The sequence below is a fragment of the Bradyrhizobium sp. genome, assembly GCF_049519115.1.
Classification (GTDB): Bacteria; Pseudomonadota; Alphaproteobacteria; order Rhizobiales; family Xanthobacteraceae; genus Bradyrhizobium.
Window position 1 is genome coordinate 1 of record NZ_JBEKRB010000003.1, and the last position, 112,756, is coordinate 112,756.

Here is a 112,756-nt window from a genome sequence, read left to right on the forward strand (position 1 = left end):
GCGACCCGCACCGAGGCGGCGAGGATTGGCGGCGTGACGCTGCAGATCATCCGGGACTGGGTGATGCGGTTTAATGCGCGGGGGGCTGCCGGCCTGCTTGACGGCAAATCGCCAGGTCAACCCTCGAGGCTCAATGATGTGCAACGCCAGGCGATTGTGCGGATGATCGAGAGCGGCCCGATCCCGGCGATGCACGGTGTCGTTCGCTGGCGGCTGATCGATCTGTCGCAATGGGTATACGAGGAGTTCCGCATCACGGTCACCAAACAGACGCTGAGCCGGGAGCTTCGCGCGATGGGCTACCGCAAGCTCTCGGCCCGACCCCGCCATCATGCGCAAGCCGAGGGAGCCATCGAGGATTTTAAAAAAAGTTCCCAGCGCGCCTGGATGAAGTCGCGCGCGAAAAAGCGATCGACATCGGCAAGATAGAAATTTGGTTCCAGGACGAGGCTCGTATCGGCCAGAAGAACAAGATCACCCGCAGGTGGGCGAAGCGCGGCACTCGCCCGAGCGCGCCGCGGGATCAGCGAACCGCATCGACCTATATCTTCGGTGCCATCTGCCCGAAACAGGGCAAGGGCGCGGCTCTGATCCTGCCCTTCTGCAATACCGAAGCGATGAACCTACACCTCGCGGAAATCGCCAAGGCGGTCGCACCAGGAGCCCACGCCGTCCTCCTCGTCGATCAGGCCGGATGGCATCTGTCAGCACGATTGCTCATTCCCGCCAACATCACCATTCTCGCCCTGCCGCCGAAATGCCCTGAGCTCAATCCGGTTGAAAATATCTGGCAGTATATGCGCGAAAACTGGCTCTCGAACCGCGTCTTCAAATCCTACGACGATATCGTCGATCACTGCTGCTACGCCTGGAATACCCTTGTCGACCGACCCTGGAAGATCATGTCCATCGGACTGCGCCAATGGGCGCACGAGTTCTAATCAGTGAGACCGGTATAACCTGGAGGCCTTGTCGATTAGCTACGGAGTCCTCGCCCGGCTTCGATACTTGGCGGCTAGAGATGAAATCGAAGGTATCGGCGACTTGCGGATGTGGGGCTGGAGCGAAGTGCGGCTGAAGGACTAACTATCCGCCGTTCCAGAGGCTGATCGCAAAGCGCGTGCCGACGATCAAGAGGTACGCGCCGTAGCTGCGCTCCAGCGTTTTCTTCGACATTGCGTGCGCCACCCTCACCCCGAGCGGCGCCGTCAAAAGGCTCATCGGCATCACCAGCACGGCGCCAATCAGCGAGACGTAACCGAGCGCCAGCGGGAATTGCAGTGCCGCTACGCCCGGATAATGCGCCGCCGCCGGCCAACCGGCGTAGACATAGCCAATCGCGCCCGGAATGGAGACGAGCACGGCGATGGCGGAAGAGGTCGCAACGCCCTGATGGATCGGCCGGCCGTAAAAGGTCATCAGAAGGTTAGCAAATAGTCCGCCGCCGACCCCCATCAGGGTGGCCAGAAGGCCCACGCCTAGCCCGAAAATGCGCATCAACGGTCCCTTCGGCAGATCGTCGCCGAATTTCCAGCTTTCGCGGGCCGCCAACAGCCGCACGGCGGCGAAATAGGCCACCATTACGAATACGATCTTGAACAACCGCTCGGGCGCGTAACGCGCAATGACGCTGCCGGCGAGCACGCCGATCAGAATGGGCAGCCACCATGCCCGCAAGATGTCCTTGTCGATGGCGCCGCGGGCGTGATGGGCGCGATAGGAGCTGATCGAGGTCGGAATGATGATGGCAAGCGAGGTGCCGACGCAAAGCGGCATCCGAATCTCGAGCGGCACGCCGGCCAGCCGAAAACACTCGTAAAACACCGGCACCAGAATGGCGCCGCCACCGATTCCGAACACCCCGGCGAGAAATCCGGACAGCGCGCCGACCGCGACCAGCAAAACCGCCAGTTCGAGAACTTCCGAGACGTTAAGTCCCGCAATCGCCATCCCTCGTCCCCGCCCCGTCGCCGTGTTCATGAATCGTGCTTCAGGTATACCAGCCAACACACGCGCTCAGCCTTATCAATCCCCTGATGTGGTGGATCTGGCATTCGCTCCAGTCTCGCCTCGCCACCTCCGAGCGAATGACAGATCAAAAACCACATCAAAAGCTGATATTTGGCTGGTGCCCTACGGTTCTGACATTCGTAAAGAACCCTCCTCCGCACCAGCGAATGTCAGAACCGGGACAACAGCTAATGCAGGCCTCGTCTGAAGCGATGAACTGGCATTCGCAAACAGGGGGATTTCGTCATTGCACTGGCTGTTTCGACTTCGTAAATAGGAATCGTCTACCGCGATCCCCTCAAAGGGCCCCTCCCGGCGGCCCGCCAACCGTCAAAGCCACCGATGACCGCCAGGATCGAAAGACCACTTTCACCATTCCTAACCTATCGCTGGACCCTGACGATGGCGCTTTCCATCGTTCATCGCGCCACCGGTATTGCGCTGTATTTCGGCACGCTGTTGTTGGCCTGGTGGCTGATCGCCGCCGCCTCGGGCCCGGCGCCTTACGCCTACGTCCATGCCTTTATCGCCAGCATCTTCGGCCGCCTGATCGTGTTCGGTTACACCTGGGCGCTGATGCATCACGTGTTTAGCGGCATCCGGCATCTGGTCTGGGATCTCGGTTATGGCTTCAAGGCGAGTGAACGCGAAGCCATGACCTGGGGCGCGCTGATCGCCGGCATTTCGGCAACCGTTCTGCTCTGGATCGTGGCCTATGCCATCGGAGGCGGCCGATGAGCGCACCCGAGACGGTGAAATCGATGCGCACGCCGCTAGGCCGCGTTCGCAATCTCGGCGCCTCGCACTCCGGCACCACCGATTTCTGGCGCCAGCGCGTCACCGCGGTCGCCATGGTGCTGTTGACGGTGCCCGTCATCGTGGTGGTGATGATGTTGCTCGGCCGCAACCAGGCTGGCGCCGCGCAAATTCTCGGCTCGCCGCTGGTCGCGATCATCCTCCTGTTGTTCATCATCGCGAGCACATGGCACATGAAGATCGGAATGCAGGTGGTCATCGAGGACTATTTGCACCACGAACAGCTGAAGCTGGCCGCGATCATGGCCAATAACTTCTTCTCGTTCGCGGTCGCGCTGGCCTCGATCTACGCCATCCTCAAACTGTCATCCGGAGTGTAACGATGGCCGCTGGCGGAAACGGCTCGGCGAATGGCAAGGGTGGTCCGGCCACCAACGGCAAAGCCTATCCGATCGAAGACCATACCTATGACGTCGTGGTCGTGGGCGCCGGCGGCGCAGGCCTGCGCGCGGTGGTCGGTTGCAGCGAGGCGGGACTTCGCACCGCCTGCATCACCAAGGTATTTCCGACCCGCTCGCACACGGTAGCCGCCCAAGGCGGCATCTCCGCTGCGCTCGGCAACATGCACCCGGACGACTGGCGCTGGCATATGTACGACACCGTCAAGGGTTCGGACTGGCTCGGCGACCAGGACTCAATCGAATATATGGTGCGCAACGCGCCCGAGGCGGTTTACGAACTCGAACATTGGGGCGTGCCGTTCTCGCGCACCGAAGACGGCAAGATCTATCAGCGGCCGTTCGGCGGCATGACGCTGGACTATGGCAGGGGCCAGGCGCAGCGCACCTGCGCTGCCGCCGACCGTACCGGCCACGCCATGCTGCACACCATGTACGGCCAGGCGTTGCGCCACTCGGCCGAATTCTACATCGAGTTCTTCGCCATCGATCTGATCATGGACGACCAGGGCGTCTGCCGTGGCGTGATCGCGCTGAAGCTCGACGATGGCACGCTGCATCGTTTCCGCGCTCAGACCACGATTCTGGCGACCGGCGGCTATGGCCGCGCTTACGCCTCTTGCACCTCCGCCCACACCTGCACCGGCGATGGCGGCGCGATGGCGCTGCGGGCCGGGCTGCCGCTGCAGGACATGGAGTTCGTGCAATTTCATCCGACCGGGATTTACGGTTCGGGATGTCTCGTCACCGAAGGCGCGCGCGGCGAAGGCGGCTATCTCGTCAATTCGGAAGGCGAGCGCTTCATGGAGCGCTATGCGCCCTCCGCCAAGGACCTCGCCTCCCGCGACGTCGTTTCGCGCGCGATGACCATCGAGATCCGCGAAGGCCGCGGCGTCGGCAAGAAGAAAGACCACATCTTCCTGCACCTCGACCATCTCGATCCGAAGGTGCTGCACGAACGCCTGCCCGGCATCTCCGAATCGGCGAAGATCTTCGCCAATGTCGATGTCACGCGCGAGCCGATCCCGATCCTGCCGACCGTGCACTACAATATGGGCGGCATCCCGACCAATTTTCACGCCGAGGTGCTGACCAAGAAGGACGGCGACGACAACGCCGTGGTGCCCGGCCTGATGGCAATCGGCGAGGCGGCCTGCGTTTCGGTGCATGGCGCCAACCGCCTTGGCTCGAACTCGCTGATCGACCTCGTCGTGTTCGGCCGCGCGGCCGCGTTGCGCTGCGCGGAAAAACTCACCGTCAACGGCAAGCAGCCGGATCTACCTGCCGACTCCGCCGACAAGGCGCTGGGCCGGCTCGATCATTATCGTCAGGCCGCCGGCGCTACGCCCACTGCAAAGCTGCGCGAAAGCATGCAGTATGTGATGCAGAACAACTGTGCCGTGTTCCGCACCGGCGAGGTGCTGCATGAAGGTCAGAATCTGATTCACAAGGTGCATGGCGGGATCGGCGACATTTCGGTCAGCGACCGCTCGCTGATCTGGAACTCTGACCTGATCGAGACGCTCGAATTCGACAATCTGATCGTGCAGGCCGTGGTAACGATGGACTCGGCGGCAAATCGCACCGAGAGCCGCGGCGCGCATGCGCGGGAGGATTTTTCCGCCCGCGACGACAAGAACTGGATGAAGCACACGCTGGCATGGATCGACGAGCAGGGTAAGACCGCGATCGACTACCGTCCGGTGCACGACTACACCATGACCAACGACGTTCAATACATCCCGCCAAAGGCGCGGGTGTACTAATCAGGCGGTACAGATGGTTGAATTCGCCCTCCCAAAGAATTCGAGAATATCAGGCGGCAAGGTCTGGCCGGCGCCGGCCGGCGCCACCGAGACGCGCGAATTCAAGATCTATCGTTGGAACCCGGACGACGGCAAGAATCCCAGCGTCGACACCTATTATATCGATACGCACGATTGCGGTCCGATGGTGCTCGACGGCCTGATCTGGATCAAGAATCACATCGATCCGACGCTGACCTTCCGCCGCTCCTGCCGCGAAGGCGTCTGCGGCTCCTGCGCGATGAACATCGACGGCCAGAACACGCTGGCCTGCACCAAGTCGATGCATGACGTGAAGGACGGCGCGGTGAAGATCAATCCGCTGCCGCATCAGCCTGTGGTCAAGGACCTAGTGCCCGACCTCACCAATTTCTACGCGCAGTACGCCTCGATCGAGCCGTGGCTGAAGACCACCACGCCGACCCCGCAACGCGAATGGCGGCAAAGCCATGAGGACCGCGAAAAGCTCGACGGGCTCTACGAGTGCATTCTCTGCGCCTGCTGTTCGACCTCCTGCCCGAGCTATTGGTGGAACAGCGAACGCTTCCTGGGTCCGGCGGCACTGCTGCAAGCGACCCGCTGGATCACGGATTCGCGCGATGAAGCGACCGGCGAACGGCTCGACAATCTCGAAGATCCGTTCCGGCTCTATCGCTGTCACACCATCATGAACTGCGCCAAGGCCTGCCCGAAGGGTCTCAACCCCTCCGAGGCGATCGCCGAGCTCAAACTGAAGATGGTCGAACGGCAGGTTTAGCGCGCGCTTGGCCGGACCACGGCGGCGCTGAACGCAGGCTCCAAAAGCCGGCTGCGCGCTTCGTCACGAGGGTGGTGCCGGTTGATCCCCGACAATGATCCCAAACCGCCGCCTTTTGGCGCCTTTGCGCCGACGCCTGCGCAAGCGGCGATCATCGCGCTCGCGCATCGCTCTCGTCTCAAACGCGGAGCTTTTCGGCCGTGGTTGTCGCGTCTGATCAACCGGATCCGCCCCGGGCCGGTCGATGTCAACTATCATGGCGCGGCCTTTCGTTTGCATCATCAAGCCAGCGCCACGGAGTGCGGCGCGCTGTTCTATCCCGAATACAATCTCGAAGAGCTGGATTTTCTGCGGGCGCACACACCGGCGGGCGGTGTGTTCGTCGATGTCGGCGCCAATGTCGGCACCTACGCCATGGTTCTTGCCCGGCATGTCGGAACAAGCGGCAAGGTGATTGCCATCGAACCGCATCCGGTGACGTTTGGCCGACTCACCTTCAACCACGCCGCATCTACACTAACGCAGGTTCGGCTTGTCGCCGCAGCCGCGGCAGCCTCCGACGGCGAACTGATGATGCTGACCGACAGCCAAAATCTCGCCGCGAGCCATGTTGTCACCGGCGACGCCGACGGCCACACCATCAGGGTTGCCGCGTTGACGCTACAACGTATTCTTGACGAAGCCGCAGTTCACCACGTCGACACGCTGAAGATCGACGTGGAAGGCTATGAAGACCGCGTCCTCATCGGCTTTTTTGCGCGAGCTCCGGAAAGCCTGTGGCCGCGCGCGGTGGTGATAGAACATCTGTCGCGCAAAGAATGGCAGAACGACTGCATCGCCGACATGCAATCGCGTGGTTATGCCGAAGCCGGCAGGAACCGCAGCAACACCATGCTGGTGCGCGGCTCGTGAAATCGACTGGCAAATTCTCCGGGGAACATCGCATTGCCGGCGCCGTTAGCTCGTGAGAGCTTGCTGACGAAGAATGGCGATGTGATGCCGATCGACCCGACAGAAGATCCGCCGATTCAGCCGGGACGACCGGCTGAGCCGCCGCCGGAAAGCCCGCCTGGAAATCCTCAGCCTGAGATTCCTCCACCGGTGCACGAGCCCGGCGAGCCGCAACGGCCGGAGGAATTACCCGGCCAGACGCCGGAAGAATTGCCGGTGCGCGGACCGCAAACGCCAACCACGCCGCCGGCGCCGATGGATATCTGACCTATCGCGATGCTACATGTATCACCGCCATGCACGCGATCGATTCAACTTCCGGATCGAAATGGCGTTCTGAATACGTGATGAATGGCAGCCCGCGCGCATTGTGTCGCGGCTCGAATAAATCCGCGTTCCCGTTTGAAACCCGCCACAATCCGGCCTAACGCTTGTTCGTTGATCGTCGGCCGTTGCTGACCCGCTTCACCAATTTTCACGACCTCGCTTCAGAATTTTCCGCAGGACCCAAAGCACATGACACACCTGAGAATAGCGTTGCTTGCCACGACCGCATTGACGGCCATGCAACTGATCATGACCACCCCATCGCAGGCGCAGTCGGCGCCGATCGTGGTGGCACAGAAGGAAGAGCTGGGTCCTGACGGAAAGCCCAAGCAACCGCCTAAGCAACCTCCGAAAGCTGCTCCCCCTCCGGCACGTCCTGCGCCCCCGGCGCCCCCGCCGCGGCAGGCTCCGCCTCCCCCGCCACCGCACCCGGCCGCGCCCCCACCTCCTCCACCACCGCACCCGGCTGCACCACCGCCTCCTCCGCCGCAACATCCGGCTGCGCCTCCCCCGCCGCCACCTCCGCACCCGGCTGCACCGACCCCACCGCATTCGGCTACGCCACCTGCGCCGCCGTCTCCACCGCCGGCCGCCGCGCCGCAAGAACGCGGACGGGAGCTGGAGCGCGAGAAGATGACGCCGCCCCCGGCGCGCCCCGGCCAGCCGTCGGCATCGCCAACGACGCCAGCCACTCCGCCTACGGGCGCCCCTGCCGCACCACGTGCTGCACCGGGTTCGGTGGCGCCCAATGCCGCACCCGCCACAGCCCCTGGCGGAGGCCAGACCGCGTTGCCACCGAACGCCGCACCGCCGGTGCGCCGGCAGCCGCCGGCCGTCACGGCGCCGATCCCGGTGGTGCCGCGCGCGGCGCAAGCGCTTACGCCGATTGCGCCCGGTGCCGCAGCGCCCGGCCCGCGCCGGCTTGAGGATTTCCGGGCTCAGCGCCAGGAGAGCGACCAGGGCGGCCGCAAGGTCTTCACCGAACCGGGCCGCGTGATCGTGGTCGACCCGAGCGGTCAGTCCTTCATTCGCCACGACGAAGAGCAACGTTTCCGCTTCGGCGCCCGCGACATTCAGACCCAACAGGTCGGCGGCGAAACCCGCACGGTCGTGTTCCGTCCCGACGGCTCGCAGATCATCACGGTCGTCGGCCCCGATGGGGGATTGCTGCGCCGGATTCGCCGCGACCGCGACGGTCGCGAGATCATCATCATCGACAACGGCTTCCGCGATCCGGGCGCCATCGGCAGTTTCTATGTCGATCTGCCACCACCGGTGATCCGGATTCCCTACGACCGCTACATCGTGGAGGCCGACGTTGCGGGACCGGACGTGATCTACGAAACCCTGGAAGCCCCGCCGGTGGACCGGATCGAGCGGCGCTTTACGCTCGACGAAATCCGCTACAGCCCGTCAGTGCGCATGCTGATGCCGAGCATCGATCTCAACACCATCAACTTCGAGACCGGGTCGTGGGAAATTCCCCCCGACCAGGCGGCGAGGTTGCAGGCGATTGCAGACGGCCTCAACCGGGCGATCGCGCGCAACCCGCGCGAGGTGTTCCTGATCGAGGGTCACACCGACGCGGTCGGCAACCCCGTCGACAACCTGTCGCTGTCGGATCGCCGCGCCGAGTCCGCTGCCGAATTGCTGACCCAGCAATTCGGAGTGCCGGCGGAAAACCTGACTTCACAGGGTTACGGCGCGCAATATCTGAAGGAGCAGACCGACGGACCGAGCCATATCAACCGGCGCGTCACCGTCCGCCGCATCACGCCGCTGCTCAATGGCGGGGTGGCGTCGTTGCCGCCGCCGCCGCCCGGCATCGCGCCGCCGCGCTGAGCGAGACGCATCAATGCAAAATGGCCGGGATCACTCCCGGCCATTTTCGTTGATGGCATGCTGGCGCGCTCTTAATCCTTGTCGCTTTCGATCCTGGGAATCGGCGAGCCCTCCCCGATCGAGATCAAACCGGCGTCTGCGTAGATACCGAGCTTGGCGCGCGTGTCGGCGATATCGAGGTTGCGCATGGTCAACTGGCCGATCCGATCGGCCGGCGTGAACGCTGCGTCTTCCACCTTCTCCATGCTCAGCCGCTCCGGCTGATAGGTGAGGTTCGGGCTCTCGGTGTTCAGGATCGAGTAGTCGTTGCCACGGCGCAGCTCGAGCGTCACTTCTCCAGTAATGGCGCGAGCGACCCAGCGCTGGGCGGTTTCGCGCAGCATCAGCGCCTGGGAATCGAACCATCGCCCCTGATAGAGCAACCGACCGAGACGCAAACCGCCGATCCGATACTCCTCGATGGTGTCCTGGTTGTGGATGCCGCTGATCAGGCGCTCATAGACGATGTGCAGCAGCGCCATGGCAGGCGCTTCGTAGATACCCCGGCTCTTGGCCTCGATGATCCGGTTTTCGATCTGGTCGCTCATGCCGAGGCCGTGGCGGCCACCGATGGCATTGGCCTCGAGGAACAGCGCGACCGGATCGGTGAAGGTCTGGCCGTTCAGCGCAACGGGCTGGCCTTCGACCAAGCGCACGACGACCTTCTCGGCCTTGACGGCACAGTCGTCGCGCCAGAACGGGACGCCCATGATCGGATTGACGATCTTGATGCCGCTGTCGAGACTTTCGAGATCCTTGGCCTCGTGAGTCGCACCGAGAAGATTGCTGTCGGTCGAATAGGCCTTTTCGGCGCTCATCTTGTAAGCGAATCCGCTAGCCGTCATGAACGCCGACATTTCCGCGCGGCCGCCCAGTTCGTCGATGAACTGCTGGTCGAGCCAGGGCTTGTAAATTTTCAGGCTCGGATTTGTCAGCAGGCCGTAACGATAGAACCGCTCGATATCGTTGCCTTTGAAGGTCGAGCCGTCGCCCCAGATGTTGACGCCGTCCTCCTTCATCGCCGACACCAGCATCGTGCCGGTGACGGCGCGGCCGAGCGGCGTGGTGTTGAAATAGGTGGCGCCGCCGGTTGTGATGTGGAACGCGCCGGCCTGGATGGCGGCGATCCCTTCGTGGACCAGCTGCGTGCGGCAATCGACCAGCCGGGCCTTCTCGGCGCCGAACTCCAGCGCTTTTCGCGGAATCTCATCGTAGTCGGCCTCGTCAGGCTGGCCGAGATTGGCGGTGTAGGCAAAGACGCGCGCGCCCTTTTGCTTCATCCACAACAGCGCCGCGCTGGTGTCGAGACCTCCCGAGAAAGCGATGCCGACTTTCTCGCCTGTGGGCAGGCTTTTCAGGATCGTACTCATTAAACTTCCAATCGGTCGAATTCAGATGCTGGTGCGCGAATATCAAATTTCGCAAAGACCCGCACGTGTTATCAGCGGTTAACGCTTACGCGGAAGGAGCCGGGCCTACTTCGCGCCCCAACCAGCGTCGACGGAGGCGATAGCCCGGCCAGGCGAACCTTGTCAGCGCGCCGTCGATCCGCTCATCCGACAGGCGCGTGCGGGACCAGCGATAAATATAGCCGTAGGCGAGCCAGATCACCAGAAAGGTCACCAGGCCTGCGATCGCGACATCGGTGAAGAAGTGCCCACCGAACGCCATTCGCAGCCCGCTCGTCGTCACGCCGAACAACGTCGCGGCGGTATAAGCGAGCGGCCGCCAGGCCGCCGGCGCCAGGCTTGCGGGCGCGTAAGCCCAGAACGCGGTCGCGCCTTCGCCGGAGAAGAACGAGCAATTGCGTGCGCAGCCGCCGCGCGGGTCCCACCACGCGACAAACTCTTTGTCGCCGTTGAACTGGGTCACCACCACCGGACGCGGCCGGCCCCAATAGCTCTTGAAGGTGAGGTTGGTGAGCACACCAGCGGAAAGCGTGAGCGTAAGCAGAAGAAAGACTACCGCCCGCCCCGACATCAACAGCGGCCGATCCGGCCGTACCAGTTTCACGATCAGGGCAACGATAGCCGGCAGTGCCAGACCCCAGGCGATGACCATCGCGCCGTCGCGGGCGATCGCGGCAAGCGCATTGAGCTTCAATGGAAACGATCGCGAGCTCTCGTCGTAAAACCACGCGGCGAGTTTCAGATCGAGTTCGGGATAGATCCCGAACAGCAATCCGACAGCAAGCGCGAGCGAAAGCGCGATAATCAGGCCGGTTCGGTTCATGGCGCGGGGTTTAGCCGAGACGGCGGATGATGAAAAGACACCCTCACGCTCACGGCGAAGGCGACTGCGACGGCATCGGCGGCGGAAGCCGGGGCGGGGGCGGCGGTACGCGCCAGGCACCGGCATTGCGGCCGGCGATCATCCAGTAGACCACGCCGGCGAGGATGCCGGCGCCGGTCATGATTTCCAGATGCCGGCGCACGATGCCTTCGAACCGGAGCTGTTCGGCGTCGAAGGGAACCAGGCCCAAATAGCAGGCAAGGCCGACGATACCGCCGCCGACCGCATAGGTCAGCGCGCTGCGGATATGGAAGGCTTCCGTGATCAGCACCACGATCATCGCCGGCAGCAGCGCAAAGCCGCTGACAAAGATGAAGCCGAAGCCGAGCATGATGTTCAGCGCGCCGGGATCGACCGGACCTGCGCCCAGATCGGAGAATTCAGGAAACAGGATCGCAACAACCACGACCATGCCGGCCACAAAGCACGCGGCGAGGAACGCAAACAGAATGACGAACAACCGGCCGATCAGCGCCACGACGGAGCACCGCCGTAACCGTCATTGCGAGGAGCAAAGCGACGAAGCCATCCAGAATCCTGCCTCAGCTCTGGATTGCTTCGGCGGAGCCTGTCATCGGGCGCGCATTCGCGCGACCCGTTGGCTCGCCATGACGACCCGATTTGCCGCTGCATCAATTTACTCAATCCGTCATCGCCATCGCGCGCAACGCCTGCCGCTCGCGCGCCGACAGTTTTTCGGTCTCCGACTTCAGCTGACCACAGGCGGCCAGGATGTCGCGGCCGCGCGGCGTGCGCACCGGCGACGAGTAGCCGGCATTGAAGATGTATTCGGAGAATTTCTCGATCTGCTGCCAGTCGGAGCATTCATAGGCCGTGCCAGGCCACGGGTTGAACGGGATCAGGTTGATCTTGGCCGGAATCCCCTTCAGCAGTTTCACCAAAAGCTTGGCGTCATCGAGGGAATCGTTGACGCCCTTGAGCATCACATATTCGAAGGTGATGCGCCGCGCATTGGAAGCGCCCGGATAATCGCGGCAGGCCTGCAGCAATTCGGCGATCGGATATTTGCGATTGAGCGGCACCAGTTCGTTGCGCAATTCGTCGCGCACTGCATGCAGCGAGATCGCGAGCATGACGCCGATTTCCTCGCCGGTCCGCACGATGTTGGGCACCACGCCCGAGGTCGACAGCGTGATACGGCGGCGGGAAATGCCGATGCCTTCGTTGTCGGCGACAATGAGGAGCGCGTCGCGTACCGCCTCGAAATTGTACAAGGGCTCGCCCATGCCCATCATCACGACATTGGTGACGAGGCGGTTGCCATTGGGCGTCTCGCGGTCGATCCAGTCATTCAGCCGATCACGCGCCACCATGATCTGGCCGACGATTTCGTCGGCCGTGAGGTTGCGCACCAGGCGCTGCGTGCCGGTATGACAGAACGAGCAGTTCAGCGTGCAGCCGACCTGCGATGAGACGCAGAGCGTGCCGCGATCGGTTTCCGGAATATAGACGCACTCGACCTCGTGCGCTTTTTCCAGACTGTCGCCGCTCGGCAGGCGCAACAGCCATTTGCGGGTGCCGTCATTGGAGATCTGCTCCGCCACCACTTCGGGCCGCGCGACCGTGAAATGCTGCTCGAGTTCCTTGCGCATGTCCTTGGAGATAGAGGTCATCGCCTCGAAGCTCTGCGCGCCGCGGACATACATCCAGTGCCAAAGCTGCTGCACGCGCATCTTGCGCTGCGCCGGCGCGACGCCGATCTCGCCGAGCTTTGCCGCAATCTCCTCGCGCGACAGTCCGATCAGCGAAGGCAGTGCCGGTGGCACGTAGGCCTCCAGCGGCACCTTTTCCAAGGGGACATTGGCAGAGGGGCTGATTTGGCTGGGACTATCCGTCGTCATCTCGATCATGGCCCATCAAATAGGCCTTCCCGGAGCGGCTGGAAAGACATCAATGCAGTATTAGCGGGATCGAAAACTAGCGCCGGCAGTCCTGCGCGACCCGGTCGAGTGCCTGGGAAAGCCCCTTCAGCGAGAACACGTCGATGGTCTCGGTCCCCTTGGCGGAGACGCCCTTGACCGTGACATCGGCGGCCTTGCGCATGGCATCGACCATCCGCTCCTCTTCGGCCGCATTCTTGATCCAGAGGCCGTCGCCTTGCGTATACATCGCGTAGGAAGCGCCCCCGACCTCGATCGTCGATTCCGACCCCGGCTTCAGGACGTAGCCGATCATGATCGAAACCTCATTGACGACCTTTTCCGCCGGGCGTGTGGAGATGAAGGCGTAGGCCGGATCGCGCGGCCGGTTCGGCGGATTGGTCTTCGAGGAAGAGGGTTTTGCCAGCGCAAAACACACTTTCTTGCCGTTCGGTGTCGCCATATAGGCGCCCCAGATGCCGTATTGGCCGATCAGGGCCGGCTCGGTACCGCCTGCGGCGGCTACTTCCGGCTTGGCCGGCGCGGACTTCGCAGCGGCTTTCGGGTTCGCCTGCGCCAGCGCATGGTTGACGGATGCGCACAAGAGCGCCGCCAAAATTGAAGCTGTCAGCATACCCCGCACGAACATCGCCGAATCTGGTCCCTCATCATTGTGACTGGAAGATGGCCCGGCAACGCATGATCACAGCAGTGATGGATAGCGGGTAAGAGCCTGATTCGGAAGGCAGTTGGACCATGGCGCGCAGCACGATTTACCCGCTAGTACCCCGCTTCGACATTCGCTACGAATGCCTTTCCGAACTTCAGGTGCGACCATGAAAGCCATTCTCTGCTCGCAATATTGCGGCCCCGACGATCTCGTCCTGACGGACGTGGCTGATCCCGTGGCCGGCCCCGGCGAAGCCGTGATCGCGATCAAATCCGCGGCGTTGAATTTCTTCGACCTCCTGATGATCCAGGGCAAATACCAGATCAAGCCGCCATTCCCGTTTTCACCGGCCGCCGAAGTGGCCGGCGTGATCGAGAGCGTCGGCAGCGGCGTCAGCGACCTCAAGCCCGGCGATCGCGTCATCGCCTCCTGCGGCCACAATGGGGCGCGCGAAAAGATCGCTCTGCCGGCGAATGCCATGGTCAAGATTCCCGCGGACCTCGATTTCGATCGCGCCGCCGGCGTCATTATAACCTATGGCACCGCGCTGCATGCGCTGGAGGATCGCGCCAGCCCGAAACGCGGCGAGACGCTTGCGGTGCTGGGCGCGGCCGGCGGCACGGGACTCGCGGCTTGCGAACTCGGCAAGCTGCTCGGTCTGAAAGTCATTGCCTGCGCATCGTCAGATGAAAAGCTCGAATTCGCCAAGGCGCACGGCGCTGAGCTCGGTTTGAATTACGCCCAGGAAGACCTCAAGCAGGGTCTGCGCCGGCTCACCGGCGGCAAGGGCGTCGACATTATTTTCGATCCGGTCGGCAGCCACTATGCCGAAGCGGCGCTGCGATCGATCGCCTGGGAAGGCCGCTTTCTGGTGATCGGCTTTGCCGCCGGCGACATTCCGAAAATGCCGTTGAACCTCGCGCTGTTGAAGGGCTGCGATATCAGGGGCGTGTTCTGGGGCGCATGGGCACGACTCAATCCGGACAAGAATCGCGCCAATCTTCAACGGCTGGTGCAATGGGCAGCGGAAGGCAAAATCTCTTCCCATGTCGATCGCACCTTTCCGCTCGCGCAGACCGCGGACGCGCTCAAGGTGCTGGCAGGCCGCAAAGCCATGGGGAAAGTAATCCTGCATCCTTGACGTTAACCTCCGTGACGTTTAGGTGACGCCATTCGTGATGGTTAAGCGACGCGAGCGCGTTTAAACCGCCATGGGCGAGCGAATTTGTGCAATCTTGAGGCAAGTTTCGGTGTTCGCCACCGGTTTTTCTTATTTTGGCCGCTAACTGGCCACGGGTCTTGCCGTAGCGCTGCACCAAAATGCCTAAATAAAATCAAGATATCTCCCAAGTTGAGATCGTGAATGTCGCTTTTTGGGCGGATTCAAAATGCGTTTTATCAATCCTTAGTAGTGGCGGGCAGGGGCCGATAAACTGATGCCGGCATGCCCGATGTTGCGTAGTAGCGGGAGGCATCACAATGGCTCAGGAGACGCGGAACGGTCGTCCGTATGATACTCCGTATGAATCGAACTACGCTTCATACGAAGACCAATATGCCGAACCAGTCGATCTCGACGCGTTCGGTTCGCAGTTAAGATCACATCATCCCGCGCGGTCGGTCGCGACACGCGATGAATTTCTCCCAGAAGATTCCGTTCCGCTGTTTTTGTCCGGCGCGGACGACGAACTTCGGTCATCGAAGTTCGGCCGCCCACGGAAAAGCGGATCCCGCCTATTGAAGACTGCGGCGTTTGCGGCTGCGGCGTTGGTCGCCACCTTCGTGGCCGTCAAAAATCCCTTCACCGTCTTTGCCAACGCGACAGCGTCACTGATCGGATCCTCCTCGGATAGCCGATCGGCACCGCCCCCTGTGACACCGCCTCAGCAGGTCGCAGCCGTCGCTGCGGCCACCGCGCCGGCGGCAATCGCGGCCACCCCGGCTCAGGCATCGCTCCCGGCCCAACTGCCATCGCGCGATGAAATCGCCCTGGCGCTCAAGACGGCGCATCAGAACCAGGCGCCGGAGGTCCAGCAGCCTGCCGTGGCAGCTGCAGCGCCGGCATCCGTTGCACCCGTTGCACCGCCGGTGCGGCGGATGGACAGTGGCGAACTCGCCGCACTGATGACCCGGGCAAAGACCTTCCTCGCGTCAGGCGACATCCCGCCTGCCCGCCTGCTCCTGGAGCGTGCGGCGGAAGCGCAGGAGGCGAGCGCGGCGTTGATGCTGGCGCAGACCTACGACCCCACGGTGCTGGGAACGCAGGATATCCGCAACATCACACCGGATCCGGCCCTGGCACGCAGCTGGTATCAGCGCGCCGCTCAACTCGGTTCGGTGGACGCGCAGCGGCGTCTCAGTCAATTGCAATAATCGACTTCATTCAGGGGTAGGACAAATGCGACGTTTGATTGGTATGGCACTCGTTGCCACGATGATGGCGCTTGGGTTGGCGGCTCGCGCCGAGGAGAGCATCGTTGATCCGGCGAAGGTTTCGGACAGCCTCAAGGCCATCTTCCAGTTCGGCTCGGCGCAGACCAAGCAGGCGTTAAATCAGAACACGGTGACGCTGATCACCGGCACAATTGGCGGCACCTATGTGCAGTTTGGCGCCGACCTTGCCTCCGTGCTCGACGACGGAAACAAGTTGCGCGTACTTCCGATCGTCGGGCGCGGCTCCGTTCAAAGCGTCGCCGACATCCTGTTCCTGCAAGGCGTCGATATCGGCATCGTTCGCGCCGACACGCTCGACTATCTGGAGCGCAAGGGTTTTGCGAAAGACATCAAGAAGCAGTTCACCTATGTGACCAAGCTCTACAACGAGGAAATGCAGATCATTGCGCCCAAGTCCGTCAACAGCCTGAGGGACCTTGAAGGCAAGACGGTCAGCGTCGACCTGCCGAATGGCTCTACCTTTGTCACCGTGTTGACGGTGGCCGACCGGCTCGGGATGAAGGCGAACTGGGTCTACATCGAACAGCGTATCGCGATGGAGAAACTGAAGGCCGGCGAAGTCGACGCCGTGATCGTGGTCGGCGGCAAGCCGTACAAGTCGGTTTCGAACTTCGGCAATGACGGCCGCTTCCATCTGGTGAAGGTGGACTATGAAAAGCCGCTGCAGGGCGACTATCTGCCGGCCACACTGACCTCGAAAGACTATCCGAACCTGATCGCGGAAGGCGAGAAGGTCGACACGATCGCAGTGCCGGCGTTGCTCGCGGCCTATAATTGGGCGCCGAACACCGACCGCTACCGCAAGCTGGCGGTGTTCGTGGATTACTTCTTCACGAAATTCCCGCAGTTCCAGAACCCGCCGTTCCACCCGAAGTGGAAAGAGGTTTCGCTCGCCGCGCCGCTCGCCGGCTGGACCCGACTGCCGGCTGCCCAGCAGTGGCTCGATACGCACGGGATTGAGCCTGTTTCCCGCGGCCGGTTTGACGACTTCCTGAAGCAGAGCTCGGCGGCCGGAAAGCTGCCGGCCGACACCGACAAGGAAACGCTGTTCAAGCAGTTCAAGGCCTGGGAGGCCGAGCAAAATGCCCGCGCCCAGGCGCAGGTACCGGCAAAGCCGAGAGCGCAATAGACAAACATACGATAAGACAGGGAAGAGCGGATGAGGGCCTGAACGTGATCTTCACGTCAGGCCCTTGCCGTTTGATCGATCCTGCCCGATCAGAATTTCATCAGGCTTCGACGATCCGCTGCAACCGGGCGCGCGCCGCCTCACGATGTTCCGGCGTGATATGGGCCGCCACGAGACGAATCGCGGTCGCCAGCACCGCAGCATCGTCGGTGAAACCGAGCACCGGCAACATGTCCGGAATGAAGTCGAACGGCAGGATGAAATAAGCGATCGCGCCGAGCAGCGCCGCCTGGACATGGCGTGGCGTCTTCGAATCGAAGGTGCAGTAATAGGCGCTGAGCAAATCCTCAGCGAACGGCAGGCTGGCTGCGACGCGCTTGAACTTGGCCCAGAAGCGCTTGCGAACGCTCTCCGGATCCTTGGCCAGCCGATCCGCCGGATCGAATCCGACCGTATGTTGCGAAATCATGACCCGCGCTCCTTCGAGCTGAGCTGGGGATGTCGCGCCCTTCTTGCAAGCTCTTGCAAAAATGCGTCAGGCAATCCCAAGCTGGGCAGCGATCGCGTTCATGGCCTTGGCCAAGGCGACGTCGCGTGCCGTCACCCCGCCGGCATCGTGGGTGGCGAGGACCACCTCGACCGTCTTGTAGACGTTGCGCCATTCCGGGTGATGGTCGCTTTTTTCGGCCACCAACGCCGCACGGCTCATGAAGCCGAAGGCTTCGTTGAAATCCTTGAACACGAAGGTGCGCTCGATCGCTTCGCGCCCCTCCACCTCTTTCCAGCCCGGCAAGCTCTTCAGCGCCGATTTACGTAGCTCAGCCGACAATCGCTCCGTCACAATGGCCTCCATGGCAGCAACCCTCAGCTATCTAACACCGAATAGCCCCCAGATGATCCGCAAAAACGGCACTCGTAACTCTTAAAAAGACGGCGCAAAATCAAAGGCATGAGCCGAAAAACGTTCCCGTCGATGGCCCATCGTCGTCGGCCTCAAGGGTAACGCCGGTAACCATGACGGCGAAGTAACTCAGGGAAAGCCACCAAATTTGCTACATTTCTGGCCTAACCGGATCGGCAGCTCCCTTGAACCTGAATTTCTCCAGATCGATGGCAAGCGGTCTCGACACGGCGCCGGCCAATCCAACGGAACCGCCGCAGGAAGGATCTCCCCGCTCCTCGGCGCGGCGGAGCATCACCCTCGTCGTGCTGGCGGCAATCCTCGCCATCATCGGTACGCTGGCCGCCGGTTACTACTTCGCCGTACGCCCGGTCACCCTGCGGATCGCGGTTGGCCCGGCCAATAGCGACGATCTCAAGGTCGTCCAGGCCTTGAGCCAGGCCTTTGTGACATCCCACAGCCAGATCCGCTTGCGGCCGATCCAGACCGACGGCGCCACCACCAGCGCCCAGATGATTGCGGACGGCAAGGCCGACCTTGCCATCGTTCGCGGCGACCTGAGCGTGCCGAAAAATGCGCAAGCGGTCGCGACCTTGCGCAAGAACGTCGCAGTGCTGTGGGTGCCGGCCACCGCGAAAGGCAAGAACAAGAAAGGCGCTGCGAAGATCACCAAGATTTCGCAGCTTGCCGGACGCCGCATCGGCGTCGTCGGCCGCACACCGGCCAATGTCGATCTGCTCAAGGTGATCTTGCAACAATATGGCGTGGACCCGAGCAAGGTCGAGGTCGTGCAGTTTCCAACCAGCGATTCGGTTGATGCGATCCGCAGCCAGAAGGCGGATGCCTATCTTGCCGCGGGGCCGGTCAACAGCAAGATTACCTCCGAGGCGATTGCAGCTTCGACCCGCGACGGCAATGCGCCTACATTCCTCGCGATCGACTCGGCGGAAGCGATTGCGCAGAATCATCCGATGTACGAGGCGTCCGAAATTCCAGCCGGCGCCTTTGGCGGCTCGCCCGATCGTCCCGAAGAAGAAGTCAAGACGATCAGCTTCTCGCACCACATCGTTGCGCGCAAGGACCTTTCGGAAACCACGGTTGCCGCCTTCACACGCCAACTCTTCGCCATCCGCCAAACGGTGATGAGCGAGTTTCCGTTGGCAGCCAAGATCGAAACGCCGGACACCGACAAGGATGCATTTGTCCCCGTGCATCCGGGAGCAGCCGCCTTTGTCGATGGCGAGGAAAAGACCTTCCTGGATCGCTACAGCGATATCATCTGGTGGAGCCTGATGGGGCTGTCGGCGATGGGCTCGATCGGTGCCTGGTTTGCCGGCTATCTGAAGAAGGACGAGCGCAGCAACAACTCGGGCTTGCGCGAACGGCTGTTGGACATGATCGCTACCGCGCGCCGCAGTGATTCGCTCGAAGAGCTCGATCTCATGCAGACGGAAGCCGACGACATCTTTCGCGACACGCTGCATCGTTTCGAGCACGGCGCCATCGCGGACGGAGCCCTGACCTCCTTCAATATCGCGCTCGGACAATTCCATCACGCGGTTGCCGACCGAAAGGCGATCCTGATGAATGCCGCGCAGAATCTGCAACGCGCGGGCGCGGCGCTGCGGGTGACCGGAACCTGAGCCACCATCCATCACGCTAAGGTGTGCAAGCGAGCGGAACGGAGTTTCCCGCGCCAAGTTTCCTCGTCATCACGGCTGAGATGAGGAGACCATCATGCGATTGAAGCTTGTAATCCCGGCGCTGGCTGTTTTGGCCACGACGCTTGCCGCCCCTGCCTATGCCCAGTCTGACCGCGTATATGGCCCGGGCTATCACGGACCTGCGATTTACGGCCCGGCCTACCGCTTCCACCGCGCCTATAACCGGGCGCCGATGGATGAACCCTTCTACAACGGCGGCTGGGTGCCGGAGAGCATTTACGATCATTCAAGAACGGGCGGCATTGACCCGAACGTCAATCCGCCGAGCTAATAAATCACGGATATCTACCCAAATAACTTCGGCAGGTCGCGTGCGGCCTGCCGATTTCATTGATCTGGTGCGCCTCCACGCGACTATCTCGCCGTCACATTGTCTTCGTAAGTATCATACGATAACGCGTATGATCGATGCGAGGCGCGCATGAAGACAGGCCTTTCCCGTGGGATCTCCCGCCGACGATTGATCCAATACGGCGCCGCCGCAGCAACCGTCGTCGCGGCGCCGCATCTCTCCCGCGCCGCTGACCGGCCGGCGGTTACCCATGGCGTTCAATCCGGCGACATCAGCGCCGATGGCGGCGTGGTCTGGGCGCGCGCCGACCGCCCCTCGCAAATGCTGGTGGAAGTCTCGACCACTGAGTCGTTTAGGGATGTTCGCGCGCTGCCGCCGATCGCAGCGCTGCCGGAAAGCGATTTCACCGCGAAGATGCTGCTCGAAAATCTTCCGGCCGGGCAGGACATTTTCTACCGCATCAAATTCCGCGACCTGTCGCATCCGGATATTTCTGGCGAAGCCGTCACCGGCCGCTTCCGCACCGCGCCGGCCGACCGCCGCAACGTCAGTTTCGTCTGGGGCGGCGACGTCGCAGGCCAGGGATGGGGCATCAATCCGGAAGACGGTGGCATGGTGAGCTTTTCAACCATGCGAAAGCACCGTCCGGATTTCCTGATCCATTCCGGCGACACCATTTACGCCGACGGCGTCTTCCCGGCCGAGGTGAAGCTATCCGACGGCAAGGTCTGGAAGAACCTCTTGATCCCGGAAAAAACCAAGGTCGCTGAGACGACCGAGGAATTCCGCGCCGCGCACAAGTATAATTTTCTCGACGACAACGTTCGCGCCTTCAACGCCGAGGTACCGATCTTCGTGCAGTGGGACGATCACGAGGTGACCAACAACTGGTCGGCATCGAAACAATTGCCGGCGGCCTACAAAGTGCGCGACATCAATCTGCTTGCAGCTCGCGCCTCCCGCGCCTTCCACGAGATGTATCCCTTACGCGAAAGCATCACAGAGCCCGGACGGGTCTACCGCACGATCAATTACGGCCCGCACCTCGATGTCTTCATGCTCGATGAACGCAGTTACCGCGGGCCCAATGGCGCTAATCTGCAAGAGACCTACGGCCCCGACGCCTACTTCCTCGGACCCGATCAATTGGCCTGGCTCAAGCGAAGCCTCGCGAACTCCAGAGCGACCTGGAAGGTGATCGCTTCCGACATGCCGCTCAGCCTCATCGTCTACGACGATTACGCCAGCAAAAAAGGCTCGGAAGCGTTTGCGCAAGGAGACGGCCCGCCACGCGGCCGCGAACTCGAAATCGCCGACCTCCTGACCTTCATCAAGGCCTCACACATCAACAACACCGTGTGGCTGACGGCCGACGTGCATTATGCGGCCGCGCATTTCTACAATCCCGACAAGGCCCAGTTTCAGGACTTCACGCCGTTCTGGGAATTCGTCGCCGGCCCCTTGCATGCCGGAACAGGCTCGCAGAACGAACTCGACAATACGTTCGGGCCTGAGGTGAAGTTTGCCAAGGCAGCCCCTGCCGGCGTGATCCTGTCACCGTCCGACAACATGCAGTTTTTCGGTCACGTCCAGATTGAGGGCGCAACCGGGCAAATGACGATCACCTTGCGCGACCGTACCGACGCTGCGTTGTGGTCGACGAAGCTCGATCCCGAATCGATATAACACTCAGGCGGGCGTAGCCTGTCACGGCGCGCCGCGTCCGGCCGCGGCGTCTTTTAATACAGCCTCCAGCGCATCGCTCGTGCACGGTTTCGGCAGTCTCGGCTTGTTGGCGAGCGCCGCGGGAAGCGCGACGTCAGTCGAGTAGCCGGTGACAAAGGCAAAGGGAATGCCGAGCGGCTCCAACCGTTCGGCGACCGCAAAACTCTTCTCGCGCACCAATCCGATATCCAGCAGCACGAAATCCGGCGCGCGCTCGTCGATGAATTGAAGCGCGCGGCTCACGCTGCCCGCGGTGCGGACGGTCTTCACGCCGAAGCGAAGAAGCGTGTCCTCGAAATCGAGCGCGATAATCGGATCATCCTCGACAATGAGGACATCGTCAGGAACGCCACCACTCGACACATCGACCATCGCGATAACAATAGTTCCCGCTGGAGCCATGAGTTCCGACAGAACTGTTCTGCCGGACACGCAATGGAGGGGCTGCCCCTTGTTCCCCGCATGAAACCACCACATCGCGCAATCGTTGTCTGTGCACTTGTGCACGGAACTGCGGAGCCCTCGTCGGTATTGTGGGAGCCCGAGAGGGACATGGAACATGGCAAGAGTGGTTTACCGATGATCTCACAGGGACGGCCCAGCCGCACCAGCGATCGGCCTAACAACAATCTGCTGCGACGGCTCAGCGAGCCGGATTTCGCGCTGATCGCGCCGCATCTCGCGGCGGAGACGGCGGATTCCGACGACCTGCTCTATAATCCCGGCGATGACGTCAACACCGTCCACTTCCCCTGCGACGCGAGCCTTGCCTCCTATCTCGTCTCCAATGAAGACGGCCGCGACGTCGAGACGATTCTGGTCGGACGCGAGGGCGCGGTCGGCGGGATCGTGAGTCTTGGCTACCTGCCCGCTTACACGCGAATTACGGTCAAGTTCGGCGGACCGTTCGTGCGTCTGCCGATCGGCAAACTCGACGCGGCCAAGACGACGTCGGCTTCGCTCCGCAATGTGTTTGCGCGCTATGCCGACTGCCTGCTCGCGCAGATGTTTCAGTCGACCGCCTGCAATGCGATTCATTCGATCGAGCAGCGAACCGCGAAGTGGATCATCTCGGCGATGGAGCGCACCGATGGCTCCAACATCGTACCCCTGACCCATGAGCAGCTGGCGACGCTGCTGGGTGTCGGCCGCAGCTATACCAGCCGGGTAATCCAGACCTTCAAGGCGGAGGGAATTGTGGAGACCCGCCGTGGCTCGATCTTGATCCGCGACCCGGAAAGGCTGCATTTGCGCGCCTGCCAATGTAACGAATCTGTCAAAAATCACTTCGAACAGGTACTGCGGGGGGTCTATCCGGCCGAGGCTGTCCAATAGCGGCTGTAAACGCATCATTTTGGGCCGAATCGGCTAACCAAATTGCAAATAACGCATTGTTTTTCGGCGATTCCTGACTATATTGCGCCGCAGTAAAGGTACTGCCCGGTCCTCTTGGCCGGGCTTCCTTTTTGGGCGCTTAAGCGCCCAATCAAACTCCAGGGTTTCAAGCGTGATCCGGAAAAGTCGGTCCCGGTTTTCCGGCGAGATCGCGCTCTCTTATTGTCTGACGCAGAAGAAGCAAAAATGAACCTTCGCAACGTCGCCATCATCGCCCACGTCGACCACGGCAAGACCACGCTGGTCGATCGCCTGCTGCAGCAGTCCGGCACCTATCGTGAAAACCAGCGCGTGGTCGAGCGCGCGATGGATTCCAACGATCTGGAACGCGAGCGCGGCATCACGATCCTGGCCAAGGCCGCCTCCGTTCAGTGGAAAGGTACCCGCATCAACATCGTGGACACGCCGGGCCATGCCGATTTCGGCGGCGAGGTCGAACGCATCCTCAACATGGTGGACGGCGCGCTGGTGCTGGTGGACGCGGCCGAGGGCCCGTTGCCGCAGACCAAATTCGTGGTCTCCAAAGCGCTCAAGGTCGGCCTGAAGCCGATCGTCGTCATCAACAAGGTGGACCGCCCGGACGCGCGGCCGACCGAAGTTATCAACGAGGTGTTCGACCTGTTCGCAGCACTGGATGCGAGCGAAGAGCAGCTCGATTTTCCGATTCTCTACGGCTCGGCCAAACAAGGCTGGATGGCGGAAAGCCCTGAGGGTCCGAAGGACAAGGGCATGCAGCCTTTGTTCGACCTGATCGAGCGCCATGTCGCGCCGCCGATCGTCGAAGAAGGGCCGTTCCGGATGATCGGCACCATCCTGGAAGCCAATCCCTATCTCGGCCGCATTATCACCGGCCGCATCACCTCGGGCTCGATCAAGCCGAACCAGGCCGTCAAAGTGCTGGGCGGCGACGGCAAGCTGATTGAGACCGGACGCATCACAAAAATCATTGCCTTCCGCGGCATCGAGCGCACGCCGCTCGATGAAGCCGAAGCTGGCGACATCGTCGCTATTGCCGGCCTGACCAAGGGCACGGTGGCTGACACCTTCTGCGATCCCAGCGTGGATACGCCCCTGAAGGCGCAGCCGATCGATCCGCCCACGGTATCGATGTCGTTCATCGTCAACAATTCGCCGCTTGCGGGCACCGAGGGCGACAAGGTGACGAGCCGCATGATCCGCGACCGCCTGCTGCGCGAGGCCGAGGGCAATGTGGCGCTGCGCGTCACCGAGGCCGACGACAAGGATTCCATGGAAGTCTCTGGCCGCGGCGAATTGCAGCTCGCGATCCTGATCGAGACCATGCGCCGCGAGGGCTTCGAGCTCTCGGTGTCGCGTCCGCGCGTCGTGCTGAAAAAGGACGAAGCGACCGGCGACTGGCAGGAGCCGATCGAGGAAGTCGTGATCGACGTCGACGAGGAGCATTCCGGCGTCGTGGTACAGAAGATGAGCGAGCGCAAGGCCGAGATGATCGAGATGCGCCCCTCCGGCGGCAATCGGCTGCGGCTGGTGTTTTACGCGCCGACCCGCGGCTTGATCGGCTATCAGGGCGAACTGCTCACCGACACCCGCGGCACCGCGATCATGAACCGCCTGTTCCACGGCTATGCGGCCTACAAGGGCGAAATCCAGGGCCGCCGCAATGGTGTCCTGATCTCGAACGATCAGGGCGAGGCGGTGGCTTATGCGATGTTCAAGCTGGAAGATCGCGGCCCGATGATGATCGAGCCCGGCTGGAAGGTCTACAAGGGCATGATCGTTGGCGAGCATACCCGCGACAACGATCTCGAAATCAACGTCCTCAAAGGCAAGCAGCTCACCAACATCCGCACCACGTCCAAGGACGAAGCAGTGCGCCTCACCCCGCCGATCAGGATGACGCTGGAAAAGGCGCTGGCCTATATCGAGGACGACGAGCTGGTCGAGGTGACGCCGAAGTCGATCCGCCTGCGCAAGAAGTTCCTCGATCCGAACGAGCGCAAGCGCGCGGAAAAGTCCAAGCAGGCGGTAGCGTAGGCCAATTTATCTGTCATGCCCCGCTTCGAGCGGGGCATCCAGTACGCCGCGGCTGTCGGCTCAATAATGAAGGTCTCTAGATACTGGATCACCCGCTTTCGCGGGTGATGACATCTGCGATTTGGCTGGTTCAAGCTCGTTGTCGGACATGCTAGAGCCCTGTCCATGATGTCCCTCCCTTCTTCCATCGATGTCGCGATCATCGGCGCCGGCGCTGCGGGCCTCGGTACCGCGCATGCCCTGAAGAATTCCGGCCGCTCCGTGATCGTGCTGGAAGCGCGCGACCGCGTCGGCGGTCGCGGCCACACCATCCAGGCCGCGCCGAACGTGACCTTCGATCTCGGCTGCGGCTGGCTGCATTCTGCCGATCGGAACGCATTCGTTAAAATCGCTGACGAGCTCAATTTCGAGATTGACCGAACGCTGCCGCCGTGGCGCGAGCGCGGCTATGGCAAATCGTTTCCCCCGGAAGAACGCGCCGAATTCTTCCGCGCGCTCGATGAATTCTTTGAGCGCATCGAGAAAGCGGCTCAAAGCGGCCGCGATAGTCCAGCGAACCTTTATCTCGAAAAAGGCAATCGCTGGAATCCAATGATTGATGCGATCTCCTCCTACATCAATGGCTGCGAGACCGATCGGCTTTCGATCCTCGATTTCGACGCTTACGAAGACACTGGCATCAACTGGCGGGTGCGGCGCGGCTATGGCGCGTTGATGGCGGCCTATGGCGCCTCACTGCCGCTCGCGCTCGATTGCCAGGTCACGCTGATCGACCATTCCGCAAAGCGCCTGCGCATCGAGACGTCAAAAGGTACGCTGACGGCCGACAAGGTGATCGTCACCGTGCCGACCAATCTGATCGCGGACGAAGCGATCCGTTTCTCGCCAGCATTGCCGGAGAAGGTCGACGCCGCGCGCGGCCTGCCGCTGGGCCTCGCCGACAAGGTGATGCTGGCACTCGACGAGCCTGAACTCTTGCCGGCCGATGGCAATCTGCGCGGCGCGACCATGCGCACCGAAATGGGGACGTACCATCTGCGTCCGTTCGCCCAGCCCTGCATCGAAGGTTTTTTCGGTGGAAAGTTTGCGCAAGAACTGGAAGACGCCGGCGACGGCGCGATTGCGGCGCGGGCAATCGACGAGATCGTCTCCTTCCTCGGCAATGATTTTCGCCGCCGGTTGAGGCCGCTGAAGGAATCGCGCTGGGCGCATGATCCCTTCGCCCGCGGTTCCTATTCGCATGCGCTGCCGGGACACGCCGGCAAACGCGCCGTGCTCGCCGCGCCGGTCGATGGCCGGCTGTTCTTTGCGGGTGAAGCGACCTCGCCGCACTTTTTCTCCACCGCCCACGGTGCGCATGATTCCGGAGAGAGGGCAGCGCGGGAAGTGATGGCGGCGCTGTCATTTCGGGACCGCGCGTAGCAACAGATTTGTGACATCGAGATCCCGGGTCCGCCTCTGATAAGGCGCCCCGGTATGACGCCTTCGGCGTCACTCCATCACCCTCCCCTTCACATCTTCATCCGGCACAAAGCACGCATCGTATCTTCCGAAAATCCGGTAGCGGTTTTTCGCGACGAGATTGTAGACCGCGTTACGCAGCCGCTTCGGCACGGTAAACAGCCCGTGTGTCCAGCGCCAGCCCGGCAGATTCGAAAGCACGGTCAAGGCCGCGTCGGATTTGAAATGCGCTACGCCGCCATGGATGACGGCGTTGGTGTCGGGATCATCGGGATCGATGCCGAAGGTTTGCGCGAGGCGCGAGCCATAAGCCGACTGGATCGCGGTAAAGCGAAAGCGTTTCGCTTTGTCGCGCGTCGCGATGAAACGAATCCAGCGCGAGCAGAACACACAAACCCCATCATAGAGAATCACGTCGTCATCGGGCCAACTGCTCATGGCTTTTTCGCCCGTGCCGGCGATTGCGGCTGCCCCTTCAGCACGCGATCGAGTTCGCCCGCCGCCAGTTTGACGCCGTTCTCGGTCTCGGCCATCCAGTGGCCTTCGCCGTCATAGGCAGGCAGCACGCGGAAGTCGACCTTGCCGCCACCGGCGCGAAACGCATCCGCCAGTTTTCGCGAGACGTCCGGCGAGAAATAGCTGTCATTGGCCGCGACCAGCCAACTGACGGGAATGCGCGCGCCATGGCCGAATTCGCCCGCAGCCGCGAGCAAGGTATGCGGCGCGCAAATCTGATTAGGAAAGTCGTTGGCGTGGCCGCCCCGGCCGGGCGCAAAGACGATGATCGAGGAGACTTCAGCCGGATCGGCATTGGCCAGCGCCAGTGCGCCCCATCCTCCGGCGGAGTGGCCGACAACCACCGTGCCGTCGCGACGGATAAAGGGTTGCGCGCGCAGATAGGTCAGGGCCGCGGATATTTCTTGGGCCGTCGCGCGTCCTGAACGGGCATAGTCGGCTTCATCGCAGCCGTGCTGGTCCTCCAGGTATTTACCACCGGTTGCGCCATGGCCCGGACGTTCCGGCACCAGCACGGCGAACCCCCGCGCCACCAGAAACGACGCCAGGGTGCGGTATTCCGGCTGCGGCATTTGCGCGCGAAGCAGTACGTTCTGGGTGGACGCATGCGCGATGACCGCCAGCCGAAACGGGCCTTCGCCGGAGGGGCGAAACAACAAAGCGTGAGATGCGACGTCAGGATCGGGCGAGGGCACCAGCCAGGCTTGCGCCCGATTGGGTTCGGCTTCCGCACCTTTCGGCCCAAACGGGCTTTGTGCGGCGGCGGCTACCATCCACAGCACAACCATCACAACGCTTGCGAAAAACGCCCGAAACGAAGGCATCGAACCCCCATCAAGTCGTTGCAAAACGAACTTCCCCGGTATCGTTCACGGCGAATCAAATCACCGGGCACAGTCCCGTGACCGCTAACGTTAAGAACCTTCGCGGGAGGCGTCCATTCCAGCGAATCTGCCGGCCAAACGGCTTTGGCATGTCCGCTTTCGGCACAGGTCGGCGCCGACTGATGCAGAAAATCCACAGGTTAACCGATAATTAACGATAGACCTTGATGCCGGCCCGCTGACTTGCTTTGATCGGAGTCATGAGCACAACCCTTATCGAGGTCCGACCGGCCAAGGCTGCTGACGCGGTCGCGGTGGCTTCCACCCACGACGAAGCATGGCGGGCGGCCTACCAGGGCATCATCCCCGGCGCGGAGCTGGAGAAGCTGATCAACCGCCGCGGCCCGCATTGGTGGGACTCGGCGATTCGGAAAGGCAGCCGTGTCAGCGTGCTCGTGTTCGGCGACAAGGTCGCCGGCTACGCCAATTATGGGCGGAACCGGGCCCGCAGCCTGCATTTCGAAGGCGAAATCTACGAGCTTTATCTGCGGCCGGAATTCCAGGGTCTCGGTTTCGGTCGCCGGCTGTTTTCGGCCGCGCGGCGTGATCTCGTGCAGAGCGGCCTGAAGAGCATGGTGATCTGGGCGCTTTCCGACAACGAGGCCGCGACCGAATTCTATCGCGCGTTGGGCGGCCGCATGGTGGCGCGCTCGTCGGAAAAGTTCGGGCCGAAGTCACTCGACAAGGTCGCCTTCGCCTGGACCAATTGATCGAGGCGACTATCGTACCGTCTGGTTAAGACCGGCGTTTACGCATTAAAGATTTTGCCCAAACAATCAGCTGAGCGTAGCCGCTCTCTGGCATAGATTGGCGCCGTCATGCTGAAGTCACCTGGAGCCGTTCATGCGTATTGAAGCGATCTCAATCGGCGTCGATCCGCCGCGCGAGGTCAACGTCGTCATCGAAGTGCCGGTCGGCGGCGAGCCGATCAAATATGAACTCGACAAGGAAGCCGGTACGCTGGTCGTCGATCGCTTTCTGTATACGGCGATGCGCTATCCCGGCAATTACGGCTTCATTCCGCACACGCTCTCCAACGACGGCGACCCTTGCGACGTTCTCGTCGCCAACACCCGCGCCATCGTTCCTGGCGCGGTGATGAGCGTGCGCCCGGTCGGTGTGCTCCTGATGGAAGACGAAGCCGGCGGCGACGAAAAGATCATCGCGGTGCCGTCATCGAAACTGACGCAGCGCTACGACAAGGTGAAGACCTATAGCGACCTGCCGGATATCACCTTGCAGCAGATCCAGCACTTCTTCGAACACTACAAGGACCTCGAACCGAAGAAATGGGTAAAGGTGCTGCGCTGGGGTAACGCCGAGGATGCCCATCAGTTGATTGCGGAAGGCATCGCGCGGGCGAAGGGGAAATAGGTTTCCTCTGTCGTTCCGGGGCGCGAGCTTGGCGAGCGAACTACGGCGCGCACTTGCGCACCTGAGAACCTCGAGATTCCCCGATGTGCAATTGCACATCGGAGTTCGATGCCAACGCATCGCCCGAAATGACAGTTCAAACACTCGGCTTCGGCAAACCCGCGATTGCGCAGGCCGCGCGCAAGGTGTTGACCAGCAGACACGCCACCGTCATCTGGCCGACGCCGCCCGGCACCGGCGTGATGGCGCCTGCGACTTGCGACACCTCGGCAAAGGCGACGTCACCTACAAGGCGCGTCTTGTTGTCGGCGGCCGGCAGCCGGTTGATGCCGACATCGATCACGGTTGCACCCGGCTTGATCCAGTCGCCGCGCACCATCTCGGGCCGGCCAACGGCGGCGTAAACCAGATCGGCGCGGGCGCACAGCGATTTGAGGTCGCGCGAGCGTGAATGCGCAATCGTCACCGTGGCGTTTTCGTTGAGCAGCAGTTGCACCAGTGGCCGGCCGACGAGGTTGGAGCGGCCGATCACGATCGCATTCATGCCTTCGAGCGAGGCGTGCACACTCTTGCTTAGGATAATGCAGCCGAGCGGCGTGCAGGGCGAGAGCGCCGCAAACCCGCCGGCGAGCCGGCCGGCATTGTTCGGATGCAGCCCATCGACATCCTTGGCGGGATCGATCGCATTGACGACGGCTTCGGTGCTCAGGGTCTTCGGCAGCGGCAATTGCACGAGGATGCCGTGCACCAGCGGATCGCGGTTAAGCCGCGCGATCAGCGCCAGCAAATCGGCCTCTGCGACATCCTCCGGCAGCACATGTTCGAACGAGGCCATGCCGGCTTCCTGCGACTGCTTGTGCTTGGAGCGGACATAGACCTGGCTCGCGGGAGCCTGGCCGACCAGCACCACGGCGAGCCCCGGCGTCAAGTCGTTGTCACGCTTGACCCGCGCCACCTCACCGGCGACTCGCGCGCGCAACTCCGCCGCGATCCGCTTTCCATCGATGATCTGCGCTACCATCCCGCTCTCACCCTTTCGTCATGCGTCCGTAGCCGCGGTCAGTTTTCGTAAAATTTCGCCAAGCCGCGCTGGATCGCCCTCAATGCTCACCTGCTTGAGACGCGACGTCACCCCGGCCGTAATTCGCACAGCCGCCTTGGGCACGCGAAGCGCTTTTGCCAGCAATTCCGTCACCGCGCGATTGGCTTCCCCGCCTTCGGCAATGGCGCGGACCCGCACTTTGACCACAGTGCGGCCATTCGCGAGCGTCTCGACGCCGTCGATGTCGTCTCGGCCGCCGCGCGGGGTCACGCGCAAGGGGATGCTGACGCCTTGGGTCGAGTAACGCCAAGGGTCAGCCATCCAGGCTCGCGATCAGAAAACGACCGGATAGATGTAGTACTGGATCACCCGCTGAATGAACATGATGAGCAGGATCAGGATGATCGGCGAGATGTCGAGGCCGCCCAGATTGGGCATGAAGGAGCGGATCGGCGCCAGCAGCGGCTCGGTGATCCGGTACAGAAACTCCGCGACAGCCGACACGAACGGGTTGCGCGTGTTGACGACATTGAAGGCGATCAGCCAGGACAGAATGGCGGAAGCGATCAGCAACCAGACATAAAGATCCAGAACGATAAGAACGATGTCGAGGACGGCACGCATGGCGGGGCTGCTCGCAAAGGTCGGTCGGCGGGATTGGCCAGCTTGCTAAATATCGGTTCCGTCAGGGGCAAACAAGGGAAGTTCCCGGGAAAAGGCCTGAAAAACAACGATTTCGCCGTTCTTGACTTGGCCTTGGCGCGGATTGTAAATGGCGCCGAATGTCGGCCGTTTCCTGCTTATCAACGCGGCGACATTTCACCAGACGATCTGGGGCCATAGCTCAGCTGGGAGAGCGCGTCGTTCGCAATGACGAGGTCGGCGGTTCGATCCCGCCTGGCTCCACCAGCCTTCGCAGGCTACGTCTGCTTCGGTTAGGCGAGCCGGATTGCGGCGAAGGCTGCCACGCCATAGCCCGAAGGGCGAAGGCGGGCTTCCAACAATTTCGGTAGAAGAGACGTAAGGCGCCCTACTCCGCCGCTTCCGCCATCGTCACTTCCGGCGCGCGGCTCAGCCAGCCATCAAGAAAATGCTTCAGCCAGGCGCGTTCGACGACGTCGTAGCAGGCGCGCCCGGCAAAGTGCTGGTGGCGCGGATGGGCGCCGGGCATGTCCAGACGTTCGGCGCTGCACGTCGTCCAGCGGCACATCATCGCGTAGGTCACGTCGGGATGAAATTGAAAGCCGAAAGCATTTCCGGAGCGAAATGCCTGCACGGGGAAGTCACCGCCTTCCGCCAATAGCTCGCTGCCTTTAGGAAGCTCGAATCCTTCGCGGTGCCAATGATAGACCTGATCGGGCCAGTGCGCGCAGACCTTCAGTCCGGCCGGTGTGGAGCGGATCGGATAATAGCCCATCTCGACTCGGCCATGGGCATGCGGCGCCACGCGGGCGCCGAGGTGCATGGCGAGCATCTGTGCGCCAAGGCAAATTCCGAGATACGGCCGCTGTTCGATTAGCGGCACCCCAATCCAGTCGATCTCGCGACGCACATAGTCGTCCGGATCGTTGGCGCTCATGGGCCCGCCGAAAATGACGGCGCCGGCATGCTCGACAAGCGTTTCCGGCAGGGCGTCGCCGAACCGGGGCCGCCTGATGTCGAGTGGATGACCGAGCGAGCGCAGCGCGTTACCGATCCGGCCGGGTATCGAGGCTTGCTGGTGCAGGACGATCAGGACCGGCGGAAGCGAGGGGCGCGCTGACCAGGGCTCGGCCACGACGGGTGCGGCATCATGCGCAAGATTGGTTGTGGCGGAAGGCGGCATCGACGCTTCTTCGGACCCTTCAAGCCTGCGACAATACCCAACCGATCGTTAATTTCGGGTGAGTTGGCCTTGTTAGCGTTGGCGCGTCTGAAAGCGTGCGACGGCCGACAGGATGAATCCGCGCGGAAACAGCCGCAGCACGAACGGCAGGATCTTGATGCCGAGGCCAGGCAGCACCGCGCGCTTGTTGGCCATCAGGCCGCGATAGGCTTCCTTTGCGACATCGGCGGCGGACACGTTGAGCACGGCCGAATCGAAACCGGGTTCATAGCCCGCGCGGGTCTGAAATTCCGACGGCACCGGACCCGGACACAGCGCGGTAACGCGGACACCGCTCGGCCCCAACTCCCCGCGCAACGCCTCGGTGAACGACAACACATAGGCTTTGGAGGCGTAATAAACCGCCATGCCCGGCCCCGGCAGGAAGCTCGCGATCGAGGCGACGTTGAGGAGCCCGCCGCGGTTTCGGACCAGATGATCGGCAAATCGCAGCGACAGATCGGTCAGAGCGCGGATGTTGACCGCGATCATCGCCAGTTGCTCGTTGCGGTCGAGCTGGATGGCGCGGCCGAACAGACCGAAGCCCGCATTGTTGACGAGGAATTCGACTTCAACGCCCTCAGCAACCAGAGCGGCGGCGATCTTGTCGCCGGCGTCCGCTTGTTCCAGATCGCAAGAAATAACAATGGGAGCGCGTGAACCTTTGGCGGCGATTTCCGCGGCCAGCACCTGCAACCGGTCAGCCCGTCGCGCCACCATCGCGACGCGATGACCGTTGGAAGCAAAGACCCGTACCAGCTCAGTGCCGATCCCCGCCGAAGCTCCCGTAATCAGCGTCACCCGCTCAGTCACGATCTTTCTTGCCCGCCGATAATACCAACCCGAGCCTACGGCTTAGGCGGGATACAGGGCGCCTGCAAGCGTTTCGGAACCTTCGCGAGACGCAATCCGGCGGAAAACAACGCAGGCGCGCAAGAGACGGGCGACCGTGGTCATGGGGCACCGCCTACATTAAAATTCCTTCATCTGACCGAAAGGTAAGCCTGTCTGCCGGAAGGCCAAACCGGCCCCCCGGACACGAGGCCTAGCGGCCTCTAGCTTTCCGAAACCGGGGCTGACTGCCTGGCGGCAACGCGGTGCTTGAGATCGATCCGGTCGCGGGAAGATACCCCCATTAAATCGGCGGCGCGCCAGACGACATTGTCCTCGAACTCGCTGACCTGACCGTCGGCGTAGACCAGCTCCCACATCATCTCGACGATGCGCAGCCGCCCGGCATCGTCGATCGAGCGCATGATGACACTGGTGAAATGATAGAGATCGACGGCCTCGCCCTCGACCAGCGTCGCGGACGCGATCAACTTGTCGGCCGTCCCCCGATCGAGCCCGAAGCTGCTTTCGATCAGGCTGTGAAGTTTGCGCTTTTCGGCGTCCGACGGTTCGCCATCCAGCGAAATAACGTGGACCAGCAGCGCGGTCGCGGCGAGACGATAGCCGGTATCGTCGAGGCCACTGGGATCATGGGCTGGGGAAATAACGTCGGCGATGAATTGGCGCAGTCCGTCGAGCATTCAATGATCTCTAAATCGCTTCGCTGAAACCTATATGGCGTGGAACGTGAACCCGCGCAATCGGCGCGCGTTCCGGATACTTATTACCTTTCGGCAATATTACCCCGTCATCCTGCGGCAAACGCGAGGCGTTTGCGCAATGGAGCGGAGCTGCGACACTGCTCCTAGGGTATTTCGTATACCATCACCTTGTCGGAGATTCCGCGCAGCGCCGCTTCCTTCTGGATCGGCTTGATCGCACGCTCCCGCAGAAGCGCCGATACCGCGGGCAATTCGACCACGCGACCGGTAACGTGGATCGACTGCGACGTCGCCAGCCCCTGAACGCGCGCCGCGATGTTGACGGTCTGGCCGAAATAATCCTGCCGCTCGTTGAGCATCACCGCCAGGCATGGGCCCTCATGAATGCCGATCTTGACCACCAGGTCATCGGTGCCGCGCTCGGCATTGAGTGCGTCCATGGCCGCGCGCATCCGCAAGCCGGCGATAATCGCGTGCTCCGGCTTGACGAAGGTCGCCATCACGGCATCGCCGATGGTTTTCACCACGGCGCCCTTCTCCGAGGCAATGATGCCGAGCAGCGCCCTAAAGTGCGCGCGCACCAGATCGAACGCGGCCAGGTCGCCGACGCGCTCATAGAGCGCCGTCGAACCCTTCAGGTCGGTGAACAGGAAGGTCAGTGAGGTAATCTTCAGGCGTTGATCGATGTCGAGGTTGTCGGCCTTGAACACGTCGCGGAAGGTCTGGTTGGACAGCATCCGCTTGGCGGTGAGAAACGGCCGGCGCCGGCCGAGCATGGCATGAAGTCCCTCGCCCGCGATAAACACGGTCGGCAGCGTTCGCACGCCGGCCTGATTGTCGAGCGCAAGCCGCAAGGGCCCCGGACGCATGGTGATGGACCCGGTCGGCGGGTGCGATTTATTGAAGACCAGCGAAAGCTGCTGGCGCTCTTTGGTCGGCTCGCCCTGCACGTCGATGAAATGCGCCGAATGCGTCACCGGCTCGAACGCGATGATGAATTGCGGCGGCAACTGCAACGACAGCAAGGCCCGCTCGCCTGCCGGAAGCTCCAGCGAATCCAGCGCCACCTCCTCGGTGAGCGCATCAAACGTCGTCTTGTCGAGATCGATCCCCGAACTCCAGAACACCTGCTTGTAATACTCCCACAGCGGCAGCGTGTTCGGATCGTGGGCGGCAATGCGCCGGACCTTGGGACTGACGGTAAAGGCCACCTCGACCTGTTCGTCGACGGAAGGCTCATAGCCGCAGGCGCAAAGGCCGCAATGGTAATCGTCGCTGCGCAGGGATTTCAGCGTATCATGCGCATCGAGCACCCCGCTGCAGCCGGGGCAGAGCACGTTCCAGGTGAGATCGAACAGCCCGAGCCGCGAGGCGTGCAAGAACCCCGAGATCACCTGCTCCTCGTCGAAACCGTTTTGCCTGGAGAAATCCAGTACGTTGATGCGGTTGAGTTCGTGGTCTTCGCCGTGCTCGATGAGACGAGCAATGGCGTTCGCGACCGCCGGATCGGCGGTCTTTCTCAGCACGGAAAACTGGGCCTCCAATTCGCTCATGATTTTGGCCCCAAGCGCGGCAAGCCTGTCAGCGCGGCGTGATCTGGAACATCGGCGAGCGATTCGGTTGCGTGGTCACCACGCCGACCGGCATTACCGGGTCCTTGTCAAGAAGTGTGACGCGGAAGGCGGCGATGATCCTGGCCAGCACCAACGTCGCCTCCACGAGCGCGAAATGCGCGCCGATGCAAACCCGGGCCCCGACGCCGAACGGCAAATAGGCGAAGCGATCGGGCGGCGGCGCCGGCGGCAGGAAACGCTCCGGCACAAAGGTATTCGGATCGCGCCAGAGTTTTTCGTGGCGATGCAACAGCCATGGCGCGATCAGGATCACGTCGTGCTTCTTGATCGGAATACCCGCGACCTCGTCGTTGCCGGCAGCCGCGCGCGCGATCAGAAACGCCGGCGGATAAAGCCGCATGGTTTCGTCGACGACGGCACGGGTGAATTTCAACCGATCGAGATCGGCCTCGCCATCGGCCAATACCTGCCGCGCCTCGGCTGCCAGTTGCTCCTGCGCGACCGGATCGAGCGCCAGCAGATACAGCGCCCAGAACAAAGCGGTGGCGGTGGTTTCATGGCCGGCGAGAATCATGGTCGCGACCTGATCGCCGAGTTGCGCTTCGCTGAAGGCCTCATTGGTTTCGGGATCGCGCGCCGCGTTCATCAGATCGAACAGATCGCGTGCCGGCGCCCCCTCCTGCTTTCCGGCCGCGCGCCGCTCCGCCATCAGCATGCCGATGAACTGCGTCCATCGTTTTCGGAAACGCGCCCGCGGAAAATCCCGCGGCGTCGGCCAATTTAGCGGCAATATCAGATCGAGAAAACTCGGCTTTGCCAGCTGGTTCGCATATTCCATGACGAAGTCGCGCAATGTCGCGCCGTGACGCTCCATTCCGAACGAAAACATCGTACGGCCGGCGATCTCGAGTGTCATGTGCTGCATGATCTCGCGCAGATCGACAGCGCGGCCATCGCCACGCCGCAGGTTCGCGATCGTCTCATCGGTCACCGCAACCATGTGCGGAATCAGGGTTGTCACCGCGCGCGGCGTGAAAGCCGGCGCCAGCGTGCGCCGCTGATGTTTCCAGGCCCGGCCCTCGGCGATCAGAAGCCCCTCGCCGAGCATCGGGCGCAGCACGCGCAGACCGGCGGGTGTGCGGGAATAGTTCTCGTAATTGTCGACCAGTACGTGGCGGATCGCATCCGGCCCGTTGAGGATGAAGCTCGAACGCAGGAAAAAGAAGCTGCCGCGGACGACGTCATCCTCGTAGGCACGCTGGCCCCAGGTCCCGATCGCGCTTTCGCGCATCGCGGCGAGCCGCTGCAGCGCCGTCATGTTTTCGGGCGCGCGGGGTGGACTTGGAGGTATCAGCCGCCGGCGCGTGGCCGGGATATCCCAGGCTTCGGCTATGCTCACGGACGTCGTCCTTGCAGCCCTCCCAGACGGGCAAATCCCGTCCGGACCACGATCATATCAGCTCCGGAATCCGGGCGCCATGAAGGCGCGTGTTCCGGGCTCAGCGGCCGACAGCGCATTGTGACAGCCGGATAAAGTTGGGTATTTTGCTGCGGCAAATCAAGGGTATCTGGACAGACATGGACCTCAGCGGGCATCACTGATTCCATAACGAATCAAGCCGGCCACAACGGAAACGCCATGACCAAACAGCCTCAGCGCTCGATATTTGCCGGCGACGGCGTCGCCGCCCCGCTGCGTCACGTCACCTTCCGGCGGATCTGGCTTGCGAGCCTGCTGTCCAATCTCGGACTATTGATCCAGGCGGTCGGCGCGGCCTGGGCAATGACCCAGATGACACCCTCGGCCGACAAGGTGGCGCTGGTGCAGACCGCGCTGATGCTGCCGGTGATGCTGATCTCGATGCCGGCCGGCGCCATCGCCGACATGTATGACCGCCGGATCGTTTCCATCGTCTCGCTTTCGATCGCGCTGTCGGGCGCCACCGCGCTGACGGTGCTGGCGTGGTTTGGCCTGGTCACGCCCACGACCCTGCTCGCTTTTTGCTTCGTCGTCGGCAGCGGCATGGCTCTGTTCGGCCCCGCGTGGCAATCCTCGGTCAGCGAACAGGTGCCGACGGAAACGCTTCCCTCGGCGGTGGCGCTGAACGGCATCAGCTACAATATCGCGCGCAGTTTTGGACCTGCGATCGGCGGCATCGTCGTTGCCACCGCCGGCGCGGTCGCAGCGTTCGCTGCCAATGCGGCGCTCTATCTTCCGCTGCTGGTGGTGCTGTTTCTGTGGCGCCGCGAGAGCGCGCCGTCACGGCTGCCGCGAGAGCGTCTCAACCGGGCGATCGTCTCCGGCGTGCGCTACATCGCCAATTCCCCGCCGATCAAGATCGTGCTGGCCCGCACCATGATCACCGGCCTGATCGGCGGTTCGGTATCGGCCTTGATGCCGCTCGTCACCCGCGATCTCCTGCATGGCGGCGCGCAGACTTACGGCATCATGCTCGGCGCCTTCGGCATGGGCGCGGTGATCGGTGCGCTCAACATCGGCGAGGTGCGCAAGCGCATGAGCGGCGAAGCCGCGATCCGCGCCTGTGCGATATCGATGGGCGCCTCCATCGCCGCGGTCGCGCTCAGCGATCAGCGGGTCCTGACAGCGGCGGCGCTGGTGGTCGCGGGTGCGGCCTGGATGCTGGCGGTTGCCTTGTTCAATATCGGCGTGCAGCTTTCCGCGCCGCGCTGGGTGGCGGGCCGGTCGCTCGCGGCCTTCCAGGCCTCGATATCCGGCGGGATTGCGATCGGAAGCTGGGGCTGGGGACGGCTGACGGACGCCGCCGGCGTCGAAGCCGCGCTGTTGGTCTCGGCGACCCTGATGCTGCTTTCGCCGCTGCTCGGTCATTGGCTGCACATGCCGCGGGTCGGCGCGCGCAACGAGGATGCGGAAGTCCTGGCCGATCCCGAGGTGCAGTTATTACTGACCGCGCGCAGCGGACCGCTGGTGGTCGAGATCGAATATCGCGTCGCGCAGGACAACGCCCGCGGCTTTCACAATGTCATGCAGGAGGTCCAGCTCTCAAGGCAACGCAACGGCGCCTATGGCTGGTCGATCGCGCGCGACATCGCCGATCCCGAGCTATGGACCGAACGCTATCACTGTCCGACCTGGCTCGATTACCTGCGACAGCGCAACCGCTCGACGCAATCGGAGCGCGCGCTGCACCAGAGCGCGATCGATTTTCATCTCGGCCCCGATCCGGTCCGCGTCCGCCGCATGCTGGAGCGTCCATTCGGTTCGGTGCGCTGGAAGGAAGAAACCCCCGACCGCGCGGCGCGCGAGGTGCTGCCGGTGGCATCCGCCGCGGCGGGCAGCAGCACTTAAACGTTTTACTGCCCGTTGTCGGTCAAAACCTTGTCGCATGCCCGGCTGAGCCGGGCGCGATGCTGCTTCAGGCAACCCAGCACCACCGAATCGCCGTCGTTCATCTGGGCACGGCAGAAGCGCGACACGTCCCGCGCGCAGGCGTCGTGACCTTGCTGGGCCGAAACGGAGGACATCGCGAAAACCTGCGCCGCCATCAGCGCGAACAAAAAAACATATGAAATTCTGAACATCTGAACCGCCTTCATCCCTGCGAAGCCGGGATGAAAGTCCGCTCGGCGGGCGATGTCAATGCGGGCCAGTTTGGCGGTGGCGCATCACGCCTCGCCACGGCATGCGAGATCCCCCATCGGGGCTCAGTCCAGCCCGCACTTCATCGGCGTGAACTCGTGACCGATCGGATGCCTCACCCCTCGCCGCCAAGACCGGTGCGACATCGGGAACCGGCCCGGCGTTTGGGGAGCGTTAACAACTCTTTCCCATAAAGAAGGCGGAGCGAGTTTTAGTTTTGGTATTAACGAAAGAGTAACCATGCGTAACGCGTTCGGCCTGATGCTGATGAGTGTGGCGGCTGCCACGTTGATCGCCGCTGGCGGTTGGTTCTGGAACTCGCACCGAAGCCCGGTCGCTCCGCAAGCTTTTGCCGCCGCGCAAGCAACGACCGCCCCTGTCCATGCAAAGCCTTTGACCAGCCGCGATCCGATCGAGATCACCGGCAGCATTCCGGAAAAAGCGCCGGCAACTCCCGCGCCGCAGCCGAAACAGGCTTGCGCCAATCCCGATGCGCTCGGGGTTTCCCGCGTGGTTGAAATCGACACCACGGGCGGACCCGGCTTCGGTTTCGAACATTTCAAGCAGATCGATTTTCTGGCCGACAAGGAAGTCGTGCTGTCCTTCGATGACAGTCCGTGGCCGGTCAATACGCCGGCAGTGCTCAAGGCGCTGGCCGACCAATGCACCAAGGCGATGTTCTTCTCGATCGGCAAGCATGCCACCTTTCATCCCGAGATTCTCAGGCAGGTGGCGGCAGCCGGTCACACCGTCGGTACCCACACCTGGTCGCATGCCAACCTGAACTCGAAGAAACTGAACGAGCAGACCGTCAAGGACGAGATCGAAAAGGGCAACAGCGCAGTCAAGCTCGCGCTTGGCACCGCGCCCGCGCCGTTCTTCCGCTTCCCGGAGTTGCAGCATAACCCGGCGGCGATGGCCTATCTCGGCACGCGCAACATCGCGATGTTTTCCTGCGACCTCGATTCGTTCGACTTCCGGGCAAAGAGTCCGGAACAGGTCATCAATACTGTCATGACCAAGCTTGAGAAGCAGGGCAAGGGCATCATCCTGATGCACGACTTCCAGAAGCACACCGCCGAAGCGATGCCGGAATTGCTGCGCCGCCTGAAAGCCGGCGGCTACAAGGTGGTGTTCATGAAGCCCAAGGCCCCCATGCAGACCCTGCCCGAATATGACGACGCGCTGATCAAGGACATGAAGATGCCGGTGGCCACGGCGCGTCCCGTGAGCAGCGTGGTGCAGACAGTCTCGCAGTAAGCGACTGAGATCTTAAAATCCGGATCGATTGAATCAGGCGCTGCGGTCGCAGGACAAATGAGCCTTGACGGCCTGAAGCGGTTGGCTCTCGCCTGTCATGAATTCAGACACGGCGGCCTCCGACGACCAGTTCAGATAGAAGACCAGCGCGCCGGACAGCGCGAGCAGCAGCAGAATTTCCAGAATGATAATTCGGACGATCGACGGCCAGGCGCGTTCGTAGAAATCCTGTCGAGAAACCCGGTCTGTCAGACGCTTGTTGACTGATGGGAACATGGACGCCTCCCACAAAGAGATTTGCGCCCTGTTCTAGGAGCCGCGGACGAATTCCACTGTGAACGGCCTCACATATCCCCGGAATATTTCGGGTTCCGCCAGATCAAGGCTTGCAGATCAACGCTTGGGGGCCAGCAGGCACTCTGCCACGATCAGCTCCTTCACCTTCTTGTCCGAAAGCTGCCGCCGCGACACATCGACCGTCTCATAGCCGTCTTTGTTGCACGAAATCGTCACCTGGTCGGCCGTGACACCATTGCCGAAATTCGGAATCAGCCGGTAGACGCCCTCGGTATTGGTGCGAATCAAAATCCTCCGGCCGGCGGCCTCGGCCCTGATTTGAACCCCGGGAATAGGCGCCAGCGTCCCGGTCTCCCTGGCCGAGCCGACGAACGCCAGATCAACATCTTCGTCTCGCTCGGAGTCGAGCTCTCCCGAATGAGACGCCCCACACGAGAACACGACCGTTGCAAAAGCGGCGAAGCCGGCAAGTCGCATGACAAAGGATAGCCCGATCGAGCGGTGTCGCGGTTTTGTGCGCATTCTTTACCTTGCGATCGCGCCTTTGAACTTCGATCTCAGCGCAGAAACCAATCGCGGAAAAAATAGAAGACGCTGAGGATAACCAGAAGCGGAACAATCCACCCGAGCCAATAAGGCGTCGGCCGATTTTTCAGCAGCGGCAACGCTATCACGCTCGCCGCAGTCGCACCAAGCGTCGAGGTCACAAGCCAGCCATACCAATACATCGGCGGACCGTCTCTGGAGGGCTCGACCAGCCAACCGAACTGGCCGATTTTTGGATGGTAGGTGAACAGCGCCCAGTTCATTTCGACTGAAACAATGTAGATCAGGGCGAACGCCGCCGAGAAAACCGGAATGACCTTTTCGATTTGATTGTTATTCATAGCCCGAAAAAGCCCCGGATGTTGTTGAGGATGTGACCGACGATAAAGCTGAACCAGATGATGAAGCAGAAGATCAGTGTCACGGCCGTACGCGCGGAATCGCTCGCCGGATCCGGACGACGCCACACCAGCCAATAGAGCGGCAGCATGCCGAGCCCGATCGCGATGAATTGCTCCTTGATCTCGAACGAGCCTACGGCCGGAAACAGCCGCGCGTTTTCCATATAGGTTCGCACCCAGACCCGATAGATCGGATAGATATAGCCGCCGAGAAACGCGACGACGAGAAACAGCACGATATTGGCGTTGACATAGGCACGGCTTGAAACCGAACGGTACGCGTTGACGAATCCTGCCTTGCTTCGCGCAGGCCAGATAACTGCGACCGCCTGATGCGTGATGCTGCCGAGCAGCGCCACGGCCAACAGGCCGTGCAGAATGAGCAGAAATGTCGACATCTTCCCCCCTATATAGCGCCCGCGACTTTAAGCACGATCATTTCGAAGGAACACCGCCGCGCTTTAGTTTTGTTCTAATTCTATTTTCGGGCGCGCGATGTCAACGCATCAGTGACGTGCTGCATCGCGATCAGAGAACGGGCCGGCTGCGTAGACGATTTGACCGCCGACCATCGTCAGCAGCGATTTGATTTTCGCGATGTGGGAAACCGGAACTGTAAAATAATCATCGCTGAGCACAGCAAGGTCCGCGAGCATGCCCGGCATCAACCGGCCCCTGCGATTTTCATCATGTGCAAACCAGGCGCTTCCCTCTGTGTAGATACGAAGCGCCTGTTCGCGGCTCGGTACCTCCTTCGGTCCGCGGGTCTCGACCCCGTCGACGGTGAGGCCGTCGAGCATCCAGCGCAGCGACACGAAGGGATTTTCGATCATCACGCGATTGGCATCGGTACCGCCCCCGATGGGGAGGCCGAGCCTGAGCGCCGAACCGATCGGCGGCGAGCGCTGCATTTGCGCCTCTCCCCGTTCTGCGATGTAGGAGGTTGCCGCGAAGTAGAGTCCGTCCTGCATCAGCCAGCCGACGCCAAGCGCCTTCATGCGTTGCAACGAGGCATCGGATGCGTCGTGAAGGTGCGCGATCGACCAGCGCAACGGCGCAATCGGCACCTCGCGATTGACGCGCTCAAACACGTCCAGCAGATGATGAACGGAGCGATCGTTGTTCCAATGGACGGTCAACGTCAGGCCCTGGTCCGCAGCCCAGCGCGCCACGCGATAGAAGGCTTCCTTGTCGACCTCACTGGGTGCATCGTTGTTGTACATGCCCCAGGTGACACACTCGCCGATGCCGTTGAAGCGCAACCAATCGTCGCCAAAGCCCATCGGCAGGAATTGCGTGGTGGCCTGAAAATCCTCCAGCTCCTTTCCCGGACGCGGCGCAAAGATGCTGTAGACCACGCGAAGCGGCAGTTCGTGCGCGCGCCACAGATGGAACAACGCGGCGTAATCCTCCGGCGCCAGATTATGTCCGCCGGGATCGACCACGCCGGTTACGCCAAGACTGCTCAATTCGCGCAGGAATTGGCGGGTGCCGTCGATCGCCTGTTCGATTTTCGGTTTGGGCAAATGCGAAAAAAGCGAAACAATCGCGGAGCCTTTGCCGACGATCCAGCCGGTGTCATGATCCTCGCGGTCGCGCTCGAACTTCGCGCCGGCAGGCAGATCCGCCTCGGTCTTGATGCCGAGCCTGTCGCGGCCCTCGGCATTGATCAGCACATAGCCGTAGAAAAGCTGGATGTAGACGGGATGGCCGGAGACGACGGCCGCAATCTCCGCGTCGGTCGGCCGCCGGTTCTCGGCAAACTGCCGCGGCGTCCATCCGCCGGCGACGATCAACCAGGCGTCGGGCTTCGCGTCTGTGGCCGCCGACTTGAGACGCTCGAACGCTTCACCAAAGCTGGTCGCGCCCTCCCAATTCACTTCGGTCGCATAACGAAAGCCGGCGCGAATGGCGTGAATGTGGGAATCGATCAGACCCGGAATCACCGTGCGCCCGCCGAGATCGATCACCTGGGTGGACGGCCCTGCCAGTTTGCGAAGTTCTGTTGCGCTGCCCGTCGCGGCGATATGTCCAGCTTCGATGGCGAGCGCCTCCGCCACCGACGAGGTGGCATCCTGGGTAATGATCTTGCCGTTGACGAGCAGGAGATCGGCGGGATCGGCCGCTGCCGCCGCGCCGAGAACACCCATCCACACCATCAGGACGAAGAAGTGACCGGGCGATCGATTTAAGGCCATTCGATTGATAGTCCTGGGTGAACCGCGAAACGCGGCCCGAAGCGGCGCAAATTAGCCCGAAATCGTGACGCCGCAAGAGTCGCGATGACGAGGCGGCCAATCACTATCTGAATTGGTTTCGAGCGGTGGCGCTGCCGTAAATGAAAAACTGGCCATCCGTAGAAACACCGGCTTGCTGAAATCCGATACCCATCTTCAGCTTTTGAAGACGCACAAACCTTAGTTTGAGAATTGAGCCGGCGATCAATTTGGCCCGTATCGACGGCCTGGCCGACCGCATGACCTGTCAGGCGAACCATGGGCGAACTGCTTTCATTTCCCGGCGGTGCGGGAATGCCCGGCTTGGGGGCCGCGACTACGGCGATCGAGGTCGCGGAAAAGAAGTTCGATTCGATGACGGACACGCTGGAAATTGCGCTCGATCTGCTGGATCAAATGGTTGCCAAGATCGCGCAGATGGACTGCCTGCTTTCAAACGAAACCCTTAAAGCTCACTTTGAAAAGCGGCGGCGGGAAATAGTGGATGAAGTAGATCATGTGCATTCACTTGTGGCGTCACTTTCAAATTTTTCAACAGGTCGCCTCAAGTCGCAAAAATAAGTGCCCTAAGCGTCTTGCGGCGCATCGCTTTCAATCCGACGTCAAAACGTTTCGTTTGAACAATCCTCCGGAACGTACGTAGCAATACCTGCTTGCCGAAATCCGATACCCGCCTTCAGCATTTAAAGACGCCGCCGGCGTATTTTTTTCAATCCAGACTGGCACCAAACCCGCTTTGAAAACCTCCTCAGTTCGGACTGACGGCGAGCAGGACGGCCGGCAGCCACGAACGATTTTGCCGAGCGCCTCTTCGAGGACAATCCAATGACAAAGCTCAATCTCCGCATCCGAGGCCGGCTCTATGGCGGCTTCGGGGCGCTCGTGGCGTTCGGGATGCTGGCTGCCGGATTTACGACCTGGCAGCTTTCGGAAATCACGACCGGTGTGAACCTGATGGCATTGCAGTCCGAGTACGCTATGCGCGCAGTGCAGCTATCGAGCGAGTTGCAGGCCGTTCGCCGTGCCCTCCTTCGCTACCAGTTCGATCACGACGAACCATCTTTCGCGGAGGCCGAAAAGCGGCTCGCCGATGTAGGCAGCATGGTCGAAGATGGCATTAAAAGGGCTTCCGCCGAAGACCGGCGCGCGATCTATCGCGAGCTTCAAGGAAGCGTCGCGGAACTGAAGGCCAAGCGCGCTGCGCTTGGCGATGCAGTCAAGTCGTTCGTTACCGGCAGGGACGCCTTGTTCAAGGTCGGCGTCGAGATGACGGACGACATCGATAAATTCTCGGAAGCGGCGAAAGACACCGCGTTCGCCCGATTCCGCCAGTGAATTGGAATCCACGGTTCTGCGGGTTCGCGTCGCAAATTGGCGGTTGTTGGCGACCCACGATCCGAAAGAGCGCGATGTATTCAAGACCAATGTCGACAAGGCGCAACGATCGATAAGCGAATTTGAAAAGGGCGGCCTGCCGCCAAATCTTGCGGCGATGTTGCCAGCGGTGAAAACCGGCATGTCCAGCTACGCCGGCGCGTTCGAACAGACGTCGGCGAACCTCCTGCGCGGCGATGACATCTACTATCAAGGGGTGACTCCGGTGACGGATGACGCGATCAACAAGATCGAAACGATCAAGACCGGCATCACGCAGGCGTTGCGCGACAGCTCCGTCGCCGCAAGGGCGCGAGTCGATCAGTCGCTTTTGCTGCAGAAAATCGAAGCCGTCATCGCCGCCCTGTTCGGAGCCCTGGTGGCGTTCTTCATCGCCCGCGGCATTACCCGCCCGCTTAGTGAACTCGTCAGCGACGCCACCCGGCTGTCCGGCGGCGACACGTCAGCCGAATTCAATGCCGCTACGCGCACAGACGAAATCGGTCAGGTGGCAGGCGCGGTCGCGAAATTCCGGGATAATGTGATCGCGCAGCAAGACGCCGCCAAGGCCTTTGCCGGCGAAGTCGCGGCACGGGAAGCATTCAACCATGGCATGGAAAGTGCGGTCGAGGAGTTCCGCACGACCGCCGACGAACTGTTGTCGATGGTCGGAGAAAATGCCGATGTCATGAAGCAGACCGCCGAGGCCCTGACCGCAATATCGGGCGAAGCGACACTGCAGGCCACAACAGCAGCGACGGCGTCCGAACAGACCGCACATAACGTCCACTCCGTCGCCGCAGCCGCCGAAGAGCTGGCGAGCTCGATCCAGGAAATCGGCCGTCAGATCGAAGTGTCGAATTCGACGGTTCGTTCGGCGGGACAGGTCACGGCGCGTTCGGAAACCGAGATCGAGGGCCTTGCCGAGGCCGCCAAAAGCATCTCGTCGGTGGTCGATCTGATTCAGGCGATCGCCGCGCAGACCAATCTTCTGGCGCTCAACGCCACGATCGAGGCCGCGCGTGCCGGGGACGCCGGCCGTGGCTTTGCTGTCGTCGCGCAGGAAGTAAAATCGCTGGCAGCGCAGACCGCGAGGGCGACGCAGGAGATCGCCAGTCATATCGAACCGATTCAGACTTCGACCGGCACGGCGTTCGCGTCCGTCAAGGAAGTCGGGGCGGCGATGCGCCAGATCGACGAGGTGACGACCGCCATCGCCAGCGCGGTCGAGCAGAGCGTCCAGATGGCGGCGTCGGGAACCCAGACGCTGGCTTCAAATATATCTACGGTGACTGCCGCGATCGGGGAGGCCAATCAATCGGCCGACCGTGTGCTTGATGCCTCCGGCAAGGTATCGGGCGCGGCTGAAAAACTTTCTATCGAGGTGCAGAAGTTCTTCGCCACGCTGCGCAGCGGCCCGATGGATCGTCGCGAGCAGGACGATCCGGACTACCGCGGCCCGGACCGACGCAGCGGCGGTGCGCCAAGCCGATCGGGTTCCGTTGGGGACCGAAAAACAGCCTGATGGATGCAGCCGGACCGGCTGTCGAGCGCGAAAAGCCGGTCATTCCCGCGCCACCAGAACCACATCGTCCATGAACAACGCGTTGATGCCGGACTTGCGGAACGTGACGATCGCATCGGTGGGCGTGCAAACGACCGGCTCGCTGTCGTTGAACGAGGTGTTGACGACCAGCGGGACGCCGGTTTTGGCAAAGAAGGCAGCTATCAGCTCGTGAAATCTCGGATTTGATTTGCGGCTCACGAGTTGCACGCGGGCGGTGCCATCCTTGTGCACGACGGCGGGGATGCGGTCGCGTTGCGCAGGCTTGACCTCGGGTGCAAACAGCATGAAGGCATGGCTCGCCGAATGCGCGCCGACCTCGAACCATTCGTCGGCATGTTCGGCCATGACGCTCGGCGCGAAAGGGCGAAAATCCTCGCGGTGCTTGACCTTCTGATTGAGGATATTGCGCATCTCCGGCCGGCGCGGATCGGCGAGCAGCGAACGGTTACCCAGCGCGCGCGGTCCGAACTCCATGCGACCCTGAAACCAGGCGACGATCTTGCCGTCGGCGATCATGTCCGCGGCATCGCGCGCCGGCGATTTGCTTCGCCGCGCTGTGAGACCCGCCGATTTGACCGCCGCGAGAATATCACTCCGCTTGAACGAAGGCCCGAGATACGGCGTTGAATAGCCGCGCTGGGGCGGCCGCTTTTGCTTGGCGCAATGCACGGCAAAGGCGGCGCCGATCGCGGTGCCGGCATCGTGCGGCGCCGACGGGATGAACACGTTGGAAAATTCGCCGGATCGTGTGATCACTTCATTGGTCACGCAGTTGAGCGCGACGCCGCCGGCAATGCACAAATTGTCGAACGGCACCTTGCGTTTGACGCGTCGAACCAGCGCCATGACCGCGGCATCCGTCGTCGCCTGCAAGGCGGCCGCGATGTCGGCATGCCGCGGCAGGATTTCGTCATCCATGCCGCGCGGCGGGCCGAACATCGTTTCCATTCTGGCGAACTTGTCCGGTTGCACACCCAGAAAATCCTGGGCCACCCCGTAGTTCTCCGCTTCCGTGCGCAGAATCGATTGAAAGGCCTGATGGAAGACTTGCGGATTGCCGTAAGCCGCCAGCCCCATGACTTTCGACGCGTCGTAGTTCGAAAAACCAAGATACCCGCTGAACTCCTCCCACAGGAAACCGATCGAATGCGGGTATTCGAAGGTTTCGACGGATTGGATGCGCGTGCCGACGCCCTTCGCCAGCGAGGAGCCCGCCGACTCGCCGATCCCGTCGAGGGTGAGGATGGCGGCGCGATCGAAGCCGGACGGAAAATATGCCGACGCGGCATGCGCCAGATGGTGGGGCACGAAATGGAATCGCTGGCCCAGCGAGCGCCCAAGAAACTCTTCGGCGGCACTTTGCACCTGACCGAGTCGCAGCTGGAAGGTTTCCTCGACCTTAAGCCCCCACCACTCGGCGCGATATCGCTTCCGGCGCAGCTTGGGGTCAAACGAGTAAGCGACATGATCGAGGTCGCGCGGGGTGAGACCTGCGTGTTTCAGGCAAAAGCGGATCGCGCGCTCGGGGAGTTGGTGCGGGTTATCCCAATCGGCTTCCTTGGCGTGCTTGATCCGATTGAAGCGCTCTTCCTCGACGGCGGCGACCAGTTTGCCATCGACGAGCAGCGCTGCCGCTGACTCGTGATACACCGAGTTGATTCCGAGGACGTTGACCACCCCGCTCCACTCCCTGTCGCTCTTTTTCTAAGCGCGTCGAACCTCGGCTCTTGGTGGAAATCATGGCGCCTAGAAAATGCAATGGCGCATGCCGTCAAAAATATAGCTAAATCAATCGCTTGAACTGACTTCGGCCCCGAGCTGTAGCACAATTTTGGGACCGTCAAAAGCGGTTCGCCGTTGAATACAACGCCAGCGCAGTACCTCGTGTCGGTCGAGACGGCGGTTTCGAAAGCTTACGGATTGGGACGGAGGGTGGTGCGCACCGCGGGTCCGAAACGGCCCTGCTTATAAAGAAATAGATAAAAACGGAGAGACGGAACCGTCTGGCCTCTTACCCGACGAAGGACTGATGGGCTCACCAGGCTCGCAAGATCGCCGATCAACGGCCAGCGATGATGATGCCCGCCTGGACGCCAGTATCGTGGAGCTGTTCGTTGATAAAGCCGAGGGGTGGGAATTTCTGGCCGCGCTGCCCGGCGACGTCCTCGCGCAGCTGCGAAGGCGTCAACGTCGGGGCGAGCTCGACAGAATAGTCCTTAGCGACTTCTGGATCCGTTACGGCAACTTGTTGCGCGGTCGCCAATAGGTTTGCTCCGTCCCGAAATCCCCTCGGCTCCGGGCCCGCCTCCGTACATTCCGACTTTGAGGTTGCCACCACTTCAGAGATCAAGAGGAATTAAGTTTTGCCGTGTTTTCGATTCATGCTGATGCCGCTTTGAACAACACCACGCGCGCGCCCTTCCGCAGAGTATCGAGATAGTTGGCCCACCATTGCATCATCTTCACGCGCTCATCCCAATAGTCGCCGCGCGCGTAGGCCCGGCGCACTGCATTCGGTTCGATGTGCGCCAACGCCGCCTCGATTGCATTCTCGCTCCATTTGCCGCTTTCATTGGCGAGTGTGGAGAACGTGGAGCGGAAGCCGTGCGCGGTAGCTTCCTCCTGCGAGAAGCCGATGCGCCGGAGCGCCGCGTTCATCGTGTTTTCGCTGATCGGCCGCTTCACGCTGCGCAAACCGGGAAACACTAGCCCGGCTACGCCGTGTCCCGTGACTGGGTGCAGCGACTTCAGAATAGCCACGGCTTGCGCCGGCAGCGGAATGCGGTAGGACCGGCGCATCTTCGTCCGTTCGGCAGGAACGTTCCACACGCGGCGGTCAAGATCGAACTCCATCCAGTTCGCGTGTCGTAACTCGCCAGGCCGGCATGCGAGGAGCGCCATAAGTTGCAGCGCCGCCTTCGTCGTTGGTTGCCCCATAAAACCATCAATGGCGCGCAGCAGACCACCGAACTCCGTCGGGTCAGTGATCGCGGCCCTATGTTTGGGCTTCGGGGAGGCGATGGCGCCGCGCAAAGCCTGTGTCGGATCGTTGTCGGCGCGCGCGGTGGCGATCGCGTAGCGGAACACTGAACCGATAACAGCACGCAGTCGCTTTGCAGTCTCAAGCTTGCCGGAGGCTTCGAGCGGCCGTAGAACGCGCAGGATCTCGCCAGCTGAAATCTCGGCAATCGGCAGCGCCCTCAGATTGGCCTTTGCGAGACCTAACAGCCATTCCAACTTGCCAGCGGTGGCAGCGGCTATCCCTTCGCGCTTCTTCTTGGCGAGCAATTCATCAGCGACCACCTCGAACGTATTGGCATTTGCCTCCGCTCGCGCGGCCTTCACCTGGCGCTTCCGTGTGGATGGATCTACACCTTCTCGCAAGAGGCCAACCGCCTCGTCCCTTCGCTTTCTTGCTGCTTCCAGTGGAATGCCGGCAGGCTCCTTGCCGTACGGCCCGATCGCTAACTTCCTGCGCTTGCCGCCAAACCGATAAGCGTAGTTCCAGAGCTTTCCGCCCGTTGGCATGAGCCAAAGTTGAAGACCGCCGCCATCAGACAAAATCGTCAGCCGCACGCCGGTCTTGGCGTTCTTGATGGCCGTGTCCGTGAGTTTCCCGCCCGCCATGTAGCTCTCCCGAAGTGTGGTCTTTTCGGAGTCACCCGTTGACCAAAGGACCACTAAAAGGACCACACTTTTTGCGACTGTCAACGAGCTGGAACGAACGCGCGCGACCACGAAATAAGAAAAAGTGCGCTATCTCAGCGCCTTAGATCAGCGAAATGGACGATGGAGAACGAGGGCGAATGTGAGGTGGTGCCGCAAACAGGACTCGAACCTGTGACCCCGTCATTACGAATGACGTGCTCTACCAACTGAGCTATTGCGGCGGACCACTTCGAAGCGTTTTCACGAGGCATCGGGACGTTTGCCCCGAAACCGGTCGGTTCGCCCGAAAACGCCCGCACCTGATATCGGGCAGCGCCCCGCTTGGCAAGAAAAACGCTGGTGCTCAATCGCCCCGTCGCGCCGGCTCGGGTCCATCTCCTTGTTTGGGCGCGATGTTTTCGAATCAGCCGCGGATGCGGGAGAGAAAGCCGCGCCATCCCCCGGTCTGGCCGGGCGCGGGTATTTCAGCGAATTCGTCCGGCTCGGTTCCGTCATCGACGCCGGGATCGTCGGGCGGGCGGATGATTGGAATCACCGGTGGAATCGGTGGTGCAGGCTTCTCATTCGCGGCGGGAATATCGGTGCGGGCGCGAAACAGCGGCGGTGCCGCGGCCGGAGTCGGAGCTGGAGCCGCGGCAACCGGTGGCGGCTCGGCTGCGGGCGAAACTATGGGCGCATTATCCTGCGCCACTAATGTGGGCGTGTCCGGGAGTTCGCTCGCTACCACCGTCCGTTCCGGGGTAGCCGCCAGCATCGCCTGCTCGAACGGCGAAGGCTCGAGCGCGCCGTTGCCGGATGGCAGCGCCGACAGCGGCATCTGCCACTGAAAGGCATCGAGCCGCCCGGATACCGGCGATACCGGCCGCCACCGGTCGGAGACATAACCGTCCGCAGTCCAGACCGCATCGTGAAGCGCGCGCACCGCGCGCAATGTCCAGGCCCGCGCCTTGCCGGTGTCGCCATGTTCGGTGCGTTCGATCTCGGCCATCAGCATCGCCACGCGCTGCGTCGGCGCATCGAGATATGGCGCCAGCGCCGCGCGCGCTTTGCCAAATTCGGTGGCATCGATCGCAGCCCGCGCCACCGCGAGCGCGCTTTCCAGATGGCTTGGCATCTTGGCGGCTAAGGTTTCGATCCGCACAAGACGCTGGCGCGCGGAATCCCCTAACTTCACATGGGCGTAGGCGTCGGCGAGATCAGGATGCGGCTGCGCCAGCCATGCCGCTTCGACAAGGCGCATGGCGCGGCGGATCTGATGCGCCTCGCTCTGAAATTTCGCGGCAAGCGCCGCGGCGGGCACCAGCGTCGGCGCCAGCTTGACCGCCTCTGTCACGACGTCGCGCGCCTGATCGCGGTCCACCGTCTCAAGCTCCAGCGCGCGCGCCGTCAGCAGCACGCCGCGCTGGCGCCGGTAGACCGGCCTGTCGATCAGGCCGGAGGCCAGATTGTTGTCGAGAATAGCGAGCGCGCCCATCCAGTCGCCCCTGGCGCAGCGAAAGCCGAGCACCGCCTGCGAGGCCCAGGTCGACGATGGCGAGGTCTTCAGCGCCTCTTCCGCGATCGCGACCGCGGCAACGACATCGTCGGCACGTTGCGCCTCGATGAATAATCCGCGCAGACCCAACAGCCTCGTATCCTCGCGCGTCGCCATGGTGTGGAACGCCTCGCGCGCGGCATCGCGGTTGCCATCGAGCTGCGCCGACTGGGCGTGCAATAGCAGCGTCAGCGGATCGCCCGCGGCATGACGGCGCGCCACATCCGCGTGCAGACGCGCGGCGGCCGAATCGCCGTGGCCGATCGCCAAAAGCCCCTGCGTGATCGCGTTCCGGCCGCGCGCATGCCGCCGCTCGCGTTGGGCTTTTCGGATTTTTTCCGGCAGCCGCCACAGTGCCCACACGACGCTCCAGGCGATGACAGCGGCGACGACGGCGCTGCCAAACCCAACCGCGAATTCCAGCAGCGTGACATGCGCCCGCCCGCCATCCCACGGGAATACAACCTCGCCCGGCTGATCGGCGACCCATGCTGCGCCCCAGGCCGCGAGCGCGATCAGCAACAGGAAGAGGATGATCCGATACATCGAACGGCTATGGCGTAGGTTTGGCGAGCGCCGCCATGGCCTCGGCCGCGAAATGATGCGCGGCTGCGAGCGCCGCATCGCGCTCGGCGGCCTTGTCGAGCCACCCTTGCGCAGACGCACGGTCGGCAGGATTAAGCGACATCAACTCACGCCGCGCCTCCGACACGTCGTTGCGCAGCGCAGCCGTGGTGATGCGCGCGACGATGGCGCCGCGGTCATTTCCGACTGCATCGGTGCGTTCGACGCGCACCAGCTTCGCCGCGCCCGCCTGCAAACGCTCGACAATGCCGGTGCCCGTCGTCGCACTTGCGGTCGCGGGCGGCTCCAGTTTCGGCACCAGCGTCAACAGCTCGCGGCAAAGGGCCGCCGGGTTCGGCACGCCTGAGCCAGCGAAATCCTCCAGCGGCTTGAGCATCTGCGGATCGGAGGCGAGCGCTTTCGCGGCCTTCAGCGCGTCGGTAAACGGCTCGCTTTGACGCACCGACAGATCGAGCATGGACGCCACGACCAGACGCCGCAGCGCGACGTCGTCGGCCGGTTGGCTCGTGGCCTGCGCGATGCGCTCGCCCTCGGCGCGAACCGCGCGCTCGACTTCGGCTAGACGCCCTTCGATCGCCGTCAAGTCGGGCGGGGCTGGCGACGCTACCGATGCAGGCGGCGCCGATTTGATCGCCTCGATATCGTTTGCGAGTTTTCCGGATTGGGCCCGGGCGCCCGCAACATCGGTTCGGAGCGATGCGAGCGATTTTTCCAGCGCGTCAAGCCGAGACGCCGGGTCCGGCACGGCAGGTTTTGATACCCGCCCTTCCAGTTCCGCAAGACGCGATGAAAGCGTCTCGATGGCGCCGGCGTCGGTCGCTACCACCGGCCGGGCGGTCTCCGCCGGCCATCCCACCGCCCAGGCGACCGCGATCACCAGCACGGCGGTCACCGCGCCAGTGACGGCCGCGACCCAAAAAGGATGAAGTGCCGTGGACGACAACCAGGAAGACCGCTTGTCGCCGCCTTTGTCGCCGCCGCTCGCGGTTGCGGACGTCACCTCGGAGGCCTCGAGGTCGATGGTCGGCGGCGCGCGCCGGGGCCGGCCCGCCTCAGGCGAGGCCGCGTCATCGAGCGTGTTGTCGTCCATGCGGGTTCCCTAAGGCTTCGATTCCGTCCGATGGTTAGCAAGTTGCGGATTCCAGTGCCACAAATAAGGCGCCCTCATCGGGCGAGGCCGCGACTAAAACCCGCGCCGCCCCGGCATCGCGGAGGACGGTGGCGATCCCGGCGGAAAAACAGCATTGCGGCAGTGAAAGCGCCGATATTTCAACGCCGGCGGCCCGGACCGCCTCGATGAACGCCCGCGCGCTGCGCCGTGAGTAATGCAGCACGGCTTCGACTTCATGGGCGGCAAAAGCCTCACGGGTTTCCGCCGGCAGGTTCGGCAGCGCCACCATGCGATAAGTGGTCTGGGTGACCACCGTAAAGCCGCGCTCACCGAGTTCGCCCGGCAGGTCGCGGGCCAGGTCAGCGCCGGCCAGATAAAGCAGCGGGCTCGTCTTCTTCAGCGTCTTCGCCTTGACGCTCGCCAGGATGCGCTCGCGCAAACCCGCGGCATCGCTATCGGCGGAGATCACTTTGGCAAACCCGGCCGCGCGCGCTGCCTCAGCGGTATGTTCACCGACCGCAAACAGCGGCAATTTGAGCAAGGGGCTTCCTTGAAGCTTGCTTTCGATCGCGCGCAGCGCGTTGGCGCTGGTGACAATGACCGCGCCATAGGGCGCATCTCGATCGTCGTGGAACGCGACCTGCTCGAACCGCAGCATCGGCGCCAGCAGGACCTCAAAGCCTTTCGCCCGTAGGGCGCTCGCGGTGGTCTCGCCGTCCGGAAGCGGGCGCGTGACAAGGATGGCCATGCAATCGAACTTCCCAGGTCGAACGCTCAATGCTACCGGATAGGGAAACGCCGGATTTCCCGAAAGCGCAAGGCCCCATATTGGCTGACGACATTGGCTAGCGACATCAGAACATTGGTACTGGGGATCGAGACCACCTGCGATGAAACCGCAGCCGCCGTGGTCGAACGATCGAGCGACGGTACGGCCACGATCCTGTCCAACATCGTGCGCTCGCAGATCGAAGAGCACGCGATCTATGGCGGCGTGGTGCCGGAAATCGCGGCGCGCGCCCATGTCGATCTGCTCGACGGCATCGTGGACGCCGCGATGAAGGACGCAGGCGTCGGTTTTGCACAGTTGTCGGCAGTGGCCGCAGCCGCCGGCCCCGGCCTGATCGGCGGGGTGATCGTCGGGCTGACGACGGCGAAAGCAATTGCGATGGTGCATGACACGCCGCTGATTGCGGTGAATCATCTCGAGGCTCATGCTCTGACGCCACGGTTGACCTGTGCGCTGGCGTTTCCCTATTGCCTGTTTCTGGCTTCGGGAGGTCATACCCAAATCGTCGCCGTCATCGGCGTCGGCAACTATGTGCGGCTCGGCACGACGGTCGATGACGCCATTGGCGAAGCCTTCGACAAAGTCGCCAAAATGCTCGGCCTGCCCTATCCCGGCGGACCGGAGGTCGAGCGCGCCGCGCGCGGCGGCGACGCCACACGCTTTGCATTGCCGCGGCCGATGCTGGGGCGCAACGACGCCAATTTCTCATTGTCGGGGCTGAAGACGGCGGTACGCAACGAAGCTGCCCGGCTGACGACGCCCGAGCCGCAGGACATCCGCGATCTCTGCGCGAGCTTTCAGGCCGCCGTGCTGGAATCGACCGCGGACCGCCTGAGTGTCGGGTTGCGGCTGTTCGAGGAGCGATTCGGTCCGCCGCGCGCCTTGGTCGCGGCCGGCGGGGTCGCCGCCAATCAGGCGATCCGTGGCGCCTTGCAGCAGGTCGCGGCGAAGGCCGAGACCACACTCATCATTCCGCCGCCCGCGCTCTGCACTGATAATGGCGCGATGATCGCCTGGGCCGGTGCCGAACGGCTGGCGCTTGGTCTAACCGACACGATGGACACCGCGCCGCGGGCGCGCTGGCTGCTCGACGACAAGGCGCCCTCGCCGACCGGTCACCGCAATTCGCGCGCGGGGTTTTGAGAGCATGATCCGGAAAGTGGGAACCGGTTTTCCTCAAAAGGACATTGTGGGTGAACACTTCCACACCGAACTCCTCTTGAACCTCCCCCTGAAAGGGGGAGGTCGGCGATCTCCGCAGGAGCGAGCCGGGTGGGGGTCAAGGTTGCAAAACAGTTTGCGCGCTCTGCTGACCCCCTCCCCAACCCTCGCCCTTTCAGGGGGTGGGAGTGACTGCGGAGTGATCTCATTCACTGAGGCCCTCCCATGACCTCTTTCAACTCCATCGCCGTCATCGGCGCGGGTGCGTGGGGAACGGCGCTGGCCGGGGTCGCCGCACGCGCCGGGCGCAACGTCATTCTCTGCGCGCGCAGCGCCGAGACGGCCAAAGCGATTGCAGCCGCACGCAGCAATCCGAAACTGCCCGGTATCACGCTGCATGCCGGCATTGAGATAACCGACGATATTGCGCGCGCCGCAGCCGCGGACGCACTTCTGATCGCGACGCCTGCGCAAAATCTGCGCGCGGCGACGACTGCGCTCGCCCCGTATCTAACGGACGGCACGCCGCTGGTCGCCTGCGCCAAGGGCATCGAGCGCGGCACGCATAAATTCATGACCGAGGTGATTGCGGAAGCAGCGCCCAAGGCGCGCGCCGCGATCCTGTCCGGTCCCGGCTTTGCCGATGACGTGGCGCGCGGGCTTCCGACTGCTGTGACGCTCGCGGCGCACGACGAAGAACTTGCGAAAGCGCTCGTTCAGGCATTGGGATCGTCGACGTTCCGGCCCTACCACACGTCAGATGTTCGCGGTGTCGAGATCGGCGGCGCGGCCAAGAACGTGCTCGCGATCGCGGCGGGAATTTCAGTCGGCAAAAAGCTCGGCGCTTCCGCACAGGCCGCGCTGACCACGCGCGGCTTTTCGGAGCTGGCCCGTTTCGGCCGCGCGTTCGGCGCGCGTGCAGAAACGCTGATGGGTCTGTCGGGTCTCGGCGACCTGATCCTGACCTGCTCGACGCCGCAATCGCGCAATTTCGCGCTCGGGCAGGCGCTCGGACGCGGTGAGGCGGCACCAAGCGGCAAACTCGCCGAAGGCGCCTCGACGGCGCCGGTGCTGGTGGAACTGGCGGCGGCACAAGATGTCGATATGCCGGTCTCGAACGCGGTCGCCGATATCCTGCGCGGCGCGACCACGATCGACGATGCGGTCGAAAGCCTGCTGACGCGCCCGTTCAAGGCGGAGGGGTAGTCTCACCCCAACACGAACTTCACCAGATCGGCCATGCCTGAGCCGACGCCATCCGGCACCACGCCGAGTTGTTCGACCGGCGCATTCGATCGGTTGACCCAGAACGTCGGATAGCCGAACCATTTGGCGCCGGCCGCGTCCCAGCCGGCAAAAGCGGCGAACACGATTTGCTCTTTCGGTAGTTTGAACGCATCCGGCCCCATCTGATAGGCGCGCGGATCGGGCTTGAAAGCTTCCACCCTGTCGGTCGACAGATGCGGCTCGAAAAAACCTTCGAGACCGGAATTCTTCACGACCGCATCGAGCATGGTCTCGGTGAGATTGGCGAGGAAGGCCATGCGGATGCCCGCGGTCTTCAACTGCTTCAGCGCCGGCGCCACATCGGGCCACGCCTTGAGCGTGAGCCAGGTCTGCATCAATTCGTCACGCTGATCAGCGGCCAGCTCAATTCCCGATGCCTTGGCCGCGAACACCAGCGATTCCTCGGTGACCTGCCAGAAATCGACATAGTGTCCCCCAAGCGTTCGCAGCCAGGTGTATTCGAACAGCCGCGTGCGCCAGGCTTCGCTCAATGCGGCCCCCTTACCGGGAAAGATTTCCTCGGCTTTGGCGAAAACCGGGCGCGGATCGGTGATCGGAAATCCATCGAAGGCAATCGCCTCGATGGGGCGCTCCGCCGCGAAACTTCGAACGGCTGGCGCCACAAGCGCCGCTGTGGCAAACGCGACAAACTTTCGGCGGTTGATCGGCATCTGGTTTTCCCTCACCTGAACGGGAAGCGACCCTTGACGGCGCTTATAGCTCTGTCGTGGTATTGAACCCGTCACAAGCTCGGGATGATACACCTTCGTCATGGCCGGGCTTGACCCGGCCATCCACGTCTTGCTTTCTTCTGCCGGAGAGACGTGGATGCCCGCGACATCTGGCGCGAAGACGCGCTTCGCGCTTTTGCGCGGGCATGACAGGATGAGAAAGTCACATGCATTACTGGCTGGTGAAATCCGAACCTTCGGTGTGGTCGTGGGATCAGCAGGTCGCCAAAGGCGCCAAGGGCGAGGCCTGGACCGGCGTTCGCAATTTCACCGCGCGGCAGAACCTCGTGAACATGAAGAAGGGCGACAGAGCGTTCTTCTATCATTCCAACGATGGCAAGGAGATCGTCGGCATCGCGGAAGTTATCAAGGAAGCCTACCCCGATCCCACCGACAAGACCGGCAAATTCGTGTGCGTCGATATCAAGGCCGACAAACCCCTGAAGACGCCGGTAACGATGGCCGCGATCAAGGCCGACAAGAAACTCGCCGACATGGCACTGGTGAAATACTCACGACTGTCGGTGCAGCCGGTGACATCTGAGGAATGGAAGTACGTCTGCAAGATGGGCGGGGTGTAGGCGTCAGGCTGTCATTGTGAGCACAGGCGAAGTGACCAAGCGCAGTCGTCATCACCGGGCTTGCCCCGGTGATCCACGTCTTGCTTAATCTTTTGCGGCACAAAGACGTGGATGGCCGGGTCAAGCTCGGCCATGACGACCATTTGATATTTGCATCCGCAACCACTCCGATTGCCCGTCGTGCCAATGTGTCGCAGCTGCTTTCGCTTGTGACGTCGGGCAAATCACCGGCACTTGTTCGCGCGTCTCGCCTCGATAAGAGGGACGTTTCGCGATCGTCACAAAACGTTGGGCGCGGGATGCGGTGGACGCTTGTCACGCACAAGACGAATGCGCGGACAAGCGGACGGCGAAGTCGTGTGGGCCTGATATCCCGACGCTGATGTCAAGTTTCGTGACGATGCTAACGCATCGCACTAGATGACGGAGACAAGAAAGCCCGGTCTCCGGGGCGAGCACGAAGGAAACCGTTAAAACCATTCGCGCGTGGAATGCCGGAACGTTTTCGGCGAACCTGCGGCGACTACCTGCGTGTTTTCTTTTCACGCAAGCTGTGGGTGCGAGCGATGCGCCCGGCATTCCCTGCGCCCTCTGATAAGGGGGACAACGCCTTTCAATGACTCGGAAGCCTATTCGCTTCGCGGGAAGGTCTTCGCGCGAAACGTCATGCCCCGCGAAGGCGGGGCATCCAGCATTCCAGAGGCCTCTCCGCAAACCACGACGTCTCTGGAATACTGGGTCGTCCGGTCAAGCCGGACGACGACGACCGGCAGAGCCGCGGCAAGACAACCCTCACCCGATCCAGCCGAGCAGCTCGAACCAGAGATAATAGAGCGGCGCGAGCAGGACGAACGACGCAAGGCCGATGACGAGGCAACTCACGAGCATCACGCGCGTCGGTACCCGGGCAAAGCCGGCGGCTACCACCAGCGGCGCGGCCTGATACGGCAACAGCGGCGTCGCATAGGCGAACACCTGCAACATCAAGACGGTCGGAAGCTTGAGACCGGCATGATCGGCGAGCGATTGCGCGAGCGGCGTGAACACCGCCGGCAAGCCATTCGCCGTTACCGCGAAATTGAGCAGGCTGCCGAGCCCGAGCATCGAGGCGAAAGCCGCTGCCGGATGCGCGGGATCAAGCGGCAACAACGGAATCAGCTTGTTACCAATCGCATCGCCGAGGCCGGACCAAGCGACGACAGCGGCGAGCCCGAGAATTCCCGCAAGATAGATGCAGGTGCGGAAATTGACGCTGGTTTCAAATTCATTGCTGGTGAGAAAGCCGATGCGCGGCATCAAGCAGAGGCATGCCGCGACAAGACCGACCCATGCCGGCCGGATGCCGTGCCAGGCATCCGTCATCCAGAGCAGAAGCGTGACCAGCAGAATCACGGCAAGGCGCAACTCCGCCGCACTCCAGGGCGGCGATGACGCGTCGGCTTCGATGCGTTGCGGCGAGGCCGGAAACATCCGCCACAGAAACACGGTAATGAGGATACCCTTCAACACGCCCACGACCGGCGCCTGCAGCAACAGATACGGCATGTAGTTGAACTGGATGCCATAGGCGTGCTCGGCCGCACCGGTCATGATCAGGTTCGGCACGTTCGAGGGCAGGATGGACGCCGACAATTCATAGGTGCCGAACCCGACCGCGAGCGCCAGCGCGTAACGGCCCGGCGACCCCTCGGCAAAGCCGGCGCGGTCGGCTAGCGCCATCACGATCGGCATCAGCAACGCGATGCGGCTCATGTTCGACGGCATGACAAAAGCGAGCGCGTAGGTCAGCACCACGATGCCGGCCACCATCGTCAACCACGATCCCGTCAGCGAACCTGCGAGCTTTCGCGCAACGCGATCGGCCAATCCGACTTTGCGAACGGCGGCGCCCAGCACGAAGCCGCCGAGCACCAGCCAAAAGGCTTCGGACTGAAATCCGGAGAACACTACGTCTGCCGGCGCCGCGCGAAACAGCGTGACGGCGGCAAAGAACAGCAGCGCCGTGAGATATTCCGGCAAGGCGCTGGTCGCCCACAGCAGGATGGCGATGGCGGCAAACCAGCCCGGATGAATGGACCAAGCGGTCGCGGAGTCGGTCATGAGATGCGATCAGTCCGGATGAAACGCGGCACGCCAGCTTCGGTATCACCTGATTTGCGGGGGAAGCAAATCGGTATTGGATATGCGCACAATGCAAATTTGTAATGGGATCGATGTTCACGTCGTCCCTGCGCACGCAGGCACCCATAACCACCGATGTATGTTGAACGCAAAAGCGTCGAACAGCTCGCCAAAGAACTGAAGTCTCGGCGTATGGGTCCCCGCTTTCGCGGGGACGACAAGAGGAAGACTTACGCCGCGGCCGCCAGCACCACTTGCGCCAGCAGCTGCTCACGCTTCTTCTGGGTGCGATAGCCCTTCATGGTCGCGGCAAAGCGCTCGAGGATGCCGTCTTCGAACGCCGTGACGATGGTGTCGTGCACGTAGCTCTTGCGGCAGATCGCCGGCGTATTGGAAAGCTGATCGGCGGCGGCGCGGATCGCGTCCAGAACCTGGCGCTTGCGGCCGCGCTCGCTCGTCGCCGGAGAAATCCGCGACAGCGATTCCAGCACCACGGCCGATGCCATCAGGGTGCGGAAATCCTTCAGCGAAATCTTGATGCCGGCGATCTCGCGCAAAAACGTGTTCACGGTCGCAGTGGAAACGGTGCGCGCGATGCCAGAAGCATCGCGGTACTGGAACAGCCGCTTGCCCGGCAACTGGCGCAGGATCGGAATCGCGCGCACGAGCTTGGCCGCGTCGCATTCCTTGCGCACGGCCTTGCCGCCCTTGGCCTTGAAAGCGAGCACCAGGTTATCGCCGTCCAGCGTCACGTTGGACTTGAGCAGCGTGGTGGCACCACGGGTGCCGTTCATGCGCGCATAGGATTCATTGCCCGGCCGGATCGCGGTGCGCGCGATCAGTTCGATCACGGCAGAGAGCGCGAATTCACGGGTGGGCTCGTCGCCTGCCAGATGCATCGAGACGTGGCGGCGGATTTTCGGCAAGGCGCCGACGAGCTTGGCCAAACGATGTGCCTTGCGGTGCTCGCGGACCTTTTCCCAATCGGCATGATAGCGGTATTGCAGCCGGCCGGCGGCATCGCGCCCCACCGCCTGCAAATGCGAATTCGGATCCGGCGAGTAGCGCACTTCGGCATAGGCCGGCGGCACCGCCATCTTGTGCAGACGGCGGATGGTCCTGGCATCGCGGATATGCGAGCCGTTGGCGCGAATGAAGGAGTAGTTCTTGCCGCGCTTGATCCGGCGGATCGTGAGCTGGTTCTGCTCGCCGAGCGTCAGACCCATTTCCTTGGCCAATACCTCGACCGAGGGCGCGGTTGCCGGCGCGGTTTTGCCGGTCAGGGACGGCTGCGGCTTCTCACCCGCCTTGGGCCATTGCCCCAAGGCCTTGGCCAAAGCCACGGCTGGATCGGCCACGCCTTTCGGCGTCTCCACAAAATTTTGCTGATCCATCATGGCTTTAGATGCCTGCTCCAACGCTTACCCTGCTAATGCCGCTTGATTCTGTTTGTTCCGGCATGGGTCCCTATGTCCCCAATGCGGCCATTTAGGGGGGATTGGCCGGACACGCCAGCCCCACTCTTGGCGCGAAAGGTTTCCAATTACCTTCCGGGGGCGCAATGCTGCCCTGCCGAGCGGTCCCGAAGAGGCCGGGACGGCCCTTGATGGCCTCTGGCGACCACGACGAAGACCCGGTAGCCGGATTGATCCAGCGCAACACAAGAGGCCTCGCCGAAGGTCGTAGTTGTTGCGCTTGTCGGCACTATCGGCGCGAGCGCATAATCGACTTAAACAATCAAGACGCCGGCTCTGCGCGTAAGCGGGCCGCAATCGGGTGGAGGGATCACGATGTCCGAGAAAATTTACGACGTACCGGCCAACTGGGCCAAACGCGCCTGGGTCGACGACGCGAAATATAGCGACATGTATGCGCGTTCGGTCAAGGATCCCAACGGCTTCTGGAGCGAACAGGCCAAGCGCGTCGGCTGGATCAAGCCCTTCACCAAGGTCGAGAACACCTCGTTTGAGCCCGGCAAGATCTCGATCAAGTGGTTCGAGGACGGCGTGCTCAACGTGGCCTGGAACTGCATCGACCGGCATCTGGAGAAGCGCGCCAACCAGACCGCGATCATCTGGGAAGGCGACGACCCCTCCGAGTCCAAGCACATCACCTACCAGCAGCTCCACGACGAGGTCTGCAGGTTCGCCAACATCCTGCGCACCCGCAATGTGAAGAAGGGCGACCGCATCACCATCTACCTGCCGATGATCCCGGAAGCGGCTTACGCGATGCTCGCCTGCGCGCGGATCGGGGCCATCCACTCGGTGGTGTTTGCGGGCTTCTCGCCCGACAGCCTCGCGCAACGCATCAACGACTGCCAGTCCAAGGTCGTGATCACGGCCGATGAGGGCCTGCGCGGCGGCAAGAAGGTCGCGCTGAAAGCCAATGTCGATGCCGCGCTTGCCAAGGCCACCGGCGTCGACTGGGTCGTCGTGGTCAAGCGTACCGGCGCCAAGGTCAACATGAACCTCTCGCGTGACTTCTGGTATCACGAGGCGGCCGAGATGGTGACGACGGAGTGCCCGGTCGAGCACATGCACGCGGAAGATCCGCTGTTCATTCTCTATACGTCGGGCTCGACCGGCCAGCCCAAGGGCGTGCTGCACAGCTCCGCCGGCTACCTCGTCTTCGCCGCGATGACGCACCAATACGTATTCGATTATCACGACGGCGACATCTATTGGTGCACCGCCGATGTCGGCTGGGTCACCGGTCACAGCTATATTCTCTATGGGCCGCTGGCGAACGGCGCGACCACGCTGATGTTCGAAGGTGTGCCTAATTACCCCGATAATTCCAGGTTTTGGAACGTCATCGACAAACACAAGGTCAATATTTTCTACACCGCGCCGACCGCGATCCGCGCGCTGATGCAGGCCGGCGATGCGCCGGTGACCAAGACCTCGCGCGCCTCGTTGCGGCTGCTCGGCTCAGTGGGCGAGCCGATCAACCCGGAGGCGTGGGAGTGGTATCACCGCGTGGTAGGCGACAACCGCTGTCCGATCGTCGATACTTGGTGGCAGACCGAAACCGGCGGCATCCTGATCACGCCGTTGCCCGGCGCGACCAAACTCAAGCCCGGCTCCGCGACGCGGCCGTTCTTCGGCGTGGTGCCGCAGATCGTCGATGCCGACGGCAAGGTGCTGGACGGCGAATGCACCGGCAATCTCTGCATCGCCAAATCATGGCCGGGCCAGATGCGCACCGTCTATGGCGATCACGCCCGCTTCGAGCAGACTTATTTCTCGACCTATAAGGGCAAATATTTCACCGGCGACGGCTGCCGGCGGGACGCCGACGGCTATTACTGGATCACCGGCCGGGTCGACGACGTCATCAACGTTTCCGGCCACCGCATGGGAACGGCCGAAGTCGAAAGCTCGCTGGTCGCTCACGCCAAGGTGTCGGAAGCCGCCGTGGTCGGCTATCCGCACGACATCAAGGGCCAGGGCATCTACGCCTATGTCACGTTGATGTCGGGCACCGAACCGAGCGACGAGTTGCGCAAGGAACTGGTGGCGTGGGTGCGCAAGGATATCGGCCCGATCGCTTCGCCCGATCAGATCCAGTTTGCACCGGGCCTGCCGAAGACCCGCTCCGGCAAGATCATGCGGCGTATCCTGCGCAAGATCGCCGAAGATGAGCCGGGAAGCCTGGGCGACACCTCGACGCTGGCCGATCCCGCTGTCGTCGACGATCTGGTCAAGCATCGCCAGAACCGGAAGGACCAGCCGGCGTAAGCGGGCTAAGTCCCACCGGCTCTGCTCGGCTCGCAAACGTTCGCGGCGCGGTCGGCCTGGACCGATGGGTAGACTCAACCTCATCGTCGCTGCGAAGCGCAACGCTGTCGGCCACCGCATTTCGTGGCGATACGAGAGGCGAGCGAGCGTTTTTCGTGCTCCAAACATCGATCGCAAACGCGATCTCTCACGTCATTGTCATCCGCGGACTCACGATCGCGGATGTTTCCCCGGGGAGTGTGGTTTTCACGTCATTTACTTTGTTTCGAACATTTTCTTACTTGCTCGCTGAAAAGTCCGCTCCGCCCCGCGCGTGTAAAACGGCCGGTAAAGGGACGCGGTTAATATTTGATGGGATCCAGCCGGTTATATCGGGGCTGGCCGGATTTGACCGCCGGACGAGGCGATCTAAGGACGTATTGGAGAGATCAATGTCTTTGAGGATGGCGGTGGCGGCGGCCACCATCGGCGCAGGGCTTCTGGCAGCCAATACCGCTCAGGCCCGTCCCGAGATGGTCGGGGTGCGCGGCGAATATTCGCCGGGAACGATCGTGGTGAAAACCAACGAGCGCCGCCTTTATCTCATACTCGATGACGGCCACGCGGTGCGTTACCCGGTCGGCGTCGGCAAATCCGGCAAGCAGTGGGCCGGCACCACGCGGATCAGCGGCAAGTACCGTAATCCGGCCTGGTCGCCTCCGGCCGAAGTCAAGCGCGACAAGCCGCAACTGCCGGACGTCATTCCGGGCGGCTCGCCTCACAATCCGATGGGCGTTGCCGCCATGACGCTGGCGGGCGGCGAGTATGCCATCCACGGAACCAACGTGCCGGGGTCGGTCGGCGGTTTCGTATCCTATGGCTGCATCCGGATGCTCAACCCCGACATCACCGACCTGTATGAGCGGGTTTCCATCGGCACCACCGTGGTAGTAACTCGCTGATCGCGAACTTCGCGGCACACACGCTTCGGAACTTAGAAGTCCGAGGCGATGCCTTTGTTCTCCCAATCGCCATATCGGGTCGGCTCGGGTCCCTTCGGGCCCTGAAGCTCTTTCGGCCGCGACTGTGCCTCGGCGGCAGCCGCCTTCCGCCGCGCTTCGGCTTCCGCGAGCGCGCGTTGCGCCGCGGGCGAGAGCGGCTTGCGTTCGGTTACGGAAGTCACCAACTCAGGCTGTGATGGGTCGTCCGTCATCCTACTGCTCGCGTCGAAGAGAAGTCACACGCGCGATTCTTACATTTGGCATATTCTGATGCCAAATCGATTCTTGCCGCTGGTGGTCCGATTCCAGCATTCGCATATCCACTAACATGAGCTGAAATGCGAATTGCTGCGCCAGATTACAAGATGTGCCCGTGTGGCGGTTGAAAAGTCCGCATCAGTGATTCCGCGAGTTCGTCATGCGGACTTTTGAACCAAAGCCACACGAGATTGATAATTGACCAGTGTCCTATCGATTCCGAAGTTCGTAAACGAGGGGCCGCGCTATGATACGAACTTCGGAATCGGGACACTAGCTCCATGCCTCCGCAAAGATTCGCTTTGCCAACTGAAGTGCCGGGCCTCGCGGCGCGGCGAATCGCGGCCGATATTCTCGACGGCGTCCTGCACAAGCGTCGCACGCTCGACGAACAACTCGATGGCGCTTCCGCCCATCCCGGACTGAAAAGCCTCTCCGATCGTGACCGCGCCCTGATGCGCCGGCTGGTCGCAACGATTTTGCGGCGGTTAGGCACTTTGGGCCATGTTCTTTCGCGGCTGCTTGATCGCGGGGTTCCAACCGACGCTCCCCGCGCGCAAAGCGCGCTGCTGATCGGAGCCGCGCAAATTCTCTGGATGGATGTGCCCGATCACGCGGCGGTCGACCTGTCGGTACGGCTGGTGCAATCGGATCGGCGCGCGGCGAAATATGCCGGTCTCGTCAATGCCGTGCTCCGTCGATGCGCGCGCGAAGGGCAGCCGCTGATCGACGAAGTCAAATCGAAAAATCTCGACATCGCGCCATGGCTGTTCGAGCGCTGGTCCGCCCACTACGGCGCGGACACGGCAAGCGAGATCGCCCATGCGATCGGACAGGACCCCTCGCTCGACATCACCGTGAAGTCCGATGCGGAACAATGGGCCACGCGGTTGCATGGCGAGACACTGCCGACCGGCTCTGTCCGCACGCTGTTGCAGGGCTCGGTAACGATGTTGCCTGGTTTTACGGATGGTCAATGGTGGGTGCAGGATGCCGCCGCCGCGCTCCCGGCACGCCTGTTCGGAGATGTCGCCGGCAAGACCATCGTCGACCTCTGCGCGGCGCCCGGGGGCAAGACCGCACAGCTCGTCCATGCCGGGGCACGCGTGACGGCGGTCGATCGATCGCCCGCCCGTATGGCGCGGTTGCGCGATAACCTCACGCGGTTATCGCTGCAGGCAGAATTCGTCGTGGCTGATGGCGCCGAGTGGCTCGGCCAGAATCATGGCGAAGGTTTCGACGGGATCCTGATCGATGCGCCTTGCACCTCCACCGGAACGATCCGGCGCCATCCCGATATCGGCTGGCTGCGACAGGAATCCGACATCGCGCCGCTCGCAGCGACGCAAAAACGGCTATTGCAACGGGCCGTCGCAGCGCTGAAGCCCGGCGGAATGCTCGTCTATTGCACCTGTTCGCTGGAGCCGGAAGAGGGCGAGCAGGCGATAGCGGAGCTCTTGAAGTCCGAAACCGCGGTCCAGCGCCTGCCGATCGAATCGAGCGAGGTGGCGGGCTTGAGCGAAATCCTGACCTCGGACGGGGATTTGCGCACCCTGCCCTGTCACCTGCCCCATCAGGACCCGCGGCTTGCCGGACTTGACGGTTTTTATGCCGCCCGGCTGGTGCGGCAGAAATGACCGCCGACATCGGCTAAATCCTGATTTTACACCGCTTTTCGCTCTTACTGGGCTGATTCGCACCGTTTCAAGGTGGTGTCTTGGCGACGTTTCGGGATTAAAAGGATTCGGAAAGAATCGTCCCAACCAAGGCAGGGCGTGTCGGTCGCTCAACGCAGACGTATCTCGACGCTGATCCTGGGCCGCGTTGCGCGCAACATGTTGGGGCGGGCAAGCAGCGGCTCGGTTGCATTGTCGTCGCTGTGGCCCGGCCGTACCGACCGCCTCATCATCGCCCCACACGATCTGCGCACGGCAGATGCCACCCGCGCGGCCGAGATCTATGCTGGCCGGTTCGTCTTTGCCGGCAAGATCGTCACCTGCCACGGCCGCTCGATCTTCGAACTCGAGCCGCCGTCCGACGACTGGGAGGTCGCCCTTCTTGGCTTCGGGTGGCTTCGGCATCTGCGCGCCGCCGATACGGCCCTGACCCGCGCCAATGCGCGCGCACTGGTCGACGACTGGCTTTCAAATCCGAACTACCGACGGCCTTTGGCACGCCGCGCCGACGTGCTGGCACGCCGCGTCATCTCGCTATTGTCCCAGGCCCCGCTGGTGCTGGGCGATACCGACGGCAAGTTCTACCGGCGGTATCTGCGCGGGCTGTCCCGCGAAATCCGCTACCTGCGTTCCGCGATGATCGATATTGCCGACGGCGTGCCGCGAATCCAGGTGCTGATCGCGCTTTGCTACGCCTCGCTTTGTCTCGCCAACCAGGCGCATCATATTCGCACCGCCGCGCGAAGGCTTTCGGAGGAGCTGCAACGCCAGATCCTGCCCGATGGCGGCCATATCTCGCGTAACCCAGGCGCGCTGATCGAGCTTCTGACCGACCTGTTGCCGCTGCGTCAGACATTCGCCGCCCGCAATATCGCGCCGCCACCGGCCTTGCTGAACGCCATCGACCGCATGATGCCGATGCTGCGCTTCTTCCGGCATGGCGACGGCAACTTCGCGCTGTTCAATGGTATGAGCGGAACATCTTCCGACGTGCTCGCAACCTTGCTTGCCTATGATGACACCCACGGCACGCCGATGGCCAACATGCCGCATTCCGGCTTTCAACGGCTTGATGCCGGCAGTACCGCTGTCATCATCGACGCCGGCCCGTCGCCGCCGCCGAGCGTCAGCCACGACGCCCATGCCGGCTGCCTCTCATTTGAACTGTCGTCGGGAACCAGCCGGATCGTCATCAACTGCGGCATGCCGTCGACCGGCCGCGACAATTGGCGCAGCTTTGCCCGCGGCACGTCCGCGCATTCGACGCTGACCTATCACGAAACTTCTTCGTGCCAGTTCGTGGAGTTTTCCGCGGTGAAGCGGCTTCTGCAAGGTGCGCCCGTCGTCAGCGGGCCGACCGCGGTCGAAAGCTACCGCGAAGCCGTCGCCAACGGCATGCTGCTGACGACGTCGCATGACGGTTATCTCGACCGGTTCGGCGTGACCCATCGCCGGGTGCTGATGCTTTCACCTGATGGAACGCGGCTTGACGGCGAGGACACGGTGGCGCTGGCGCCCGACGGACGGAGCAAGGGCCGCGAGACCGACTATGTGCTGCGGTTTCACCTGCACCCTGCGGTGAAGGCGAGTCGCCTCAGCGACGCCAGAGGCGTCATGCTGGTCTTGCCCAACCGCGACGTCTGGACCTTCGAGGCGCTCGACGACAAGGTCGAACTTGAGGACAGCGTATTTCTGGCCGGCAATGATGGCCCGCGCCGCACCTCCCAGATTGTCATCCGCCAGGACTCACACCACGCGCCCTCGGTCCGCTGGAGTTTTGTGCGCTCGACGTCTTCGCCGGCGGCAACGGCCGCAAGGCGTAACACCCGCCGCGAGCCGGAACTGCCGCTGTAATTAATAAAATGCGACACAGCGGATAGACCGAACCTTGCCGTTGTGAACATCGGCAAAAACTGCTACCCACCCGTTGCTCGCGCGACTGGCGACTTTGGATGGAGCACCATCGGGAAGCGCGAGAGTAACAGCCGCGCGCCTGGGCAAAAGCACCCTTGAACAGAGGACCTTGCCCATGACTGATCAACTCCGCCACGTTACCCGTGCCCTGTTGTCCGTTTCCGACAAAACAGGGTTGCTCGAATTTGCCCGTGCACTGGCCCTCCATGGCGTCGAGCTGGTTTCGACTGGCGGCACCGCGAAGGCGATCGCCGAAGCCGGGTTGCGGGTGAAGGACGTTTCAGAACTCACTGGCTTTCCTGAAATGATGGATGGAAGGGTCAAAACCCTGCATCCGAAGGTGCATGGCGGATTGCTCGCCATCCGTGACAAAGCCGATCACACCAGCGCGATGAAGACGCACGGCATCGCGCAAATCGATCTGTTGGTCGTCAATCTCTATCCTTTCGAGGCCACCGTCGACAAAGGCGCCGATTTCGAAACCTGTATCGAGAATATCGATATTGGCGGGCCGGCGATGATCCGCGCCGCCGCCAAGAACCATAACGACGTCGCCGTGGTCGTCGACGTCAGCGACTATCGGGCGGTTCTCGACGAACTCAAGGCCAATCAGGGCGCGACCACGCTGTGGCTGCGACGGCGTCTGGCCGCCACCGCCTATGCCCGCACCGCAGCCTATGATGCGGCGATCTCGAACTGGTTCGCGCGCGAGCTTGAGACCGAAGCGCCGGAATTCCGCGCCTTTGGCGGCCGCCTGATCCAGTCGCTGCGCTACGGCGAAAATCCACATCAGACGGCGGCGTTCTATCGCGCCCCCGACCGGAGGCCGGGCGTCGCCACCGCGCGGCAGATTCAAGGCAAGGAACTGTCCTACAACAATATCAACGATACCGACGCGGCGTATGAATGCATCGCCGAGTTCGATGCCGCGCGCACCGCGGCCTGCGTCATTGTCAAACACGCCAATCCCTGCGGCGTCGCTGAAGGAAGCGACCTCCTCGGCGCCTACCGCAAGGCTTTGGCCTGCGATTCGACGTCCGCCTTCGGCGGCATCGTCGCGCTCAATCGAACGCTGGATGCGGAAGCCGCGCGCGCAATCACCGACATTTTCACCGAAGTGATCATCGCGCCCGACGCCACCGACGAGGCGATGGCGATCGTCGCCGCCAAGAAGAACCTGCGGCTGCTATTGGCCGGAGGGTTGCCGGATCCGCGCGCGACCGGTCTAACCGCCAAGACGGTGGCCGGAGGGTTGCTCGTGCAAAGTCGAGACAATGCCGTGGTCGACGACATGACGCTGAAGGTCGCGACCAAGCGCGCGCCGACGGAAGCCGAGATGCGTGATCTGATGTTCGCCTTCCGCGTCGCCAAGCACGTGAAATCGAACACCATCGTCTACGCGAAGGACCTCGCCTCCGTCGGCATCGGGGCGGGCCAGATGAGCCGGGTGGATTCGGCGCGGATCGCTGCGCGCAAGGCGCTGGATGCGGCTACTGAACTGAAACTGCCGCAGCCGCTCACCAAGGGCTCCGTCGTCGCCTCCGACGCATTCTTCCCGTTCGCCGACGGCATGCTGGCCTGCATTGAGGCCGGCGCCACGGCGGTGATCCAGCCCGGCGGATCGGTGCGCGACAACGAAGTGATCGAGGCCGCCGACGCCCATGGCATCGCCATGGTGTTTACCGGCGTGCGTCATTTCCGGCATTAAATGCTCGCCCAAGGGCGCGCGTCTATCCCCTAACACGCGCGAGCAGTGCGAGCCCGGCCACGAAGAACAACACCAGCGTCGCCATGCCGGCCTTCTGGCTTTCGGTCACAGCCGTCACGATGCCGATCAGCAAGGGTCCGACAAACGAGGTCACCTTTCCGGTCAAGGCGAACATGCCGAAATATTGCCCGATGCGGTCTTTTGGCGCGAGCCGAACAAGAAGCGTTCGCGACGCCGCTTGCAGCGGGCCGCCGACGGCCCCGATCAGACATCCAAGCAGGAGATAAGCGCGCTCAGCAGGAGCGGCGAACAAACCGCCGCCCGGCACCGGCGGCGTGACCGCAATAAATAGAATCGAATTTTTGTCGACCAGCAGAATCGCCACGATGGCGAACAGCAAAATCATCATGGCGCCGGCGATCACGCGCTTTGGCCCCAACGCATCGTCGAGCTTGCCGCCGACCCAGGCGCCGAAAGTTCCGGCGACGGCGAGAATGATGCCGAAGGTGCCGATCTGGATGGTGCTCCAGCCAAAGGTGCCTGCCGCGTAGATCCCGCCGAACGCAAACAACGACACCAATCCGTCCGAATAGATCATGTTGGCGAGCAGGAAGGCGGCCATCGATTTCCGCTCCGGCAATTCGCGCAACGTCTGTTTCAGTTCGGTCAATCCCTCATGCAAGGCTTCGCCGAGCCGTCGCTTCGCCGGATAATCCGGCGTCAGGAGGAACATCGGCAACGCAAAGATCCCGAACCAAACAGCGGTCAACGGCCCCACGATGCGATCGCCCTGATGCGTCACAGGGTCGAGCCCGAACAGCGGCATGAAGCCGAGCAAGGTGCGGCCGGTCTCGGGGTTTGCGGCGAGAAAGCCAAGGACAAGGATCAGGCTGAGAATGCCGCCGACATAACCAGTGGCCCATCCGCTGCCGGACAGGCGACCGATCTTCTCGGGCGGCACCAGTGTCGGGATCATCGAATTGTTGAACACGATGGCAAATTCAGCACCGATGGTTGCTACCGCGTAGGCCAGAAGCAAGTCTGGGATCACGCCGACATTGCCGGGACTTCCAAACCACATCAGCGAGGCACCGACGACCAGAAGCGCTCCGAACGCCGCGATCCATGGCTTGCGGCGGCCACTGGCATCCGCAATGGCGCCGAGTACCGGCGAGAGCAAGGCGATGATCAATCCGGCCGCTGCGGTCGCAAAGCCCCACAACGACTGGCCGCTGGCCGGATCGGCCGCCACATGGGTCGCAAAGTAAGGCGAGAACACGAAGGTGGTAATCAATGTGAAAAACGGCTCGGTCGCCCAGGCAAACAACATCCAGCCTGTCACTGCCGAGGGTGGAGGATATTGATGCCCGCGATCGGTCGTGTCTGTGTCCAAAGCCATCGCCACCATGTCTTGAATATCCCGCTGACGCCGCGCTCTGCAAGTTCGCCAGACGAGCGGCCGTACCATGGTGCGAATATCGGAATTGGCACGCCGACGGACCTTCTGTCGCCATGGGCAAAGGCCATATAGCATGCGTGGCAAGGCGGGACCCTGGCGCCGACGGAGAAAGTTTCGATGAGACCGTTCAGAACGACGTGGCGGGAAATCGTTGCCGCGAGCCTGCTTGTTCTCTCGTTTGGGAGCTTCGCCGCCGCGCAGGAGCCGCGCCGCGGTTTCTATACGCCTCTCGCCGCCGATGCCGTCCATTCCATTCCGGCCGAACACGGCATGGTGGTGGCGCAGGAAAAGGTTGCCGCGCGGATCGGCACCGACATCCTGAAACGCGGCGGCAACGCGATCGATGCGGCGGTCGCCACCGGCTTTGCCATGGCGGTGACCTATCCGCGCGCCGGCAACGTCGGCGGCGGCGGTTTCATGGTCATCCATTCGGTGGACCGGCATGAGGATGTCGCGATCGATTATCGCGAGACGGCGCCAGCCGCGACCACGCCAACTATTTTTCTCGGGGCCGACGGCAAGCCCGACAACGCCAAGTCGCGGGATTCCGCACTCGGCATCGGCATTCCCGGCACGCCGGCGGGCCTTGCGCTGGCGCTTGAGAAATATGGCTCCGGAAAATTCACGCTTGCCGAGTTGATCCAACCGGCGATTGCGCTGGCGCGCAACGGCGTCGTGATTGCCGATGACAACGCCGACACACTGCCCGAATGGCATCGCCGGCCGGTGCGCTGGCCCTCAGCAGCGAAGATCTTTTCGCGGCCCGACGGCACATCGTTGCGCGAGGGCGACACGCTGGTCCAGACCGACTTGGCGAACACGTTATCGGCCATCGCCGCGCAGGGACCGCGCGGCTTCTACGAAGGACCCATCGCCGAGAAGCTCGCGAAAGCTATTCAAGATGCCGGCGGCATCATGACCGTGGATGATCTTAAAGACTATCAGCCGGTGATCCGCCCACCTGTGCGCGGCAGCTATCGCGGCTACGACATCGTTTCGATGCCACTGCCGTCTTCCGGCGGCGTCGGACTGGTGGAGACGCTCAATATCCTCGAAGGCTTTCCACTGGCCGACATGAAACACGGTTCGGCAACGTCGCTGCATGTTCTGATCGAGGCGATGAAGCGCGCTTACGCCGACCGCGCGCATTACCTCGGCGATCCGGCTTTCGTCAGCGCGCCGGTCGCGACCCTCATCACCAAGGACTACGCTACAAAGCAGCGCGCGAGCATCGATCTCGATCGCGCGACGCCATGGGTCGACGCTGTCACGGCCGCGCCGTTGCGCGAAGGCAGCAACACCACGCATTTTTCCGTCGTCGACAGTTTCGGCAATGCGGTCAGCAACACCTACACGCTGAATTTCAGCTACGGCGTCGGCCTGGTCGCCGAGGGCACCGGCGTCCTGCTCAACAACGAGCTGGACGATTTCACCGCGGCTCCGGGCGCCGCCAATGCCTATGGTCTCGTTGGCTTCGACGCCAATCTGCCCGGCCCCGGCAAACGGCCGCTGTCATCGATGTCGCCGACCATCGTGCTGAAGGACGGCAAGCCGGTGCTGGTGACGGGTTCGCCGGGCGGCAGCCGCATCATTTCCACCGTGCTGCAGGTAATCGTGAACGTGCTCGACTACCACATGGATATTGCTGCCGCGGTGGCCGCGCCGCGGCTGCACCATCAATGGCTTCCCGACGAGGTGCGGATCGAGCGTGGCTTCGCCGAGGAAACGCTTGCAGCTCTCAAGGCCAAAGGACACCGCATTGTCGAGCCGATGGGACAGACCTCGGCGAATTCGATCGCGGTGACGCCGAACGGACTACTCGGCGCGCCCGATCCACGCACCCGCGGCGCGGAAGCCGCTGGAGAATAGGATATCCGTGACGGTCAGCGTCCGACCGTGTAAGGCCCGCCTTTTTCCAGCGCGCGCTGATAGGCGGGCCGCACATGAATGCGATCCAGAAACGCCATCGCCTTGGGATGTCCCTGGTCGAGACCGCCGCGCGCCGCAGCCGCCTCGAGCGGGAAGCTCATCTGGATATCGGCGGCGGTAAAGGCATCGCCCGCGAGCCACTCGCTCTTGGACAGTTCGCTCTCCCAGAACGCCATGTGCAGCTTGAGTTGCGGATTGACGAATGCCGTCATCGCCTGATTGGAAACCTTGCGCACCAAGGGGCGCAGCAACGCCGGCGCGCGCTTTGGCATCAATGTAAATAGCAGTTTGAGCAAGAGCGGCGGCATCGCCGAGCCTTCGGCGTAGTGCAGCCAATAGGTGTAGCGCAGTCGTTCCGGTGTGTTGGGCGGCGGGATCAGGCGGCCGTTGCCATAGGTCTCGACAAGGTATTCAGCGATCGCGCCGGATTCCGCGATCGTCTTGCCGTTGTCGGTGATGACAGGCGATTTTCCGAGCGGGTGGATGGCCCGCAGCTCGGCTGGCGCGCGCATATCCGGCTGCCGCTGATAGCGCACGATCTCATAGGCGACGCCCAGCTCTTCCAAGAGCCACAACACACGCTGGGAACGGGAATTGTTGAGGTGATGGACTGTCAGCATCGCGCGTTTCCCCGGTTGGTGTGCTTGAGCTTTGTCATTCCGTAGCAGCGGAGGGCTGAATTGGCGATCGAGGTTTCATATTTTTACCCGGATGATATTGACTCTCTTATTTATCCGGGTATAAATGGTGCGATGAAATCCGGATTGCTCCGATGACCTCTGCAAAATGCTTCACTGCCTTCGTTGGCCACCGGCGATTGGCCTCCGGTCTGCTGGCCGAGGTCGCGATCGCGATCAAAAAAACAACGAAACCAGCCGGCACTGAACCGATCCTTATTTTCGACGACACCAGCGGCCGCTCGATCGACGTCGATCTGCGTGGAACAGACAAGGAGATCCTCGCGCGCCTTCCACCTTCGGCCCCCGATCCGGAAACGGTGACGGCTGAACCGCCGGCATCGGAGCCGCGCGGCCGGGGCCGGCCCCGGCTCGGTGTCGTTGCCCGCGAAGTGACGTTATTACCGCGGCACTGGGATTGGCTGGCCGGCCAATCCGGCGGGGCGTCCGTTGCCTTGCGAAAACTCGTCGATGAGGCGCGCCGCGCCAGTGGAGATCGCGACCGTCATCGCGCGGCGAGGGATGCGGCCTATCATTTCATGTCGGCGATGGCCGGCAATTTCAAAGGCTTCGAGGAAGCTTCCCGCGCTTTGTTCGCGGACGACCGGCGGCGGTTTGGCGAACTGATCGCCGCGTGGCCGGACGACGTCCGCGACCACATTATCGGGCTCGCTTTCCGGGATCGAGACGATCCGCCCGAGGTGTGACCCGCCGGTTTTCCCACCGATCGAAATATGACGATCATCATCAAACCCGGTGGACGCAACGCTGCCGTTGCGCCACAATGGCGGGATAAAGAAAACTGCCAAGGAGGCCGTCATGAGCGTTACTGCCCCGCAATTCATGTTCGATTTCGGCAGTCCCAACGCCTTCCTGAGCCATGAGGCCATCCCGGAGATCGAAAAGCGGATCGGGACTAAATTCGAATATGTGCCGGTGCTGCTTGGCGGCATCTTCAAGGCCACCAACAACAGGTCGCCCGCCGAGACGCTGGCCGGGATCAAGAACAAGCGCGAATTCCAGGCGATCGAAACCGATCGCTTCGTGAAGCGCTTCCAGGTCAAGCCCTACACCTGGAATCCGTTCTTTCCCGTCAATACCCTCAATCTGATGCGGGTCGCGGTCGCGGCCCAGATGGAGGGCGTGCTCGAAAGATATATCAATGCCGCCTTTCACCACATGTGGGTCGAGCCAAAGAAAATGGACGATCCGGAAATTGCGCTGACGGCGCTGACGGCGTCGGGACTCGACGCTAAACGGCTGTTCGCGCGCGCCGGCGAGGCCGACGTCAAGGCCAGACTGATCGAGAACACGCAAAACGCGGTCGAGCGCGGCGCCTTTGGTTCGCCGACATTCTTCGTCGGCAACGAAATCTTCTTCGGCAAAGAACAACTGCGCGACGTCGAGGAGATGGTGCTGGGGAAATAGTTTCCAACCGTCATTCGGGGGCGCGAATGAAATGAGCGAGCCCGGAATCTCGAGATTCCCCGATGCGCATCTGAGGTCTGGCGCTAGCGCACCATCCCGGAATGACTTAACGGAGAGCGGCGAATGCAAAAACGCAATGCGACAGCGGCGGTGATCGGTGCCGGCGATTATATCGGCGCCGAGATCGCCAAGAAATTTGCCGCCGAGGGTTTTACCGTCTTCGCCGGCCGGCGTGACGGCGCCAAGCTCGCGCCGCTGGTCAGCGATATCGAGGCCGGGGGCGGATCGATCGTGGCACGCGCACTCGACGCCCGGAAGGAAGGTGAGGTCGCGGCGTTCCTGGACGATGCCGACAGGCACGCCCCGCTTGAAGTCTGCATTTTCAACGTCGGCGCCAACGTCAACTTCCCGATTCTCGAGACCACCGATCGCGTGTTCCGCAAAGTGTGGGAAATGGCCTGCTGGGCCGGCTTCCTCGCCGGCCGCGAGTCGGCGCGGCTGATGCTGCCGCGCGGCCAGGGCAACATCTTCTTTACCGGCGCCACGGCATCGCTGCGCGGCGGCAGCGGCTTTGCGGCGTTTGCCAGTGCCAAGTTCGGACTTCGGGCCGTGGCGCAATCGATGGCGCGCGAACTCGGCCCCAAGAACATCCACGTGGCTCACCTGATCATCGACTCCGGCGTCGACACCGCCTGGGTGCGCGAGCGGCGCGAGCAACTCTGGGGCAAGGAAGCGCTCAACAATCCCGATTTGCTGATGCCGCCCGCGTCCGTCGCGGCTTCCTATTGGCAGCTTTACCAGCAGCCGCGCAGCGCCTGGACTTTCGAACTGGAAATACGCCCGTTCGGCGAAAAGTGGTAAGCAGATAAACGCATCAGGGGTCATCGCGCTCGCAATGGCTCCCAACAAAATAACTCGCAACAAAAAGAAGGAATAAGATCATGCGCATCCTGGTGGTCGGAGCCGGCGCGATCGGCGGATATTTCGGCGGCAGAATGCTGCAAGCCGGCCGCGACGTGACGTTCCTGGTGCGCCCCAAACGCGCGGCTGAACTTGCAACCGCCGGACTCGTCATCAAGAGTCCCAACGGCGACGTGACGCTGACGGCACCGCCGAACGTGCAGGCGCACAAACTCGACAAAACCTTCGACCTTGTGCTGCTGAGCTGCAAGGCATTCGACCTGGAAGACGCGATCAAGTCATTTGCGCCGGCGGTCGGGCCGAAGACGGCCATTCTTCCGCTGCTCAACGGCATGCATCACCTCGACGTGCTCGACCAGCGCTTCGGCGCGAATGCGGTGCTGGGCGGATTGTGCGCGATCGCCGTCACGCTCAACGAGCGCCGCGAGATCGTTCAGCTCGCACCGATGCAGTCGCTCGGCTTCGGCGAACGCGACGGCAAGCTCTCAGACCGCGTGCAGGCCATTGCAGACGTCATGGCGGGCAGCAAATTTGGCGCAGCCGCCAGCACGCAGGTGATCCAGGACATGTGGGAGAAGTGGGTTTTCCTCGCCTCCCTCGCGGCATCGACCTGCGCGATGCGTGCGCCGGTCGGCAACATTCTGGCGGCACCGGGCGGCAAGGATTTCATCCTCGGCATCCTCGATGAATGCAGCGCGGTCGCTTCTGCCGAAGGGCATACGCCGACCGGTCCATTCTTCGAGCGCGCGCGCGGCATGCTGACCGCGGAAGGCTCGCAACTCACCGCGTCGATGTTCCGCGACATCAAGGCAGGTGCTCAGGTCGAGGCCGATCACGTGATCGGTGACCTGATCGCGCGCGGCGACGCTGCGAAAGTGCCGGTGCCGAAGCTCAAGATCGCCTACACGCATCTGAAGGCCTATCAGGGCCAACGCGGGTAAAAGACTTAAAGTTGCGCGAGATAATGCGCGAGCGCCGTGATCTCTTCGTCGTTTAGCGGGTAAGCGACGTCGGCCATCGCCGCCATACCGCCGCCGGATCGCACGCCTGTCTTATAGTCGTGCAACGCTTTGAGAAGATAATCCTCGCGCTGTCCGGCGATGCGCGCCACCGCCTTGGTGCCCGCGAAGCTGTCGGTATGGCAGGAGGCGCAGCGTCGCCCCACAGCTGCCTGCGCGCCCTTCTGCGACAGATCGGGATTATCGTCGGGCTTCGTCGATTTCGGCGGCGTCAGCGACGCGAAATAAGCCCCGAGATTGCGGATATCGTCATTGTCGACCTGCTCGGCGATCGGCTGCATCTGCTCGTTCTTGCGCGCGCCGCTGCGGAAGAACACCAACTGCCATTGAATGAACTGGTCCGGCTGTCCCGCCAGCGAGGGAATATTTTCCATTTGCGAGATGCCGTTCTCGCCATGACAGCCGATGCAAAGCTCGGCTTTCTTCTTGCCGGCATCGGGATCGGCGGCAGGCGACGCTGCAATCATCGCCGCGGACATCGCTGTCGCGCAGAGAACATCGACCCAAAATCCGCGGCGCATCACCGTGCTCGCTCCGTAACTCAACGCGAAACTGCGGCCGCCCGTCGCCGGGCAGTCGCAGCTTCTGAATTTCTCGTCCTACTTCTTGTAGCTGATGCGATAGATCGCACCCGCCCAATCGTCGGCAACGAGGATCGATCCATCCTTGTCCAGGATGATGTCGTCAGGGCGGCCGAGATAGCCCTGGTCGCCTTCGATCCAGCCGGATGCAAACACGGTTTCCTTGGCGTTCTTGCCGTCCGGATCGGCGGTGACGCGGACGATACGCGCGCCCTGATATTTATGCCGATTCCAGGAGCCGTGTTCGGCAATCAGGATCGAGTTCTTGTACTCCGGCGGGAACTGGTCGCCGGTGTAGAACTTCATGCCAAGCGGAGCCACGTGGGCACCGAGGTTGAGCACCGGCGGCGTGAACTCCGAACACTTGTGGCCCATCGCGAACTTGTCATCGGGCGTGTCACCCTGATGACAATAGGGATAGCCGAAGTGCTCGCCGAGTTTGGAGACCATGTTCAGCTTGTCGCTCGGCATGTCATCGCTGATCCAGTCGCGCGCATTCTCGGTGAACCAGTATTTTCCGGTGCGCGGATCGACGTCGCCGCCGACGCTGTTGCGGACGCCGAGCGCGACGATTTCGGCATTGCCGGTCTTGGGATCGACGCGCCGGATCTGCGAGACGCTGGTCGGCGGAATGCCGATGTTGAAGGGAGGTCCGAACGGAATGTAGAACCAGCCGTCCTTGTCGGCGGCGAGATATTTCCAGCCGTGCGCCGCGTAGGAGGGCATGTCGTCGTAGACGACCTTGCCGTCGCCGAGCTTGTCGAGATTGTCTTCGGCGTTGTCGTACCGGATCAACTTGTTGACATTGATGACGTAGAGCGCGCCATCCTTGAAAGCGATGCCAGTAGGCATCGGCGGATTGAGCCCCTTGAGGATGGTCTTGACCTCTTTCTTGCCGCCATTGTCCTTGATCGCGTAGACGTTGCCGAGACCGAATGAGCCGACGAAGAGCGTGCCTTTGTCGCCCCAGGCCATTTGCCGCGCCGCCAGCACGCCGGAGGCGTAGACGTCGATCTTGAAGCCTTCCGGCAGCTTGATCTTCTTGATCAGCGCGGCGAGTTCGGCATCCGACGAACCGGTCGGCGGTCCCGATGGGGGCGCCAGGCCTTTTTGGGCCTCCGTCTCATCACCGAGGAACCAGTCATCCGGCGGATGGGTCCAGAACTCCTTGTTGCCGGACTCGTATTTCTTCAACCCCTTGTCTTGCGCGGCGACCGGCCCGGTCGCTGCCATGGCAAGGATGGTTGTGAGCGCAAGAATGGATCGATTGAAAGCCGATTTCATCGCGTCTCTCCCCTGATGCAGCCACTTCGGCTGCGACGTTGTTTTTTGATGTGCCTGTGCGGCGAATTGTTCGCGAGGCCCAAAAAGCCTACCACATCGCCCAGTAGAGAGAAGTGCGCGGCACGTTCGCTTCACGCGTGCAGATGAGATAAATTTTGGCTCGCTGCCTGAACGTGGCAGAAAGACGGAAGGTTCGTGTCGCGCCAGTGGCGTGCCAGGTGTGCCGCGTGCTGTAATCCCGCAGGGCGGAAAGCCGTAGTCGCCATGAGACGGTGGATGGAAGAAATCGCCCGGCATGCGCCGTGTGGACAGCGCTGCTGTGCGCTATGGCTTAAGGCAAGCGGCGGATACGCTATCGGGGAGTCGGCCCGAAAAGGCCACTCCCATCGCTCTCAGTTCTCGAAGAGAAACTGGAGCGGGCGAAGGGATTCGAACCCTCGACCCCGACCTTGGCAAGGTCGTGCTCTACCCCTGAGCTACACCCGCATCCTTTAGAGATTGTCGCTTGGTTGTCACCGGCGACGGCAGACCTATGCCAAATGCGGACAGCGAATGCAACAGCCAGCAACGGGCGATTGAAAGGAGCTCAAAGGCCCTGATATGGCAGCCAATTTGATAAAATCGGCTCGAAATGGCTCTTAAGCCGACGCCGGGCCGACCTCCGCAGGGAACCTGGTGGGGCGAGGCTTCATCGATTCACATAAAGATTGGAGCCTCTTTCCAAACCGGCTCGGCCTCGCCCGGCCGGCACTTTCGGCCAAAAACCGATTGAAATTTCGCATCCAGCCGCCATTTGGGGGGGAGAACAGCTGAACCGCGAAGCCGGGCCGTGCTAGACAGGCCCGGTATAAAATCAGGCAGACATCAGACGAGGAATCCCGTGACAATATTAGAGCAGGGCAATGGAGCCGCGCCGCAGGCAGCGCCCGATCTGATCAAAGAGACGACCACCCAGAGTTTCGTCAAGGACGTCATCGAGGAATCCAAGCGGCAGCCGGTGCTGATCGACTTCTGGGCGCCATGGTGCGGCCCGTGCCGTCAGCTCACGCCGATCCTCGAAAAGGTCGTCCGCGCCGCCAACGGCAAGGTCAAGCTCGTCAAGATGAACATCGACGAGCATCCGGCGATCCCGGGCCAGATGGGAATCCAGTCCATTCCGGCCGTGATCGCCTTCGTCAACGGCCAGCCGGCCGACGGCTTCATGGGCGCGGTACCCGAAAGTCAGGTCACCGCCTTCGTCAGCAAACTGACGGCCGGCATGCCCGGCGAGCCGAACATCGCAGATATCCTCAAAGAGGCCGAAACCTTGCTCGCAGAGGGCGACGCGGCCGCCGCAGCCTCGGTCTATGCCGAAGTGCTCTCGGTCGAGGCCACCAATATCGCGGCGCTGGCTGGACTTGCGAAATGCTACGTCACGACTGGCGCCATCGATCAGGCCAAGCAGACGCTGGCCTTGGTGCCCGAATCCAAGCGCGGCGACGCCGCGGTCAAGGCCGTGCAGGCCGCGATCGATCTGGCCGAACAGGCAAGTTCGCTTGGCCCGGTCACTGAGCTCGAACAGAAGGTCGCCGCAAACCCGCTCGATCATCAGGCAAGATTTGATCTGGCAACCGCGCTCAACGCCGCCGGCAAACGCGCCGAGGCGACCCAGCAGTTGCTCGAAATCGTCAAGCGTGACCGCAAGTGGAATGAAGACGGCGCCCGCAAGCAGCTGGTACAGTTCTTCGACGCCTGGGGCGTCACCGACGAAGCAACCGTCGAGGGAAGAAAACGGCTGTCGACGATCTTGTTTTCGTAATTCCGCTTCGAATGAAGGTCAAAGCAGGCTTTGAGCCTGCACGATCGGATTACGCGAACGGCGTAAGCTGACTAGTGAAGTGGATTTGACATTCGCTACCCCCGTAGCGGGAAATGCGAAAAGCGAATGTCAAATCCAAACCTCCACTAGAAATCTATATTTGCTAGTGGTCCTTTGATCTCCATTTGCAAAAGTGCCTGCCATATCGGGATGCAAATGTTAGAATCGGACCATTAGAGGCACGATACGGGCTGGTGAGCGCAATGCCGATCAATGCCGAATATCGCGGACCCTCAGACCTTCCCGAGATCATTCCGGTATTTCCGCTGCCCGGCGCGTTGCTGTTGCCGCGCGGACAGATGCCGCTCAATATTTTCGAGCCGCGTTACCTGGCAATGGTCGACGATGCGTTCCGCGACGGCCATCGCCTGATCGGGATGATCCAGCCCGACGTTGCTCACTCACCGGACGAATCTCATCCGAAGCTGTTTCAGGTCGGCTGCGTCGGACGTATCACCCAGCTCGCCGAATCCGGCGACGGCCGCTACATCCTCGAACTCACGGGCGTCGCCCGCTTCAAGGTGGTCCAGGAACAAACCGCGCTGACCTTGTATCGGCAATGCAAAGTCGATTACTTCCCCTATCTCGACGATTTCACGGCGCGCAAAGGCGAGCAAGCCGTCGACCGCGAGGCGCTCCTCAAGGCGCTGACGGAATTTCTGGAGGCCAACAACCTCAAGGTCGACTGGGAAGGCATCGAGAATGCGCCCAACGAGGCTTTGGTCAACGCGCTGGCGATGATGTCGCCCTATGGGGCGCCGGAAAAACAGGCGATGCTGGAAGCGCCCGATCTCAAGACCCGCGCCGAAATCCTGATCGCGGTGACCGAGATGGATCTCGCCAGGAAGCGCACCAGCAGTGACACCGGCTTGCAATAGGCCGCCCAACCACCCAAGCAGGAAGTTTTGGCGTGTCCCTATCCGGCGCCGAGCGCGACGGCGACGTGGTAGGTGACGAGGCTCGCCGCATAGGCCAGCACAAACATATAGAGAAACGTGATCGCCATCCATTTCATGCTGCCGGTCTCGCGCCGGATCACGGCAAGCGTCGAGGCGCATTGCGGCGCGAAGATGTACCAGGCCAACAGCGATAGCGCAGTCGCCAGGCTCCATTTGGTGGCCAGCACCTGCCCGATCTGTTCGGCGGCTTCCTTGCCGCCTTCGATCGCGTAGACCGTGCCGAGGGCTGCGACCGCGACTTCGCGCGCCGCCATGCCCGGAATCAGCGCGACCACGATTTGCCAGTTGAAGCCGAGCGGCGCGAACAACGGCGCCAAAGCGTGGCCGATGATCGCGGCGAGGCTGTAGTTGATGCCAGGCCCTTCTGCGCCCGCGGGCGGCTGCGGAAACGACGCCAGAAACCAGATCAGGACCATCATTGAAAAGATCGTGGTGCCGGCCCGCTGCAGGAACATCTTGGCCCGCGTATAAATGCCGATGGCGATACTGTTGAGGCGCGGCAGTTTGTAGTCCGGCAATTCGAGCATGAACGGCGCCGGCGCATAATCGCGCAGCATGAAAAACTTGATCAGGAAGGACACGCCGAGCGCACTGCCGATGCCGGCCGCATAAAGGCCGAACATCACAAGGCCCCTGAGATTGACCCAGCCCCACACCTGCTCGTCGGGAATGAACGCGGAGATGATCAAGGTATACACGGGAATGCGCGCCGAGCAGGTCATCAGCGGCGCGATCAGGATCGTCGTCAGACGGTCGCGGCGATTATCGATGACGCGCGTCGCCATGATGCCGGGAATGGCGCAGGCAAAGCTTGAAAGCAGGGGAATGAAGGCGCGGCCGTGCAATCCGGCGCCGCCCATGATGCGGTCCATCAGGAAGGCCGCGCGGGCCATGTAACCGAAGTCTTCGAGCAGCAGGATAAACAGGAATATGATGATGATCTGCGGCAGGAACACGATGACGCTGCCGACGCCGGAGATCGCACCGTTCTGCAGGAAGCTCTGCAACAGCCCCGCCGGCAGCGTGTCGTGCACGAATTGACCGAGCGCCGAAAACCCGTCCGACAGAAGCTCCATCAGCGGCTGCGCCCAGGCGAACACCGCCTGGAACATGACGAACAGCACCAGAGCAAGAATGACAAGTCCGGCCACCGGATGCAGCACCACGGCGTCGATCCGGGCCGTCCAGGTGTCGGGTTTGGTCGGCAGGCTGACGGTTTCTCCGATGATCCGGTCCGCCTCACGCTGGGTGGCGCGCAACTCGGCTACCGAGAGCGGTTGCCAGAGGTTTTGCTGCAGCGGAGCCTGCGGCTGCAGCGCGATTTCATCGGTCCTGCGCAACAGCTCGGCGATCCCGCTTTTGCGCACCGCAATCGACGTCACCACGGGGACGCCCAGCATCTCGGACATGCGCGGCGCATCGACGGTCACGCCGCGCCTGGTCGCGATATCGAACATGTTGAGCACCAGCATCAACGGCCGGCCGGTCTGCTTGAGCTCGAGCAGCAGGCGGATCGTCAGCCGCAGATTGGTGGAATCCGCCACGCAAAGGATGAGATCGGGCGGCGCTTCGCCGGCAGCCCGACCCAATACAAAGTCCCGCGTGATTTCCTCGTCAGGGCTGCGGCCCCGCAGCGAATAAGTGCCAGGCAAATCAACCAGCGACGCCTGCCGGCCGAGCGGGGTGACGAAAAAGCCTTCCTTGCGCTCGACGGTGACGCCGGGATAGTTCGCGACCTTCTGCCGGCCGCCCGTCAGCGCATTGAACAGCGAGGTCTTGCCGCTATTGGGCGTGCCCACCAAAGCGAGATGCATTAACGGTGCTTCCATGACGCCGTATAGCCTCGTCAAACGACTACAACGGCCATCGCCTCGCGCCGCCGTACCGCGACCGTGACGTTCTCGATACGAATGGCAATCGGATCCCGCCCGATAATTCCCTCGTGGAGCACTTCTACCCTGGCGCCCGCGACAAAGCCGAGCTCGATGAGGCGGCTTTCGAGTTCAACCGCGGGAAGCGAAGAGCTCCCCTCCTCAGCGTCAAGATGAAGGATCACGCCGGAATAGCCGCGCTTGGCCAGGCCAAGTCGCATCTGCGGCGCCGCATTGTTTGGGTCGGTCACGGTCATGATCTGTATTTTCAATGACCGGCGCGCAGGTCAAGCTTGGCGTGTTAAAACCCATTGATCTTAGAGCGATTTTAAACTGGCGCGATCTGCGGCGGCCAGGAATGGAAAAACCGCGTGGCATATCGGGCCATAACGGGCCAAAGCCGGGCACCTTCACAGCGAGGTGATGATTTTCGCCGAACAACCCGTCGGCTCGCATCAATAACCGATGATCGCCAGGGTGATGACCGCACCGAGCGCCGCCCAGCCGAAATGCCGGCCGCGCAGCACCCAGAAATTGCCGATCATTCCGAAGCCGTACATCAAGCACATCGTGACGATGATCCAGTGACGGGCGGGGACTGAAGCGACGGAAGGCGTCGCAATCAGAAGCACGCCGCCACAGATCCATCCAACGGTGCCGATTTGCCAGCATACCCTAATCAAGGTGCGCAGCCGCGCCGGCTCGATGGTCGCGCGGGCAAACACCCTGACTTCGCCTAGAATTCCGTGAATCAGGGCCACCGCGATCGCGGCAACCCCCGCAGCCTGGAGAAACAGGTCACGCATGGCTCCGGTCTCCATACACTGATGTATGGAGACAATGAGCGGCTTCTCTGGCCCTGTCAATACAGTAGTGTATGGTGGTAATGTCGCAGGATGACGAATGGTTGATCAACTCTCCGTCATGGACTGGCTGAACCACGGGCTGAAGACCCTTGCCCAGGAGGGTTTTACGGCGCTCAAGGCCGTGCCGCTGGCGAAATCCATGGGCGTGTCGCGCGGCAGCTTTTACTGGCACTTCGCCGACATCGAAGCCTTTCATGGCGAGTTGCTCAGGCTTTGGCGCGATATTGCCGCCGAGAGGATTATCGCCGACATCGAGGCCGCGTCCGAAAAGGACAACGCGCTGCAACTTTTGCTGCACCGGGTATTCGGCGAGCAGAGGGCGCTTGAAAACGCGGTCCGCCGCTGGGCCACGGTCGATCCGGCGGCGAGAGCCGCCGTGCAGGCGATCGACAGGCGGCGGGTAAGCTACGTCGAAGGCTTGCTCCGAGCCGCAGGCGTTACCGACGACGACGCCCATACGCGGGCACAAATTCTCTACTGGACCTATCTCGGCTTCGCGCTTTCGGACCGGGCGCTGCCGCCGGCACAACTGCGCGCCGTGGTGCGGGAGATGCTCCGGATGGCCCTGCCCTGATGTGGCCTCGTACCGCCGATCTGAAGTCCCTGCACCACGAGCCGCAATCCCTTCCAGGACTTCAGATCGATAAGCGGTACCAGAATCGATAAGTTTGCTGGTGCCCCATAACGTTCCGAAGTTCGTGAAGGTGGGCGCTGCGATGGCGCACAAACTTCGGAAAGTGGGCACCGCAGTCAGGGCTTTTGTTCACATGGTAAATCAATTGCCTCAAACGCCATCGGTGTCAGCGCCACGTTTCCGCTCCGATGCGCCGACGCGGTTGCCGCAGCTTTTATCCAGTCAGTCGAACGGCTGAGCAGATATCGAAGCTCGCGGCCCGGCAAGCATCGCGAAGACAATAACCTTGCGTTCACCATGCGGACAAATCCGCCAACGCTCTTGCCCAAACTCTCCGGCCTTCAGCTCGCTTATACCTTTACCGCTTAGTCATCCCTAGAGACGAGTCTTCTTCAAAGACCGTCCAGCATCCTTTTGCGTAACAGTAGATCGCGCGTATGAACATTGCCCGGATTGTCGTCCTTGCCATCGCTCTCAGTGCCGGCGGCGTCGCCGCCTATCTTGCCAGCGGGACCGACAGCAAGCCGCCTGCTGCTGCCCAGCCCGTCGCCCAGTTTCAGACCGTCGACATCCTCGTCGCCAAAGCCGACATCAATCTTGGCCAGACGCTGACAGCCAATGACATGCTCTGGCAGAGCTGGCCGGCATCAACGGCGAGCGGCAGCTTCATTCGCCGCACCGATCGTCCACATGCCGCGACCCAGATCGTGGGCTCCATCGCGCGCGCGCCCTTCGTTGCCGGTGAGCCGATCCGCGAAGCCAAGCTGGTGAAAGCCGACGGCTCCGGCTTCATGGCTGCGATCCTGCAGAGCGGGTATCGCGCGGTATCGACGGAAGTTTCCGCGGAAACCGGCGCCGGCGGATTCATTCTGCCCAACGATCGCGTCGACGTTCTCATGACGCGGCGTCTGAAGAACATGGCGAATCCCACCGCGCCCGACATCGTCCAGACCGATATCGTTCTGACCAATATCCGCGTGCTGGCGATCGATCAGGCGCCGAAGGAAAAAGAAGGCACCAACAGCGTCATCGGCCGGACCGTCACGCTTGAATTGAAGGCGGAGCAGACGGCCACGCTCGCCACGTCGCGACAGGCCGGAACGCTGTCGCTGGCGCTGCGCAGCATCGCCGACGTCAACCAGGTGACGGTCAGCTCCAACGATACCCAGCGTCCCGGCATCAACGTGGTCCGCTACGGCGTCAACAATCCAGGCGCCCCGAATACGAAGTGACCAGAAGGGCGCCAATGACCAGAAGGACAAAGAACATGGCCCGCAGGGGAAGCCGGACGTCACTCCGAACGTTACTTATCGGCGCCCTGTCGTTTACGGCGGCGGCGCTGGCATCGGTGTCCGGTCTTGCTCCGGCCGCGGCGGCCGAAAGCGAAGCCGCGCCGGCGGCGACCTCCAGCATTCCCAGTGTCGCGCCGAAAACCCGCTTTCTTTCGCTTGGTGTTGGCAAATCAGCCATCATCGACCTGCCCCGCGACGTCAAGGACGTGCTGGTGGCCGACCCGAAGATTGCAAACGCCGTCGTCCGCTCGCCGCAGCGCGCCTACATCATCGGCTCCGCGGTCGGTCAGACCAACGTCGTGTTCTTTGACGGGGATGGTCAGCAGATCGCCGCCTACGACATCGCGATCAAGCGCGACCTCAACGGCGTTCGCGCCGCGTTGAAGCAGTTGTTGCCCGCAGCCACCATCCAGGCCGAGGGCGTTGGCGAGGGCGTGATGCTGACGGGATCGGTATCCACCCCGATCGAAGCGCAGCAGGCTGGCGACGTTGTCGCCCGTCTGGTGGGCGGCGCGGAGAAGGTCGTCAACTCCATTGTGGTCCGCGGCCACGATCAGGTGATGCTGAAGGTCGCCGTTGCCGAAGTCCAGCGCAGCATCATCAAGCAATTGGGCATCGATCTCAGCGCCAATATGAACTACGGCACGGCGGTGGTGAATTTCAACAATGCCAACCCGTTCACGGCAAATGGCGGGCCGCTCACCGGCAATTCGCTGATCGCCTCGGCGGTCAACAAGGCTGGTTTGCCGACGGTCACAGCGACCTTGCGCGCGATGGAAAGCGCCGGCGTGGTTCGCACCCTTGCCGAGCCGAATCTGACGGCCATTTCCGGCGAAGCCGCAACCTTCATCGTCGGCGGCGAATTCCCTTTCCCGACCGGAGTGACCTGCCAAACGACTGCCGCCGGTTCTGTCGGGCAGTGCGCGCCATCGATCGCCTTCAAGAAGTTCGGCATCTCGCTCAACTTCACGCCGGTCGTGCTGACCGAGGGCAAGATCAGCCTGCGCGTGATGACCGAAGTCTCCGAAATCTCGACCGACAATTCCATCAGCATCAGCGGCGTCAGCGTCCCGTCAGTCAAAACCCGCCGCGCGGAAACGACGCTTGAAATTCCCTCCGGCGGCTCGCTGGCGATGGCTGGGCTCATTCAGGAGCAGACCAAGCAGGCCGTCAACGGGATGCCGGGTGTCGATCAGATCCCTGTGCTCGGACAGCTGTTCCGGAGCCAGGACTACGTCAACAACCAGACTGAGCTGATGGTTATCGTCACCCCCTACGTGGTGCGCGCGGTGGCGCAGAAGGAATTGTCGCGGCCGGATGATGGTTTTGCGCCGTCGTCGGATTCCCAGTCGGCCTTGTTTGCGCAGATCAATCGGATTTACGGCGTTCCGGCGCGAGTGGAACCGATCGGAAACTATCAGGCCAATTTCGGCTTCATCATCGACTGAGACAGCATGTCGGGGGACAGCACGATGACCAACAAGACATCGCTCGATCGCTACCGGCTATTGCGCCTAGTGCCCACTTTCCGAAGTTCGTGCTCCATCTCAGCGCGCACCTTTCACGAACTTCGGAAAGTCATGGGCACTAGCAAAGTTATGATTCCAGTGCCGCTTTTTCATTTGAAGTTCCTGAACGGAATTTGCCGCTCGCAATACAGGAACTTCAAATGGGCGGCGCTGATCGGCGCGATGTGCAGCCTTTCCGTCGTCCTCGGGGCCTGCACCGAGACCACCGGAAGCGTGGCGGCGCCGGTGGCGCATGGCGTTCCGGAAGACTATCGCTTACGGCATCCGATCGCGGTCCAGGAAGCCAATCGCTCCATCGTTCTGTTCGTCGGCCATGCCCGTGGCGGACTGTCGGCCCCTCAACGCGCCGACGTCATCGGGCTGGCGCGGACCTGGGTCTCCGAGGGAACTGGCGCCATCGTCGTCGATGTGCCGGCCAACACATCCAATGGACGGGCCGCAGAAAGCGCCGTCCATGAAGCAAGGGCGCTTTTGGAAGCCGCCGGCGTACCACGGGATGGAATCAAGCTGCGCCACTACACACCGGACGATCCGAGGACTCTTGCAACCGTTCGCCTGACCTATCCGAGGATGGCAGCGGTGGCCGGCCCCTGTGGGGTGTGGCCCGAGGATCTCGGACCTTCGATCAAGGATCCGAACTATTTCGAGAACAAGTCCTACTACAATTTCGGCTGCGCCTATCAGCGCAACATGGCCGCGATGGTGGACAACCCGGCAGACCTCGTGCAGCCGCGCCCGGAAACTCCGTCCTACACGGCACGGCGAACCGAAGGCTTTGAAAAATATCGTAAGGGCACGACCACCACGACCGAATATCCCGAAGCCGACAAGGCCAAACTCAGCGATACAGGCAAATGACCTCCGCGCGTGACAATTCCGACGATCTGGATGCTCTGCCCCCGCTAAGCGACGATTACATCGCGCCGGCTCCGCGGGTGTCGGTGCAGGCTTTCTGCGAAACCACGACGACTGCCGATGCGGTTCAGTCGGCGGGTCTCGACCGCCGTCTGGCCAAAGCGCATCTCACGATCAAGATGGGCGGCGTGGTCGCCGCCATCGACACCTATCACAGCGTCCCGACCCCGAACGTCATCATTCTGGAGACCAAGGCCGGCGAAAACATTCTTGCCGGTCTCGATGAACTTGCCACCGTTTGCGATGCCGGAACGCGCGTGGTCGTGATCGGCAGTGACGACGATGTCGCGCCCTACCGCGACCTCGTGCGGCGCGGCGTCAGCGATTATGTGATCGGGCCGGTTGCGACGCTCGATGTAGTCCGCGCCATCTGCGGCTTGTTCTCGGCCTCCGAAGCCGTCGCGGTCGGCCGGATCATCGCGGTCGTCGGCGCCAAGGGCGGCGTCGGCGCCTCTACCGTCTCCCACAACGTGGCATGGGCGCTCGCGCGCGACCTGGCGCTGGATTCGGTGGTCATCGACCTCGACCTGGCGTTCGGTACGGCCAGTCTCGACTACAACAAGGATCCGTTGCAGGGTATCGCCAATGCGGTGTTTGCCAACGAACGACCCGACAGCGCGTTCATCGAGCGTCTGATGTCGAAATGCCACGACCATCTGAACCTGCTGGCCGCACCGGCGGCGCTCGATCGTGTCTACGACTTCGGCGCCGACGCCTTTGATGCGATTTTCGACACCTTGCGGCTCACGACTCCGGTGATCGTCCTCGACATCCCTCACCAATGGTCGGGATGGACCCGCCGCGCGCTGGTCGGAGCCGACGATATCCTGATCGTCGCCGAACCCGACCTTGCCAATCTGCGCAATGCCAAGAACATGCTGAGTATGCTCAAGGCGGCGCGTCCCAATGACAGGCCGCCGCTCTATTGTCTCAACCAGGTCGGCATGTCGAAGCGGCCGGAAATCAGCACGCGCGAATTCGCCAAGGCCATTGAAGGCCCGCCGCTTGCCTCGATTCCATTTGACCCGAAGATGTTCGGCACCGCGGCCAATAACGGCCAGATGATCGCCGAGATCTCCGCCCGTCACCGGATCAGCAAGACGTTCGTCCAGATCGCAAATCAGATCACGGGGCGCGGCGAACCGAAGAAGCCGCGGGGCTCGCTGTTCTCTCCGCTGATCAATAAACTGCGCGCCAAACGCTGAAGCGGCGGCGTATCGCAATAGCCTGCGAACTTCGGAATCGAAGCTTTAGTCCGTCCGCGCGGCACCGCTGGAGCCGGTTTTCGCCGCCGCCTGCTTGGCCAGCATCCGCCTTAGGTAAGCGACATTGGCGGCGGCCTCCTCTGGAGGCCGGCCCTCTTTCGCGAGGCTTTCGGCTTCCGCCATATGGCCGCGCAGACCGACCACCAGAGCGAGGTTCAGCCGGACACGCGGATCGGCACCGGCGCGGCTGTTGGCGTGGCGCAGCGTTTCTTCCGCCTTGGCGAGATCCTTGGAAAGAACGTAAGAGAGCGCGAGGTTGGACAGGACCGACGGCTCGTCCGGCACGATGCGCAGTGCGCTCGCATAATATTGCCGCGCTTCCTCACCGCGACCGAGTTGGTCAAGTACCGCGCCTTGCGCGGACAGAATTCGCCAGTCCGGGTCTTCGGGCGTGTGAGCGCGGCCGAGAACTTCAAAAGCTTGCTGGAAATTGCCGTTGTCTGCCAGCGCGCGGCCATAGCCGGCCAGCAAAGCCTTGTCAGCGGGGTGGGCGATCGTGGCCTGCTCCAGCACGGCGACCGCCTGCGACCGCTGTCCCGTGCTGCGCAGCGCTTTTCCATAGTTCAATGCCGCTTCGGCATCGTCGGGATTGGCGCGATGGCGTTCCTGGTAAAATTCCAGGCTTTTGGCGGGAGCCACTTTATCGACCTTATCGCCGAGCGATCCCGTGATGTCCGACAGTCCGTCGGTCTGGCAGCCACAAAGCCCGAGAAGCAGAACGGCCGACACCGCCGTCACGGCGCGCAATCTCGAAAGGCGGAGCGGCCTGGACAGTGACGGATGCATTTCTGGGACCTGACGTGACAGTATTTCCCAGAAATGCTCGCAGGTTAACCCTAAGTTCCGGTTAAGCCGCTAAGCTCAGCGCCGGCGATTGGCCGCTTTTGCGCCGCTCGCGTTAATCAACGAATTGTGCGCCGAATTCGTGGCCGATCCGCCATGCGAGGCGGCATTGGCGCGGCCGGCCTTCCGACATGAAGATGGTGAATTCGCTGGGAACGTCGAGATGCTCGGCGATGACCTTTACACCACCCGATGAAATGTCGGTGATGGTGCAGTCGCGCGGCAACGAACCCGTCCCGAACTGGATTTTGGCGAAGCTCCGGCACACGCGGCGTTCGCTCTGGCGTCGATTTGCAAACATTTTGATCCTTACCCCGCCCGCATTGCAGACCACCTGGCAGTTCGTCGGTTTTACCGAGGAATTGTTGGAATTTGCCTAGTAGTACCCGTCGCAATTGATCGGTTGTTTTCGGGCTTCCTTTACCGAATGAGCGGCGCTGAATTGTTGCCGATCTCACCCCCTCCACGGCTATATGTTCCGACCGAATATGATACAGGGGGTCGGATATCGAATCGGACCGCTATGCCGGAGAGCTGAGCATGACTGCCGCGCCCGAACGCCCCGAAGGCACCGTCGACCCCAAGCTGCTGGAAATTCTGGTCTGCCCGATGACCAAGGGCTCGCTCGAATACGACGCGGAGCGCCAGGAGTTGATCTCGCGGTCGGCGAAGCTCGCTTATCCGATCCGCGACGGCATTCCGATCATGCTGCCTGAAGAAGCGAGAAAGATAGATTAGCCATGCGTGGACGCAGGCTCATCGTCGCTTTGGCCATCTTGAGCCTTTGTGGCGCGACCACCGGTGTATCGGCAAACGAGACGCAAATTCGTGTCGGCAATCTCGATGCGGTGTTGACGACCCCGCAGGATGTCGAGCGGCCGACCGTGGCGCTCTTGATCGCAGGATCCGGATCGACCGACCATGATGGCAATGGCCCGCAGGCCAAGCCTGCGACCTTGAAGAAACTCGCCGAGCAGCTGGCGGAGCGAAAGATCGCGACGCTTCGCTATGACAAGCGTGGCGCCGGCGGATGGAAGCCGGAGTTCGGAAAGCCGGAGGATTTTCGGTTCAAGGACTATGTCGATGACGCCGTATCGCTGGTGAACTACTTACGCGGCAGCGGAAAATTCGGCCGCGTGGCGGTGATCGGGCACAGCGAAGGCGGTCTGGTGGCGATCCTCGCCGCGCGACAGGTGCAGATCGATCGCCTGGTGCTGCTCGTGACCGCAGCGCGCCGGCAGGGAGATCTCCTGAAGGCGCAGCTTGAGCGCAGACAGATTCCGTCTGACGTTCTCGATCCGATCCTGAAGGCGATCGACAGCATCATGGACGGACAGATCGTCGATCCGCCGCCGCGCGGTCTTTCGATTGCGCCTTCGATGCAGCCAAGCCTAGCCTCGGCCTTCACCATCGATCCGATCGATCCCCTGAAATCGATCGAGAAGCCGACATTGATCGTCGGCGGCGGGCGTGACTTGCAGGTGGCGCGATTGGACTTTGCCGCGCTTTCCGCGGCTTCGCCGCTGGCGAAAACGCTTTGGGTGCCGGAAATGAATCATATCCTGGTCGATGTCACCGACGACAGCGATAACCTCGCCGCTTACAATCAGGCCGATCGCGCACTCGACGCCACCATGCTCGACGCGGTCGCGACCTTTGTGCAGGCAGGCGATACCCGCTGAAGAGTCCCTGGAGCCTATTCGGCTTTTATGAAAGCGACCGGGTACTAGTTTGCCGCGTTTTCTTGACGCGAACCGCGTTCCCACCCTCGGATCAAGTCCGAGGGCATGCTTCGCTCGAAAACGCTTTTTAAAGCACTTCGCCCTTCAAGAGCCGGGGAACTTCGCCCGCAAGGCCGGCGGCCTGGCGAATGAACAGGCCCTTCAGCGGTGGCGCGCGATCGACGAGGCCGAGGCCAATATCGCGCACGGTACGCAGCAGCGCCGATTCATTGGAGAACAGGAAGTTGAGTGAGTTGGTCGCAAGACCCATTGCCATGGTGTCGAACCGCCGCCAGCGTTGATAGCGCTCGAGCACATCGGCCTGGCCCGGATCGATACCAAGCCTGGCGGCGTCAACGACCACCTCGGCAAGCGCGGCCACGTCCTTCAAGCCCATATTCAGTCCCTGACCGGCGATGGGGTGAATGACATGGGCGGCATCGCCGACCAACGCCAGACGATCGCCGATAAAGGAACGCGCGACGAAATAGCCGAGCGGAAAAGCGCGAGGCTTGTCGAGCGCCTTCACTTCGCCAAGATGCAAGCCAAACCGCCGCTCGAGTTCGCCGTGAAACTCCTCTGCGCCGAGTGCCGTGATTCGCGCGGCTTCAGCGCGTTTTTCGGTCCAGACCAGCGACGAGCGTTTGCCACTCAAAGGCAGGATCGCAAACGGGCCAGAGGGAAGGAAATGCTCTTCGGCGCGGCCATGGTGATCGCGCTCATGGCCGACCGTGACCACGATACCGGATTGATCGTAATCCCAGCCATGGGTGGCGATGCCGGCACGATCGCGCAGTTTCGAGCGTGCGCCGTCGGCGGCCACCAGAAGGCTCGCTTCGATGATGCTGCCGTCCGAAAGCGTCACCGCGATGCCGTCGCTTCGGGTGGCAAAATCGGAGACCGCGAGGCCGCGAAGGTCGATGCCCTCGGCGGTCGCGCGCGCAACCAGCGCGTCAATCAAGTAGCGGTTCTCGACCATGTGTGCGAAGGGTTCGCCCGGTTCGACATTTCCGGAGAACGTCAGGAATACCGGCCGCGTTGCGTCGTCCAGTTTGGAATCGGTGACAACCATATCCAGGATCGGCTGCGCGCCGGCCGCGACCTCGCCCCAAACACCGATGGCCTCGAAAAGCCGGCGACAGGCCGCGACGATGGCGGTGGCGCGCGGGTCGCGGCTGGGCCTGGTATCCAGCGCCGGATCGACGACGACGATGCGAAGGTCCGGCCCGAGGCCCTGACGGAGCGCCAGCGCGAGCGCCAGTCCAGCCAACGCGCCACCACCGATGACAATGCCTCGCTGTACTGACATGTTGACCGACCTCACGCGAACCTATGGAACACTCGAACCTGTTGGCTTGCTACCTTATTATAGCTGGGCGAAACAGGCCCTATAAGCAAGGCCGATCGTTACGGAACGACGAGAGAAAGCCTCCGATGTCCAAAAGCCTGATTGACCTGATCTCCATCCTCGATCTCGAACCGATCGAGGTGAACATGTTTCGCGGCAACAGTCCGAAAACCAGTTGGCAGCGGGTTTTCGGCGGACAGGTGATCGGGCAGGCGATGGTGGCGGCATGCCGCACGGTCGAGGGCCGGCTGCCGCATTCCCTGCATTGTTATTTCATTTTGCCGGGCGATCCGCAGATTCCGATCATCTATGAGGTCGAGAGACTGCGCGACGGCAAGAGTTACTCGACAAGGCGAGTTACCGCGATCCAGCACGGCCACGCTATCTTTTCGATCATGGTGTCGTTTCATGTCGAGGAGCCCAGTGCTTTCGACCATCAGGACAAGATGCCGGACGTACCGCTGCCGGAGAAACTCACCGCCGAGGAAATAGCCAAGCAGCCGATGTTCCGCGACATGCCCGAATTCATCCGTCGCTATTATGAATCCGACCGGCCGATCGAGTTGCGGCCAGTCGAGCTCGGCCGCTATTTCGGTCAGAAAATCGAGGACGGACGCATCCATGTCTGGATCCGCACCGCCGCCAAGCTTCCGGACGACCCGGCGCTTCACATGTGCGCGCTCGCTTATGCATCGGATTTCTCGCTGCTCGATGCCTCGATGGCCCGCTACGGCCGCACTTTGTTCGACAAGCGGATGATGGCGGCGAGCCTCGACCACGCGATGTGGTTTCACCGGACGTTCCGGGCCGATGAATGGCTGCTTTATGCCCAGGACTCCCCCAGCGCGCTTGGGGGACGCAGTCTGACCCGCGGCATGATTTTCAAGCAGGATGGCACGCTGGTGGCTTCGGTCGCCCAGGAAGGTTCGCTTCGCGAGCGAAAGCCAGATGCTTCTCAGGCGTCCTCGTAAGTACCTCGCTCGACCAGCACGGTCTGCGAGGCGAGCCAGGCCGTCATCCAGCGCGCCACCCAGGGAATCGGGACGATGAAAGCGCATCCGAAGAAAACGACAACGGCGCGCCAGAGATATTCCAAACCGGTGGCCTTGAAGACGATCTCGCGCCGCGTGCCTTCGACGTTGCGGTAGATCCAGCGGATCTGCGCGGTATATACCCACGCCCAGCCGATGATGGTGATGACGGATAGACCCCCGAGGAAACTCCAGCCCAGATAGGTCCAGTACGGACCGGCAAAGCTGAGCCCCAAGGGCTGGCCTGCCGACGCCAGGTTGGCAAAAAACCATCTGATGGCGAGCCATCCGAGCCCGACCTCAATCAGGAACGAGGCGATGTTAGAAATTCGGCCGCCGACGAAATTCAGCGCGATGATCAACGCGAAGGCGCCGAGGAACCACCACACGATGGTCATCGCATCGCCCGTGAAGGTGAGATCAGGCCGTCCCGGCACCCGGGTGCGCGAGGTGAGCCACTTCAAATTGCTGACAAGTACCCATGGCAGCGGAATGACGAAAATCGCGCCGACGAGAAACAACAGCAAGCGCCCGACAAAATCTAGGATTTCGAAATCGATCGACAACGATCCACTGTCGCTGCCGGTGCTTGCGCCGGTAAGTGCGCCTGTACTAGGCCTTGCCGCCATTCCGCCCGGCATGGCCGGCGGCCTCGCCGCCGGAGAAAGCAGGCCGGGAATATCGCCGGCCTTCTGCCAACCCGCCATGCCGTCGGTCCAGATCAGCGTGTCGGCGCGAATAATGCCCCTGGCGATGAAGTCGCGGAATTGAGCCTCCGGAAACGGTCCCTGTTGCTGTCCGCGGTCGGCGTAGAACCAGGATCGGTTCGGCATTTTTCCCCCTTACGCATGTCGAGACGCCAATGTTCTCGCAACCGGCGGATCCGCCCCTGTCCGGTCTTGGCAGATGACCCCGGTGCCGCTACAGGGAACTATCGACCGAAGCGACAATTTCGCAATTGTTTTTAGGTCAGGCCGCAACTTATTGTGGGATGAGGTGGAGGGAATGCCGGATCAACGCCGCGCTCCCTTTACGGTTTGATGAGCTTCGAAGCTCCGGGAAAATGAAGGCCTGAACATGAAGCTTGTTGTCGCTATTATCAAACCCTTCAAGCTGGACGAAGTCCGGCAGGCGCTGACCGCCATTGGCGTCCACGGCATGACCGTTACCGAGGTCAAGGGTTACGGCCGTCAGAAGGGTCACACGGAAATCTATCGCGGGGCGGAGTACGTCGTGAATTTTCTGCCGAAGCTGCGGATCGAAATCGCGGTTGCGGCCGACATCGCCGACAAGGCGGTCGAGGTGATTACGTCCAGCGCGCGCACCGGACAGATCGGCGACGGCAAGATCTTCGTGACGCCGATCGACCATGCCCTGCGGATTCGAACCGGCGAAACCGACAGCGACGCTCTCTAAAAGAGGCGATAGTTCCGCTTCACACACCGCGATTGGCAATAACTAGATACCGTTTACGCTCGGCATGACCGCGCCGCGGATGGCCCGCTCCCAAGGCATGACCGGGCGAGCTGCCGAAAAACCTACTTCAATACCTTTTTTCTGCCTGCCTCATGGGCACGGTTATGCCGACGAACATCGTCGCCCGATTCGTAGGCGGCCATGCCTAGCGTTTAGGCGGCACTTTTTGGTGGGGTTCCCCTCAAACCCCCGGAACATCGAAAATCTACATGTTCATAGTCCGTTAGGCAGTCCGGCCGATCTGGCACGGCATTTGATTCTACCACCGTCGGCTGTACCCGCGTTGTGACCTTCTCTGCGTGGTGAACTTCAGTCGAGATCGCTCGGTCGTCAGCGCCGAGTCTAAGCGGGGATTAAGACCCATGAAAATCGTTATGGCGATCATCAAGCCATTCAAGCTCGAAGAAGTCCGTGATGCCCTCACCGCGATCGGCGTACACGGCCTGACCGTCACCGAGGTCAAGGGATATGGCCGGCAGAAGGGTCACACCGAAATCTACCGTGGCGCCGAATATGCCGTGAGCTTCCTGCCCAAGATCAAGATCGAGGTCGCGGTCGCCTCGGACCAGGTTGACAAGACCATTGAGGCTATCACGTCGGCTGCTAAGACTGGCCAGATCGGCGATGGCAAGATCTTCGTCATCAATCTCGAAAACGCGGTTCGGATCCGGACCGGCGAGGCAGATGCCGCAGCGCTCTAATATCCCGCGCGCTCAACCTTTTCCAATCAGGAGTAATACGAAAATGACGTTCAAGCGTCCCACCAGTATGGGATTGGCGGCCCTCACCGTCGGCCTGTTCGCCGCGACGGCGGCCTATGCCGAGCCGACGATCAACAAGGGCGACAATGCCTGGATGCTTACCTCGACGGTGCTCGTGCTGTTGATGACGATTCCGGGCCTCGCATTGTTCTACGGCGGCCTCGTCCGTTCCAAGAACATGCTCTCGGTCCTGATGCAGGTGTTTTACACGGTGTGCATCGTCACCGTGCTGTGGGCGCTCTACGGCTACAGCATCGCCTTTACCGGCGGCTCGGACTTCTTCGGCGGCTTCTCGAAAGCCTTCCTGTCAGGTGTGACGCCGGATTCCAAGGCCGCGACCTTCAGCGTCGACGCCAACATTTCCGAACTCGTTTACGTCTGCTTCCAGATGACCTTTGCGGCGATCACCCCGGCGCTCATCGTCGGCGCATTTGCCGAACGCATGAAGTTCGCGGCGGTGGCGCTGTTCATCCCGCTGTGGGTCACGCTGATCTATTTCCCGATCGCGCACATGGTCTGGTACTGGGCTGGCCCGGACGCGATCTCGGATGCGGTCAAGGCGATTGCGGCCGCGGGTAGCGATGCGGGGGCAAAGGCCGCGGCGGAAGCCAAGTTGGCGGCCGTCAATGCCGACGCCGGCTGGGTCTTCAAGAAAGGCGCGATCGACTTCGCCGGCGGCACCGTCGTGCACATCAACGCCGGCATCGCCGGCCTCGTCGGCGCCCTGATCATCGGCAAGCGCATCGGCTACGGCAAGGATTTGATGGCGCCCCACTCGCTGACCCTGTCCATGATCGGCGCCTCGCTGCTCTGGGTGGGTTGGTTCGGCTTCAACGCCGGATCGAATCTCGAAGCCAGCGGCGGCGCGGCGCTCGCCATGACCAACTCGTTTGTCGCAACCGCGGCAGCGGCGTTGTCGTGGATGTTCGCCGAGTGGATGATCAAGGGCCATCCTTCGGTGCTCGGCGTGATTTCCGGCGCGGTCGCAGGTCTCGTCGCGGTGACGCCCGCGGCCGGCTATGCCGGTCCGATGGGCGCGATCGTGCTGGGCCTTGTGGTCGGCGTGGTCTGTCTGTTCTTTGTCACCGCGGTCAAGAACGCGCTCGGCTACGACGACTCGCTCGACGTCTTCGGCGTCCACTGCATCGGCGGAATCGTCGGCGCGCTCGGCACCGGCATCCTGGTCAACCCGGCGCTCGGCGGCACCGGCATCATGGACTACACCACCGGAAAGATCGCCGACTACGAGTTCGGTGCGCAGATGATTTCCCAGATCTGGGGCGTCTGCACCACACTGGTATGGTCGGGCATCGGCTCGGCGATTCTCTACAAGGTCGTCGATGTCATCGTCGGCCTGCGCATCAATGTCGAAAGTGAGCGTGAGGGCCTCGACCTCACCGACCACACCGAACGCGCCTACAACATGTGAGTTCTCCCGAGGGCATTCCCTCTTCGGAGGGCGTGCCCAGAACTACGGTTTGAGCACATACCCGGCAATGCTCCGACCGTTGAGGGGCTCCAGCGCAAGCTGGGGCCCCTTTTTTCTTCCCCTCGCAACGAACTGGATTTCAATGCCGGCCCCGATGGTTAATCGCGTCTTAACCTCGCCGTATCTATGGTGGTTTGATCCATATCCCCCGGTCTCGAAAGCGCGATCGGCGGCCTGAACGAGTGCTGGCGCGACAAGTATGGCCATGACTGCATCATCCCGCGCGCCCCAGGGCGGTGGAAACGAGGCAAGCGAACGCTCGCCTTTTTTGCGGGTCACTGAATTGCTGGCGCCCTACCATCCGGCCAAGCCATTGATAACGCTGTCGTTAGGTGAGCCCCAGCACCCAGTGCCCGAATTCGTGGGCCCGATTCTCGCCAAGCACATTGCCGATTTTGGCCGCTATCCGATCGCCAAGGGCATCGAGCCCTTCCGGCGCGCCGCGGCAGATTGGCTCGCCCGGCGCTTCGACCTGCCCCGCCCCATCGATCCCGACACCGAACTTCTGGTGCTGAGCGGCAGCCGCGAGGGACTGTTTTTCGCAGCCCTCACCGCCGTCCGCCTGGTTGGCGAACGCAGGGGGAGACCGGCCATCCTGATGCCCAACCCGTTTTATCCGGCCTATGGCGCCGGCGCGCGGGCGGCCGGCTGCGAGCCGATCTATCTGCCAACCACGCCTGCCAATGGATTTTTGCCCGACCTCGACACGCTCGATGAAACAACACTGGCGAGGACGGTAGCGATGTACATTGCTTCACCGGCCAATCCGCAAGGCGCCGTCGCCTCCAGGGATTACTTCATCCGCCTGAAAAAACTCGCCGATCGTTTCGGCTTCATGATTTTCAGCGACGAGTGTTACTCGGAAATCTATACGCAAGAAGCGCCCGGCAGCATGCTCGAATGCGGCGGTAGCGACTTCGCCAATGTGGTGGCGTTTCAGTCGCTGTCGAAGCGTTCGAATCTGCCCGGCATGCGCATCGGCTTTGCCGCCGGCGACAAGCGATTTCTGAGCGCCTTCCATGAACTGCGCAACGTCGCTGCACCTCAGGTGCCGGTGCCGGTCCAGCATGTGGCGGTTGCCGCCTACAATGACGAAACCCATGTCGAGGAAAATCGCAGGCTCTACCGGCTCAAATTCGACCTTGCCGACCAGATCCTCGGCAGCCGTTATGGCTATCGGCGTCCCGCCGGCGGCTTCTGCGTCTGGCTCGACGTCTCGGCAAAGGGCGGCGATGAAGCGGTGACCGTCAAGCTTTACAGGGATGCCGGTGTCCGGGTGATTCCGGGCAGCTACCTCGCAAGACAGCAACAAGACGGCAGCAATCCCGGCGCAGGCTTCATCCGGCTTGCGCTTGTCGCAGACAGTGAAACAACGGCCGAGGCGCTGCACCGGCTGGTTCAAACTCTGGGCTGATGAACATGCCGGCGATCGAACGTGTCATTCCCTTGGTGAGCCAGTTGCCGGCGGCGATCCGCGAGGCGCTGGTCCGCCGCCTGCGCGAACTCGCAGGCCTCGGCTTGCTGACGTTTGCCGGCGGTGCCGCCGCAGCGCTCGTGACATGGTCGGTGCAGGACCCAAGCTTCAGCCACGCGACATCGCGCCCGATCCACAACATTGCCGGCTACACCGGAGCGATTGGCGCCGATCTTCTGATGCAGATTCTGGGGCTCGGCGCGATCATGCTGATCCTGCCGGTCGCGGTATGGGGCTGGCGGATGCTGACCCATCGCAGCTTCGACCGAGAAGCCCTTCGGCTCGGCTGCTGGATCTTGTGCACCGGTTTGGCCGCCGGATTTGCTTCTTGCTGGCCGCATGGCGGAACGTGGCCGCTGCCGACCGGGCTTGGCGGCGTTATCGGCGACGCGCTGGTGCGTGCGCCTGCGGTCGTGTTTGGGCCTCCCGGCTTCATCTATAATCTGGCGCTCGGGATCATTTTGGGCGCGGCCACGGTCGCAACATTTTTCGTGGCCGGCGGCTTCGGTTCGCGCACCGATGACGAAGACCTGACCGCGATCGAGGAGGACGACGACGAGCCTCTCGGTGAGGACGGCGATGGCGGTTCGATCTCGCTTGGCTGGGCCGTGCATGCCCTCATGAGCACCAAGGCCCGGTTGGCGTGGCTGCTCGGCGCGGCCTATCGCTGGCTGGTCTCAAGCGCACCCGCTCCGCGCACCTCGCCGTTCGATCGCCACGAGCCGAGCCTTAATGATCGAAGCCTTGGCGGCCGCACAGCTCCCAGCCTCGCCCCTCAAGACGACGACGAGCAGGACGAGGAAGAAGAAGAGGACGAGGAAGAGCCGGCAGCGCGCGCGCCTCGCAAGAAGGCCGCACCCAAAGCCTCGCCGAGGAAATCAGAGAAATGGGATTTCCCGTCGATATCGATGTTGGGTGCGCCCAAGGCGTCCGATCGCCAGCCACTTTCCAAGGCGGAGCTGGAAGCCAATTCGCGCCGGCTCGAAGTGGTGCTGCAGGACTTCGGCGTCCGCGGCGAAGTCGTCAAGGCCCATCCGGGTCCGGTCGTCACGTTGTACGAGCTTGAGCCAGCGCCCGGCATCAAGTCGTCGCGCGTGATTGGCCTCGCCGACGACATCGCACGCTCCATGAGCGCGCTCTCGGCGCGCGTCGCTGTCGTGCCCGGCCGCAACGCCATCGGCATTGAATTGCCGAATTCGCATCGCGAGAAGGTTTACCTGCGCGAACTCCTTGTCGCGAAGGAAATCAACGAATCCGTCGCAAAGCTCCCGCTCTGTCTCGGCAAGACCATCGGTGGCGATCCCGTCATCATCGATCTCGCTCGCACGCCGCATATGCTGATCGCCGGCACCACCGGCTCCGGCAAATCGGTCGCCATCAACACCATGATTCTGAGCCTGGTGTACCGGCTGCGGCCGGACCAGTGCCGGCTGATCATGGTCGATCCCAAGATGCTCGAGCTCTCGGTCTATGACGGCATTCCGCATCTGCTGACGCCGGTCGTGACCGACCCCAAGAAGGCCGTGGTCGCGCTCAAATGGGCGGTGCGCGAGATGGAAGAGCGCTACAAGCGGATGTCCAAGCTCGGCGTGCGCAACATCGACGGCTACAATGCGCGCCTCGTCGAGGCGAGGGCCAAGGGCGAAGAACTGACACGCACCGTGCATACCGGTTTCGACAAGGAGACCGGCAAGGCGATCTATGAGGAAGAGAAGCTCGACCTCGATCCATTGCCCTATATCGTGATCATCGTCGACGAAATGGCCGACCTGATGATGGTCGCCGGCAAGGACATCGAAGGCGCGGTGCAGCGCCTCGCGCAGATGGCGCGCGCCGCGGGCCTACACGTGATCCTCGCCACGCAGCGTCCGTCCGTCGATGTCATTACCGGCACGATCAAGGCGAACTTCCCGACCCGCGTCGCGTTCCAGGTCACTTCGAAGATCGACAGCCGCACCATTCTCGGCGAAATGGGCGCCGAGCAACTGCTCGGACAGGGCGACATGCTCTATATGGCGGGCGGTGGACGCATCAGCCGTGTGCACGGGCCGTTCGCCTCCGACGAAGAAGTCGAGAAGGTGGTGCGTCATTTGAAGACGCAAGGATCCCCGGAATACCTCGAGGCGGTTACGGCCGAGGAGCCCACCGACGAAGACGGCGCGGTATTCGACGCTACCGGCATGGGCAGCGACGGTGGCGGCGACCTGTTCTCGCAGGCGGTGGCCATCGTCAAGCGCGACCGCAAGGCCTCGACCAGCTATATTCAGCGCCGGCTACAAATCGGCTACAATCGTGCGGCATCGCTGATGGAGCGGATGGAACTTGAAGGTATTGTCGGACAGGCCAATCATGCCGGCAAACGCGAGATTCTCGTTGAGGAAGAAGAAGGCGGTTTTTGATTCGCCACCAGTGTGGCGGTTCAGAAGTCCATCATTGTCGCCGCGAGTTCGTTATGCGGACTTCTGAACCAAAGCCACACTAGATCAATAGGTTTGCTGGTGTCCTTTCGATTCCGAAGTTCGAAACATGGCTCCGTAAAATGCTACGAACTTCGGAATCGGGGCACCAGAGCTCCAAAACCCCGCCGATTGCTATTTTTTCACGGAAAAACGATAGCCCCTTTGATACGAAGCACGGTAAAAAGGGCGGCGGACCACCAGAGAAGATGCGTTGACTGAAAATCAGAAAAATCGAATGGCCTCACGATTCTCGCTTTCTTTCAAACGCGTTGCCTTCGCGCGAGCCGCGTTTGCGGTCACGGCAGCGTTCGGCGTTGTCTCGACCTCGGCCGTTGCGCAGGCCCCGATTCCGCCTCAGAGCATTCCGGTTCCCAAAGCCGCTCCGAAAGGCCGCGAAGGCGTGACGGACTTACAAAAGGGACCGACGACCGCGGGCGCGACCCAGGTGGCGCCCAATCCCGTCATTCCCGACCCACATCGTAATGTACCTTTGAGTATTTTTGCGACCTTCGACGACAAGCAAAAGGCACAGGCTGCCAAGATCAGCACTTATCTGTCGTCGCTTCAGACGCTGATCGGCAACTTCGTCCAGGTCGGGCCTGACGGCAGCAAGACCAAGGGGCAATTCTTTATCCAGAAGCCGGGCAAGGTGCGTTTCGAATATGAAACGCCCAACCCGATCGCGATCGTCGCCGATGGATCGATGGTGGCGATCCGCGATCGCAATCTTTCGACCCAGGACCTCTATCCGCTGTCGCAAACGCCGCTGCGATATTTGCTGTCGGACCGCATCGATCTCATGAAGGACACCAATGTCGTCAGCGTGACCGCCGACGATCTCTTCATCAGCGTCACGATCGAGGAAAGACAATTGCTGACCGGCACCAGCCGCCTGATGCTGATGGTGGGCGCCAAAGACGGCCAGCTCAAGCAATGGACCGTGACCGATCCGCAAGGTTACGACACCACCGTCGCGGTCTATAATCTCGATACGTCCAGAAAAATCGATCCGGGCATGTTCAAGATCGATATGACGGATCGCACTTTTCCGCCGGGTTGATCGCGCAAACAATCCACGATTCCGTGCGGGATCAGGAAATTCATCCTTGATTGCAGGTCGCAGACATGCGTCATCTTTGGACGCACTTTGTCTCGCCGGTCCTGATGCGTCTTTCCCTGACAACCTGGAATATCAATTCGGTGCGCCTGCGCATCGACCTCGTCGCCCGATTCATCAAGTCGGTGAGGCCGGATATCCTGTGTTTGCAGGAAACCAAATGCATCGACGATGCGTTTCCGCTCAAACGCTTCAAGCGGCTCGGCTATGAACACGTCGCCCTGAACGGCCAGAAGGGTTATCACGGCGTCGCTATCGTCTCGCGATTGCGCTTCGAAAAGACCGACATCCGCACCTTCTGCGACAAGCTCGACTCGCGACACATCTCGGTCGAGCTCGGCGAACGCGCCCAAATCGCCAAACCGCTGGTGCTGCATAATTTCTACGTGCCGGCCGGCGGCGATATTCCGGATCCCGCACTCAACCCGAAATTCGAACACAAGCTCCGCTTTCTCGACGAAATGAAATCGTGCGAGCCGCTGCATCCGCGCGGCGAGGACCATCATATTCTGGTCGGCGATCTCAACGTCGCGCCCCATGAGAACGACGTCTGGTCCCACAAGCAACTCCTCAAGATTGTCTCCCACACGCCGATCGAAACCGAGAAGCTGCTGGCGGCCCAGAGCCACGGCGACTGGATCGACGTCGCGCGCGACCGCATTCCGATGTCGGAGAAGGTCTATACCTGGTGGAGTTATCGGGCGGCGGACTGGACGGTGGGCGACCGCGGCCGAAGGCTCGACCACATCTGGGTCTCCCGCGCGCTTAAGGATCGCGTGAGCGACTTCCGTATCACGCGCGATGCGCGCAGCTGGGAGCGGCCATCCGACCACGTTCCCGTGACGGTAACGCTCGATGTCTGATTTTCCGGCATCGTGCGCCGGCCGGGCGAACACGGCTCAGGTGCTGAGCTTGGCGCCCGCCATCAAAATGTCACTGGCAATCTGGCTTGTGCGCTTGGCAAATTCGTCACGCAGGCGCCGAGCCGCAGCAGGATCGCTTTCCAGTACCCGCTGAAACAGGCTGCGCGCAACCCTGATCACCGACGAATCTTCCATCGCAGTCGCGGTCGATGGCCGCCGCATCGCCTTGATCAGCGCGAGTTCACCGATCAAGGCGCCGGGACCGGCCATGACCGAGGCGCCGCCATCCTCGATGCGAAATTGACCGCGCTGAACGATGAAACCGGCATCGGCCTCCTCGCCGCTGGAAAACAGCACCGAGCCACGCGGCAGGCTGCGTTGTTCGGAACCGATCGCGAGCATGCGCAATGCCGCCGTGCCCAACACGCGAAGCGTCGGGACACGTTCCAGCAGGGCGACATCATCTTCGATCGACATGAAAACCCGGAAGCGCGACGAATTCTAGTATAGCGATTCCGAAGTTCGTCTCACAACGCGGCCCCTGGTTACGAACTTCGGAATCGAAAGGACACTGGCAAACTATTAATCTAGTGCGGCTTTGGTCCAAAAGTTCGCATGACGAACTCGCGGCATTATTGATGCGGACTTTTGAACCGCCACACTTGAGCGTATCACGGCACCAGCTTGTAACCACCGGCTTCCGTTACCAGGATCTCCGGATTGGCAGCGTCTTTTTCGATCTTCTGGCGCAGACGGTAGATATGCGTCTCAAGGGTGTGCGTGGTGACGCCGGAGTTATAACCCCAGACTTCCTGCAGCAGCGTTTCGCGTGAAACCGGCAGCTGGCCTGCGCGGTACAGGAAACGGAGAATTGCCGTTTCCTTTTCCGTCAGCCGCACCTTTCTGGCATTGGCGCCCGTCAGCATCTTGGAGCCGGGACGGAAGCTGTAGGGACCGACCGAAAACACGGCGTCTTCGCTGGCTTCATGCTGGCGGAGCTGCGCCCGGATCCGGGCCAGCAGCACCGCAAAACGAAACGGTTTGGCGACGTAGTCATTGGCGCCGGACTCGAGTCCCAAAATCGTATCCGAATCGGTGTCATGGCCGGTGAGCATGATGATCGGGGCCTTGAAGCCACCCTTGCGCAAGGAGCGCACGACTTCGCGGCCATCGGTATCGGGCAGGCCGACATCCATCAGCACCAGATCGGGGGCATCGGTCTTGGCTGCGGTCGCGCCTTTGGCTCCGGTGTCGACGGCGGAGGCTTCGAATTCGTCATGTAGCGATAATTGCTCCACCAGTGTATCGCGCAGATCGGTATCGTCATCTACGATCAGGATCTTGCGGGCATTGGCCATGGGTACAGTCCTTTGGGGTACCGGCGCCGGCCCGGGGGCTTGGGCCGTGTCGTATTGGTCAAACGGGGGTCTTCAAGACTTTCGTCATGAGGTATGCGGCTGTTACGAATTCACAAGCCGAAACGCAATCTACCTCAGGATTCGCGTGCATTTAGATGAATGTCCTGTAATGCGGCGGGGACGAATTGTCTCATGACCGTCGATCAAGAGACCCGGCAAGCACATGGATAATTCCCGATTTTCAGAGACTTACCGAAAAATAAGGCGTGACGGGCCGCTGACGTCGATCAGGGTCCGGGCCGCGGCCGGCAACCCCCGCCGTGGCTGGCTCACCGCCGGCCCCTGCACCATCCCGGTCGCCCTGGGGCGGGACGGAATCATCGCCAATAAACGCGAGGGCGACGGCGGGACCCCAAAGGGGATTTTCCGGCCACGGCAATTGTGGTGGCGCGCCGATCGCTTTCCGAAACCGCGGACCTTTTTGCCGACTCGGGCCATCCGCGCCGACGATGCCTGGTGTGAAGATCCCACGAGCCGCCATTACAATCGGCCGCTCACACTCGGCGATGATAACGACGGCGACCGGCTGAAGCGCGAGGATCATCTCTACGATTTCATCATCGAGATCGATCACAACACGCAGCCCGCGATAGCCGGCCGCGGCAGCGCGGTGTTCCTTCATCTGGCGCGGGCGGATTTTTCGCCGACCGCCGGATGCGTTTCGATGACAAAGTCGGCGATGCTGCAACTCTTGCGTCAAATAGGCCCGCATACCAAGATCATCATCGGCTGACGTCGGAAAACCAAGATGCTCGACAATGACAAAATCACGGCTGCCGCGAAGACGCTGAACGATCATTGGCGTGCCGGTACCAAGCTTGAGAGCCTTGACGCCGCGACCCGTCCGCAAGACCGGCTCGATGGCTATGCAATCCAGGCCGAGCTTGCGAAACATTCGAGCGGCAAATTGTTCGGCTGGAAAATCGCCGCGACGAGCGAGGCCGGACAGAAACATATCAATGTCAGCGGGCCACTCGCGGGACGTATCCTTAGCGAGACCGTCATCGCCGATGGCGGCACCGCCTCGATGAAGGGTAACGAAATGCGTGTCGGCGAGGCTGAATTCGCCTTCCGCTTTGCGCACGACCTGCCGCCGCGGGCAAATCCCTATTCCGTGCCGGAGGTGCTCAACGCCGTCGGCACGCTGCATCCGGCCATCGAAATTCCCGATTCGCGTTTCACCAGCTTCGTCCGCGCCGGCGAAGCGCAACTGATCGCCGACAACGCCTGCGCACATCTCTTTGTACTGGGTGAGCCGACCAACGTCGATTGGCGCGCCCGCGATCTTATCGAAGAGCGGCCGGTCATCACGCTGCGCGGCGAGCGGCATATCGGCCATGGCAAGAACGTGCTCGGCGACCCCCGCGTGGCGCTCGCCTGGTGCGTCAACGAGTTGCGCACGCTCGGGATCACGCTGCGGGCAGGTGAGGTCGTCACGACAGGAACGTGCTGCACGCCGTTACCGATCCAGGCAGGTGATTTTTTTGCCGCCGATTTCGGCGCGTTTGGCAAGGTTTCCGTGGGATTTAGCTAGGTACTCACTGTCGCGGCGCGGTGTCCAAAAATCGCCGAGCCCACTCTGACGTGGGTCGCACCCATCGCGATCGCGATCGCGAAATCCGCGCTCATCCCCATCGATAGATTCTTCAGCCCATTACGCGCCGCGATCTTGGCGGTCAGCGCGAAATGCGGCGCCGGCGCATCGTCGACCGGCGGAATGCACATCAAGCCTGAAATCGGCAGACCATATTTGTCGCGGCAGTTGGCGATGAAGCTGTCGGCGTCAGCCGGCGCGATGCCGGCCTTTTGCGGTTCCTCTCCGGTGTTGAGCTGAACGAACAACTGCGGCCGCCGGGTCTGGATGCGGAATTCCCTGGCCAAGGCCTCGCAGAGGCTCGGACGATCGACCGAGTGGATCGCATCGAACAGCGCGACCGCTTCCTTGGTCTTGTTGGATTGCAGCGGGCCGATCAGGTGCAGGGAAATTCCGGCGTAAGCGGACATTAACCCTGGCCACTTGGCCTTGGCTTCCTGAACGCGGTTCTCTCCGAATATGAACTGCCCCGCTTTGATGACCGGCTCGATCGCATCCACATCGAATGTTTTGGAGACGGCAATCAGATTAACCGAGGCACGACCCCGCCGCGCCTCCTTGCACGCCCGCGCAACCGCCTCTTCGACGGTGGCAAGCCCGGTCGGTAAATGCTCGGTTAACTGCGACGAGGCTTCAGTGGTCATGTCGGTGCTCTTGGGCGTGAGTTACGGGCGATTTGTCTGCGGTACCAAGCGTTTCAGAGATGGTTCCATTTTTACGGACTCCGAGGAAGGCTTCTTGAATCCTTGTCTGTACGCTGGTTTCCGGGATGGGCAACTAGCATGTCGGGCTCAAGCATCAAGCGCAAAAGATCGGGACTGGACAAGCTACTTGGAATCCGCGCACGGCTCGCACTGCTGGCGCTGATCCTGGTGGCGCCCTTGATGCTTGAACGCGCCCGCTCGCTTGAAGAGGCCCGCAACAAACAGATCGCCCTCGCCTATTCCGAATTCGCGCATCTCGCCCAGCATAGTGCCGACAGCCAGCACGAAGCCATTGCATCGGTCGAGACCGTGTTGAAATCGGCGGCCCATATTCAGGCCTCCAGGAGTGTTGCCAATCCAAGCTGTGACACCCTGTCGGCTAGTCTCCCGGTCAGCTTGCCGTGGATCCGCAATCTGATGATTGTCGGCAACGACGGCCGGATCAAATGTGCGACGCTGGATACGCTGGTCGGTCTCGATCTGAACGACCGCACTTATTTCAAGCGGGCACGGCTGGCCCGCGACCTTATCTTTAGCGATTTCCTGCTTTCCAAATACAACAATGACCCGATCGTGATCGCGGCCTACCCAGTTTCCGCGGTCAATCCGGGGTCCAATCTCGTCATCGTGGCCAGCGTCAATCTCGACTGGATGTCGAAGATCATGAGCGACCTCAGCGGTCGTCGCGGCATTCTGGCCATTCTCGTTGACAGCGCCGGAACGGTGATGGCAGCGCCGACGGACCTGGCCCGTATGGTCGGCCGCCCGCTGACCGGCGTCCCGGTGCTGACGGAAGCCGTCACGCGAGCGATCAATTCGGATCAGCAGAACGGATTGTTTTCGTTCCCATCTTCGGACGGGGTCAAGCGCACGTTGAGCTTTTCGCGCATTCCCGGCACCGAATCGCGGCTGATCCTGATTGTCGACGAAGCGATGGTCGCCGCCGATATCAACCATGAGATTCGCAACGCCTATTTGCAGCTTGGATTGGTCTGCGTGTTCGTGCTGCTGGGCGCGCTGGCCGCGGCCGAAATTCTTATCATCCGGCCGATCCATAAGCTCGTGGCGATCGCACGGCGCTTCGGCGAAGGGAATTTGTCGGTACGTGCGGTCGACAGCCGGTTGCCCGCCGAATTCGCGCCGCTGGCTCGCGCCTTCGACGCGATGGCCAGCCAACTTTCCGAGCGCGAGCTCGAACTGATTGCGTCGAACAACCGCCTGACCGTCATGGCGTCGATCGACATGCTGTCCGGCCTTGCGAATCGCCGCGGTTTCCAGAGCCGGCTCGATTTCGAGTGGATGAAGGCCCAGCAATGCCATAGCAGGCTGTCGCTGATGATGATCGACGTCGATCACTTCAAGCTGTTCAACGATACCTACGGCCATCCCGAAGGCGATGCCTGTCTGTCACAGATCGGTGAGACGCTTGCCGGTCTTGCGGCAGCGACCTCGGGCTTTGCGGCCCGGTACGGCGGCGAGGAATTCTGCCTGTTGCTGCCGGACACCGGCACGAGCCGTGCGCTCGAGGTCGGCGAGATGGTGCGGGCCGCGGTACAAAATCTCGCGATCCCCCACGCAACCTCCAGCCATCTCGCGGTGACGGTCAGCGTCGGCGTCGCGGGCGTCAAGCCGAGCGACGCGGTCAACCCGGGCGACCTGCTGGAGGCCGCCGACGCCAGCCTTTATGTTGCCAAACGTAACGGCCGCAACACGGTTGCCGAACATGGCCTTGGCCAGACCGCCGAGAATGGTTCCGTCGCGCTGGCGAGTTAGCCAGCCAGCGTTGGCATTGGGACGACACTCAGTCGGCTTGCGACCCGTTGACCGGAAAGCTGCTTTTGTGGCCTAGTCCGCCGTCTTTTGATGACGGCCCGAATCCACGAAACACCAAGCGATTCCATGAGCTCCGAACGCTATAACGCCCGCGAATCCGAACCCCATTGGCAGCGCCAGTGGGATGAAAAGGCGATTTTTTCCGCCAAGAACGACGATCCACGGCCGAAATATTACGTGCTTGAGATGTTCCCCTACCCCTCGGGGCGCATCCACATCGGGCACGTCCGGAATTATACGCTCGGCGATGTGCTCGCGCGCTTCATGCGCGCCAAGGGATTCAATGTGCTCCACCCGATGGGCTGGGACGCATTCGGGCTGCCGGCCGAAAACGCCGCGATCGAACGCAAGGTGGCGCCGAAGGCGTGGACCTACGACAACATCGCCGCGATGAAGAAGCAGTTGCGCTCGATCGGCCTGTCACTCGACTGGAGCCGCGAATTCGCAACCTGCGATCCAGGCTACTACAAGCACCAGCAGAAGATGTTCAACGACTTCCTGCGTGCTGGTCTCGCCGAGCGCGAGAAGCGCAAGATCAACTGGGACCCGGTGGACATGACCGTGCTCGCCAACGAGCAGGTGATCGACGGCCGCGGCTGGCGATCGGGCGCGGTGGTCGAACAGCGCGAAATGAATCAGTGGGTCTTCAAGATCACGAAGTACTCGCAGGAACTTTTGGACGCGCTCGACGCACTCGACCGCTGGCCGGACAAGGTGCGGCTGATGCAGCGCAACTGGATCGGACGCAGCGAAGGGCTCCTGATTCGCTTCGCGCTCGACGCAGCGACGACGCCGGCCGGCGAGACCGAACTGAAGATTTTCACGACCCGGCCGGACACGCTGTTCGGCGCCAAGTTCATGGCGATTTCAGCCGATCATCCGCTAGCGCAGGCAGCGAGCGCGAAGAACGCGAAGCTGGCCGAGTTTATCGCCGAGATCAAACGCACCGGCACCGCGCAGGAAATTATCGACACCGCCGAAAAGCAGGGTTTCGATACCGGCATTCGCGCCGTTCACCCGTTCGATCCGAATTGGAAGCTGCCGGTCTACGTCGCCAATTTCGTGCTGATGGAATATGGCACGGGCGCGATCTTCGGCTGTCCGGCGCACGATCAGCGCGACCTCGATTTCGTCAACAAGTATCATCTCGGCAATATTCCGGTGGTTTGTCCGGAAGGCCAGGACCCGAAGACTTTCGTGATCACGGACACCGCTTATGATGGCGATGGCCGAATGATCAATTCGCGTTTCCTCGACGGCATGACGATCGAGGCGGCCAAGGAAGAGGTCGCGAAGCGGC

General features: G+C 62.0%; 106 protein-coding genes, 3 tRNA genes, 1 pseudogene and 1 riboswitch (1 of these 111 cut by a window edge). Of the genes and pseudogenes, 59 read left to right on the forward strand and 51 right to left on the reverse strand.

Translation table 11 applies throughout. The features are described from left to right. Positions 1-941 (forward strand): annotated as a pseudogene (locus ABSE61_RS03375) (IS630 family transposase); the annotation flags it as partial. A gap of 145 nt (positions 942-1,086) precedes the next feature. Here the strand turns inward: ABSE61_RS03375 and ABSE61_RS03380 are convergent. Next, positions 1,087-1,980: a sulfite exporter TauE/SafE family protein gene (locus ABSE61_RS03380; RefSeq protein ID WP_423869662.1), complete on the reverse strand. Its 894-nt coding sequence runs from the start codon at positions 1,978-1,980 to the stop codon at positions 1,087-1,089. A 372-nt stretch (positions 1,981-2,352) separates the two neighbouring features. On the opposite strand from ABSE61_RS03380, the gene sdhC reads away from it, so the two are divergent. From sdhC to ABSE61_RS03415, 7 genes are all read left to right on the forward strand, one after another. Then, a complete protein-coding gene (sdhC, locus tag ABSE61_RS03385) occupies positions 2,353-2,748 on the forward strand; it encodes a succinate dehydrogenase, cytochrome b556 subunit (protein ID WP_423869663.1) in 396 nt (131 codons plus the stop codon). 23 nt (positions 2,749-2,771) lie between these two features. Next, positions 2,772-3,146: a succinate dehydrogenase, hydrophobic membrane anchor protein gene (sdhD, locus tag ABSE61_RS03390; RefSeq protein WP_423869962.1), complete on the forward strand. Its 375-nt coding sequence runs from the start codon at positions 2,772-2,774 to the stop codon at positions 3,144-3,146. Between the two features lie 2 nt (positions 3,147-3,148). Beyond that, complete coding sequence (gene sdhA, locus ABSE61_RS03395) at positions 3,149-4,990, forward strand: succinate dehydrogenase flavoprotein subunit (RefSeq protein WP_423869664.1); 1,842 nt, start codon at positions 3,149-3,151, stop codon at positions 4,988-4,990. Between the two features lie 13 nt (positions 4,991-5,003). After that, the gene (locus ABSE61_RS03400; protein ID WP_423869665.1) at positions 5,004-5,786 is read left to right on the forward strand and encodes a succinate dehydrogenase iron-sulfur subunit; all 783 of its coding nucleotides are present in this window, start codon (positions 5,004-5,006) and stop codon (positions 5,784-5,786) included. 81 nt (positions 5,787-5,867) lie between these two features. Continuing rightward, a complete protein-coding gene (locus ABSE61_RS03405) occupies positions 5,868-6,698 on the forward strand; it encodes an FkbM family methyltransferase (RefSeq protein WP_423869666.1) in 831 nt (276 codons plus the stop codon). Between the two features lie 84 nt (positions 6,699-6,782). Beyond that, complete coding sequence (locus ABSE61_RS03410) at positions 6,783-7,004, forward strand: hypothetical protein (protein ID WP_423869963.1); 222 nt, start codon at positions 6,783-6,785, stop codon at positions 7,002-7,004. Positions 7,005-7,253: 249 nt separating this feature from the next. Further along, the gene (locus ABSE61_RS03415; protein WP_423869667.1) at positions 7,254-8,906 is read left to right on the forward strand and encodes an OmpA family protein; all 1,653 of its coding nucleotides are present in this window, start codon (positions 7,254-7,256) and stop codon (positions 8,904-8,906) included. A 71-nt stretch (positions 8,907-8,977) separates the two neighbouring features. Here ABSE61_RS03415 and argG read toward each other — a convergent pair whose 3' ends face one another. The 5 genes from argG to ABSE61_RS03440 all read right to left on the reverse strand — a co-directional run bounded on the left by argG (position 8,978) and on the right by ABSE61_RS03440 (position 13,751). Continuing rightward, positions 8,978-10,315 (reverse strand): argininosuccinate synthase, encoded by a 1,338-nt coding sequence (gene argG, locus ABSE61_RS03420; RefSeq protein ID WP_423869668.1) that lies wholly within the window; start codon positions 10,313-10,315, stop codon positions 8,978-8,980. A gap of 85 nt (positions 10,316-10,400) precedes the next feature. After that, on the reverse strand, positions 10,401-11,177 hold the full coding sequence (locus tag ABSE61_RS03425; protein WP_423869669.1) for a phosphatase PAP2 family protein: 777 nt from the start codon (positions 11,175-11,177) through the stop codon (positions 10,401-10,403). 49 nt (positions 11,178-11,226) lie between these two features. After that, positions 11,227-11,715 (reverse strand): hypothetical protein, encoded by a 489-nt coding sequence (locus ABSE61_RS03430; RefSeq protein ID WP_423869670.1) that lies wholly within the window; start codon positions 11,713-11,715, stop codon positions 11,227-11,229. Positions 11,716-11,878: 163 nt separating this feature from the next. Next, entirely contained in the window at positions 11,879-13,099 is a 1,221-nt protein-coding gene (gene rlmN / locus ABSE61_RS03435; protein WP_423869964.1) for a dual-specificity RNA methyltransferase RlmN, read from the reverse strand. Positions 13,100-13,175: 76 nt separating this feature from the next. After that, on the reverse strand, positions 13,176-13,751 hold the full coding sequence (locus ABSE61_RS03440; RefSeq protein WP_423869671.1) for an invasion associated locus B family protein: 576 nt from the start codon (positions 13,749-13,751) through the stop codon (positions 13,176-13,178). 202 nt (positions 13,752-13,953) lie between these two features. Between ABSE61_RS03440 and ABSE61_RS03445 the strand changes: the two genes are divergently transcribed. The 3 genes from ABSE61_RS03445 (at position 13,954) to ABSE61_RS03455 (ending at position 17,370) form a co-directional block, all read left to right on the forward strand. Next, positions 13,954-14,928: an NADPH:quinone oxidoreductase family protein gene (locus ABSE61_RS03445; protein ID WP_423869672.1), complete on the forward strand. Its 975-nt coding sequence runs from the start codon at positions 13,954-13,956 to the stop codon at positions 14,926-14,928. 596 nt (positions 14,929-15,524) lie between these two features. Beyond that, the gene (locus tag ABSE61_RS03450; protein ID WP_423869673.1) at positions 15,525-16,160 is read left to right on the forward strand and encodes a hypothetical protein; all 636 of its coding nucleotides are present in this window, start codon (positions 15,525-15,527) and stop codon (positions 16,158-16,160) included. A gap of 25 nt (positions 16,161-16,185) precedes the next feature. After that, complete coding sequence (locus ABSE61_RS03455) at positions 16,186-17,370, forward strand: TAXI family TRAP transporter solute-binding subunit (protein ID WP_423869674.1); 1,185 nt, start codon at positions 16,186-16,188, stop codon at positions 17,368-17,370. Between the two features lie 100 nt (positions 17,371-17,470). On the opposite strand, the gene ABSE61_RS03460 is transcribed toward ABSE61_RS03455, so the two are convergent. Together ABSE61_RS03460 and ABSE61_RS03465 are read right to left on the reverse strand one after the other, a co-directional pair. After that, positions 17,471-17,839 (reverse strand): YkvA family protein, encoded by a 369-nt coding sequence (locus ABSE61_RS03460; protein WP_423869675.1) that lies wholly within the window; start codon positions 17,837-17,839, stop codon positions 17,471-17,473. A 66-nt stretch (positions 17,840-17,905) separates the two neighbouring features. Then, positions 17,906-18,223 carry a 4a-hydroxytetrahydrobiopterin dehydratase gene (locus tag ABSE61_RS03465; RefSeq protein ID WP_423869676.1) on the reverse strand — a complete coding sequence of 106 codons (318 nt, stop codon included), beginning with the start codon at positions 18,221-18,223 and terminating at the stop codon, positions 17,906-17,908. 257 nt (positions 18,224-18,480) lie between these two features. Here ABSE61_RS03465 and ABSE61_RS03470 point away from each other — a divergent pair, with 257 nt between their 5' ends. From ABSE61_RS03470 to ABSE61_RS03480, 3 genes are all read left to right on the forward strand, one after another. Next, positions 18,481-19,914, forward strand: a complete 1,434-nt coding sequence (locus tag ABSE61_RS03470; RefSeq protein WP_423869965.1) for a TAXI family TRAP transporter solute-binding subunit — start codon at positions 18,481-18,483, stop codon at positions 19,912-19,914. A 94-nt stretch (positions 19,915-20,008) separates the two neighbouring features. Next, positions 20,009-20,266 carry a hypothetical protein gene (locus ABSE61_RS03475; protein ID WP_423869677.1) on the forward strand — a complete coding sequence of 86 codons (258 nt, stop codon included), beginning with the start codon at positions 20,009-20,011 and terminating at the stop codon, positions 20,264-20,266. A 150-nt stretch (positions 20,267-20,416) separates the two neighbouring features. Further along, on the forward strand, positions 20,417-21,973 hold the full coding sequence (locus ABSE61_RS03480; RefSeq protein WP_423869678.1) for an alkaline phosphatase D family protein: 1,557 nt from the start codon (positions 20,417-20,419) through the stop codon (positions 21,971-21,973). A gap of 21 nt (positions 21,974-21,994) precedes the next feature. Here ABSE61_RS03480 and ABSE61_RS03485 read toward each other — a convergent pair whose 3' ends face one another. Next, complete coding sequence (locus ABSE61_RS03485) at positions 21,995-22,414, reverse strand: response regulator (RefSeq protein WP_423869679.1); 420 nt, start codon at positions 22,412-22,414, stop codon at positions 21,995-21,997. Positions 22,415-22,591: 177 nt separating this feature from the next. On the opposite strand from ABSE61_RS03485, the gene ABSE61_RS03490 reads away from it, so the two are divergent. From ABSE61_RS03490 to ABSE61_RS03500, 3 genes are all read left to right on the forward strand, one after another. Beyond that, positions 22,592-23,347 carry a Crp/Fnr family transcriptional regulator gene (locus ABSE61_RS03490; RefSeq protein ID WP_423869966.1) on the forward strand — a complete coding sequence of 252 codons (756 nt, stop codon included), beginning with the start codon at positions 22,592-22,594 and terminating at the stop codon, positions 23,345-23,347. 246 nt (positions 23,348-23,593) lie between these two features. Then, positions 23,594-25,420, forward strand: coding sequence for a translational GTPase TypA (gene typA, locus ABSE61_RS03495; RefSeq protein ID WP_423869680.1), 1,827 nt, complete (start codon positions 23,594-23,596; stop codon positions 25,418-25,420). A gap of 165 nt (positions 25,421-25,585) precedes the next feature. Then, complete coding sequence (locus tag ABSE61_RS03500; protein WP_423869681.1) at positions 25,586-26,842, forward strand: flavin monoamine oxidase family protein; 1,257 nt, start codon at positions 25,586-25,588, stop codon at positions 26,840-26,842. Positions 26,843-26,911: 69 nt separating this feature from the next. On the opposite strand, the gene ABSE61_RS03505 is transcribed toward ABSE61_RS03500, so the two are convergent. Further along, on the reverse strand, positions 26,912-27,319 hold the full coding sequence (locus ABSE61_RS03505; RefSeq protein ID WP_423869682.1) for a thiol-disulfide oxidoreductase DCC family protein: 408 nt from the start codon (positions 27,317-27,319) through the stop codon (positions 26,912-26,914). Next, positions 27,316-28,221 carry an alpha/beta hydrolase family protein gene (locus ABSE61_RS03510; RefSeq protein ID WP_423869683.1) on the reverse strand — a complete coding sequence of 302 codons (906 nt, stop codon included), beginning with the start codon at positions 28,219-28,221 and terminating at the stop codon, positions 27,316-27,318. Before ABSE61_RS03510 ends, ABSE61_RS03505 begins: the two co-directional genes overlap by 4 nt. 260 nt (positions 28,222-28,481) lie before the next feature. On the opposite strand from ABSE61_RS03510, the gene ABSE61_RS03515 reads away from it, so the two are divergent. Next, a complete protein-coding gene (locus ABSE61_RS03515; RefSeq protein ID WP_423869684.1) occupies positions 28,482-28,991 on the forward strand; it encodes a GNAT family N-acetyltransferase in 510 nt (169 codons plus the stop codon). A 133-nt stretch (positions 28,992-29,124) separates the two neighbouring features. Beyond that, complete coding sequence (ppa, locus tag ABSE61_RS03520; protein ID WP_423869685.1) at positions 29,125-29,655, forward strand: inorganic diphosphatase; 531 nt, start codon at positions 29,125-29,127, stop codon at positions 29,653-29,655. A gap of 136 nt (positions 29,656-29,791) precedes the next feature. Here the strand turns inward: ppa and folD are convergent, their stop codons facing one another. Genes folD through ABSE61_RS03535 form a run of 3 tightly spaced genes read right to left on the reverse strand, consistent with a single transcriptional unit; the run spans position 29,792 to position 31,321 of the window. Next, the gene (gene folD, locus ABSE61_RS03525) at positions 29,792-30,676 is read right to left on the reverse strand and encodes a bifunctional methylenetetrahydrofolate dehydrogenase/methenyltetrahydrofolate cyclohydrolase FolD (RefSeq protein ID WP_423869686.1); all 885 of its coding nucleotides are present in this window, start codon (positions 30,674-30,676) and stop codon (positions 29,792-29,794) included. A gap of 18 nt (positions 30,677-30,694) precedes the next feature. Continuing rightward, positions 30,695-31,018 (reverse strand): DUF167 domain-containing protein, encoded by a 324-nt coding sequence (locus ABSE61_RS03530; protein WP_423869687.1) that lies wholly within the window; start codon positions 31,016-31,018, stop codon positions 30,695-30,697. A 12-nt stretch (positions 31,019-31,030) separates the two neighbouring features. Continuing rightward, positions 31,031-31,321: a YggT family protein gene (locus tag ABSE61_RS03535; protein ID WP_423869688.1), complete on the reverse strand. Its 291-nt coding sequence runs from the start codon at positions 31,319-31,321 to the stop codon at positions 31,031-31,033. Between the two features lie 209 nt (positions 31,322-31,530). Between ABSE61_RS03535 and ABSE61_RS03540 the strand changes: the two genes are divergently transcribed. After that, positions 31,531-31,606: transfer RNA gene (locus tag ABSE61_RS03540), tRNA-Ala, on the forward strand. A 121-nt stretch (positions 31,607-31,727) separates the two neighbouring features. Here ABSE61_RS03540 and ABSE61_RS03545 read toward each other — a convergent pair. The 5 genes from ABSE61_RS03545 to ABSE61_RS03565 form a co-directional block, all read right to left on the reverse strand. Beyond that, positions 31,728-32,522 carry a glutamine amidotransferase gene (locus ABSE61_RS03545; RefSeq protein WP_423869689.1) on the reverse strand — a complete coding sequence of 265 codons (795 nt, stop codon included), beginning with the start codon at positions 32,520-32,522 and terminating at the stop codon, positions 31,728-31,730. A 72-nt stretch (positions 32,523-32,594) separates the two neighbouring features. Then, positions 32,595-33,374, reverse strand: a complete 780-nt coding sequence (locus ABSE61_RS03550; RefSeq protein ID WP_423869690.1) for an SDR family NAD(P)-dependent oxidoreductase — start codon at positions 33,372-33,374, stop codon at positions 32,595-32,597. 242 nt (positions 33,375-33,616) lie between these two features. After that, positions 33,617-34,093, reverse strand: coding sequence for a tellurite resistance TerB family protein (locus ABSE61_RS03555; RefSeq protein WP_423869691.1), 477 nt, complete (start codon positions 34,091-34,093; stop codon positions 33,617-33,619). A 164-nt stretch (positions 34,094-34,257) separates the two neighbouring features. Then, on the reverse strand, positions 34,258-35,667 hold the full coding sequence (locus ABSE61_RS03560; RefSeq protein ID WP_423869692.1) for an adenylate/guanylate cyclase domain-containing protein: 1,410 nt from the start codon (positions 35,665-35,667) through the stop codon (positions 34,258-34,260). Between the two features lie 28 nt (positions 35,668-35,695). Beyond that, the gene (locus ABSE61_RS03565) at positions 35,696-37,087 is read right to left on the reverse strand and encodes a cytochrome P450 (protein WP_423869693.1); all 1,392 of its coding nucleotides are present in this window, start codon (positions 37,085-37,087) and stop codon (positions 35,696-35,698) included. A 240-nt stretch (positions 37,088-37,327) separates the two neighbouring features. Between ABSE61_RS03565 and ABSE61_RS03570 the strand changes: the two genes are divergently transcribed. Beyond that, complete coding sequence (locus ABSE61_RS03570; RefSeq protein WP_423869694.1) at positions 37,328-39,016, forward strand: MFS transporter; 1,689 nt, start codon at positions 37,328-37,330, stop codon at positions 39,014-39,016. A 5-nt stretch (positions 39,017-39,021) separates the two neighbouring features. On the opposite strand, the gene ABSE61_RS03575 is transcribed toward ABSE61_RS03570, so the two are convergent. After that, on the reverse strand, positions 39,022-39,213 hold the full coding sequence (locus ABSE61_RS03575; RefSeq protein WP_423869967.1) for a hypothetical protein: 192 nt from the start codon (positions 39,211-39,213) through the stop codon (positions 39,022-39,024). A gap of 334 nt (positions 39,214-39,547) precedes the next feature. Here ABSE61_RS03575 and ABSE61_RS03580 point away from each other — a divergent pair, with 334 nt between their 5' ends. After that, positions 39,548-40,567 carry a polysaccharide deacetylase family protein gene (locus tag ABSE61_RS03580; RefSeq protein WP_423869695.1) on the forward strand — a complete coding sequence of 340 codons (1,020 nt, stop codon included), beginning with the start codon at positions 39,548-39,550 and terminating at the stop codon, positions 40,565-40,567. Between the two features lie 33 nt (positions 40,568-40,600). On the opposite strand, the gene ABSE61_RS03585 is transcribed toward ABSE61_RS03580, so the two are convergent. From ABSE61_RS03585 to ABSE61_RS03605, 5 genes are all read right to left on the reverse strand, one after another. Next, positions 40,601-40,843, reverse strand: a complete 243-nt coding sequence (locus ABSE61_RS03585) for a hypothetical protein (RefSeq protein WP_423869696.1) — start codon at positions 40,841-40,843, stop codon at positions 40,601-40,603. Between the two features lie 117 nt (positions 40,844-40,960). Continuing rightward, positions 40,961-41,341: a hypothetical protein gene (locus tag ABSE61_RS03590; protein WP_423869697.1), complete on the reverse strand. Its 381-nt coding sequence runs from the start codon at positions 41,339-41,341 to the stop codon at positions 40,961-40,963. Between the two features lie 80 nt (positions 41,342-41,421). Next, the gene (locus ABSE61_RS03595) at positions 41,422-41,751 is read right to left on the reverse strand and encodes a hypothetical protein (RefSeq protein WP_423869698.1); all 330 of its coding nucleotides are present in this window, start codon (positions 41,749-41,751) and stop codon (positions 41,422-41,424) included. Continuing rightward, positions 41,748-42,209, reverse strand: a complete 462-nt coding sequence (locus ABSE61_RS03600; protein ID WP_423869699.1) for a hypothetical protein — start codon at positions 42,207-42,209, stop codon at positions 41,748-41,750. Before ABSE61_RS03600 ends, ABSE61_RS03595 begins: the two co-directional genes overlap by 4 nt. A gap of 108 nt (positions 42,210-42,317) precedes the next feature. Next, positions 42,318-44,009, reverse strand: a complete 1,692-nt coding sequence (locus ABSE61_RS03605; RefSeq protein WP_423869700.1) for an amidohydrolase — start codon at positions 44,007-44,009, stop codon at positions 42,318-42,320. Positions 44,010-44,306: 297 nt separating this feature from the next. Here ABSE61_RS03605 and ABSE61_RS03610 point away from each other — a divergent pair, with 297 nt between their 5' ends. The 3 genes from ABSE61_RS03610 to ABSE61_RS03620 all read left to right on the forward strand — a co-directional run bounded on the left by ABSE61_RS03610 (position 44,307) and on the right by ABSE61_RS03620 (position 46,947). After that, complete coding sequence (locus ABSE61_RS03610) at positions 44,307-44,609, forward strand: hypothetical protein (RefSeq protein ID WP_423869701.1); 303 nt, start codon at positions 44,307-44,309, stop codon at positions 44,607-44,609. Between the two features lie 264 nt (positions 44,610-44,873). Further along, positions 44,874-45,383 carry a hypothetical protein gene (locus ABSE61_RS03615; RefSeq protein WP_423869702.1) on the forward strand — a complete coding sequence of 170 codons (510 nt, stop codon included), beginning with the start codon at positions 44,874-44,876 and terminating at the stop codon, positions 45,381-45,383. Position 45,384: 1 nt separating this feature from the next. Then, complete coding sequence (locus ABSE61_RS03620) at positions 45,385-46,947, forward strand: methyl-accepting chemotaxis protein (protein WP_423869703.1); 1,563 nt, start codon at positions 45,385-45,387, stop codon at positions 46,945-46,947. A gap of 39 nt (positions 46,948-46,986) precedes the next feature. Here ABSE61_RS03620 and ABSE61_RS03625 read toward each other — a convergent pair whose 3' ends face one another. The 7 genes from ABSE61_RS03625 to ABSE61_RS03655 all read right to left on the reverse strand — a co-directional run bounded on the left by ABSE61_RS03625 (position 46,987) and on the right by ABSE61_RS03655 (position 54,636). Continuing rightward, positions 46,987-48,666 carry a carbamoyltransferase family protein gene (locus ABSE61_RS03625; protein WP_423869704.1) on the reverse strand — a complete coding sequence of 560 codons (1,680 nt, stop codon included), beginning with the start codon at positions 48,664-48,666 and terminating at the stop codon, positions 46,987-46,989. Between the two features lie 382 nt (positions 48,667-49,048). After that, positions 49,049-49,252: a hypothetical protein gene (locus ABSE61_RS03630; RefSeq protein WP_423869705.1), complete on the reverse strand. Its 204-nt coding sequence runs from the start codon at positions 49,250-49,252 to the stop codon at positions 49,049-49,051. A gap of 116 nt (positions 49,253-49,368) precedes the next feature. Further along, positions 49,369-50,727, reverse strand: coding sequence for a tyrosine-type recombinase/integrase (locus tag ABSE61_RS03635; protein ID WP_423869706.1), 1,359 nt, complete (start codon positions 50,725-50,727; stop codon positions 49,369-49,371). A 76-nt stretch (positions 50,728-50,803) separates the two neighbouring features. After that, positions 50,804-50,879: transfer RNA gene (locus ABSE61_RS03640), tRNA-Thr, on the reverse strand. A 182-nt stretch (positions 50,880-51,061) separates the two neighbouring features. Continuing rightward, positions 51,062-52,738, reverse strand: a complete 1,677-nt coding sequence (locus tag ABSE61_RS03645; protein WP_423869707.1) for a heme biosynthesis protein HemY — start codon at positions 52,736-52,738, stop codon at positions 51,062-51,064. Positions 52,739-52,745: 7 nt separating this feature from the next. After that, complete coding sequence (locus tag ABSE61_RS03650) at positions 52,746-53,867, reverse strand: COG4223 family protein (protein ID WP_423869708.1); 1,122 nt, start codon at positions 53,865-53,867, stop codon at positions 52,746-52,748. 34 nt (positions 53,868-53,901) lie between these two features. Further along, a complete protein-coding gene (locus ABSE61_RS03655) occupies positions 53,902-54,636 on the reverse strand; it encodes a uroporphyrinogen-III synthase (RefSeq protein WP_423869709.1) in 735 nt (244 codons plus the stop codon). 93 nt (positions 54,637-54,729) lie between these two features. Between ABSE61_RS03655 and tsaD the strand changes: the two genes are divergently transcribed. After that, positions 54,730-55,821, forward strand: a complete 1,092-nt coding sequence (tsaD, locus tag ABSE61_RS03660; protein ID WP_423869710.1) for a tRNA (adenosine(37)-N6)-threonylcarbamoyltransferase complex transferase subunit TsaD — start codon at positions 54,730-54,732, stop codon at positions 55,819-55,821. Between the two features lie 243 nt (positions 55,822-56,064). Continuing rightward, positions 56,065-57,045: an NAD(P)H-dependent glycerol-3-phosphate dehydrogenase gene (locus tag ABSE61_RS03665; protein WP_423869711.1), complete on the forward strand. Its 981-nt coding sequence runs from the start codon at positions 56,065-56,067 to the stop codon at positions 57,043-57,045. A 2-nt stretch (positions 57,046-57,047) separates the two neighbouring features. Here the strand turns inward: ABSE61_RS03665 and ABSE61_RS03670 are convergent, their stop codons facing one another. Further along, the gene (locus ABSE61_RS03670; RefSeq protein WP_423869712.1) at positions 57,048-57,797 is read right to left on the reverse strand and encodes a haloacid dehalogenase type II; all 750 of its coding nucleotides are present in this window, start codon (positions 57,795-57,797) and stop codon (positions 57,048-57,050) included. A gap of 227 nt (positions 57,798-58,024) precedes the next feature. Between ABSE61_RS03670 and ABSE61_RS03675 the strand changes: the two genes are divergently transcribed. Continuing rightward, positions 58,025-58,438 (forward strand): EVE domain-containing protein, encoded by a 414-nt coding sequence (locus ABSE61_RS03675; protein ID WP_423869713.1) that lies wholly within the window; start codon positions 58,025-58,027, stop codon positions 58,436-58,438. Positions 58,439-59,230: 792 nt separating this feature from the next. Here ABSE61_RS03675 and ABSE61_RS03680 read toward each other — a convergent pair. Beyond that, positions 59,231-60,538, reverse strand: coding sequence for an SLC13 family permease (locus tag ABSE61_RS03680; protein ID WP_423869714.1), 1,308 nt, complete (start codon positions 60,536-60,538; stop codon positions 59,231-59,233). Positions 60,539-60,789: 251 nt separating this feature from the next. Beyond that, complete coding sequence (locus ABSE61_RS03685) at positions 60,790-61,956, reverse strand: DNA topoisomerase IB (protein ID WP_423869715.1); 1,167 nt, start codon at positions 61,954-61,956, stop codon at positions 60,790-60,792. A 393-nt stretch (positions 61,957-62,349) separates the two neighbouring features. On the opposite strand from ABSE61_RS03685, the gene acs reads away from it, so the two are divergent. After that, on the forward strand, positions 62,350-64,302 hold the full coding sequence (acs, locus tag ABSE61_RS03690) for an acetate--CoA ligase (RefSeq protein ID WP_423869716.1): 1,953 nt from the start codon (positions 62,350-62,352) through the stop codon (positions 64,300-64,302). A gap of 431 nt (positions 64,303-64,733) precedes the next feature. Then, complete coding sequence (locus ABSE61_RS03695; protein ID WP_423869717.1) at positions 64,734-65,243, forward strand: L,D-transpeptidase; 510 nt, start codon at positions 64,734-64,736, stop codon at positions 65,241-65,243. Positions 65,244-65,275: 32 nt separating this feature from the next. On the opposite strand, the gene ABSE61_RS03700 is transcribed toward ABSE61_RS03695, so the two are convergent. After that, positions 65,276-65,494 carry a DUF1674 domain-containing protein gene (locus ABSE61_RS03700; RefSeq protein WP_423869718.1) on the reverse strand — a complete coding sequence of 73 codons (219 nt, stop codon included), beginning with the start codon at positions 65,492-65,494 and terminating at the stop codon, positions 65,276-65,278. Between the two features lie 327 nt (positions 65,495-65,821). Between ABSE61_RS03700 and ABSE61_RS03705 the strand changes: the two genes are divergently transcribed. The 3 genes from ABSE61_RS03705 to purH all read left to right on the forward strand — a co-directional run bounded on the left by ABSE61_RS03705 (position 65,822) and on the right by purH (position 70,838). After that, the gene (locus ABSE61_RS03705) at positions 65,822-67,177 is read left to right on the forward strand and encodes an RsmB/NOP family class I SAM-dependent RNA methyltransferase (RefSeq protein ID WP_423869719.1); all 1,356 of its coding nucleotides are present in this window, start codon (positions 65,822-65,824) and stop codon (positions 67,175-67,177) included. Positions 67,178-67,375: 198 nt separating this feature from the next. Continuing rightward, complete coding sequence (locus ABSE61_RS03710; RefSeq protein WP_423869968.1) at positions 67,376-69,070, forward strand: heparinase II/III family protein; 1,695 nt, start codon at positions 67,376-67,378, stop codon at positions 69,068-69,070. 71 nt (positions 69,071-69,141) lie between these two features. After that, positions 69,142-69,222, forward strand: a riboswitch (ZMP/ZTP riboswitch). Positions 69,223-69,245: 23 nt separating this feature from the next. Continuing rightward, positions 69,246-70,838 (forward strand): bifunctional phosphoribosylaminoimidazolecarboxamide formyltransferase/IMP cyclohydrolase, encoded by a 1,593-nt coding sequence (gene purH / locus ABSE61_RS03715; protein WP_423869720.1) that lies wholly within the window; start codon positions 69,246-69,248, stop codon positions 70,836-70,838. Positions 70,839-70,860: 22 nt separating this feature from the next. On the opposite strand, the gene ABSE61_RS03720 is transcribed toward purH, so the two are convergent. Beyond that, on the reverse strand, positions 70,861-72,246 hold the full coding sequence (locus ABSE61_RS03720; protein ID WP_423869721.1) for an MFS transporter: 1,386 nt from the start codon (positions 72,244-72,246) through the stop codon (positions 70,861-70,863). A gap of 168 nt (positions 72,247-72,414) precedes the next feature. Between ABSE61_RS03720 and ggt the strand changes: the two genes are divergently transcribed. Continuing rightward, positions 72,415-74,166 (forward strand): gamma-glutamyltransferase, encoded by a 1,752-nt coding sequence (gene ggt / locus ABSE61_RS03725; protein ID WP_423869722.1) that lies wholly within the window; start codon positions 72,415-72,417, stop codon positions 74,164-74,166. A gap of 14 nt (positions 74,167-74,180) precedes the next feature. Here ggt and ABSE61_RS03730 read toward each other — a convergent pair whose 3' ends face one another. Further along, positions 74,181-74,846 (reverse strand): glutathione S-transferase family protein, encoded by a 666-nt coding sequence (locus ABSE61_RS03730; RefSeq protein ID WP_423869723.1) that lies wholly within the window; start codon positions 74,844-74,846, stop codon positions 74,181-74,183. A gap of 152 nt (positions 74,847-74,998) precedes the next feature. On the opposite strand from ABSE61_RS03730, the gene ABSE61_RS03735 reads away from it, so the two are divergent. From ABSE61_RS03735 to panE, 4 genes are all read left to right on the forward strand, one after another. Continuing rightward, complete coding sequence (locus ABSE61_RS03735) at positions 74,999-75,610, forward strand: DUF2239 family protein (RefSeq protein WP_423869724.1); 612 nt, start codon at positions 74,999-75,001, stop codon at positions 75,608-75,610. Positions 75,611-75,722: 112 nt separating this feature from the next. Continuing rightward, positions 75,723-76,331 (forward strand): 2-hydroxychromene-2-carboxylate isomerase, encoded by a 609-nt coding sequence (locus tag ABSE61_RS03740; protein WP_423869725.1) that lies wholly within the window; start codon positions 75,723-75,725, stop codon positions 76,329-76,331. A gap of 123 nt (positions 76,332-76,454) precedes the next feature. Next, on the forward strand, positions 76,455-77,192 hold the full coding sequence (locus ABSE61_RS03745) for an SDR family oxidoreductase (RefSeq protein WP_423869726.1): 738 nt from the start codon (positions 76,455-76,457) through the stop codon (positions 77,190-77,192). Between the two features lie 80 nt (positions 77,193-77,272). Next, positions 77,273-78,193 carry a 2-dehydropantoate 2-reductase gene (panE, locus tag ABSE61_RS03750; RefSeq protein WP_423869727.1) on the forward strand — a complete coding sequence of 307 codons (921 nt, stop codon included), beginning with the start codon at positions 77,273-77,275 and terminating at the stop codon, positions 78,191-78,193. Between the two features lie 5 nt (positions 78,194-78,198). Here the strand turns inward: panE and ABSE61_RS03755 are convergent, their stop codons facing one another. From ABSE61_RS03755 to ABSE61_RS03765, 3 genes are all read right to left on the reverse strand, one after another. Then, positions 78,199-78,792, reverse strand: coding sequence for a c-type cytochrome (locus tag ABSE61_RS03755; protein WP_423869728.1), 594 nt, complete (start codon positions 78,790-78,792; stop codon positions 78,199-78,201). A gap of 78 nt (positions 78,793-78,870) precedes the next feature. Further along, positions 78,871-80,136: a PQQ-dependent sugar dehydrogenase gene (locus ABSE61_RS03760; protein ID WP_423869729.1), complete on the reverse strand. Its 1,266-nt coding sequence runs from the start codon at positions 80,134-80,136 to the stop codon at positions 78,871-78,873. A 411-nt stretch (positions 80,137-80,547) separates the two neighbouring features. Beyond that, positions 80,548-80,622, reverse strand: a tRNA-Gly gene (locus ABSE61_RS03765). A 394-nt stretch (positions 80,623-81,016) separates the two neighbouring features. On the opposite strand from ABSE61_RS03765, the gene trxA reads away from it, so the two are divergent. Together trxA and ABSE61_RS03775 are read left to right on the forward strand one after the other, a co-directional pair. Continuing rightward, positions 81,017-81,934, forward strand: a complete 918-nt coding sequence (gene trxA / locus ABSE61_RS03770; RefSeq protein WP_423869730.1) for a thioredoxin — start codon at positions 81,017-81,019, stop codon at positions 81,932-81,934. Between the two features lie 263 nt (positions 81,935-82,197). Continuing rightward, positions 82,198-82,872, forward strand: coding sequence for an LON peptidase substrate-binding domain-containing protein (locus tag ABSE61_RS03775; protein WP_423869969.1), 675 nt, complete (start codon positions 82,198-82,200; stop codon positions 82,870-82,872). Positions 82,873-82,910: 38 nt separating this feature from the next. Here the strand turns inward: ABSE61_RS03775 and feoB are convergent, their stop codons facing one another. The 3 genes from feoB to ABSE61_RS03790 all read right to left on the reverse strand — a co-directional run bounded on the left by feoB (position 82,911) and on the right by ABSE61_RS03790 (position 85,630). After that, positions 82,911-84,782 (reverse strand): ferrous iron transporter B, encoded by a 1,872-nt coding sequence (gene feoB, locus ABSE61_RS03780; protein WP_423869731.1) that lies wholly within the window; start codon positions 84,780-84,782, stop codon positions 82,911-82,913. A 17-nt stretch (positions 84,783-84,799) separates the two neighbouring features. After that, positions 84,800-85,081, reverse strand: a complete 282-nt coding sequence (locus tag ABSE61_RS03785; protein ID WP_423869732.1) for a FeoA family protein — start codon at positions 85,079-85,081, stop codon at positions 84,800-84,802. Between the two features lie 198 nt (positions 85,082-85,279). Beyond that, positions 85,280-85,630, reverse strand: coding sequence for a hypothetical protein (locus ABSE61_RS03790; RefSeq protein WP_423869733.1), 351 nt, complete (start codon positions 85,628-85,630; stop codon positions 85,280-85,282). A gap of 97 nt (positions 85,631-85,727) precedes the next feature. Here ABSE61_RS03790 and ABSE61_RS03795 point away from each other — a divergent pair, with 97 nt between their 5' ends. The 5 genes from ABSE61_RS03795 (at position 85,728) to ABSE61_RS03815 (ending at position 91,265) form a co-directional block, all read left to right on the forward strand. Then, complete coding sequence (locus ABSE61_RS03795; RefSeq protein ID WP_423869734.1) at positions 85,728-86,264, forward strand: TetR/AcrR family transcriptional regulator; 537 nt, start codon at positions 85,728-85,730, stop codon at positions 86,262-86,264. A 497-nt stretch (positions 86,265-86,761) separates the two neighbouring features. After that, complete coding sequence (cpaB, locus tag ABSE61_RS03800) at positions 86,762-87,556, forward strand: Flp pilus assembly protein CpaB (protein ID WP_423869735.1); 795 nt, start codon at positions 86,762-86,764, stop codon at positions 87,554-87,556. Positions 87,557-87,570: 14 nt separating this feature from the next. Then, entirely contained in the window at positions 87,571-89,064 is a 1,494-nt protein-coding gene (locus ABSE61_RS03805; protein ID WP_423869736.1) for a type II and III secretion system protein family protein, read from the forward strand. 243 nt (positions 89,065-89,307) lie between these two features. Further along, the gene (locus tag ABSE61_RS03810) at positions 89,308-90,003 is read left to right on the forward strand and encodes a CpaD family pilus assembly protein (RefSeq protein WP_423869970.1); all 696 of its coding nucleotides are present in this window, start codon (positions 89,308-89,310) and stop codon (positions 90,001-90,003) included. Further along, a complete protein-coding gene (locus ABSE61_RS03815) occupies positions 90,000-91,265 on the forward strand; it encodes a CpaE/TadZ family protein (RefSeq protein WP_423869737.1) in 1,266 nt (421 codons plus the stop codon). Before ABSE61_RS03810 ends, ABSE61_RS03815 begins: the two co-directional genes overlap by 4 nt. A 45-nt stretch (positions 91,266-91,310) precedes the next feature. Here ABSE61_RS03815 and ABSE61_RS03820 read toward each other — a convergent pair whose 3' ends face one another. Continuing rightward, a complete protein-coding gene (locus ABSE61_RS03820; RefSeq protein ID WP_423869738.1) occupies positions 91,311-92,111 on the reverse strand; it encodes a tetratricopeptide repeat protein in 801 nt (266 codons plus the stop codon). A gap of 112 nt (positions 92,112-92,223) precedes the next feature. After that, complete coding sequence (locus tag ABSE61_RS03825; protein ID WP_423869739.1) at positions 92,224-92,469, reverse strand: PilZ domain-containing protein; 246 nt, start codon at positions 92,467-92,469, stop codon at positions 92,224-92,226. A 239-nt stretch (positions 92,470-92,708) separates the two neighbouring features. On the opposite strand from ABSE61_RS03825, the gene ABSE61_RS03830 reads away from it, so the two are divergent. Continuing rightward, positions 92,709-92,906 (forward strand): Trm112 family protein, encoded by a 198-nt coding sequence (locus ABSE61_RS03830; protein ID WP_423869740.1) that lies wholly within the window; start codon positions 92,709-92,711, stop codon positions 92,904-92,906. 2 nt (positions 92,907-92,908) lie between these two features. Then, positions 92,909-93,850: an alpha/beta hydrolase gene (locus tag ABSE61_RS03835; RefSeq protein WP_423869741.1), complete on the forward strand. Its 942-nt coding sequence runs from the start codon at positions 92,909-92,911 to the stop codon at positions 93,848-93,850. 127 nt (positions 93,851-93,977) lie between these two features. Here the strand turns inward: ABSE61_RS03835 and ABSE61_RS03840 are convergent, their stop codons facing one another. After that, complete coding sequence (locus ABSE61_RS03840) at positions 93,978-95,198, reverse strand: ubiquinone biosynthesis hydroxylase (RefSeq protein WP_423869742.1); 1,221 nt, start codon at positions 95,196-95,198, stop codon at positions 93,978-93,980. A gap of 125 nt (positions 95,199-95,323) precedes the next feature. Between ABSE61_RS03840 and tesB the strand changes: the two genes are divergently transcribed. Further along, complete coding sequence (tesB, locus tag ABSE61_RS03845; RefSeq protein ID WP_423869743.1) at positions 95,324-96,208, forward strand: acyl-CoA thioesterase II; 885 nt, start codon at positions 95,324-95,326, stop codon at positions 96,206-96,208. Here the strand turns inward: tesB and ABSE61_RS03850 are convergent. Next, positions 96,193-97,101, reverse strand: coding sequence for a GYF domain-containing protein (locus tag ABSE61_RS03850; protein ID WP_423869744.1), 909 nt, complete (start codon positions 97,099-97,101; stop codon positions 96,193-96,195). The two genes, tesB and ABSE61_RS03850, sit on opposite strands and share 16 nt — an antisense overlap. A 244-nt stretch (positions 97,102-97,345) precedes the next feature. Here ABSE61_RS03850 and ABSE61_RS03855 point away from each other — a divergent pair, with 244 nt between their 5' ends. The 7 genes from ABSE61_RS03855 to ABSE61_RS03885 all read left to right on the forward strand — a co-directional run bounded on the left by ABSE61_RS03855 (position 97,346) and on the right by ABSE61_RS03885 (position 105,907). Continuing rightward, positions 97,346-97,684 carry a P-II family nitrogen regulator gene (locus ABSE61_RS03855; RefSeq protein WP_423869745.1) on the forward strand — a complete coding sequence of 113 codons (339 nt, stop codon included), beginning with the start codon at positions 97,346-97,348 and terminating at the stop codon, positions 97,682-97,684. A 422-nt stretch (positions 97,685-98,106) separates the two neighbouring features. Further along, the gene (locus tag ABSE61_RS03860; protein ID WP_423869746.1) at positions 98,107-98,445 is read left to right on the forward strand and encodes a P-II family nitrogen regulator; all 339 of its coding nucleotides are present in this window, start codon (positions 98,107-98,109) and stop codon (positions 98,443-98,445) included. A gap of 43 nt (positions 98,446-98,488) precedes the next feature. Continuing rightward, positions 98,489-99,934, forward strand: coding sequence for an ammonium transporter (locus tag ABSE61_RS03865; RefSeq protein ID WP_423869747.1), 1,446 nt, complete (start codon positions 98,489-98,491; stop codon positions 99,932-99,934). A gap of 259 nt (positions 99,935-100,193) precedes the next feature. Continuing rightward, positions 100,194-101,408 carry an aminotransferase class I/II-fold pyridoxal phosphate-dependent enzyme gene (locus ABSE61_RS03870; RefSeq protein WP_423869748.1) on the forward strand — a complete coding sequence of 405 codons (1,215 nt, stop codon included), beginning with the start codon at positions 100,194-100,196 and terminating at the stop codon, positions 101,406-101,408. Continuing rightward, a complete protein-coding gene (locus ABSE61_RS03875; RefSeq protein WP_423869749.1) occupies positions 101,408-103,867 on the forward strand; it encodes a DNA translocase FtsK in 2,460 nt (819 codons plus the stop codon). The genes ABSE61_RS03870 and ABSE61_RS03875 overlap by 1 nt, the downstream gene beginning before the upstream one ends. A gap of 295 nt (positions 103,868-104,162) precedes the next feature. Continuing rightward, complete coding sequence (locus ABSE61_RS03880; RefSeq protein WP_423869750.1) at positions 104,163-104,987, forward strand: outer membrane lipoprotein carrier protein LolA; 825 nt, start codon at positions 104,163-104,165, stop codon at positions 104,985-104,987. A 104-nt stretch (positions 104,988-105,091) separates the two neighbouring features. After that, positions 105,092-105,907: an exodeoxyribonuclease III gene (locus ABSE61_RS03885; RefSeq protein ID WP_423869971.1), complete on the forward strand. Its 816-nt coding sequence runs from the start codon at positions 105,092-105,094 to the stop codon at positions 105,905-105,907. A 36-nt stretch (positions 105,908-105,943) separates the two neighbouring features. Here ABSE61_RS03885 and ABSE61_RS03890 read toward each other — a convergent pair whose 3' ends face one another. Both ABSE61_RS03890 and ABSE61_RS03895 read right to left on the reverse strand, forming a co-directional pair. Further along, positions 105,944-106,384 (reverse strand): cyclic nucleotide-binding domain-containing protein, encoded by a 441-nt coding sequence (locus ABSE61_RS03890; protein ID WP_423869751.1) that lies wholly within the window; start codon positions 106,382-106,384, stop codon positions 105,944-105,946. A 194-nt stretch (positions 106,385-106,578) separates the two neighbouring features. Further along, a complete protein-coding gene (locus ABSE61_RS03895) occupies positions 106,579-107,265 on the reverse strand; it encodes a response regulator transcription factor (protein ID WP_422253855.1) in 687 nt (228 codons plus the stop codon). Between the two features lie 223 nt (positions 107,266-107,488). Here ABSE61_RS03895 and ABSE61_RS03900 point away from each other — a divergent pair, with 223 nt between their 5' ends. Together ABSE61_RS03900 and ABSE61_RS03905 are read left to right on the forward strand one after the other, a co-directional pair. Further along, positions 107,489-108,058: a L,D-transpeptidase family protein gene (locus ABSE61_RS03900; protein ID WP_423869752.1), complete on the forward strand. Its 570-nt coding sequence runs from the start codon at positions 107,489-107,491 to the stop codon at positions 108,056-108,058. A gap of 15 nt (positions 108,059-108,073) precedes the next feature. Beyond that, complete coding sequence (locus ABSE61_RS03905) at positions 108,074-108,859, forward strand: 2-keto-4-pentenoate hydratase (RefSeq protein WP_423869753.1); 786 nt, start codon at positions 108,074-108,076, stop codon at positions 108,857-108,859. On the opposite strand, the gene ABSE61_RS03910 is transcribed toward ABSE61_RS03905, so the two are convergent. Then, positions 108,856-109,563, reverse strand: a complete 708-nt coding sequence (locus ABSE61_RS03910; protein ID WP_423869754.1) for a YggS family pyridoxal phosphate-dependent enzyme — start codon at positions 109,561-109,563, stop codon at positions 108,856-108,858. The two genes, ABSE61_RS03905 and ABSE61_RS03910, sit on opposite strands and share 4 nt — an antisense overlap. A gap of 138 nt (positions 109,564-109,701) precedes the next feature. Here ABSE61_RS03910 and ABSE61_RS03915 point away from each other — a divergent pair, with 138 nt between their 5' ends. Continuing rightward, a complete protein-coding gene (locus tag ABSE61_RS03915) occupies positions 109,702-111,396 on the forward strand; it encodes a diguanylate cyclase domain-containing protein (RefSeq protein ID WP_423869755.1) in 1,695 nt (564 codons plus the stop codon). 126 nt (positions 111,397-111,522) lie between these two features. Beyond that, positions 111,523-112,756, forward strand: partial view of a leucine--tRNA ligase gene (gene leuS, locus ABSE61_RS03920; protein WP_423869756.1) — the start only. The gene runs 1,391 nt beyond the window's last position; the window shows 1,234 of its 2,625 coding nt (coding positions 1-1,234); it begins with the start codon at positions 111,523-111,525; its stop codon lies beyond the right edge, outside the window.

What these genes read in the sequence shown, in the direction of transcription:
- ABSE61_RS03655 (WP_423869709.1), bottom strand. Translation starts at nt 54,636, where the DNA reads ATGGCCATCCTTGTCACGCGCCCGCTTCCGGACGGCGAGACCACCGCG.
- ABSE61_RS03880 (WP_423869750.1), top strand. Translation starts at nt 104,163, where the DNA reads ATGGCCTCACGATTCTCGCTTTCTTTCAAACGCGTTGCCTTCGCGCGA.
- ABSE61_RS03785 (WP_423869732.1), bottom strand. Translation starts at nt 85,081, where the DNA reads ATGACCGTGACCGACCCAAACAATGCGGCGCCGCAGATGCGACTTGGC.
- ABSE61_RS03775 (WP_423869969.1), top strand. Translation starts at nt 82,198, where the DNA reads ATGCCGATCAATGCCGAATATCGCGGACCCTCAGACCTTCCCGAGATC.
- ABSE61_RS03515 (WP_423869684.1), top strand. Translation starts at nt 28,482, where the DNA reads ATGAGCACAACCCTTATCGAGGTCCGACCGGCCAAGGCTGCTGACGCG.
- ABSE61_RS03870 (WP_423869748.1), top strand. Translation starts at nt 100,194, where the DNA reads ATGGCCATGACTGCATCATCCCGCGCGCCCCAGGGCGGTGGAAACGAG.
- ABSE61_RS03895 (WP_422253855.1), bottom strand. Translation starts at nt 107,265, where the DNA reads ATGGCCAATGCCCGCAAGATCCTGATCGTAGATGACGATACCGATCTG.
- ABSE61_RS03645 (WP_423869707.1), bottom strand. Translation starts at nt 52,738, where the DNA reads ATGTATCGGATCATCCTCTTCCTGTTGCTGATCGCGCTCGCGGCCTGG.
- ABSE61_RS03795 (WP_423869734.1), top strand. Translation starts at nt 85,728, where the DNA reads ATGGTTGATCAACTCTCCGTCATGGACTGGCTGAACCACGGGCTGAAG.
- ABSE61_RS03400 (WP_423869665.1), top strand. Translation starts at nt 5,004, where the DNA reads ATGGTTGAATTCGCCCTCCCAAAGAATTCGAGAATATCAGGCGGCAAG.
- folD (WP_423869686.1), bottom strand. Translation starts at nt 30,676, where the DNA reads ATGGTAGCGCAGATCATCGATGGAAAGCGGATCGCGGCGGAGTTGCGC.
- ABSE61_RS03545 (WP_423869689.1), bottom strand. Translation starts at nt 32,522, where the DNA reads ATGCCGCCTTCCGCCACAACCAATCTTGCGCATGATGCCGCACCCGTC.
- rlmN (WP_423869964.1), bottom strand. Translation starts at nt 13,099, where the DNA reads ATGACGACGGATAGTCCCAGCCAAATCAGCCCCTCTGCCAATGTCCCC.
- ABSE61_RS03590 (WP_423869697.1), bottom strand. Translation starts at nt 41,341, where the DNA reads ATGCGACTTGCCGGCTTCGCCGCTTTTGCAACGGTCGTGTTCTCGTGT.
- ABSE61_RS03535 (WP_423869688.1), bottom strand. Translation starts at nt 31,321, where the DNA reads ATGCGTGCCGTCCTCGACATCGTTCTTATCGTTCTGGATCTTTATGTC.
- ABSE61_RS03825 (WP_423869739.1), bottom strand. Translation starts at nt 92,469, where the DNA reads ATGTTTGCAAATCGACGCCAGAGCGAACGCCGCGTGTGCCGGAGCTTC.
- ABSE61_RS03410 (WP_423869963.1), top strand. Translation starts at nt 6,783, where the DNA reads ATGCCGATCGACCCGACAGAAGATCCGCCGATTCAGCCGGGACGACCG.
- ABSE61_RS03485 (WP_423869679.1), bottom strand. Translation starts at nt 22,414, where the DNA reads ATGGCTCCAGCGGGAACTATTGTTATCGCGATGGTCGATGTGTCGAGT.
- feoB (WP_423869731.1), bottom strand. Translation starts at nt 84,782, where the DNA reads ATGGAAGCACCGTTAATGCATCTCGCTTTGGTGGGCACGCCCAATAGC.
- ABSE61_RS03910 (WP_423869754.1), bottom strand. Translation starts at nt 109,563, where the DNA reads ATGACCACTGAAGCCTCGTCGCAGTTAACCGAGCATTTACCGACCGGG.
- ABSE61_RS03605 (WP_423869700.1), bottom strand. Translation starts at nt 44,009, where the DNA reads ATGGCCTTAAATCGATCGCCCGGTCACTTCTTCGTCCTGATGGTGTGG.
- ABSE61_RS03490 (WP_423869966.1), top strand. Translation starts at nt 22,592, where the DNA reads ATGATCTCACAGGGACGGCCCAGCCGCACCAGCGATCGGCCTAACAAC.
- argG (WP_423869668.1), bottom strand. Translation starts at nt 10,315, where the DNA reads ATGAGTACGATCCTGAAAAGCCTGCCCACAGGCGAGAAAGTCGGCATC.
- ABSE61_RS03890 (WP_423869751.1), bottom strand. Translation starts at nt 106,384, where the DNA reads ATGTCGATCGAAGATGATGTCGCCCTGCTGGAACGTGTCCCGACGCTT.
- ABSE61_RS03815 (WP_423869737.1), top strand. Translation starts at nt 90,000, where the DNA reads ATGACCTCCGCGCGTGACAATTCCGACGATCTGGATGCTCTGCCCCCG.
- ABSE61_RS03705 (WP_423869719.1), top strand. Translation starts at nt 65,822, where the DNA reads ATGCCTCCGCAAAGATTCGCTTTGCCAACTGAAGTGCCGGGCCTCGCG.
- ABSE61_RS03865 (WP_423869747.1), top strand. Translation starts at nt 98,489, where the DNA reads ATGACGTTCAAGCGTCCCACCAGTATGGGATTGGCGGCCCTCACCGTC.
- ABSE61_RS03570 (WP_423869694.1), top strand. Translation starts at nt 37,328, where the DNA reads ATGACCAAACAGCCTCAGCGCTCGATATTTGCCGGCGACGGCGTCGCC.
- ABSE61_RS03415 (WP_423869667.1), top strand. Translation starts at nt 7,254, where the DNA reads ATGACACACCTGAGAATAGCGTTGCTTGCCACGACCGCATTGACGGCC.
- ABSE61_RS03710 (WP_423869968.1), top strand. Translation starts at nt 67,376, where the DNA reads ATGTTGGGGCGGGCAAGCAGCGGCTCGGTTGCATTGTCGTCGCTGTGG.
- ABSE61_RS03555 (WP_423869691.1), bottom strand. Translation starts at nt 34,093, where the DNA reads ATGCTCGACGGACTGCGCCAATTCATCGCCGACGTTATTTCCCCAGCC.
- ABSE61_RS03905 (WP_423869753.1), top strand. Translation starts at nt 108,074, where the DNA reads ATGCTCGACAATGACAAAATCACGGCTGCCGCGAAGACGCTGAACGAT.
- ABSE61_RS03575 (WP_423869967.1), bottom strand. Translation starts at nt 39,213, where the DNA reads ATGGCGGCGCAGGTTTTCGCGATGTCCTCCGTTTCGGCCCAGCAAGGT.
- ABSE61_RS03650 (WP_423869708.1), bottom strand. Translation starts at nt 53,867, where the DNA reads ATGGACGACAACACGCTCGATGACGCGGCCTCGCCTGAGGCGGGCCGG.
- ABSE61_RS03610 (WP_423869701.1), top strand. Translation starts at nt 44,307, where the DNA reads ATGGGCGAACTGCTTTCATTTCCCGGCGGTGCGGGAATGCCCGGCTTG.
- ABSE61_RS03830 (WP_423869740.1), top strand. Translation starts at nt 92,709, where the DNA reads ATGACTGCCGCGCCCGAACGCCCCGAAGGCACCGTCGACCCCAAGCTG.
- ABSE61_RS03820 (WP_423869738.1), bottom strand. Translation starts at nt 92,111, where the DNA reads ATGCATCCGTCACTGTCCAGGCCGCTCCGCCTTTCGAGATTGCGCGCC.
- panE (WP_423869727.1), top strand. Translation starts at nt 77,273, where the DNA reads ATGCGCATCCTGGTGGTCGGAGCCGGCGCGATCGGCGGATATTTCGGC.
- ABSE61_RS03600 (WP_423869699.1), bottom strand. Translation starts at nt 42,209, where the DNA reads ATGTCGACATTTCTGCTCATTCTGCACGGCCTGTTGGCCGTGGCGCTG.
- ABSE61_RS03585 (WP_423869696.1), bottom strand. Translation starts at nt 40,843, where the DNA reads ATGTTCCCATCAGTCAACAAGCGTCTGACAGACCGGGTTTCTCGACAG.
- typA (WP_423869680.1), top strand. Translation starts at nt 23,594, where the DNA reads ATGAACCTTCGCAACGTCGCCATCATCGCCCACGTCGACCACGGCAAG.
- ABSE61_RS03440 (WP_423869671.1), bottom strand. Translation starts at nt 13,751, where the DNA reads ATGCTGACAGCTTCAATTTTGGCGGCGCTCTTGTGCGCATCCGTCAAC.
- ABSE61_RS03790 (WP_423869733.1), bottom strand. Translation starts at nt 85,630, where the DNA reads ATGCGTGACCTGTTTCTCCAGGCTGCGGGGGTTGCCGCGATCGCGGTG.
- ABSE61_RS03875 (WP_423869749.1), top strand. Translation starts at nt 101,408, where the DNA reads ATGAACATGCCGGCGATCGAACGTGTCATTCCCTTGGTGAGCCAGTTG.
- ABSE61_RS03720 (WP_423869721.1), bottom strand. Translation starts at nt 72,246, where the DNA reads ATGGTGGCGATGGCTTTGGACACAGACACGACCGATCGCGGGCATCAA.
- ABSE61_RS03755 (WP_423869728.1), bottom strand. Translation starts at nt 78,792, where the DNA reads ATGCGCCGCGGATTTTGGGTCGATGTTCTCTGCGCGACAGCGATGTCC.
- ABSE61_RS03480 (WP_423869678.1), top strand. Translation starts at nt 20,417, where the DNA reads ATGAAGACAGGCCTTTCCCGTGGGATCTCCCGCCGACGATTGATCCAA.
- cpaB (WP_423869735.1), top strand. Translation starts at nt 86,762, where the DNA reads ATGAACATTGCCCGGATTGTCGTCCTTGCCATCGCTCTCAGTGCCGGC.
- ABSE61_RS03835 (WP_423869741.1), top strand. Translation starts at nt 92,909, where the DNA reads ATGCGTGGACGCAGGCTCATCGTCGCTTTGGCCATCTTGAGCCTTTGT.
- ABSE61_RS03855 (WP_423869745.1), top strand. Translation starts at nt 97,346, where the DNA reads ATGAAGCTTGTTGTCGCTATTATCAAACCCTTCAAGCTGGACGAAGTC.
- ABSE61_RS03470 (WP_423869965.1), top strand. Translation starts at nt 18,481, where the DNA reads ATGGCAAGCGGTCTCGACACGGCGCCGGCCAATCCAACGGAACCGCCG.
- ABSE61_RS03665 (WP_423869711.1), top strand. Translation starts at nt 56,065, where the DNA reads ATGACCTCTTTCAACTCCATCGCCGTCATCGGCGCGGGTGCGTGGGGA.
- tesB (WP_423869743.1), top strand. Translation starts at nt 95,324, where the DNA reads ATGTCCAAAAGCCTGATTGACCTGATCTCCATCCTCGATCTCGAACCG.
- ABSE61_RS03675 (WP_423869713.1), top strand. Translation starts at nt 58,025, where the DNA reads ATGCATTACTGGCTGGTGAAATCCGAACCTTCGGTGTGGTCGTGGGAT.
- ABSE61_RS03840 (WP_423869742.1), bottom strand. Translation starts at nt 95,198, where the DNA reads ATGTCAGTACAGCGAGGCATTGTCATCGGTGGTGGCGCGTTGGCTGGA.
- ABSE61_RS03460 (WP_423869675.1), bottom strand. Translation starts at nt 17,839, where the DNA reads ATGATTTCGCAACATACGGTCGGATTCGATCCGGCGGATCGGCTGGCC.
- ABSE61_RS03505 (WP_423869682.1), bottom strand. Translation starts at nt 27,319, where the DNA reads ATGAGCAGTTGGCCCGATGACGACGTGATTCTCTATGATGGGGTTTGT.
- ABSE61_RS03695 (WP_423869717.1), top strand. Translation starts at nt 64,734, where the DNA reads ATGTCTTTGAGGATGGCGGTGGCGGCGGCCACCATCGGCGCAGGGCTT.
- sdhC (WP_423869663.1), top strand. Translation starts at nt 2,353, where the DNA reads ATGACCGCCAGGATCGAAAGACCACTTTCACCATTCCTAACCTATCGC.
- ABSE61_RS03500 (WP_423869681.1), top strand. Translation starts at nt 25,586, where the DNA reads ATGATGTCCCTCCCTTCTTCCATCGATGTCGCGATCATCGGCGCCGGC.
- ABSE61_RS03445 (WP_423869672.1), top strand. Translation starts at nt 13,954, where the DNA reads ATGAAAGCCATTCTCTGCTCGCAATATTGCGGCCCCGACGATCTCGTC.
- ABSE61_RS03805 (WP_423869736.1), top strand. Translation starts at nt 87,571, where the DNA reads ATGACCAGAAGGACAAAGAACATGGCCCGCAGGGGAAGCCGGACGTCA.
- ABSE61_RS03455 (WP_423869674.1), top strand. Translation starts at nt 16,186, where the DNA reads ATGCGACGTTTGATTGGTATGGCACTCGTTGCCACGATGATGGCGCTT.
- ABSE61_RS03885 (WP_423869971.1), top strand. Translation starts at nt 105,092, where the DNA reads ATGCGTCTTTCCCTGACAACCTGGAATATCAATTCGGTGCGCCTGCGC.
- ABSE61_RS03560 (WP_423869692.1), bottom strand. Translation starts at nt 35,667, where the DNA reads ATGAGCGAATTGGAGGCCCAGTTTTCCGTGCTGAGAAAGACCGCCGAT.
- ABSE61_RS03580 (WP_423869695.1), top strand. Translation starts at nt 39,548, where the DNA reads ATGCGTAACGCGTTCGGCCTGATGCTGATGAGTGTGGCGGCTGCCACG.
- ABSE61_RS03850 (WP_423869744.1), bottom strand. Translation starts at nt 97,101, where the DNA reads ATGCCGAACCGATCCTGGTTCTACGCCGACCGCGGACAGCAACAGGGA.
- ABSE61_RS03735 (WP_423869724.1), top strand. Translation starts at nt 74,999, where the DNA reads ATGACCTCTGCAAAATGCTTCACTGCCTTCGTTGGCCACCGGCGATTG.
- ABSE61_RS03900 (WP_423869752.1), top strand. Translation starts at nt 107,489, where the DNA reads ATGGATAATTCCCGATTTTCAGAGACTTACCGAAAAATAAGGCGTGAC.
- purH (WP_423869720.1), top strand. Translation starts at nt 69,246, where the DNA reads ATGACTGATCAACTCCGCCACGTTACCCGTGCCCTGTTGTCCGTTTCC.
- ABSE61_RS03810 (WP_423869970.1), top strand. Translation starts at nt 89,308, where the DNA reads ATGTGCAGCCTTTCCGTCGTCCTCGGGGCCTGCACCGAGACCACCGGA.
- ABSE61_RS03380 (WP_423869662.1), bottom strand. Translation starts at nt 1,980, where the DNA reads ATGAACACGGCGACGGGGCGGGGACGAGGGATGGCGATTGCGGGACTT.
- ABSE61_RS03670 (WP_423869712.1), bottom strand. Translation starts at nt 57,797, where the DNA reads ATGCCGATCAACCGCCGAAAGTTTGTCGCGTTTGCCACAGCGGCGCTT.
- ABSE61_RS03730 (WP_423869723.1), bottom strand. Translation starts at nt 74,846, where the DNA reads ATGCTGACAGTCCATCACCTCAACAATTCCCGTTCCCAGCGTGTGTTG.
- ABSE61_RS03700 (WP_423869718.1), bottom strand. Translation starts at nt 65,494, where the DNA reads ATGACGGACGACCCATCACAGCCTGAGTTGGTGACTTCCGTAACCGAA.
- acs (WP_423869716.1), top strand. Translation starts at nt 62,350, where the DNA reads ATGTCCGAGAAAATTTACGACGTACCGGCCAACTGGGCCAAACGCGCC.
- ABSE61_RS03740 (WP_423869725.1), top strand. Translation starts at nt 75,723, where the DNA reads ATGAGCGTTACTGCCCCGCAATTCATGTTCGATTTCGGCAGTCCCAAC.
- ppa (WP_423869685.1), top strand. Translation starts at nt 29,125, where the DNA reads ATGCGTATTGAAGCGATCTCAATCGGCGTCGATCCGCCGCGCGAGGTC.
- ABSE61_RS03465 (WP_423869676.1), bottom strand. Translation starts at nt 18,223, where the DNA reads ATGGAGGCCATTGTGACGGAGCGATTGTCGGCTGAGCTACGTAAATCG.
- ABSE61_RS03680 (WP_423869714.1), bottom strand. Translation starts at nt 60,538, where the DNA reads ATGACCGACTCCGCGACCGCTTGGTCCATTCATCCGGGCTGGTTTGCC.
- ABSE61_RS03745 (WP_423869726.1), top strand. Translation starts at nt 76,455, where the DNA reads ATGCAAAAACGCAATGCGACAGCGGCGGTGATCGGTGCCGGCGATTAT.
- sdhA (WP_423869664.1), top strand. Translation starts at nt 3,149, where the DNA reads ATGGCCGCTGGCGGAAACGGCTCGGCGAATGGCAAGGGTGGTCCGGCC.
- ABSE61_RS03860 (WP_423869746.1), top strand. Translation starts at nt 98,107, where the DNA reads ATGAAAATCGTTATGGCGATCATCAAGCCATTCAAGCTCGAAGAAGTC.
- ABSE61_RS03530 (WP_423869687.1), bottom strand. Translation starts at nt 31,018, where the DNA reads ATGGCTGACCCTTGGCGTTACTCGACCCAAGGCGTCAGCATCCCCTTG.
- ABSE61_RS03760 (WP_423869729.1), bottom strand. Translation starts at nt 80,136, where the DNA reads ATGAAATCGGCTTTCAATCGATCCATTCTTGCGCTCACAACCATCCTT.
- ABSE61_RS03475 (WP_423869677.1), top strand. Translation starts at nt 20,009, where the DNA reads ATGCGATTGAAGCTTGTAATCCCGGCGCTGGCTGTTTTGGCCACGACG.
- ggt (WP_423869722.1), top strand. Translation starts at nt 72,415, where the DNA reads ATGAGACCGTTCAGAACGACGTGGCGGGAAATCGTTGCCGCGAGCCTG.
- sdhD (WP_423869962.1), top strand. Translation starts at nt 2,772, where the DNA reads ATGCGCACGCCGCTAGGCCGCGTTCGCAATCTCGGCGCCTCGCACTCC.
- ABSE61_RS03510 (WP_423869683.1), bottom strand. Translation starts at nt 28,221, where the DNA reads ATGCCTTCGTTTCGGGCGTTTTTCGCAAGCGTTGTGATGGTTGTGCTG.
- ABSE61_RS03685 (WP_423869715.1), bottom strand. Translation starts at nt 61,956, where the DNA reads ATGATGGATCAGCAAAATTTTGTGGAGACGCCGAAAGGCGTGGCCGAT.
- ABSE61_RS03595 (WP_423869698.1), bottom strand. Translation starts at nt 41,751, where the DNA reads ATGAATAACAATCAAATCGAAAAGGTCATTCCGGTTTTCTCGGCGGCG.
- ABSE61_RS03915 (WP_423869755.1), top strand. Translation starts at nt 109,702, where the DNA reads ATGTCGGGCTCAAGCATCAAGCGCAAAAGATCGGGACTGGACAAGCTA.
- ABSE61_RS03615 (WP_423869702.1), top strand. Translation starts at nt 44,874, where the DNA reads ATGACAAAGCTCAATCTCCGCATCCGAGGCCGGCTCTATGGCGGCTTC.
- ABSE61_RS03425 (WP_423869669.1), bottom strand. Translation starts at nt 11,177, where the DNA reads ATGAACCGAACCGGCCTGATTATCGCGCTTTCGCTCGCGCTTGCTGTC.